At 41.4% G+C, this 115,343-nt stretch carries 109 protein-coding genes and 2 pseudogenes (2 of these 111 cut by a window edge); 54 read left to right on the forward strand and 57 right to left on the reverse strand.

Annotated elements, in window-relative coordinates:
• Positions 1 to 192, reverse strand: the 5' portion of a protein-coding gene (locus FTU22_RS04745; protein WP_180024483.1) for a TetR/AcrR family transcriptional regulator. The gene continues 417 nt to the left of window position 1, outside the view; only the first 192 of its 609 coding nucleotides appear in the window; the start codon lies at positions 190 to 192; the stop codon falls past the left edge of the window.
• Positions 193 to 283: 91 nt separating this feature from the next.
• On the opposite strand from FTU22_RS04745, the gene FTU22_RS04750 reads away from it, so the two are divergent.
• A complete protein-coding gene (locus FTU22_RS04750; protein ID WP_180093257.1) occupies positions 284 to 1,945 on the forward strand; it encodes an acyl-CoA dehydrogenase family protein in 1,662 nt (553 codons plus the stop codon).
• A 183-nt stretch (positions 1,946 to 2,128) separates the two neighbouring features.
• Complete coding sequence (locus tag FTU22_RS04755; protein WP_078192875.1) at positions 2,129 to 2,314, forward strand: hypothetical protein; 186 nt, start codon at positions 2,129 to 2,131, stop codon at positions 2,312 to 2,314.
• A gap of 1 nt (position 2,315) precedes the next feature.
• Here FTU22_RS04755 and ptsP read toward each other — a convergent pair whose 3' ends face one another.
• Together ptsP and FTU22_RS04765 are read right to left on the reverse strand one after the other, a co-directional pair.
• Positions 2,316 to 4,610: a phosphoenolpyruvate--protein phosphotransferase gene (ptsP, locus tag FTU22_RS04760; RefSeq protein WP_180024480.1), complete on the reverse strand. Its 2,295-nt coding sequence runs from the start codon at positions 4,608 to 4,610 to the stop codon at positions 2,316 to 2,318.
• 77 nt (positions 4,611 to 4,687) lie between these two features.
• A complete protein-coding gene (locus FTU22_RS04765) occupies positions 4,688 to 5,167 on the reverse strand; it encodes an RNA pyrophosphohydrolase (RefSeq protein ID WP_078192761.1) in 480 nt (159 codons plus the stop codon).
• A gap of 181 nt (positions 5,168 to 5,348) precedes the next feature.
• Here FTU22_RS04765 and FTU22_RS04770 point away from each other — a divergent pair, with 181 nt between their 5' ends.
• The 3 genes from FTU22_RS04770 (at position 5,349) to FTU22_RS04780 (ending at position 6,910) form a co-directional block, all read left to right on the forward strand.
• Positions 5,349 to 6,005, forward strand: coding sequence for an HAD family phosphatase (locus FTU22_RS04770; protein ID WP_078192760.1), 657 nt, complete (start codon positions 5,349 to 5,351; stop codon positions 6,003 to 6,005).
• Between the two features lie 92 nt (positions 6,006 to 6,097).
• Complete coding sequence (locus FTU22_RS04775; RefSeq protein ID WP_180062911.1) at positions 6,098 to 6,571, forward strand: DUF2628 domain-containing protein; 474 nt, start codon at positions 6,098 to 6,100, stop codon at positions 6,569 to 6,571.
• Positions 6,572 to 6,667: 96 nt separating this feature from the next.
• Complete coding sequence (locus tag FTU22_RS04780; protein WP_078189726.1) at positions 6,668 to 6,910, forward strand: DUF2789 family protein; 243 nt, start codon at positions 6,668 to 6,670, stop codon at positions 6,908 to 6,910.
• Between the two features lie 198 nt (positions 6,911 to 7,108).
• On the opposite strand, the gene FTU22_RS04785 is transcribed toward FTU22_RS04780, so the two are convergent.
• Positions 7,109 to 7,972: a LysR family transcriptional regulator gene (locus tag FTU22_RS04785; protein WP_078189725.1), complete on the reverse strand. Its 864-nt coding sequence runs from the start codon at positions 7,970 to 7,972 to the stop codon at positions 7,109 to 7,111.
• Positions 7,973 to 8,441: 469 nt separating this feature from the next.
• On the opposite strand from FTU22_RS04785, the gene FTU22_RS04790 reads away from it, so the two are divergent.
• A complete protein-coding gene (locus FTU22_RS04790; protein ID WP_180005297.1) occupies positions 8,442 to 8,651 on the forward strand; it encodes a hypothetical protein in 210 nt (69 codons plus the stop codon).
• Between the two features lie 129 nt (positions 8,652 to 8,780).
• On the opposite strand, the pseudogene FTU22_RS04795 reads toward FTU22_RS04790, so the two are convergent.
• Positions 8,781 to 9,016: pseudogene (locus FTU22_RS04795) on the reverse strand (DUF2061 domain-containing protein).
• On the opposite strand from FTU22_RS04795, the gene FTU22_RS04800 reads away from it, so the two are divergent.
• The 5 genes from FTU22_RS04800 to leuB all read left to right on the forward strand — a co-directional run bounded on the left by FTU22_RS04800 (position 9,015) and on the right by leuB (position 13,365).
• Positions 9,015 to 9,215 (forward strand): hypothetical protein, encoded by a 201-nt coding sequence (locus tag FTU22_RS04800; protein WP_180093258.1) that lies wholly within the window; start codon positions 9,015 to 9,017, stop codon positions 9,213 to 9,215. The pseudogene FTU22_RS04795 and the gene FTU22_RS04800 overlap by 2 nt on opposite strands.
• 157 nt (positions 9,216 to 9,372) lie before the next feature.
• Entirely contained in the window at positions 9,373 to 10,821 is a 1,449-nt protein-coding gene (leuC, locus tag FTU22_RS04805) for a 3-isopropylmalate dehydratase large subunit (RefSeq protein ID WP_180093260.1), read from the forward strand.
• Positions 10,822 to 10,920: 99 nt separating this feature from the next.
• Positions 10,921 to 11,571, forward strand: coding sequence for a 3-isopropylmalate dehydratase small subunit (leuD, locus tag FTU22_RS04810; RefSeq protein ID WP_180093262.1), 651 nt, complete (start codon positions 10,921 to 10,923; stop codon positions 11,569 to 11,571).
• 109 nt (positions 11,572 to 11,680) lie between these two features.
• Complete coding sequence (locus FTU22_RS04815; protein WP_111884086.1) at positions 11,681 to 12,244, forward strand: hypothetical protein; 564 nt, start codon at positions 11,681 to 11,683, stop codon at positions 12,242 to 12,244.
• Positions 12,245 to 12,285: 41 nt separating this feature from the next.
• Positions 12,286 to 13,365, forward strand: a complete 1,080-nt coding sequence (gene leuB, locus FTU22_RS04820; protein WP_078189719.1) for a 3-isopropylmalate dehydrogenase — start codon at positions 12,286 to 12,288, stop codon at positions 13,363 to 13,365.
• A gap of 73 nt (positions 13,366 to 13,438) precedes the next feature.
• Here leuB and FTU22_RS04825 read toward each other — a convergent pair whose 3' ends face one another.
• The 3 genes from FTU22_RS04825 to infA all read right to left on the reverse strand — a co-directional run bounded on the left by FTU22_RS04825 (position 13,439) and on the right by infA (position 14,730).
• On the reverse strand, positions 13,439 to 13,867 hold the full coding sequence (locus tag FTU22_RS04825) for a hypothetical protein (protein WP_257225884.1): 429 nt from the start codon (positions 13,865 to 13,867) through the stop codon (positions 13,439 to 13,441).
• A gap of 114 nt (positions 13,868 to 13,981) precedes the next feature.
• Positions 13,982 to 14,356, reverse strand: coding sequence for a hypothetical protein (locus FTU22_RS04830; RefSeq protein WP_180093264.1), 375 nt, complete (start codon positions 14,354 to 14,356; stop codon positions 13,982 to 13,984).
• Positions 14,357 to 14,508: 152 nt separating this feature from the next.
• Positions 14,509 to 14,730 (reverse strand): translation initiation factor IF-1, encoded by a 222-nt coding sequence (infA, locus tag FTU22_RS04835; RefSeq protein ID WP_001284370.1) that lies wholly within the window; start codon positions 14,728 to 14,730, stop codon positions 14,509 to 14,511.
• Between the two features lie 231 nt (positions 14,731 to 14,961).
• Between infA and FTU22_RS04840 the strand changes: the two genes are divergently transcribed.
• Complete coding sequence (locus FTU22_RS04840; protein WP_180093265.1) at positions 14,962 to 15,969, forward strand: AraC family transcriptional regulator; 1,008 nt, start codon at positions 14,962 to 14,964, stop codon at positions 15,967 to 15,969.
• A 129-nt stretch (positions 15,970 to 16,098) separates the two neighbouring features.
• Here the strand turns inward: FTU22_RS04840 and truA are convergent, their stop codons facing one another.
• From truA to asd, 5 genes are all read right to left on the reverse strand, one after another.
• Positions 16,099 to 16,896 (reverse strand): tRNA pseudouridine(38-40) synthase TruA, encoded by a 798-nt coding sequence (gene truA / locus FTU22_RS04845; RefSeq protein WP_078189716.1) that lies wholly within the window; start codon positions 16,894 to 16,896, stop codon positions 16,099 to 16,101.
• 16 nt (positions 16,897 to 16,912) lie between these two features.
• On the reverse strand, positions 16,913 to 17,875 hold the full coding sequence (locus tag FTU22_RS04850) for an asparaginase domain-containing protein (protein WP_180093434.1): 963 nt from the start codon (positions 17,873 to 17,875) through the stop codon (positions 16,913 to 16,915).
• 49 nt (positions 17,876 to 17,924) lie between these two features.
• Entirely contained in the window at positions 17,925 to 19,235 is a 1,311-nt protein-coding gene (locus tag FTU22_RS04855) for a fimbrial protein FimV (protein ID WP_180093267.1), read from the reverse strand.
• 75 nt (positions 19,236 to 19,310) lie between these two features.
• Positions 19,311 to 20,735 carry a hypothetical protein gene (locus FTU22_RS04860; RefSeq protein ID WP_180093269.1) on the reverse strand — a complete coding sequence of 475 codons (1,425 nt, stop codon included), beginning with the start codon at positions 20,733 to 20,735 and terminating at the stop codon, positions 19,311 to 19,313.
• A gap of 143 nt (positions 20,736 to 20,878) precedes the next feature.
• A complete protein-coding gene (asd, locus tag FTU22_RS04865) occupies positions 20,879 to 21,997 on the reverse strand; it encodes an aspartate-semialdehyde dehydrogenase (protein WP_180005293.1) in 1,119 nt (372 codons plus the stop codon).
• Positions 21,998 to 22,182: 185 nt separating this feature from the next.
• Here asd and FTU22_RS04870 point away from each other — a divergent pair, with 185 nt between their 5' ends.
• Together FTU22_RS04870 and FTU22_RS04875 are read left to right on the forward strand one after the other, a co-directional pair.
• Positions 22,183 to 23,310, forward strand: coding sequence for an endonuclease/exonuclease/phosphatase family protein (locus tag FTU22_RS04870; RefSeq protein ID WP_180093271.1), 1,128 nt, complete (start codon positions 22,183 to 22,185; stop codon positions 23,308 to 23,310).
• 370 nt (positions 23,311 to 23,680) lie between these two features.
• Positions 23,681 to 23,986: a hypothetical protein gene (locus tag FTU22_RS04875; protein WP_180024471.1), complete on the forward strand. Its 306-nt coding sequence runs from the start codon at positions 23,681 to 23,683 to the stop codon at positions 23,984 to 23,986.
• A gap of 179 nt (positions 23,987 to 24,165) precedes the next feature.
• Here FTU22_RS04875 and FTU22_RS04880 read toward each other — a convergent pair whose 3' ends face one another.
• The 4 genes from FTU22_RS04880 to FTU22_RS04895 form a co-directional block, all read right to left on the reverse strand.
• Positions 24,166 to 25,278 (reverse strand): glycosyltransferase family 4 protein, encoded by a 1,113-nt coding sequence (locus FTU22_RS04880; RefSeq protein ID WP_180093273.1) that lies wholly within the window; start codon positions 25,276 to 25,278, stop codon positions 24,166 to 24,168.
• Between the two features lie 32 nt (positions 25,279 to 25,310).
• Positions 25,311 to 26,246: a lauroyl acyltransferase gene (locus FTU22_RS04885; RefSeq protein WP_180093275.1), complete on the reverse strand. Its 936-nt coding sequence runs from the start codon at positions 26,244 to 26,246 to the stop codon at positions 25,311 to 25,313.
• An 87-nt stretch (positions 26,247 to 26,333) separates the two neighbouring features.
• On the reverse strand, positions 26,334 to 27,095 hold the full coding sequence (locus FTU22_RS04890; RefSeq protein WP_180093277.1) for a 3-oxoacyl-ACP reductase: 762 nt from the start codon (positions 27,093 to 27,095) through the stop codon (positions 26,334 to 26,336).
• 185 nt (positions 27,096 to 27,280) lie between these two features.
• Positions 27,281 to 29,185: an ATP-binding cassette domain-containing protein gene (locus FTU22_RS04895; protein WP_180093279.1), complete on the reverse strand. Its 1,905-nt coding sequence runs from the start codon at positions 29,183 to 29,185 to the stop codon at positions 27,281 to 27,283.
• Positions 29,186 to 29,219: 34 nt separating this feature from the next.
• Between FTU22_RS04895 and FTU22_RS04900 the strand changes: the two genes are divergently transcribed.
• The 7 genes from FTU22_RS04900 (at position 29,220) to FTU22_RS04930 (ending at position 36,374) form a co-directional block, all read left to right on the forward strand.
• Positions 29,220 to 29,465: a SlyX family protein gene (locus FTU22_RS04900; RefSeq protein WP_078189840.1), complete on the forward strand. Its 246-nt coding sequence runs from the start codon at positions 29,220 to 29,222 to the stop codon at positions 29,463 to 29,465.
• 132 nt (positions 29,466 to 29,597) lie between these two features.
• Positions 29,598 to 30,599 (forward strand): hypothetical protein, encoded by a 1,002-nt coding sequence (locus FTU22_RS04905; protein ID WP_180093281.1) that lies wholly within the window; start codon positions 29,598 to 29,600, stop codon positions 30,597 to 30,599.
• A gap of 70 nt (positions 30,600 to 30,669) precedes the next feature.
• Positions 30,670 to 31,119 (forward strand): hypothetical protein, encoded by a 450-nt coding sequence (locus tag FTU22_RS04910; RefSeq protein WP_078189705.1) that lies wholly within the window; start codon positions 30,670 to 30,672, stop codon positions 31,117 to 31,119.
• Between the two features lie 38 nt (positions 31,120 to 31,157).
• Positions 31,158 to 33,800: a type I DNA topoisomerase gene (gene topA, locus FTU22_RS04915; RefSeq protein ID WP_180093283.1), complete on the forward strand. Its 2,643-nt coding sequence runs from the start codon at positions 31,158 to 31,160 to the stop codon at positions 33,798 to 33,800.
• 90 nt (positions 33,801 to 33,890) lie between these two features.
• Positions 33,891 to 34,892 carry an NYN domain-containing protein gene (locus FTU22_RS04920; protein WP_180093285.1) on the forward strand — a complete coding sequence of 334 codons (1,002 nt, stop codon included), beginning with the start codon at positions 33,891 to 33,893 and terminating at the stop codon, positions 34,890 to 34,892.
• Positions 34,893 to 34,916: 24 nt separating this feature from the next.
• Entirely contained in the window at positions 34,917 to 35,675 is a 759-nt protein-coding gene (locus tag FTU22_RS04925; RefSeq protein ID WP_180093287.1) for a hypothetical protein, read from the forward strand.
• A gap of 126 nt (positions 35,676 to 35,801) precedes the next feature.
• Complete coding sequence (locus tag FTU22_RS04930) at positions 35,802 to 36,374, forward strand: HdeD family acid-resistance protein (protein WP_078189701.1); 573 nt, start codon at positions 35,802 to 35,804, stop codon at positions 36,372 to 36,374.
• 77 nt (positions 36,375 to 36,451) lie between these two features.
• On the opposite strand, the pseudogene FTU22_RS04935 reads toward FTU22_RS04930, so the two are convergent.
• A pseudogene (locus tag FTU22_RS04935) lies at positions 36,452 to 36,899 on the reverse strand (carboxymuconolactone decarboxylase family protein).
• A gap of 83 nt (positions 36,900 to 36,982) precedes the next feature.
• On the opposite strand from FTU22_RS04935, the gene FTU22_RS04940 reads away from it, so the two are divergent.
• A complete protein-coding gene (locus tag FTU22_RS04940) occupies positions 36,983 to 38,113 on the forward strand; it encodes a glycerate kinase (protein WP_180093289.1) in 1,131 nt (376 codons plus the stop codon).
• Positions 38,114 to 38,178: 65 nt separating this feature from the next.
• On the opposite strand, the gene FTU22_RS04945 is transcribed toward FTU22_RS04940, so the two are convergent.
• A complete protein-coding gene (locus tag FTU22_RS04945; protein WP_180093291.1) occupies positions 38,179 to 38,562 on the reverse strand; it encodes a hypothetical protein in 384 nt (127 codons plus the stop codon).
• Positions 38,563 to 38,659: 97 nt separating this feature from the next.
• On the opposite strand from FTU22_RS04945, the gene FTU22_RS04950 reads away from it, so the two are divergent.
• The 5 genes from FTU22_RS04950 (at position 38,660) to FTU22_RS04970 (ending at position 42,354) form a co-directional block, all read left to right on the forward strand.
• Positions 38,660 to 40,648: an ATP-dependent helicase gene (locus tag FTU22_RS04950; protein ID WP_168377891.1), complete on the forward strand. Its 1,989-nt coding sequence runs from the start codon at positions 38,660 to 38,662 to the stop codon at positions 40,646 to 40,648.
• 86 nt (positions 40,649 to 40,734) lie between these two features.
• Entirely contained in the window at positions 40,735 to 40,986 is a 252-nt protein-coding gene (locus FTU22_RS04955; RefSeq protein WP_078189697.1) for an RNA-binding protein, read from the forward strand.
• A 42-nt stretch (positions 40,987 to 41,028) separates the two neighbouring features.
• The gene (locus tag FTU22_RS04960; protein ID WP_180093293.1) at positions 41,029 to 41,391 is read left to right on the forward strand and encodes an ASCH domain-containing protein; all 363 of its coding nucleotides are present in this window, start codon (positions 41,029 to 41,031) and stop codon (positions 41,389 to 41,391) included.
• Between the two features lie 75 nt (positions 41,392 to 41,466).
• Positions 41,467 to 41,970, forward strand: a complete 504-nt coding sequence (locus FTU22_RS04965; RefSeq protein ID WP_180010190.1) for a DUF6586 family protein — start codon at positions 41,467 to 41,469, stop codon at positions 41,968 to 41,970.
• Between the two features lie 105 nt (positions 41,971 to 42,075).
• Positions 42,076 to 42,354 carry a hypothetical protein gene (locus FTU22_RS04970; protein WP_078192732.1) on the forward strand — a complete coding sequence of 93 codons (279 nt, stop codon included), beginning with the start codon at positions 42,076 to 42,078 and terminating at the stop codon, positions 42,352 to 42,354.
• A 505-nt stretch (positions 42,355 to 42,859) separates the two neighbouring features.
• On the opposite strand, the gene FTU22_RS04975 is transcribed toward FTU22_RS04970, so the two are convergent.
• From FTU22_RS04975 to FTU22_RS04990, 4 genes are all read right to left on the reverse strand, one after another.
• A complete protein-coding gene (locus tag FTU22_RS04975; RefSeq protein ID WP_111884066.1) occupies positions 42,860 to 44,578 on the reverse strand; it encodes a cation:proton antiporter in 1,719 nt (572 codons plus the stop codon).
• Positions 44,579 to 44,719: 141 nt separating this feature from the next.
• Positions 44,720 to 44,875 (reverse strand): 50S ribosomal protein L33, encoded by a 156-nt coding sequence (gene rpmG / locus FTU22_RS04980; RefSeq protein ID WP_001205031.1) that lies wholly within the window; start codon positions 44,873 to 44,875, stop codon positions 44,720 to 44,722.
• A 12-nt stretch (positions 44,876 to 44,887) separates the two neighbouring features.
• On the reverse strand, positions 44,888 to 45,124 hold the full coding sequence (gene rpmB / locus FTU22_RS04985) for a 50S ribosomal protein L28 (RefSeq protein WP_000048256.1): 237 nt from the start codon (positions 45,122 to 45,124) through the stop codon (positions 44,888 to 44,890).
• 162 nt (positions 45,125 to 45,286) lie between these two features.
• On the reverse strand, positions 45,287 to 46,735 hold the full coding sequence (locus FTU22_RS04990) for a coniferyl aldehyde dehydrogenase (protein WP_180093295.1): 1,449 nt from the start codon (positions 46,733 to 46,735) through the stop codon (positions 45,287 to 45,289).
• Between the two features lie 116 nt (positions 46,736 to 46,851).
• On the opposite strand from FTU22_RS04990, the gene FTU22_RS04995 reads away from it, so the two are divergent.
• The 5 genes from FTU22_RS04995 to FTU22_RS05015 all read left to right on the forward strand — a co-directional run bounded on the left by FTU22_RS04995 (position 46,852) and on the right by FTU22_RS05015 (position 50,533).
• Positions 46,852 to 47,553: a TetR/AcrR family transcriptional regulator gene (locus tag FTU22_RS04995; RefSeq protein ID WP_078192728.1), complete on the forward strand. Its 702-nt coding sequence runs from the start codon at positions 46,852 to 46,854 to the stop codon at positions 47,551 to 47,553.
• 79 nt (positions 47,554 to 47,632) lie between these two features.
• On the forward strand, positions 47,633 to 48,499 hold the full coding sequence (purU, locus tag FTU22_RS05000; RefSeq protein WP_078192727.1) for a formyltetrahydrofolate deformylase: 867 nt from the start codon (positions 47,633 to 47,635) through the stop codon (positions 48,497 to 48,499).
• 211 nt (positions 48,500 to 48,710) lie between these two features.
• Positions 48,711 to 49,475 carry a TonB family protein gene (locus tag FTU22_RS05005; protein ID WP_111884065.1) on the forward strand — a complete coding sequence of 255 codons (765 nt, stop codon included), beginning with the start codon at positions 48,711 to 48,713 and terminating at the stop codon, positions 49,473 to 49,475.
• A gap of 30 nt (positions 49,476 to 49,505) precedes the next feature.
• Positions 49,506 to 50,129 carry a MotA/TolQ/ExbB proton channel family protein gene (locus FTU22_RS05010; RefSeq protein WP_078192725.1) on the forward strand — a complete coding sequence of 208 codons (624 nt, stop codon included), beginning with the start codon at positions 49,506 to 49,508 and terminating at the stop codon, positions 50,127 to 50,129.
• Complete coding sequence (locus FTU22_RS05015) at positions 50,129 to 50,533, forward strand: biopolymer transporter ExbD (protein ID WP_078192724.1); 405 nt, start codon at positions 50,129 to 50,131, stop codon at positions 50,531 to 50,533. Before FTU22_RS05010 ends, FTU22_RS05015 begins: the two co-directional genes overlap by 1 nt.
• Before the next feature lie 86 nt (positions 50,534 to 50,619).
• On the opposite strand, the gene msrA is transcribed toward FTU22_RS05015, so the two are convergent.
• The 5 genes from msrA to thyA form a co-directional block, all read right to left on the reverse strand.
• The gene (gene msrA / locus FTU22_RS05020) at positions 50,620 to 51,144 is read right to left on the reverse strand and encodes a peptide-methionine (S)-S-oxide reductase MsrA (protein ID WP_180024449.1); all 525 of its coding nucleotides are present in this window, start codon (positions 51,142 to 51,144) and stop codon (positions 50,620 to 50,622) included.
• 159 nt (positions 51,145 to 51,303) lie between these two features.
• Entirely contained in the window at positions 51,304 to 51,762 is a 459-nt protein-coding gene (locus FTU22_RS05025) for an META domain-containing protein (protein WP_180093297.1), read from the reverse strand.
• Between the two features lie 84 nt (positions 51,763 to 51,846).
• On the reverse strand, positions 51,847 to 52,917 hold the full coding sequence (locus FTU22_RS05030; protein ID WP_180093299.1) for a DUF4105 domain-containing protein: 1,071 nt from the start codon (positions 52,915 to 52,917) through the stop codon (positions 51,847 to 51,849).
• Between the two features lie 27 nt (positions 52,918 to 52,944).
• Positions 52,945 to 53,457 carry a dihydrofolate reductase gene (locus FTU22_RS05035; RefSeq protein ID WP_180010197.1) on the reverse strand — a complete coding sequence of 171 codons (513 nt, stop codon included), beginning with the start codon at positions 53,455 to 53,457 and terminating at the stop codon, positions 52,945 to 52,947.
• 100 nt (positions 53,458 to 53,557) lie between these two features.
• On the reverse strand, positions 53,558 to 54,400 hold the full coding sequence (gene thyA, locus FTU22_RS05040; protein WP_078189681.1) for a thymidylate synthase: 843 nt from the start codon (positions 54,398 to 54,400) through the stop codon (positions 53,558 to 53,560).
• A 560-nt stretch (positions 54,401 to 54,960) separates the two neighbouring features.
• On the opposite strand from thyA, the gene FTU22_RS05045 reads away from it, so the two are divergent.
• Positions 54,961 to 55,473: a peptidoglycan amidohydrolase family protein gene (locus FTU22_RS05045; protein ID WP_180093301.1), complete on the forward strand. Its 513-nt coding sequence runs from the start codon at positions 54,961 to 54,963 to the stop codon at positions 55,471 to 55,473.
• 22 nt (positions 55,474 to 55,495) lie between these two features.
• Here FTU22_RS05045 and FTU22_RS05050 read toward each other — a convergent pair whose 3' ends face one another.
• The 3 genes from FTU22_RS05050 to lgt all read right to left on the reverse strand — a co-directional run bounded on the left by FTU22_RS05050 (position 55,496) and on the right by lgt (position 57,226).
• Positions 55,496 to 55,864: a hypothetical protein gene (locus FTU22_RS05050; protein WP_180093303.1), complete on the reverse strand. Its 369-nt coding sequence runs from the start codon at positions 55,862 to 55,864 to the stop codon at positions 55,496 to 55,498.
• Positions 55,865 to 56,257, reverse strand: coding sequence for a hypothetical protein (locus FTU22_RS05055; RefSeq protein ID WP_180093305.1), 393 nt, complete (start codon positions 56,255 to 56,257; stop codon positions 55,865 to 55,867).
• A 156-nt stretch (positions 56,258 to 56,413) separates the two neighbouring features.
• On the reverse strand, positions 56,414 to 57,226 hold the full coding sequence (gene lgt, locus FTU22_RS05060; protein WP_078189677.1) for a prolipoprotein diacylglyceryl transferase: 813 nt from the start codon (positions 57,224 to 57,226) through the stop codon (positions 56,414 to 56,416).
• A gap of 93 nt (positions 57,227 to 57,319) precedes the next feature.
• On the opposite strand from lgt, the gene FTU22_RS05065 reads away from it, so the two are divergent.
• Positions 57,320 to 58,099, forward strand: a complete 780-nt coding sequence (locus tag FTU22_RS05065; RefSeq protein WP_218955004.1) for an NRDE family protein — start codon at positions 57,320 to 57,322, stop codon at positions 58,097 to 58,099.
• Positions 58,100 to 58,139: 40 nt separating this feature from the next.
• On the opposite strand, the gene FTU22_RS05070 is transcribed toward FTU22_RS05065, so the two are convergent.
• The 4 genes from FTU22_RS05070 to tatA form a co-directional block, all read right to left on the reverse strand.
• Entirely contained in the window at positions 58,140 to 60,356 is a 2,217-nt protein-coding gene (locus tag FTU22_RS05070) for a PhoX family phosphatase (protein WP_180093307.1), read from the reverse strand.
• Between the two features lie 221 nt (positions 60,357 to 60,577).
• On the reverse strand, positions 60,578 to 61,348 hold the full coding sequence (tatC, locus tag FTU22_RS05075; protein ID WP_078192716.1) for a twin-arginine translocase subunit TatC: 771 nt from the start codon (positions 61,346 to 61,348) through the stop codon (positions 60,578 to 60,580).
• On the reverse strand, positions 61,345 to 61,821 hold the full coding sequence (gene tatB / locus FTU22_RS05080) for a Sec-independent protein translocase protein TatB (protein ID WP_180093309.1): 477 nt from the start codon (positions 61,819 to 61,821) through the stop codon (positions 61,345 to 61,347). The genes tatC and tatB overlap by 4 nt, the downstream gene beginning before the upstream one ends.
• A 12-nt stretch (positions 61,822 to 61,833) precedes the next feature.
• Positions 61,834 to 62,055, reverse strand: coding sequence for a Sec-independent protein translocase subunit TatA (gene tatA, locus FTU22_RS05085; RefSeq protein WP_078189673.1), 222 nt, complete (start codon positions 62,053 to 62,055; stop codon positions 61,834 to 61,836).
• A gap of 139 nt (positions 62,056 to 62,194) precedes the next feature.
• On the opposite strand from tatA, the gene FTU22_RS05090 reads away from it, so the two are divergent.
• Positions 62,195 to 63,076 carry a permease gene (locus FTU22_RS05090; protein ID WP_180093438.1) on the forward strand — a complete coding sequence of 294 codons (882 nt, stop codon included), beginning with the start codon at positions 62,195 to 62,197 and terminating at the stop codon, positions 63,074 to 63,076.
• A gap of 395 nt (positions 63,077 to 63,471) precedes the next feature.
• On the opposite strand, the gene rdgB is transcribed toward FTU22_RS05090, so the two are convergent.
• The 10 genes from rdgB to FTU22_RS05140 form a co-directional block, all read right to left on the reverse strand.
• Complete coding sequence (gene rdgB, locus FTU22_RS05095; RefSeq protein WP_180065187.1) at positions 63,472 to 64,095, reverse strand: RdgB/HAM1 family non-canonical purine NTP pyrophosphatase; 624 nt, start codon at positions 64,093 to 64,095, stop codon at positions 63,472 to 63,474.
• A gap of 102 nt (positions 64,096 to 64,197) precedes the next feature.
• The gene (locus FTU22_RS05100) at positions 64,198 to 64,611 is read right to left on the reverse strand and encodes a hypothetical protein (protein ID WP_257225888.1); all 414 of its coding nucleotides are present in this window, start codon (positions 64,609 to 64,611) and stop codon (positions 64,198 to 64,200) included.
• A gap of 92 nt (positions 64,612 to 64,703) precedes the next feature.
• The gene (locus FTU22_RS05105) at positions 64,704 to 65,294 is read right to left on the reverse strand and encodes a tetratricopeptide repeat protein (protein WP_078189669.1); all 591 of its coding nucleotides are present in this window, start codon (positions 65,292 to 65,294) and stop codon (positions 64,704 to 64,706) included.
• The gene (metW, locus tag FTU22_RS05110) at positions 65,291 to 65,884 is read right to left on the reverse strand and encodes a methionine biosynthesis protein MetW (RefSeq protein WP_067763682.1); all 594 of its coding nucleotides are present in this window, start codon (positions 65,882 to 65,884) and stop codon (positions 65,291 to 65,293) included. Before metW ends, FTU22_RS05105 begins: the two co-directional genes overlap by 4 nt.
• Positions 65,884 to 67,044, reverse strand: coding sequence for a homoserine O-acetyltransferase (locus FTU22_RS05115; protein ID WP_078192713.1), 1,161 nt, complete (start codon positions 67,042 to 67,044; stop codon positions 65,884 to 65,886). The genes metW and FTU22_RS05115 overlap by 1 nt, the downstream gene beginning before the upstream one ends.
• A gap of 104 nt (positions 67,045 to 67,148) precedes the next feature.
• Positions 67,149 to 68,846 (reverse strand): 2-isopropylmalate synthase, encoded by a 1,698-nt coding sequence (gene leuA / locus FTU22_RS05120; protein WP_078192712.1) that lies wholly within the window; start codon positions 68,844 to 68,846, stop codon positions 67,149 to 67,151.
• A gap of 263 nt (positions 68,847 to 69,109) precedes the next feature.
• Positions 69,110 to 70,216: an alpha-hydroxy acid oxidase gene (locus tag FTU22_RS05125; RefSeq protein ID WP_180024465.1), complete on the reverse strand. Its 1,107-nt coding sequence runs from the start codon at positions 70,214 to 70,216 to the stop codon at positions 69,110 to 69,112.
• 33 nt (positions 70,217 to 70,249) lie between these two features.
• The gene (locus FTU22_RS05130; RefSeq protein ID WP_078192711.1) at positions 70,250 to 70,933 is read right to left on the reverse strand and encodes a Fe2+-dependent dioxygenase; all 684 of its coding nucleotides are present in this window, start codon (positions 70,931 to 70,933) and stop codon (positions 70,250 to 70,252) included.
• Between the two features lie 111 nt (positions 70,934 to 71,044).
• Positions 71,045 to 73,369: a TonB-dependent siderophore receptor gene (locus FTU22_RS05135; RefSeq protein WP_180024440.1), complete on the reverse strand. Its 2,325-nt coding sequence runs from the start codon at positions 73,367 to 73,369 to the stop codon at positions 71,045 to 71,047.
• Positions 73,370 to 73,682: 313 nt separating this feature from the next.
• On the reverse strand, positions 73,683 to 75,857 hold the full coding sequence (locus FTU22_RS05140; RefSeq protein WP_180024439.1) for a TonB-dependent receptor domain-containing protein: 2,175 nt from the start codon (positions 75,855 to 75,857) through the stop codon (positions 73,683 to 73,685).
• 273 nt (positions 75,858 to 76,130) lie between these two features.
• Between FTU22_RS05140 and tig the strand changes: the two genes are divergently transcribed.
• The 4 genes from tig (at position 76,131) to FTU22_RS05160 (ending at position 80,479) form a co-directional block, all read left to right on the forward strand.
• Entirely contained in the window at positions 76,131 to 77,462 is a 1,332-nt protein-coding gene (gene tig, locus FTU22_RS05145) for a trigger factor (protein ID WP_078192708.1), read from the forward strand.
• Between the two features lie 194 nt (positions 77,463 to 77,656).
• Positions 77,657 to 78,262 (forward strand): ATP-dependent Clp endopeptidase proteolytic subunit ClpP, encoded by a 606-nt coding sequence (clpP, locus tag FTU22_RS05150; RefSeq protein ID WP_180093311.1) that lies wholly within the window; start codon positions 77,657 to 77,659, stop codon positions 78,260 to 78,262.
• A 29-nt stretch (positions 78,263 to 78,291) separates the two neighbouring features.
• Positions 78,292 to 79,602, forward strand: a complete 1,311-nt coding sequence (gene clpX, locus FTU22_RS05155; protein WP_111884049.1) for an ATP-dependent protease ATP-binding subunit ClpX — start codon at positions 78,292 to 78,294, stop codon at positions 79,600 to 79,602.
• Between the two features lie 163 nt (positions 79,603 to 79,765).
• The gene (locus tag FTU22_RS05160) at positions 79,766 to 80,479 is read left to right on the forward strand and encodes a DUF2846 domain-containing protein (protein WP_180026011.1); all 714 of its coding nucleotides are present in this window, start codon (positions 79,766 to 79,768) and stop codon (positions 80,477 to 80,479) included.
• A gap of 66 nt (positions 80,480 to 80,545) precedes the next feature.
• Here the strand turns inward: FTU22_RS05160 and FTU22_RS05165 are convergent, their stop codons facing one another.
• Entirely contained in the window at positions 80,546 to 82,072 is a 1,527-nt protein-coding gene (locus FTU22_RS05165) for a fumarate hydratase (protein ID WP_078189659.1), read from the reverse strand.
• An 838-nt stretch (positions 82,073 to 82,910) separates the two neighbouring features.
• Here FTU22_RS05165 and FTU22_RS05170 point away from each other — a divergent pair.
• The 3 genes from FTU22_RS05170 to FTU22_RS05180 all read left to right on the forward strand — a co-directional run bounded on the left by FTU22_RS05170 (position 82,911) and on the right by FTU22_RS05180 (position 86,346).
• The gene (locus FTU22_RS05170) at positions 82,911 to 83,216 is read left to right on the forward strand and encodes a GNAT family N-acetyltransferase (RefSeq protein WP_373886240.1); all 306 of its coding nucleotides are present in this window, start codon (positions 82,911 to 82,913) and stop codon (positions 83,214 to 83,216) included.
• 234 nt (positions 83,217 to 83,450) lie between these two features.
• A complete protein-coding gene (locus FTU22_RS05175; protein ID WP_180034916.1) occupies positions 83,451 to 84,671 on the forward strand; it encodes an OprD family outer membrane porin in 1,221 nt (406 codons plus the stop codon).
• A 49-nt stretch (positions 84,672 to 84,720) separates the two neighbouring features.
• The gene (locus FTU22_RS05180) at positions 84,721 to 86,346 is read left to right on the forward strand and encodes an alkaline phosphatase (protein ID WP_180093315.1); all 1,626 of its coding nucleotides are present in this window, start codon (positions 84,721 to 84,723) and stop codon (positions 86,344 to 86,346) included.
• A gap of 146 nt (positions 86,347 to 86,492) precedes the next feature.
• Here the strand turns inward: FTU22_RS05180 and FTU22_RS05185 are convergent, their stop codons facing one another.
• From FTU22_RS05185 to FTU22_RS05200, 4 genes are all read right to left on the reverse strand, one after another.
• Positions 86,493 to 87,167 (reverse strand): phosphatase PAP2 family protein, encoded by a 675-nt coding sequence (locus tag FTU22_RS05185; RefSeq protein ID WP_180093317.1) that lies wholly within the window; start codon positions 87,165 to 87,167, stop codon positions 86,493 to 86,495.
• 260 nt (positions 87,168 to 87,427) lie between these two features.
• Complete coding sequence (gene pta / locus FTU22_RS05190) at positions 87,428 to 89,569, reverse strand: phosphate acetyltransferase (RefSeq protein ID WP_180093319.1); 2,142 nt, start codon at positions 89,567 to 89,569, stop codon at positions 87,428 to 87,430.
• A 59-nt stretch (positions 89,570 to 89,628) separates the two neighbouring features.
• Positions 89,629 to 90,846: an acetate/propionate family kinase gene (locus tag FTU22_RS05195; RefSeq protein WP_111884043.1), complete on the reverse strand. Its 1,218-nt coding sequence runs from the start codon at positions 90,844 to 90,846 to the stop codon at positions 89,629 to 89,631.
• 493 nt (positions 90,847 to 91,339) lie between these two features.
• On the reverse strand, positions 91,340 to 92,605 hold the full coding sequence (locus FTU22_RS05200) for a glutamate-5-semialdehyde dehydrogenase (protein ID WP_111884042.1): 1,266 nt from the start codon (positions 92,603 to 92,605) through the stop codon (positions 91,340 to 91,342).
• 303 nt (positions 92,606 to 92,908) lie between these two features.
• On the opposite strand from FTU22_RS05200, the gene FTU22_RS05205 reads away from it, so the two are divergent.
• Positions 92,909 to 94,237, forward strand: a complete 1,329-nt coding sequence (locus FTU22_RS05205; RefSeq protein ID WP_180093321.1) for an alpha/beta fold hydrolase — start codon at positions 92,909 to 92,911, stop codon at positions 94,235 to 94,237.
• A gap of 28 nt (positions 94,238 to 94,265) precedes the next feature.
• Here FTU22_RS05205 and FTU22_RS05210 read toward each other — a convergent pair whose 3' ends face one another.
• Positions 94,266 to 95,135 carry a class I SAM-dependent methyltransferase gene (locus tag FTU22_RS05210; protein ID WP_180093324.1) on the reverse strand — a complete coding sequence of 290 codons (870 nt, stop codon included), beginning with the start codon at positions 95,133 to 95,135 and terminating at the stop codon, positions 94,266 to 94,268.
• A gap of 130 nt (positions 95,136 to 95,265) precedes the next feature.
• The gene (gene nagZ, locus FTU22_RS05215; RefSeq protein ID WP_180093326.1) at positions 95,266 to 96,288 is read right to left on the reverse strand and encodes a beta-N-acetylhexosaminidase; all 1,023 of its coding nucleotides are present in this window, start codon (positions 96,286 to 96,288) and stop codon (positions 95,266 to 95,268) included.
• Positions 96,289 to 96,488: 200 nt separating this feature from the next.
• Here nagZ and FTU22_RS05220 point away from each other — a divergent pair, with 200 nt between their 5' ends.
• The 7 genes from FTU22_RS05220 (at position 96,489) to FTU22_RS05250 (ending at position 106,788) form a co-directional block, all read left to right on the forward strand.
• A complete protein-coding gene (locus tag FTU22_RS05220) occupies positions 96,489 to 98,699 on the forward strand; it encodes a carboxy terminal-processing peptidase (RefSeq protein ID WP_180093328.1) in 2,211 nt (736 codons plus the stop codon).
• Between the two features lie 436 nt (positions 98,700 to 99,135).
• Complete coding sequence (locus FTU22_RS05225; protein ID WP_180034907.1) at positions 99,136 to 101,202, forward strand: EAL domain-containing protein; 2,067 nt, start codon at positions 99,136 to 99,138, stop codon at positions 101,200 to 101,202.
• 239 nt (positions 101,203 to 101,441) lie between these two features.
• Positions 101,442 to 103,034 (forward strand): peptide chain release factor 3, encoded by a 1,593-nt coding sequence (locus FTU22_RS05230; RefSeq protein WP_078192693.1) that lies wholly within the window; start codon positions 101,442 to 101,444, stop codon positions 103,032 to 103,034.
• Positions 103,035 to 103,140: 106 nt separating this feature from the next.
• A complete protein-coding gene (locus tag FTU22_RS05235; protein ID WP_180093330.1) occupies positions 103,141 to 103,968 on the forward strand; it encodes a hypothetical protein in 828 nt (275 codons plus the stop codon).
• A 74-nt stretch (positions 103,969 to 104,042) separates the two neighbouring features.
• Positions 104,043 to 104,999 (forward strand): RsiV family protein, encoded by a 957-nt coding sequence (locus tag FTU22_RS05240; protein ID WP_180093332.1) that lies wholly within the window; start codon positions 104,043 to 104,045, stop codon positions 104,997 to 104,999.
• A gap of 8 nt (positions 105,000 to 105,007) precedes the next feature.
• Positions 105,008 to 105,829: a TatD family hydrolase gene (locus FTU22_RS05245; RefSeq protein WP_180093334.1), complete on the forward strand. Its 822-nt coding sequence runs from the start codon at positions 105,008 to 105,010 to the stop codon at positions 105,827 to 105,829.
• A gap of 152 nt (positions 105,830 to 105,981) precedes the next feature.
• Positions 105,982 to 106,788: an enoyl-ACP reductase gene (locus tag FTU22_RS05250; protein WP_180024423.1), complete on the forward strand. Its 807-nt coding sequence runs from the start codon at positions 105,982 to 105,984 to the stop codon at positions 106,786 to 106,788.
• Between the two features lie 151 nt (positions 106,789 to 106,939).
• On the opposite strand, the gene secB is transcribed toward FTU22_RS05250, so the two are convergent.
• The 4 genes from secB to rsgA form a co-directional block, all read right to left on the reverse strand.
• Positions 106,940 to 107,395: a protein-export chaperone SecB gene (gene secB, locus FTU22_RS05255; RefSeq protein WP_078189641.1), complete on the reverse strand. Its 456-nt coding sequence runs from the start codon at positions 107,393 to 107,395 to the stop codon at positions 106,940 to 106,942.
• Positions 107,396 to 107,435: 40 nt separating this feature from the next.
• On the reverse strand, positions 107,436 to 107,690 hold the full coding sequence (gene grxC / locus FTU22_RS05260) for a glutaredoxin 3 (protein ID WP_078189640.1): 255 nt from the start codon (positions 107,688 to 107,690) through the stop codon (positions 107,436 to 107,438).
• Positions 107,691 to 107,710: 20 nt separating this feature from the next.
• Positions 107,711 to 108,118 (reverse strand): rhodanese-like domain-containing protein, encoded by a 408-nt coding sequence (locus FTU22_RS05265; protein WP_078189639.1) that lies wholly within the window; start codon positions 108,116 to 108,118, stop codon positions 107,711 to 107,713.
• A 93-nt stretch (positions 108,119 to 108,211) separates the two neighbouring features.
• Positions 108,212 to 109,270, reverse strand: coding sequence for a ribosome small subunit-dependent GTPase A (gene rsgA, locus FTU22_RS05270; protein ID WP_180093336.1), 1,059 nt, complete (start codon positions 109,268 to 109,270; stop codon positions 108,212 to 108,214).
• A 125-nt stretch (positions 109,271 to 109,395) separates the two neighbouring features.
• On the opposite strand from rsgA, the gene orn reads away from it, so the two are divergent.
• Positions 109,396 to 109,953 (forward strand): oligoribonuclease, encoded by a 558-nt coding sequence (orn, locus tag FTU22_RS05275; RefSeq protein WP_067763591.1) that lies wholly within the window; start codon positions 109,396 to 109,398, stop codon positions 109,951 to 109,953.
• Between the two features lie 56 nt (positions 109,954 to 110,009).
• On the opposite strand, the gene FTU22_RS05280 is transcribed toward orn, so the two are convergent.
• A complete protein-coding gene (locus FTU22_RS05280; protein WP_180093338.1) occupies positions 110,010 to 110,450 on the reverse strand; it encodes a GNAT family N-acetyltransferase in 441 nt (146 codons plus the stop codon).
• Between the two features lie 213 nt (positions 110,451 to 110,663).
• Between FTU22_RS05280 and FTU22_RS05285 the strand changes: the two genes are divergently transcribed.
• The 3 genes from FTU22_RS05285 to FTU22_RS05295 all read left to right on the forward strand — a co-directional run.
• Positions 110,664 to 111,434 (forward strand): ThiF family adenylyltransferase, encoded by a 771-nt coding sequence (locus tag FTU22_RS05285; protein ID WP_180093340.1) that lies wholly within the window; start codon positions 110,664 to 110,666, stop codon positions 111,432 to 111,434.
• A 115-nt stretch (positions 111,435 to 111,549) separates the two neighbouring features.
• A complete protein-coding gene (locus tag FTU22_RS05290; protein WP_180093342.1) occupies positions 111,550 to 113,364 on the forward strand; it encodes a tetratricopeptide repeat protein in 1,815 nt (604 codons plus the stop codon).
• 236 nt (positions 113,365 to 113,600) lie between these two features.
• Positions 113,601 to 115,343 carry the 5' portion of a type VI secretion system Vgr family protein gene (locus FTU22_RS05295; RefSeq protein WP_180093344.1) on the forward strand. It continues 1,380 nt past the right edge of the window, so the window shows 1,743 of its 3,123 coding nt (coding positions 1–1,743); its start codon is at positions 113,601 to 113,603; its stop codon lies off the right edge, out of view.

Below are 115,343 nucleotides of genomic sequence, written 5' to 3' on the forward strand. Positions count from 1 at the left end.
TTCCTTCTTAGAAAAATATTCATAAAATGTCCCTAAGCCAACGCCTGCAAGGTCGGTAATTTCACGAATGGTAATTTTGTCGGCAGGGCGCTCATGCAAAAGCCGAACAAAACTTTCCTGTAAGGCTTCTTGGGTGAGCTTTGCACGTGATTGACGCGGCTTACGCCGTATCTGAATGGCTGAATTCTTCATATTGTTAAGCGCTGAAAACCGAACGTCTATGCTTTAAATTTTCTCTATACTGAAATGAAAAGCCAACAAGAACAAGTGGAAAATATAAACGATGAATACATTAGAACAGCCATGGATGACGCATCAAATCAGCAACCAATTTGATGAACTAGAAAACTACAATCTATTTTCAAGCGATACGGTTTTACATGAAATCTTAAAACGCTGCAGCAGCCATGATCAGCCGACTTTATGCGAAATGGGCAAAGTGGCAGGTTCGAGTGAATACTTTCAGCATGGGGCTTTAGCCAACAAACATACCCCAATTTTACATGCCTTCGATGCGCGAGGTCGCCGTACTGACTTTATCGAGTTTCATCCTTCATGGCATAAATGGATGGGACTCAACCGCCAGTTTGATACCCATGCACATCCATTTAATCAGCCAAATTCCAAGGCAAAATGGGTGGAATGGGCAGCACGTTTTTATTTAGCAGGTCAGGTCGAGTGCGGCAATTTATGTCCAAATTCAATGACGCTCGGCAGTATTCCACTCATTCAGCGCGAACCTGAACTGTGGGCCAAAATTGGCGAGAAACTACTATCGACTGAATATGATGAACGCGATGTACCGATTGCGCAGAAAAAGTCGATTTGGCTCGGTATGGGCATGACCGAAAAGCAGGGCGGTTCAGATGTACGTGCTAATGAAACTATAGCTGTGCCTGTGGCAGAAACAGGACGAGGCAAAGCTTATTTACTCACGGGGCATAAATGGTTTTTCTCTGCACCGATGTGTGATGCGCATTTGGTGGTGGCAAAAACCGAACAAGATGGCTTGGCTTGTTTCTTTGTGCCGCGTTGGTTGGAAGATGGCACCAAGAATAATATTCAGGTGCAACGCCTAAAAGAAAAAGTCGGTAACCGCAGTAATTCAAGCTCGGAAGTCGAATTCAAAAATGCGTGGGGCATTATGATTGGTGAGGCAGGGCGTGGCATTCCAACCATTATTGAAATGGCGAATTATACCCGTCTGACCTGTTCGGTCGGTTCGAGCGCCATGCTGCGTCAAGCTTTGGTGCAATGCATTGTCTATACCCGTCAGCGTCAGGCTTTTGGTAAACATTTGATTGAACAACCCTTAATGCGTGCAGTTTTGGCAGATTTGGCTTTAGAGAGTGAAGCAGCGACGCAGCTCAGTTTCCATTTGGCGCAGTGCTATGAATCAGATGATGCCTTGTCTGTGGCATGGAAACGCATTATGACCCCAGCAGCTAAGTTTTGGATTTGTAAACGTGCAGTCGAACTAACTGGTGAGATGATGGAAGTTTTTGGCGGCAATGGCTATGTTGATAACGGCATCATGGCGCGCATTTTTAAAGAAGCACCTGTGAATACCATTTGGGAAGGTTCAGGCAATGTTATGTGCCTAGATGTGCTGCGCGCGATTGGGCGTGATCCTGAATCTATTGAGGTGCTGTTTAAAGATTTGGCCAGTACAGCAAGTACAGATGAAAGCTTGCAAACCGAGTTACAAGACTTGTTTAAATCATTTCATCAATCACCTGAAGATTTACAATTTATGGGGCGTAGCCTAGTCAGTCGTTTAACGGTACTTGCACAAGCGGTGTTATTGAAACGCTATGCGCCTGACTATGTAGCAAATGGTTTTATTCAAAGCCGTTATAGCGCAAAGCATGGTCAAGTGGTAGGGATGCTGGATGCCAAAATGGTCGATGTGGAGCGTTTATTGGAACGGGCTTTCGCAAGTTAAATGCAACGTATTTTCCTCTCCCTTTGGGAGAGGGGGAAAAATGTGGCAAAGCAAAGTTTTTATGGATTTGGGACTAACTACGCTGTATCAAAAAGCCATAGGAAAGTGCTTGAAAAAATCTAAAAATAGACCAATATATGCACTACAGCACGAGGGTGCTGTATAGGCAAAAGGTGAATGCAAATGGCAAAGAAAAAAGTCCTGCCTGAAGTTGAAGTTCGCAACTTCGTGGCAAAACACATGAATGATTTTAACAAAAGCCAAACTTTTGTAGATCGAAAGAAAAATGCGAAACGTGGCTATGACAAGCACAAAAAAGGGAGATACTCAAATGACTATCTCCCTTTTTATTGGTCTGTATTTTTATAATTTAACTGACTATTCGTGTGGCAGATTTCACCATATCACCTAGACCATGAGTCTTAAAGTAATACTCCATTAAGCTTTTCACCATCAGTGGATTATTCATGCTTAAGGCACGATCCAAGAGCTCTTTTGCATCTGGCATCGGCACATGGCAGATGGCTTTACGAACTTTCAGGATATTGCTCGAACTCATCGATAGGGTATTAAAGCCCATTGCCATCAATAAAATAGCGGTGAGTGGATCACCAGCCATTTCCCCACAAATACTAATCGGCTTGTCGTATTTATGACATTCTTGCACCAAACGAGTCAGCGCACGAAGTACGGCTGGGTGTGAGTGTGAATAGACATTGGCAACACGTGGGTTATTACGGTCAACCGCAAGTAAATATTGGGTTAAATCGTTTGATCCCACTGAGAAGAAGTCAACCAATTCAGCAAATTCATCGATCTGTAACAGCACACTCGGCACTTCGACCATGATGCCGATTTTGGGTTTGGTAATTTTCACCTGTTCTTCTTCTTGCACCGCTTGCCAGTCACGATCGAGCAAATACAACGCTTCTTCGACTTCGCTGACACTGGTCACCATCGGCAGTAAAATATGCAAGTTGTTCAGGCCAATACTGGCTTTGAGCATGGCGCGAATTTGGGCTGAAAAAATCTCAGGATGATCGAGGGTAAAGCGAATCCCACGCCAACCCAGTGCAGAGTTTTCTTCTTCAATCGAGAAATAAGGTAGGTCTTTATCTGCACCAATATCGAGGGTACGCATCACCACTGGTTTATTGGCAAAATGACTGAGCTGTTGACGATAAATCGCGCGCTGTTCTTCTTCACCTGGGAAGCGATCACGCAACATAAATGGAATTTCAGAACGGTATAGACCGACACCTTTGGCGCCACGTTGTACACCGCGAACTACATCGATCATCAAGCCGGTATTTACAAACAATCGAACAGCGACGCCATCTGGCGTGATGGCATCTTTTGTTTCGTATTGTTTTAGGTCTTTGGCAATTTGCTCTTCTTCTTTTTGAATCTCTTTATAACGTGTGCGTAAACGACGAGGTGGATTGATGAATACACGACCTTGATGTGCATCGACAATCATTTCGACATCATCGAGGGTGTTAATTGGCAGTTCAGTCACACCGACTACAGTTGGAATGCCGAGGGCACGCGCCACAATCACCATGTGTGAGTTCATGGCACCTTCAGTGGTCACAATCGCTGCGATTTTATCGACTGGGAGTTCAACCAAAGCAGCTGTAGAAATTTCCTCACCAATTAAAATACTTTCATCGGTGATTTCACGGTGACTAGCATCTGCTTCTTGCAAAAAGGCCAAGATACGACGCCCTAGATCTTTTAAGTCTGAAACACGTTCACGGAGATAGTCATCTTCCATTTGTGCAAAGAGCGCAATGTGTTTATCAATGACAATGCGAACAGCACCTTGTGCCCAGTTACCGTCGCGAATTTCACTTTTGATTTCCGCGGGGAGGGCATTGGCATCGAGCATCCGTAAGAACACGCTAAATAATGCCCGTTCTTCAGCCATGAGGGCATCTTGCATTTTTTCATCAAGCGACTGAATTTCTTGGCGAACTGCGTCTATGGCATTGTCGAGTAATTCGAGTTCCTCACTAATGTCATCGGCTTCACGATCAGGGACTGACGCCAAGTCAGCAGGTGGATATAGGATAACTGCCCGACCTAGGGCAATACCGCCTGAACCTGAAATGCCTTGGAAGGTTTTGTACGCTGGCAGATTATTCGGCTTACGAAAGACTTCGATATTGCCGACGGCATGTGCATGGGCAATCACCCCTGAAAGTTGAGCGCATAGGGTTACGAGGAAGGATTCGGCAGCTTCGCTAAAGTCTTGAGGTTCTTTGTTTTGAACCACCAAGACACCCATAACTTTACGGCGATACATTACCGGAACACCGAGGAAGGAATTGTAAATTTCTTCCCCCGTTTCTGGCAGATACATAAAGCGTTCGTGTTTGGGAGCATTGTCTAAGTTGACGATTTCTTCACGTTGTCCAACTAAGCCGACCAAACCTTCACTGGTATGCAAAGAGACATGTCCAACGGCTTCAGGGTTTAAACCCTTAGAAGCCATCAGTAAATAACGATGGTTTCGTTCATCAAGCAAGTAGATTGAGCAGACATCCACATGCATGGCTTCTGCCACTTGATTGACCATTATGTCTAAAGATTCATGCAAACTGGCTGACGCATTAATCTCTTGGACTATGCGTCTTAATGTATCCAGCTGCATGTTCGACATCGTGTCTGCTCCAAAATTTATTCTGCTTTATTTATAACAACACTCATCCTAAAAATCTGCATCCATTCTGCAAATTTTTACGGCTTTTGTGGAAGCTGACTGCAAAGTTCCACCATGGCTTTACGATATACATCGCGTTTAAAATTCACCACTTGTCCTAGTGGGTACCAATAGCTGACCCATTGCCATTGATCAAACTCAGGTGGATCTGACAAATCAAGCTGAATATGCTGTGCTGAAGCTGTCAGTTTCAATAAAAACCACTTTTGCTTTTGACCAATACAAACGGGGGCTGAATCGGTACGTATATACCGATGTGGCAAACGATAGCGCAACCACCCTTGGGTTTGTGCTATCACCTGGACGTGTTCGGGCAGTAAGCCAACTTCTTCTCTCAGCTCACGGTAAAGTGCCTGTTCGGGGGTTTCTCCATGTTGGATACCTCCTTGTGGAAATTGCCAGGCATTGTGACCAATGCGCTTTGCCCATAAAACTTGTCCAATGTCGTTTGCCAAAATGATCCCGACGTTGGGTCGGAAACCTTCTGAATCGATCATTTGGCTACCTAAATATTGTGTAATTTATGACTTTGCTCACGGGGACGTTTATTTCTGTGTCCATCTCGAAAAAGCAAAGTGTAAAAATGTTAAAATTGTTATGATCTTAACGAATTTCTATCGACTAGCGGAGATAGATTTACAATTTTTTTCTTAAATTTCAGCTTTTACGAGTATTTTCATGAAATTGGCACTGTTTGACCTTGATCACACCTTATTAAATACCGACTCAGACCATTCTTGGGGGGAGTTTTTGGTCAATGAAGGCTTGGTTGATCCAATTCGTCATCGTGCCATGAATGACAAATTTTATGATGATTATAAAAAAGGCCAGCTTGACCCGATTGCCTATAACGAATTTGTATTTGAGTTTTTAACCCAACATGATAATGCCTACTTAACTGAGTTACATCAGTTGTTTATGAAAAAAGTTATTCGTGCGCAAATGCGTCCAGAGGGCTATGCTGCCATTCAGCGCCATCAAGATGCAGGGCATCAATTGGTCGGGATCACCGCAACGTCTGATTTTATTACCGCACCGATTTTTCGTGAATTCGGCATTACTGAAATCATTGCGACCAATGCCGAAATTGTGAATGGTAAATATACAGGTAAAGTAATTAATACTCCGTGCTATCAAAAGGGCAAATTAGTCCGTTTGAATCAATGGTTAGAAGGTCGTGATGTTACAGAGTCGTGGGCCTATTCAGATTCAATCAATGATCGATTCTTATTGGAATATGCGGATCATGCAATTGCAGTCAATCCAGATGATCGTTTAGAGGTCCTAGCAAAAGAACAAGGTTGGGACATTCAAGACTGGTCAATTCAAGCCTAAAGATGAATAGGAAAAAAAGCATCTTGAGATGCTTTTTTATTTGATGTTCTTTTGATTAACCCTCGACTCACTTATTTGAACTATCGCTCCGTATGCAGACAGAAGCTTCTTTTAAACATTTAATTCAAATCTTTATTGGGCCACGTGCTCAATCTTATTTAAATTTCATTGAACAACAAGTTGGACAGAACAATGGTCTGAGTTGGGCAGGGCTAATTTTTGGACCCTATTGGTTACTCTATCGAAAGATGTACCGCTATTTCTTCTTATTCTTTGCGGTTGGTTTTTTGATTAGCATGTTGGCACTCATCATCGGTGTGCCTGAACAAGTCTTGATGGGGCTGTCATTGATTCCTAACCTCATACTCGCAGGGATCGGAAAGCGGCTTTATAGCGATTTTGCTGTGCAAAAGACCAAAGCCTATATGCAGCAGCCGAAATATAGTGAACAGGTGTTTGCTGAAGAAGGAGGAGTGAACTGGGGGCTGCCTTTATTGTTGGTATTTATTCAATCTGTCGTGATGATTATGCTCAGTTTGCCTTTTATTCAATTTTCACCGCTATAGAATTCTGTAATTGAGTGCGTGTTCGTTCCGTGTTATATCCTTAAAACAGAATAATTTTGTATCCATAAACAATAAGTTTTAACAAGGAGAATGACAATGAGTGTACGTCCACGCATGACTCATCTATTTGAACAACTGGGTTTAGATTCGAGTGAAGACGCGATTGCTTTATTTATCGTGACGCATCAACTCAGTGCCCAAACTAAAATTACCGAAGCAGATTATTGGACAGATGCTCAGCGCCAGTTCTTGGCCGAAAAAATTAAGTCAGATGGTGAGTGGGCGATTATTGTCGATCAATTGAATGAATCATTACATGAAGATTCATTGACGAAATAAAACCGACAGGTCTTCCTTGGTTTTTTTAATGGGATCGGCTGAAATAGGCGATCCCATTTTTAATGCAAAAGAAATTTAAGCGACCATTCAACATATAGAAAATTATTCGCTTTTTCTAAATGCTTAAACAGATGAATATAAAAAGCCACCATAGCGGTGGCTTGATTAATAATTGAATTTTGTAGGCAAAAAAATGAATTAGATGTGTTTCATCAATTCAACCAGCTTTTGTGCAGCAAGTGACTGAGTACGGCCTGGGTGCCATACCATCCCCAGTTGACGATTCATGTTTGAAGGTAAATTCAATTGTTTTAAATCTTGGTTCAATAAGGTTTTAGGAAGGACTGACCAACCGAGACCAATTGAAACCAACATGCGAATCGACTCAAGTGAGTTATTGCTCATGGTGACTTTCGGCTTGAGTCCATACTTTTCAAACTCAGCTAAGGTAATTTGACTGGTATAGGTTTGCGCTGCAGGTAACAGACTCGGGTATTGGATCAAATCTTCTAAGGTTAAATGTTCAACTTGCGCCAAAGGATGGAAAGGCGCAACCACGAATACCAGCGGATCATTCCATGTCGTGATGTATTTTAAACGGCTGTCACCTTGTGGTGGTAAAGTCAAAAATGCCAACTCTAAGTCGCCAGCTAAAACTTGCTCATGGGCTTGTTCAGAATCAACAAAGTGTACATCTAAGGTCACTTCAGGAAACTGTTGTACATATTGACGCAAATGAGCCGGTAAATGGTGTAAGCCGATATGATGGCTGGTACCAATTTTCAGTTTACCTTGAACCTGACCTTGCTCATGGCTGAGCGTATGGTGAATATCGCCCAACTCATTCAGCCAGCTTTTCACTTTTGGCAAGAGAGAGTTTGCTGCATGCGTCGCTTGAACACCACGACCCGCTGATTCAAAAAGTTTGACACCGAAGTATTCTTCTAAACTGTGAATACGCTTGGTCACAGCAGGTTGCGTAATGAAGAGCTGATCTGCTGCCAAGGAGATCGAACCAGTTTCCATAACTTTTACAAAGGCTTCAAAGGCTGCGAGATTCATCTTCATTCCTATAAAGAATTTTTATGCGTAGTCTCATTGTTATAATATTTTAAGAATAAATCAAAGGAAAAGTTGTATCTTTTGATTTAAAACTAGGCGTTCAAGCCATACTACGCGTTAAATCTGAGGGGATTTTCCGAGTTCTATAGCGTTATTCGAGTGCTTGATTGTTGCATGATTCGAGACTGAGCTGTGACGTTTTCAGCTCAAATGCGCTGTTACAAAGTTGTTTTTTAAACAGAAACCACGGTTATGCATAATATAAAAAATATAGGGCTGAAAAGTATTTTTAACCGTTTGAATTAAAGAGGAGAGATGGCTTTTCTTTTTAACTCAGCTTTAAACTAGAACAAAAAATGAGTTCAAGTTTTGATGGCTTGGAGAACATAGTTTTCAGTGAATAATTATAGCAACAGGTACAGTCAGGGCGGCATCGATTAGCGATGTTGTAGCTCACAGGGAGAAGGCGATGGATATTAAACACATTAAAAATTTATTGGATATTTTTGAAGGGACAGTCGAAAAGCGCTGTGCGATATATGAAATCGCAGATGATGAAGACGACGAAAACCGTGCAGCTGCCGAGTGTAATGCGGCAAAAAACAAACTGATTCTTGCGATAGAACAATTGATCGAGGCGCATGATCAGCTGGTCTTACAACAAAAACCCAAGCTTTGATGATCTGTCTACAATTGAATCTATAGGATGAAATGAATAGAAAGTTAAAGTGGATAGAGTAAAAGAACGTTTTAAGGTCATTAAAAAAACCACCGTGATGGTGGTTTTTTTACAAGGAGCAGGATTGGATTAAGCGGGGATATTTTCCTCTACGGCTTTATCTTTCTTTTCCCAGACTTTTTCGTGGAAGAAAAAGGCAACCGCTTGAACAGTTGGTTCAAGTAAACTTAAGGTAATAGCCATTGCAATACTGCCTGTCACGTAATAACCAACCAACATCGCAACCGTGATATGCATAATGTAATAGCTCAAGGTTTTTTTAACATGCGCTGATTATTTTCGACGAACTTGTTAATGTGTGCCATGAAAATGCTCCTTGTTAAATTGATAAATCTTGGCAATGAGTTAATGATAATGATTCTTATTTGTAATGTAAAAGAGAAAATTCAATTTATGATCATTGAATTTTTAAATTACTGTTTAAAAATGGCAGAAAGTGAACAAAAAGTCGGAGAAAATTCTAAAGTCTCATCTGCTGAAAGTATTGAAGTGAGCGTGTTTTAAACGCATTAATGGTCTTTAAAATGCAGCGGAAATCAGCAGTTAAATATCATTCCTATAAGTTTTTAAACTAATAAAAATGATAAATTAGATTTATGTGAATACGTGGTTATAATCGATTTAACGAAAGAATTTACCCAGTCCAGTGGAGCAAATCGACATGGCAGGCGAAACCCAAAAAGCGGAAACCCAAACAAAAAAAACCTTGTATGACAAATTGTGGGATGACCATCTAGTAAAACAACGAGATGATGGCTCTTCATTATTGTATATCGACCGTCATTTATTGCATGAAGTGACTTCTCCACAAGCCTTTGAAGGGCTACAACTTGCAGGTCGTAAACCTTGGCGTTTAAGTGCAAACGTGGCAACTCCTGACCATAACGTACCAACGTCTACGAAAGAGCGTTCTGAAGGGATTGCGGGGATCGAAGATGATACTTCACGTATCCAAGTGCAAACTTTAGATGACAACTGTAAAACTTTTGATGTGGCCCAATTTGACATCAACGATGTACGCCAAGGGATTGCGCATGTGGTTGGGCCAGAACAAGGTTTAACCTTGCCAGGTATGACCGTGGTGTGTGGTGACTCACATACTGCAACGCATGGTGCTTTTGGTTGCTTGGCTCATGGTATTGGCACATCTGAAGTTGAACACGTGTTGGCGACTCAATGCTTAGTTCAAAAGAAAATGAAGAACATGTTGGTGCGTGTTGACGGTCACTTGGGTCAAGGCGTTACTCCTAAAGACGTGGTTTTAGCAATTATCGGTAAAATCGGTACGGCAGGTGGTACAGGTCACGCAATTGAGTTTGGTGGTCAAGTATTCCGTGATATGTCGATTGAAGGTCGTATGACGGTGTGTAACATGGCGATCGAAGGTGGCGCGCGCGTGGGTATGGTGGCTGTCGATGACAAAACCATTGCCTATGTAAAAGACCGTCCATATGCACCGAAGGGCGAACAGTGGGATGCTGCAGTAGAATATTGGAAGACTTTAGTGTCTGATGAAGGCGCGCATTTTGATACTGTTGTGGTGTTGCAAGGTGAAGAGATTGAGCCACAAGTGTCTTGGGGGACTTCTCCTGAGATGGTGATTCCTGTATCTCAAGCAGTGCCTACTTTAGAACAAGCTAAAGATGACGTACAGCGTAATGACTGGACACGTGCATACAATTACATGGGCTTAGAAGCAGGTCAGGCATTGGCTGATATTCAATTAGACCGTGTATTTATTGGTTCATGTACCAACTCACGCATCGAAGATATTCGTGCAGCGGCTGAAGTGGCCAAAGGCAAAAAAGTGGCGGCATCGATTAAGCAAGCCATGGTGGTGCCGGGTTCAGGTTTAGTCAAAGCACAAGCAGAAGCAGAAGGCTTAGATAAAATCTTAATTGAAGCAGGCTTTGAATGGCGTGAGCCGGGTTGCTCAATGTGTTTGGCAATGAATGCCGACAAATTGCAACCAGGTGAGCACTGTGCATCGACGTCTAACCGTAATTTTGAAGGTCGTCAAGGCAATGGCGGTCGTACACACTTGGTGAGTCCAGCAATGGCAGCAGCTGCGGCAATTGCAGGTCACTTTGTGGATGTGCGTACATTCTAGTTTAAGCCCTCATCCCAACCTTCTCCCTGAGGGAGAAGGAGTTCCCTCTCCTTTTAGGAGAGGGTTAGGGAGAGGTCACGGATTCAGTGAGAAATAAACATGAAAAAATATACCGTTGAACAAGGTATCGTTGCACCATTAGACCGTGCCAATGTGGATACAGATTTAATTATTCCAAAACAGTTTTTGAAATCTATTAAGCGTACAGGCTTTGGTGCCAACTTATTTGATGAGTTGCGCTATTTGGATGAAGGCTATTTAGGTCAAGACATTTCAAAACGTCCAATTAACCCAGATTTCGAATTGAATAAACCGCGTTATCAAGGTGCGTCGATTTTGATCTCTCGTGCAAACTTTGGTTGTGGTTCGAGCCGTGAGCATGCGCCTTGGGCATTAGAAGAATATGGTTTCCGTACCGTCATTGCACCAAGCTATGCGGACATTTTCTTTAATAACAGTTTTAAAAATGGCATGTTGCCAGTGATCTTGTCTGAAGAGATCGTCGATCAGTTGTTTAAAGAATGTGCTGCATCTGAAGGCTATCAATTAACCATTGATTTGGCTGCGCAAGAAGTGCGTACACCGAGTGGTGAAGCATTTAAATTTGAAGTCGATCCATTCCGTAAACACTGCTTATTGAATGGCTTGGATGATATCGGTTTAACTTTACAAGCAGCCGATGATATCCGTGCTTATGAAGAAAAAACCAAAGCATCTCGCCCTTGGGTATTTGCAGAAATTAAAGCTTAAGTCAGTGTCACTGTAGAACTTCTTAGTAGTCAGTCGGCTTAAGTCTTGTTAATATCAGGCGAAACAAAATTTATACGTTAGCCAGAATTTATCAGGTTGGGTTCGAAAAATGAAAAAGTTCTTCGGTCAGCTGGTTGTAACGGGAGCGCTGTTTGCAACGCTCTCTGCCTGTCAAAGCTTTGACACGGCACGCATTAAAAATGTGAAAGAAACTGAAAGTACAAACAATAATGCTTTGATTTACTGTGCAGGTACAGCGCACTGTGAATTTGAGCGTTTTGATCAAATACAGGTGGTTGATCCAAATAATCAACGTGTACAACGTGCTGCGATTAAAGCAGGCATTGTACGGTTGAATGGTCGTTCATTGTCTGAACCTAATCCTTTGTATTTGTCTGTACCTACAGGTCAGCATGAAATCGTGATTCGCTATTATCCAATTTCTCAGGAAAAAGCAGAGCGCTTGCATGTCATTCATAACTTTAGGTCCAAACACGAGTACACCTTTAAAATGTACCGTGAGCGTTCAAAAAACAGAGGCAGTTTACTGGATAAATCTGCGCCTGATCCGCTCTGTGTAGACTTAAAGCAAGGTGCAAAAACGATTCGACGTTTCTGCCGACCGTACAATGTCCTCACAGGACTTGGTGAGTTTGTAGAAAAGAAACTTTAAATCTGACTGGTAATCAAGCCAGCGTATAAATGGAAAGACTCATGTCAAAACATATTTTGATTTTACCAGGTGATGGTATTGGTCCTGAAATCGTGAAAGCGGCTGAACAAGTGCTGACACGTGTAAACGAGAAATTCAACTTAGGTTTGACTTGGGAACAAGGTCTTTTAGGTGGTGCAGCGATCGATGCGCACGGTTCACCTTATCCAGATGTAACAGCAGCACAAGCGAAGACTGCTGATGCGATTTTATTGGGTGCAGTGGGTGGTCCTAAGTGGGATACCATTGAGCGTTCAATTCGTCCAGAACGTGGCCTATTAAAAATTCGTTCAGAATTAAATTTATTTGCCAATTTACGTCCAGCAATTCTTTATCCGCAGCTTGCAGATGCGTCGAGCTTAAAACCTGAAATCGTAGCAGGTTTGGATATTTTGATCGTACGTGAGTTAACTGGCGGGATCTATTTCGGTCAACCACGTGGTATTCGTGAACTCGAAAACGGCGAAAAACAAGGTTTCAATACTGACGTATATGCTGAATCTGAAATCAAGCGTATTGCCAAAGTTGCTTTTGAAATGGCGAACTTACGTGGTGGTAAGGTATGTTCAGTGGATAAAGCCAACGTACTAGAAGTGACTGAGCTTTGGAAACAAACTGTAACTGCGTTAAAAGAAGAGCAGTATCCTGAAATTAACTTGTCTCATATGTATGTTGACAATGCTGCCATGCAATTGGTCCGTGCGCCAAAACAGTTTGATGTAATCGTGACAGGTAACTTGTTCGGCGATATCTTGTCTGATGAAGCGGCGATGTTAACCGGTTCTATCGGCATGTTGCCATCGGCTTCTTTAGATGAGAATGGTAAAGGTATGTATGAGCCTTGCCACGGTTCAGCGCCAGACATCGCAGGTCAAAACATTGCGAACCCATTAGCTACAATTCTGTCTGTTGCTATGATGCTACGTTATACCTTCCGTGAAGAAGCGGCGGCAAAAGCGATTGAAGATGCAGTAGGTAATGTCTTAGATCAAGGTTTACGTACAGGTGACATCATGTCAGAAGGCAGTACTCAAGTCGGTACTGTTGAAATGGGTCAAGCTGTAGTTTCTGCATTGAACTAATGGCGAATCAAAAAACGCAGCGTTTATGCTGCGTTTTTTGTGCCTAGAAATTATCAATCCTAGAATTGATGCGCTAACAGGTGCGACCAGTTAATCGGACATCAGTTGCAATATTATGCTTTATGCGAAATTGAATAAGGCAGTTTAACTCAACCTCATAGCGTGTATTTCCACTGGGAATCGGCATGCGCATCGCAGGATTTTCCGCCATCGGTAAAGGAATACTGATCGGGCGCGTAACACGATAACGAAGGTAGTCTGAACTGACCTCTACGGGAGAGGTTCTTTGATAGCCGAGTTTGCTGAGATTAAGTTCTGCTTGAATCGTTTGGCTCGATTGACCAATAAATGAGGCTAAATAGCGTTCACGTTCAACGGAGGATATCGTTGATGTCGTGGTACAACCAGCCAACCATACAATGCTTAGAACGCATCCCATGCTCAATATTGGGCGAATAAAACGCTGATCTTTGTAAACCTGATGTTCTAAAATAAATTCCATGGGTCAGTTCCTCACGAAATAAATTCAGTTTAGTCAGTTCGGTCTGTATAACACTGTAGTCATTTGATACACGGTCATCCGAGCAAGATTAGCCTCTAGGATTCTCATGCAGGATCAACAAGCTCTGCCAACATAGTCAATGGATTCAACTATTTGATTGCGTAATTTGAACTCGATTTTACATTCCATATCGACAGTGACACCACCTTTAGACGGCGTTGGGATAGGGGCGCCCATGGCTATACTGGTGCCGATATTTGGTGTACCAATCGGGATTGGCATCGAGCGTAAAATGGTATAGCTAAGTTTTTCATTGCTTTGTACGGGTGCTCCCATCACTTTATAGCCCAATTGATTCAAGTTGAGCTCTTTATGAACTTGATCAGCTGGCTGTCCAATATAGTGTTGTAGGGATTGATTGAGTTGCTTTTGGCCTGTCGTGGCGCAAGCAACACAAAAGATAGCACCGACTAATCCTAGATGTTTCATATGATTTTATGTCCTTATATTTTGAATTTTATAATCGAATTTTTATGTTTTTAGACTGTAAAGGAAAGCAAATTTGCAGTCAATTTTTATCATTGTATTGAAATAAATACAAAAAAGCCACTGATAAAGTGGCTTTTTCGCTTCGCTAAAACTTAGCGCGCACGGTAAGTGATACGACCCTTAGTCAAATCATAAGGTGTCATTTCTACTTTAACACTGTCGCCAGTCAAAATACGGATATAGTGTTTACGCATTTTGCCAGAGATGTGAGCAATCACTTCATGACCGTTTTCTAAACGTACACGGAACATAGTATTAGGAAGCGTCTCGGTGACAACGCCTTCGAACTCGATGAGTTCCTCTTTATTGGCCATAGCCTACCTGAATGAATAAATTAGCAAGGCGCAAATTATAGTCAATTTTTTTTCAGAATACAAGCCGTAAAAGGCTTTGAACTGATCGACTGTCAGTAAAATAAGCGAACAATTCAGTTAAATATTTTCAACAAAAAATGTGCAGTAACAGTTGTCAGTTTGGTCAATCGCAGTTAATCTAAAATCAATCTTTTTAGGTATAAATGAAGTACATACAAGGAAGGTTCTGGAGTGGGTCAGCTAACTGATGCATCTGTTGTGTTGCGTTTAGGGTATCAAGCGATTCGTCGTGCCGGATTGCCAACAGAAGAAATTTTAACAAAAGCGGGTGTGGCATTAAATCAGGTTGAAACCAATGACCGTACCCCATTGAATGCGCAATTTGCGTTCTGGGTGGCTGCAGAAGAAGTCAGTAAGGATCCTGATATTGGTTTGCATCTGGGAGAGCATTTGCCTTTATATCGAGGGCAGGTGATTGAACACTTATTTATTTCATCTGAGAATTTTGGTGAAGGTTTAAAGCGAGCTTTGGCGTATCAACGCCTAATTAGCGATGCCTTTCATGCACAATTGGTGATTGAATATGACCGCTGCTATTTGACCAATGGTCATCAGCCTTGGGCAGAAAATATCGTGAATCGTCATTTTTCTGAATGCGCGATGTCCGGTGTTTTGCGTTTCTTTAAGTTTATTACTGAAGGGCGTTTTCAGCCGATTTATATCGACTTTAACTTTAGTCAGGGCGCGCCAGATGATGAGTATTTCCGTGTTTATGAATGTCCTGTGAGCTTAGGGCAGAAAGAAACCCGATTGTATTTTGATCCGGCTATTTTAGAGTATCAATTGTGGCAGGCAGAACCTGAGTTATTACAATTGCATGAGCAGTTGGCGATTGAAAAGCTTCAGGAGTTGGCGCGTTATGATTTGGTCGGTGAAGTTCGCCGTGCTATTGGTTCAACGCTTGAAAGCGGTGAAACCACACTCGAAACGGTCGCTGCGCAGCTCAACATTACTCCGCGTCGTTTACGGACTCAGTTGTCAGAAGCCAATACCAGTTTTCAGCAAATTTTGTCAGACTATCGCTGTCGTTTGGCTAAAAAATTATTGGCCAATACCAATGAAAGTGTGGAGCGCATTGTCTACTTAACGGGTTTTTCTGAGCCAAGTACGTTCTATCGCGCATTTAAACGCTGGACCAATGAAACGCCCGTGGAATATCGTAAGCGGAAGCAGCGTTAAGGTTGATCTTCGATAAAATCCTTCCCTAAACAGAATCCCCCTTTTTCAAAGAGGGATTTTCATCTTTAGAATCTGGCAATGGCGGAAATGAAACACCCTCTCTGTGAAAGTGAGGTTGGGAGGGATTGTTTATTCAGGCATATTTAGCCAATGTGGTCCTAACGGAACTTGAGGAAGTTCAAACTGAGCTGGATAGTCTGCATGGATAAAATATAGTCCATCGGGTGGTGCGGTGACACCTGCTGCTTTACGATCTTCAGCAGCAAAAATATCGTCAATATGGTCAACGTCATACATACCTTGCCCAATTTCCAACAAACAGCCCATGATGTTACGCACCATGTGATGTAAAAAACCATCGGCCTGAATATCTAGGACCAAGTAACATCCGTGTTGGATCAGACGGCAATGGCTGACATGACGAACAGGCTGATTGGACTGACAGGCTGCGGCACGGAAGCTTTCGAAATTATGAGTGCCTTCAAATTTGGCCGCGGCACGTTGCATTTTTAGCACATCTAATTTTGCATAAACATGGGTCACTTGCTTGTGCAGTAAAGCTGGTCGCTGTGGATTGTTATAGACCACATAGCGATAACGACGTGCTTGCGCTTTAAAGCGGGCATGGAAGTCCTGATCCATTTCCTTAATCCATTGGATGGAAATATCACGGGGTAATTGGCTATTGCTGCCCATTAACCATCCACGAATGGGACGAATCGCCTGAGTATCGAAATGTGCCACCATATTGGTTGCATGGACGCCCGCATCTGTTCGGCCAGCGCCATGCAACATGATTGGCTCATTGGCCACTTTACTGAGGACGGTTTCAATGGTTTCTTGCACGCTTGGTACGCCCGGTTGCTGAGTTTGCCAGCCCTTGTATTGCATGCCACAAAACTCAATCCCAATCGCAAAACGTTGCATAGTTACCTCAAATGACTTAATCGTTCCAATGCGCAGTCCAGTCTGCGGCACTGCCGTATTGTAAATACATTTTCAAGCATTTGGCATAAAGATCTGCATGACCCAAACAATTGCTCAGTAATATTCCACTGTCTTTGACCCAGTCACTCACAGCATAGCGTTGATCTATACCGCCATGAACAACCTGTGTACTTAAGATAATTTTGCAATTTTTTTGTTGTATGGCTTTCAATACATTGAGTAATTCAGCATCAACGGCAATATTCCCTGTGCCAAAACCTTGCAGAATTAAAACATCTGGCGTGTGTGTAAGCAGGGCGGCTAAATTTTGAATGTGTAGATCAGTTGTTATCGGTTGCCACATCCAATTCAGGCAATTGAAATGAGCCGCTTTGTCTAAATCATTGACTTGAACAATATAAGGCGATGTCAGCATTGAAAGTGGCTGTGTGGCTGGCAGCCCATCAAAGGCTTTCAGATCGGTTGTATGTACTTTTAGTGCGGATTGAGCATGCATCAGTTGATGATGAAAGGCCAAATAAACCCCAACACTGGATTGGTGTACCGATTCCAATGCAAAATTTAAATTGTCGATGGCATCGGTAAATTCACGCGTGTTGTCACCAGCCACATTAAACAGCGGATATTGGCTGCCTGTAAGCACGATATGAGCAGAATGTGCCATAAAGTGTGCAAGTACTGCGCTGGCATAGCTAAGCGTGTCTGTGCCATGAATAATTACGAAATGCTGAAATTGTTGTAATTGTAAACTTTGAATTTGTTGGATCAGTGCTAGCCAGTCGGGTGCAGTACAAGCACTACTGTCACGAATGACAGGTGCAACAAAACATTCAATGTTTAGGTGTAGTGGCAGCACATGCTGTAATTTAGGTAAAAACGCATTCGCTGGCATGGGGCTTAATGGTTCACCGATACAACCGAAGGTACCACCCATATAAATAAGAGCAATTTTTTTCATCATAAAAAAAGCAGCCTTGAAAGACTGCTTTAGTTTAAATCGCTTTTGCTTAAGATGCGATTTGATTCAGTAACTGATCTGCTTGTTGACGTTGAGATGAAGAAAACTCAGCCTCTTTTTCAGTTAAAATTTCACGTGCAGCGTCATAAGCACCCAGTTTGATGTATTGCGCTGCCAATTCAAGATTCAATTCAATTTCATTGACTTCAACCAGTTCAGGGAATGATTGAACCAATGGATCATTTTGGTCTGTAGCAGATGGGGTTGACGGTGTGCCTAAACCGCTAATGTCAAAACTCACACCACTTGAAGCAGGTGCGGCAGGTTTATCTTCAGGCGTAGACTCAAGGTTAATCTCTGTTGCAGGAGCGACAACCGCGTCTTCTGTTTTTGCTGTTTCAAAAGCACCTAAGTCAAAGTTTAAGGTTGGAGCTTCAACTTTGTTTTCTTCTACAACCGATGTTTCTGTTGTAAATGAAAAATCTAAAGGCTCGATTTTTTCTTCTACAGTTTCTGTTTTGGTTTCAGCCGCAGCTTCAGTGCTTGGGGCAAAGTCCATTACAAAATCAATCGGTTTGATTTCTTCAACGGCAGGAGATGGCTGAGCAATCTCTTCAGTTTTCGGTGTTGCTTCAAGTGCAGGTTCTGGTGAAATTGAAAGCGTGTCAAATTCAAGCGTCTGTATTTTTTCAGCAGGCGCACTTTCAACTGGGGTTGAAATGTCTGCTTTTGCTGGCGTTTCAGTGGTGAAATTAAAATCTAGAGGTTTAATTTCTGCTGCTTTGGGTTCAACAGGTGCAGCAGTTGAACTTTGCATTAAAGCATCAAAATCAGAGGTATTTTGAGCTTTTGATGGAACCTCTTCAGTGATTGGTGATACAAAGTTAATGGCATCATCTTTCACATTTTGAGAATTTTCAAACTCTACTTTTTTTGCTTCAGCTTGTTCTAAAATTTCATCGAGTTCAAGTGAACGAATATGGCTCAGCAATTGGCTGATGGCAAATTCGTCTTTTTGTAAAATGTGAATATCTAAGAGATATAGATACAACTCATGTTGTGAGTTATCACGTTTTAATGATTGATTGATTTGCGCTTCAGCAGAAAAGAAATTACGTTCCGCAATTAATTTTTCAATTTTGCCACGAGCATCGGTCGTTAATGGCGTCATTGATTTTTTTTCAATGAAACTGCTTTCAACCACTTGAGTTTTCTTCGGAGTCGCTTTGGCCGAAACACCCGTTTTCTTGGTTTTAGTGGATGTCGGTTTGGCTTTATCTGATTCTTGATCTTTTTGGCGTTTGTTTAAAAAAACCAATACGATCACTAAGATCACTAATGGAATCACATAAATCAGCATGTTTTAACCCCTTGGAGATAGAGCGATATAAAGTTGCACTCATCCCTATAAAATCTTGATTGGTAACGTTTTAGTTTATTGGCTTCTTTTATCTGCTTGTTGAGCTTTCAACTGTTGTTGCAGTTGAGCAAGACGAGCATTTAATAATTGAATTCTGTGATCCTTTTGATTTAGCGCCAATTCTAATTGAGTTACGTTTCTCTGTAATTTAACGGTTTTTTCACGAGATGTCATAACTTTTAATGACAACTCTTTCGAAGTTTTATTCTTTTCTGCCGCACTGTTGGCAGAAGATTGTGCCGAATCTTGCGCTTTCTCTGCAACCAGACTCATTTCAGCTTGATTCAAACGGTATTTGGTTTTGCCTGACTGCTTCGAAGGCACTTTGGCAAGTTCTGCCGCAGAGACTTTTACAGGCTGTTTTGCTTGCTGCATACCATGCAGATTTAATGCCGCACCACGGCGCAGACGGTTTACGTCGCCCTGAATGAATGCATGTTCGTTGCTGTTTTTAATCTGTTGCATGACTTCAGAGACAGGGCGGTTTTGTTCTGTCGCAATACGTGAGGCAATCCCCCAAAGGCTTTCATTTGAGCGAACCACATATTTTGCCGCAGGTGTTGCTGTTGATGCAGCTGCAGTACTTGTTGGTTTTGGTGTAGATGCTGTTTGAGTTGTCGTTGTTGGATTTTCACGTTTTTGTGCTGCCTGCTCCGCAGCAAATTTTTGTGCCAATGGGTCTTGAGATCTTGCAGTTGATGCTGTTGCAGTTTGTGTGGCTTGCATTTCTGAACTGACAGAGCCGGTCGAATTGGTTTTTGTAACTTTCGAAATTGATGTTTCAGAACCTGATGAAGTACTTGCGCTATTTTGCTCCGCAGGCGTAACACTATAATTTTGTACATGCGTGACAGGTTCAATCGCAACAGGCGTTGACGTTGCTAACTGTGGAGGTGCTTTGGTACTGAGTAATAAGGGTTGTTCTGCAGCTACGGGTGCTTTTGCGGTATACAGTGTGCTGACAGGTAAATTTAAGGCAATTTCTTTTTCATTTACAATCACGACAGGTGTTAAAGCACGCTCATTGGCACGGGTTTGAGTCGCATTTGACGGCGCTGGATTGCGTTTTAATGGGGTACGAATTTGTTGCAGGCGTGAAGCATTCCCTTCTTTAATATTAACAATAAAATTAAGTTCTGCATCGGTTACTGGACGCGAAGAGGTAATGGTAATTACCCCATTGCCCGCACCATCACGACGCGTAAAGAAGTTTAAATGCCCCGGTGGTTGATGCCCTGTACCCATACTCAACAAATCTTCTGCCGTGGCTAAACTTGCATCGAGCGGCACAGATGTATTTGAGTGGCGAAAATGAATCTCAGCGTACAGCAATTCCCCGGGTGCTGACTGGACTTGTACAGGATCAATGCTGATCGCTTGAATGTTTTGAGATGCAATAACGGCTAAAATGGCGATCTTTAATTTGTTATATACGGTCATCTTAATCTTTAGCTCGAATATATGTCGCATGGCGAAAATTATAGATTAGCGAGTTGTCAAAGAATTGTAAAATATTTACACGACAGTTACATAAAAAAGCCGATCAATTGTGATCGGCTTCCTGTTCAGAGACTTAAAAATGCTTAAGCATTTTTATAATCAATGAGAATTCTTAGCATACGACGTAAAGGTTCAGCAGCACCCCAAAGCAATTGGTCACCTACAGTGAATGCACCTAGGTATTCTTTACCCATGTTGAGCTTACGGAGACGACCAACTGGAACAGACAAGGTGCCTGTTACAGCAACAGGAGTCAAATCAGTCATTGACGCTTCACGGGTATTTGGAACCACTTTAGACCAATCGTTGGCACTTGCGATAATATCTTCGATTTCATCCAGTGGAACATCTTTACGAAGTTTTAAAGTCAATGCTTGTGAGTGACAACGCATTGCACCAATACGGACACAGTGTCCATCGATTGGAACGATTTGCTGGTTGCCTAAGATCTTGTTGGTTTCAACTTGACCTTTCCATTCTTCTTTCGACTGACCGCTTTCAAGCTGTTTGTCGATATAAGGAATGAGAGAACCCGCTAAAGGCACACCGAAGTTTGCAGATGGGAAACCTTCGCCACGTTGTAACTGTGCAATTTTAGAATCGATATCTAAAATTGGTGAACGTGGGTCATCCAGCAAGTCTTTGGTATTGTTGTACAAGTAGCCCATACCTGAAATCAGTTCACGCATGTTTTGCGCGCCTGCACCAGATGCTGCTTGATAAGTCATTGAGGTTGCCCATTCCACTAAATTATTTTGGAATAGACCGCCTAAACCCATTAACATTAATGAAACGGTACAGTTACCGCCCACGAATGTTTTTGTACCTTTTACTAAGCCGTCTTTGATTACGTTCATGTTTACTGGGTCAAGTACGATGATTGCTTCATCGTCCATACGTAAAGTCGATGCAGCATCGATCCAGTAACCATTCCAGTTTTCAGCTTTAAGCTTAGGAAAAACTTCAGTCGTATAATCGCCACCTTGGCAGGTGATAATGACATCCATTTGCTTCAGACTATCAATGTCCGTTGCATCCATAAGTGCTGGGGCAGTCTTACCACCAAACGCAGGGGCTTCACCACCTGCATTACTGGTAGAAAAGTAAAACGGTTCGAAATGAGCGAAATCGTTTTCTTCAACCATACGTTGCATAAGGACGGAACCAACCATCCCGCGCCAACCGACCAGACCTACTTTCATGTCACTTTGCCTCGGTGCGTTAAAAAAATAAAAAGGGGGTTCGAGTGTACCAAAAGGGCGCATAACTGCAAGCGCTACATAATGAAAACACCAATAATATTGTGCAATATATCTTGTTTATGTTACATGCAAAACTGATATAAATTTATGAATCAATAAAAAATAAAGAATATAAGGGAGGCGTAATGATTTGGATTGAAATACTGGCTGGCTTCGTCATTTGGTTGACATTTTGGTCACTCATACCACGAGATGAATGGTGGTTTCGTGGTGCAGATTTTCCGCGTCTGCAAATCTTGGCTTTGGGCATATTTGCCTTCATAGGCTTAATTTTATGGAATGCTGAATGGGACTTGGCGCGTGAAATCATTTTAATTGGGTTGATTGCTGCCTTGGCATATCAATTAAAAATGGTTTTGCCTTATACCTTTATTTGGAAAAAACAAGTCAAAAAAGTTCGATCAGACCAGTTAGATAAACAGAAACAAATTTCAATCATTGTCTCAAATGTACTTACGCCGAATACTCAATATCACTTATTATTGGCACAAATACAAAAGCATCAACCTGACTTAGTACTCACGCTAGAAACCGATCAAACTTGGCAAAATGAATTGGCAGTGATTGAAGCTGATTATCCTTATCGCGTACCCGTACCTTTGGATAATTTGTATGGGATGCATTTGTATAGCAAGTTAGAACTTAGTGAAACTGAAGTCAAATTTATTCTCAGTGATGAAATTCCTTCGATCCATACCCGAGTCACCTTAGCATCAGGAAATCAGGTTCAACTGTATTGTTTACATCCCAAACCGCCAAGTCCAACAGAAGCCAAAGATTCAACTTTACGCGATGCAGAATTGCTGATTGTGGGCGATCAGATTAAAGATTTAGATGAAAGTTGCATCGTTATGGGGGACCTGAATGATGTGGCATGGTCACGTACTACACGACTCTTTCAACGAATCAGTGGGCTTTTAGACCCGCGTGTTGGACGTCATTTCGTAAATACCTTTCATGCCAATTATCCACTGCTGCGTTGGTCGCTCGACCATATTTTTCATAGTACAGATTTTGCCTTGGTACATATGGAACGCTTGCCCAATATCGGTTCAGACCATTTTCCAGTCTATGTGGTGCTGCAAACAGGCAGGGTATTTGAGCAAATCCAAGAAGAATTAGAGCAAACAGATGAAGATGAACAAGAAGCGCAAGAGGCAATTCAGGAGGGTATAGAAAAAGCTGAGAAAGAGGAGAAGATTGTGACCGATGAAATCGCCCGTGATTATAAGGATGGTACGAAGATACCTTGATTTTGTTTGATTTAAGAGAAAAGTGTAAGAAATAGCTTACACAGCTTTCGGCTTCTGACGAATGGTCAGGTCAAGTGTATTGACTTATTCTTTGATCATCGGCACATGGAACTGGGAACGGAACATCCCACTAAGGAAGACGAAGCCGATGGAAGCATCACGGAACAGATGCAGGAAAGGAAAGCCAATAAAAAAATAAAAAGAATACTTGTGAAAGCACAACCTCATAGACCCGAGTTTTGCAGGATGCAGAACTCGGGTTTTGCTTTTGTGATATACATATTTTTGCTTTTCTTATGATCAATTTCTTTATACAGTGTGCCAAGAAAAAAGAGATGAATTTCCAATAAATATAAGTACGAGGCATTCTATGCTGTCCGAATGGCACCAGAAAATATTGCAGATTACACACTTATCGACAGATGCACTTTCCATTTATCTTGGCTTAATCCTGTTCTTTTTTGTGGCCTTTTGCCACCACCGCCAATTGAAATCACATTATGCGATTTGGACCGTTGTGGTCGTCGCAGTGGGATTGGAATTGTTTAATGCACGCCATGATATTTTAGATAGAGGTTATTGGCGTATAGGGCAAAGTTTGAAATATATTCTGAATGTCATGTTGTTGCCGCTAATCCTTTGGTTGATGTCCCGATACCGTGTATGGAAGGGCTAAGTGGAAGCCCGAAATTGAAGGGCGAAATGGAAGGATTAAATCGCCAGTTAAAAAATCCTAATAGAAAAAAAGATATTGTGAAATGCACAATATCTTTTCTAGATGATGATTGAGTTGCCGAATTAAAAATATTTTCCGAGCTTCATCCTGAGCAGCAAAGATCTATGGCGTGTAGTCAATCAAGCTGAATGCTGAGAGACCACTTGCGTATACAACTCCAAAGTCTGATCACACATCTCTTTTAAACTAAACATGCTGATAGGCTGCACGTGTTGTGGTTGGTCTAAATGCAACTTTAAGGTGTCGAGTAATTGTGTTTCATTATCGACAGTGACTAAACCTTGCGGATAGACATTGGATAAAATTTCAGCTACACCACCACGGTTCCAACCAATCACAGGTGTACCTACAGACAGTGCTTCGAGTACAGTCCGTCCAAAGGTTTCCGCTTGGCTCGACAAAGATAAAACCAAATCGCTAAAAGCTAACCATTCACGGATATCTGAACGATGACCGACAAAAGTAATCCGATCACTCAGCCCTTTAGCCGCAATACTGTCTTGCATTTCTTGTAAATAAGCCGCTTTTTTCGGATCTGCACCACCGACCACCACCGCATGTACGTCGGGATACTGTGTTTGTAGCTGTTCCATTAAATGGATCAGGGTTTCATGACCTTTCAAACGGGTGATACGGCCTGGTAAGCAAATCAGACGCTTATTTTCTAGTTCAGGGAAATCTTTTAGGGTTTGATTGAGCCACTGTGCTGAGGGTTGATAACCATGTGGAAAAGCAGCGGGGTCAATGCCACGATAAATACGCACAATGTCCTTGGTAGGACAGTTTTTGTAGTTGTCCGTGATGTATTTGACAACACTATCCGAGACCGCAATGACTTTTTCAGCCTGCGTCATGATTTGACTATAGCGATTAATCGAATAAAAACCATGTACAGTTGAAATCAGGTGAGGTCGCTTGTTTGCAGGAATCCCTTTGAGGGCAAAATGCGTGAGCCACGCAGGGACACGTGAGCGCACATGCACTATGTCTGGTTGATGTTGCTCAATCAGTTTACGTAGAGGACGAATTTGCCATAAGCTTGATAAGGCTTTTTTATGGATTGCGAGCGTGAGGTGAGTTGAACCTTCAGCTTCCAATTGAGTTACCATGCGACCACCATTTGAAACCACTAAGGACTCATGACCGGCGGTCACTAAAGCACGAGCTATTTCTAAGGTTCCTCGCTCGACACCACCACTGTTCAATTCAGGTAAAAGCTGCATTACTTTCATAGCATTTCTCTTTTTTATGTGCTGAGTTGAACTCAATAGATTTTGTCATAGCCTTGTGGGCGGGTTTTAAAGCGGCGATGGAACCACATGTATTGTGTCGGTGCGATTCGTAGCTGATTTTCAATAATTTTATTGGTTCGAACAGCATCCGAAACTTCATCTTCACTCGGAAAATTATCCAAAGCAGGTTCAATCAGCACATGATATTGAGGGTTGCTGATGTCGCCATCGCGATAAAAATACAACGGGATCGCCTCGGCTTTAGCAATTTTTAATAAGCGACGATGTGCAGTAACAGTGGCTGCGAGAGTACCAAAAAACGGTGCCATAACCCCTTGTTTTAAACCAAAGTCTTGATCGGGACTGTACCAAATGGCATGGCCATTTTTCAGATTGCGAATCAAGCCACGCATATCGTCATGGTCGATTTGGTTGGCATAGATGGTGGCACGGCAACGCACAATCAACATATCCAACAGCGGATTATTTTGCGGACGATAAACCACATCCGGCTCAAAGAACTGTGCGCATAAATAGCCACCAGCATCGAGCAGGGTAGAATGTGTGCCGAGGAGTAAAATACCTTTGCCTTCAGCTTGTGCATTTTGAATATGTTCTAAGCCTTCAATTTGCACCCGATTTTTGAACCACTGCGGACTGTACCATGCATTTAAAGTTTCAAAAATGCCAATCATTTGGTCGATAAAAACCTGTCTTGCATTAACTTCAATCTGTTCTGCCGTCCATTCAGGAAAGCAAACTTCCAAGTTGCGAATCGTGGTTTTACGACGTGATTTGAGATTATTAAATGCGACAGAACCGAGGAATTGCCCAAGTCGATACTGAATTGCCCACGGAAGAATCGCCAAAATCATAAGAAATACAATCCCTATCCAAATTCCCCAATACTGAGGAAGTAAGAAAGACCATTGGAATTTTCCGGGTTGATATGTTGGCTTTTGACTCATAGGGCTAAATCAAAGATTAAAAAATAGGGTTCAGTTTAGCATGAAGCTGAATTGAAAGAGAAAGTTCAAACTCATGCTGCGCTAGACTTAACCTTTGACTAAACCGCCATCGACAATCAAATTCTGCCCGGTGACTGCACGTGAGTAAGGGGACAAGAACATCATGATGGCCGCCGCAAATTCTTCAGGTGTGGTCACTGTGCGTAAAGGTGTCGATGCTGCGATTAAATCAAACACGGCATCGGGCGTCGCTTTACTGGCATCGGTGCTTTGTAATAAGCCACCTGAAAGCATATTCACATTAATCCCAAACTCACCCAGCTCATGCGCCGCTGTGCGAGTGAAGGCCAAAAGTGCTGCCTTTGCTGCAGTGTAGTCGTGGTAAGGCACGACAGGGTTTTGTACCAGGTTGGTACCAATATTGACAATGCGACCAAAACCCTGTGCTTTCATCTTTGGAAGTGCAGCTTGCGTGGTGTTGAGTGCAGCGACGACTGCGCCATCAAACTGTTGCTGTAAGTGTTGTGCAGTCAGTTCTTCCATTTTAGGACGGGCATCGCCATTAAATTGAAAATGGATGAGGGCATTATTTACGACAGAGGTGATCGCGGTACCAAAATGTGCTTCTGCTGCGGCAAAGAGCTGTTCTACTTGAGCTTTATTTGTGACATCTGCTTGATAGGCAAACACTTGCTGAGGAAATGCGGTCGCCAACTGTTCTGCCGCAGTTTGACTGGATAGATAGTTCACGACCACGCGTGCGCCTTCAGCTATTAAAGTTTGGCTAATTGCCAAACCGAGGCCACGTGCGCCTCCTGTAACCAAGACAATTTGATCTGAAATTTGCATGCTCGTGACTCAATCTAATGTTGAGTGTCACCATAGCAAGCTTTTCGCATTAGCGGAATCCTCTTTACAGACGCTGTATACTCCAATTTGAAACTGAGTTATCCGATCTAATAATTCAGCCGAGTCATATGACAAAAAAAAGCCGTATCGAAATACGGCTTTTTCTGTGTGGAATATTTGTGGACTTAGCCTTTAGCGAGCGTTTCTAACTCATCTAAACGTTCCATTTTTTCTAGCATTTCGTCATCAATTTCAGCAAGACGCTGTGATGCTTTGGTGGCAGCATTGGCGTCAGTCATAAACCAAGTACCGTCGGCTAATTTTTCAGACAATTCAGCTTGCTCTTGTTCTAATGCTTCAATTTCAGTTGGTAGTTGTTCTAGGGCACGTTGGTCTTTATAGCTGAGCTTGACTTTTTTAGGCACGGCAGCGGCAGCCGCTGCTTCGGCTTTAGCCATGGCTTTTTTCACATCGCTTTTTTGATCCACGACAGTTTGGTCAGGACGCTGTTCCAAATAGTCTTGGTAACCGCCGATGTATTCATCGATTTGACCTTTACCATCAAAGACCCAAGTCGACGTCACCACGTTGTCCATAAATGCACGGTCATGCGAAATCAGTAACAGTGTGCCTTTGTAAGCGCTGAGCATTTCTTCCAACAGTTCAAGAGTCACCATATCCAAGTCGTTGGTCGGTTCGTCCATCACGATAAGGTTCGATGGTTTCAATAGCAGTTTCGCCAACAGAATACGGTTACGCTCACCCCCAGACAGTGCTTTAACTGGTGTACGTGCGCGTTCTGGAGAGAATAAAAAGTCTTGTAAATAACTGTAGATGTGACGACGGCTACCGTTTACATCGACATGGTCTGAGCCTTCAGAAACGTTATCTTTCACTGATTTTTCAAGATCAAGTGCATTTCGAAGCTGATCAAAGTAAGCAACTTCAAGCTGTGTACCTGTTTTCACAGTACCAGTATGTTCTTGCTCACCCAAAATAGCTTTGATAAGAGTGGTTTTACCCACACCGTTGTCACCGACTAAGCCGATACGGTCACCACGTAATACCAGTGCCGAGAAGTCTTTGATGATTGGTGCGCTGTTACCAAATTGCACAGCTAAGTTTTCAATTTCAAAGACCACTTTACCTGAGCGCTGCGCATCTTGCGTTGCCATGCTCACTTTACCTTGTTGTGAACGACGTGCTTTAGACTCTTCACGCAACGCTTTTAAGGCACGAACACGACCTTCGTTACGAGTACGACGCGCTTTAATGCCCTGACGAATCCACACTTCTTCTTCAGCGAGTTTTTTATCGAATAGCGCATTTTGCTTTTCTTCCGCTTCCATTTGCTGAGCTTTGAGTTCGAGGTAACGTGAATAGTTGCCTTCATAGCTACGCAAAATGCCGCGGTCAAGTTCCACAATACGGGTTGCGATGCTGTCGACAAATGAACGGTCATGCGAAATAAACAACAGGGTTAAGTTGTTTTGATCAAGCAGGAATTTTTCGAGCCATTCAATACTTTCAACGTCCAAATGGTTGGTTGGTTCGTCGAGTAGTAAGACATCGGGCTGCGTCAAGAGAGCACGTGCCAATAAAACACGACGCTTACGACCACCAGACAAATCTGCAAGGTCAGCTTCTGGGTCTAGGCCCATTTTACTGAGGATAGCATTCACTTTGGTTTCAAGTGACCAGCCATCCATTTGATCCATCTGATGTTGTAAGTTACCCATGCGCTCACAGGCGTCCATATCGCCGAGTACGCAGGCTTCACTGGCTTCATGATAAGCACGCAGTACAGTAGCAGCTTCACCTGCACCATCGGCAACAATATCAGCAACTTTGCCCGAATCCATGGGTACATCTTGCGCAAGCATTGAAATCGTAATGCCATTTTGCAATGAAACTTCACCGCCATCTGGCAATAAAGTTCCCTCAATCAGTTTAAGTAAAGTAGACTTACCTTCACCATTACGACCGATTAGACATACTCGCTCGCCACGTTCTAAACTGAAGTTCGCGCCGTCGAGTAGGGAAGGTCCGCCAAACGCAAGCTGGACGTCCCTTAAAGTAATATAGGCCATAATGTTTCCTGAAATCTTATATGAGGAGTGTAAATTGACTACACAACAAAATCTTGATGAACAGGCGTCATTTTCCGCACCCATTGAAGATTTGCAAGTCCGAATTGCATTTTTAGATGATTTAGTTGACCAACTGAATGATCAAGTTGCGCGTCAAAACGCCGAAATCGCTGATTTAAAGAAACAAATGCAGATGTTGTATCGTCGTATTGAATCGGCAGATTTATCTGAAGGTATTGCGGCATTTGACCCGATGACCAACCGCCCACCGCATTATTAATGTCGATTTTGAATGACAGGCAGATGACGAATCAGCGCCAAAGCTGTGGATTGGTGTAAATTTATTTGACCTTTTGCAGCGTGACAGGTCTAATGCACCGCATCTGCTGATCGAAACCCATTATTTCATCTCATGAGTCAAAAAGTTGTCCTGCTAGATTTGGAAAATAACCCGCCCACAGCAAATCTATTGCGCAATATCATTGAACATTACAGTACTTTGTATGTGTTTAGCTGCAGCGGAAAATTTGAATATGCACTTGAAGATTTAACTGAAATTGCAGGGTGGATCGCGAGTGGTCAATTGGTGGTTTTGGATATTCCGGAAACGCCGCAAAAAGAATTTGAATATGCGGTGATTGTGGGGCAACTGATGGCCTTGATGGATCCAGATGCGCATATTGAAGTCATTTCAGCGATGCCTGATATTGAATTACTGATGGAACAATTGAACGGCACTGGACTCAGCGCACATCTTATTCAAATTCAATCAGAACAAGAAGTTTCACATAAAGTGGAGTATAAAATTCCTGACCTAGAAACCATTCGGAATAAACCTGATTTATTACTGATTAAACACTATTGTGATGGTCTGGAAAAACTCAGTGGCAAGCCAAACAGTTTGGATAAACTGAAAAACTCGCTGATGAATATTTTGCAAGTCTCTAGCGAAAAAGCTCAGCATTTGGTCGGTATGTTGATCAATCTAAAAATCGTCAAACACTTTGATGAGCAAATTTCGATTCGAAAAAAAGTACTCAAACAATGGGTACAGCTAGATTTAAATGCGACTGCTGAAATAGCATTGCCGATAAAAACAGACCTGAATGCATTTAGTGCTTCACTCGAAGATCAAACCTCAAATACTGATAATATGGCATCGATGATTCAGGCTGCACAACAAGGCTTATTTAAAAATTTCAATAAGATTGATCCTGTGCAAATGGAAGTGATCCGAAAATTGCATGAATTAAAGTCAGATAAACCAAAAGATATCTACGCCTTACGTGATTTATTGGAGCAAATGTTCCCACAATCTGATGTTCGACTATTACTTAAAGAGTTGATCGAAAAAGGATATATCTATTGGAATGGTCACGAAGTGCTGTATAGCCACGAGATGTTCCTGAATTAATTTTATCGAGTGAACTTGCGTTTTATATTGCGCTTATGCAACTCTAATAAAGGAATATAAAGGTTGTGCTATGGAAAATACTGGAATCTGGGTTACTGTTTTTATTGTGGTCTTTGTACTTGGGTCGATTTTTGGACTTCGAGTAAATCCTAGAGAAAAAGCCTTGGGCATTATGCGCGAGAAGGCGCGTAAGATGGGGCTGCACCCACGTTTAGTGGCTGCACCTGCTTGGACCAAGATTCCAATGGCTTCTGAAAAACGTGCCAGTATGGTGGCGTATTACAGTGTGCTGATTCCAGATGCGCGTTTGCCTTTAATGCGTGCTTTAGTGGTCGATGACAAACTTGAACTGGTGCATGGTGATGACAAGTTCAAGGATTTAGCCATTACATTAAAGGGCATTTATGCTATTGATATGCAGGCAAACTGTGTAGGACTCTATTGGAACGAAGAATCTGACTTAAGAGCCACACAGCTTGATGATATGAAAGCATTTTTACATTCATTGGCTGAACTTTAAATTTTAAAAAACCTATTAAACAGGAATGATGGTTAACTATGGCGAACGCTCCTCGGTCCACATCTAAAAGTACCACAGCAAAATCTGCCGATGCTGGGAAAAAGCGTGCGTTAGTGATTGTGGAATCGCCTGCAAAAGCGAAAACAATCAATAAATATTTGGGCTCTGATTACATCGTGAAATCATCGGTGGGTCATGTCCGTGATTTACCTACAGGCGGCTCGAGTAAAACAGCAGAGAAAAAGCCAGTAACTCGTGCAAAATTAACTGAAGCTGAAAAAGCCAAAAAAGCACAAAAAGCTTTGGTTAATCGTATGGGTGTAGACCCTGAAAATGACTGGAAGGCACAGTACGAAGTCCTACCGGGTAAAGAACATGTTGTTGCGGAACTGAAAAAGCTTGCATCGCAAGTTGACGAGGTCTATCTCGCAACGGATATGGATAGGGAAGGAGAAGCAATTGCTTGGCATTTAAAAGAAGTGATTGGCGGTGACGACTCACGTTATCAACGTGTGGTGTTCAACGAAATTACCAAAAATGCCATCCAAGAAGCGTTTAAACATCCTTCTCGCCTCGATACAGATAAAGTCAATGCTCAGCAAGCCCGTCGTTTCCTCGACCGTATTGTGGGCTTTATGATCTCGCCACTCTTATGGGAAAAAATCGCCCGTGGTCTATCGGCAGGTCGTGTGCAATCAGTGGCTGTTAAACTTGTGGTTGAGCGTGAACGTGAAATTCGTGCCTTCATTCCAGAAGAATTTTGGCAAGTTTTTGCAGATACCAAGTCGAAGAAAGACGATATCCGCTTAGAAGCGGTGAAGCAAAATGGCAAGACTTTAAAACTGCACAATAAAGCTGAAACGGATGCTTTACTGAACTTGATTAAAGATGCCGACTACACAGTTTCAGCACGTGAAGACAAACCAACCAAGGTTAATCCAAGCGCGCCTTACATCACGTCTACATTGCAACAAGCAGCAAGTACACGTTTAGGTTTTTCTGTGAAGAAAACCATGATGTTGGCACAGCGGTTATATGAAGCCGGCTTTATTACTTATATGCGTACAGACTCAACATTCTTGAGTGATGACGCAGTCAATATGGTACGTGGTCATATTGAGTCTGAATTTGGTCAAAAATATCTGCCGGCGAAGCCAAATCGCTACGGCAATAAAGCTGGTGCGCAAGAAGCCCATGAAGCGATTCGTCCATCAAATGTAGCGCTAAAAGGCGATAGTTTGGTGGGTGTAGAGCGTGATGCGCAGCGTCTTTATGACCTGATCTGGCGTCAGTTCGTTGCATGTCAAATGACCCCAGCAGAATATTTATCATCAACGATTTTAGTCAATGCCAATGGTGTTGAACTCAAAGCCAAAGGCCGTACATTGGTCTTTGATGGTTTCACTAAAGTGCGTGGCCAAAACAAATCGGATGATGATGTACTGCTACCTGCCGTAAAAGTTGGGGAAGTACTGAAGCTAGAAAAATTAGATCCATCTCAACACTTTACTAAACCACCTGCGCGCTTCACTGAAGCATCTTTGGTCAAAGAGCTTGAGAAAAAAGGGATTGGTCGTCCATCGACGTATGCGGCAATTATCTCAACCATTCAAGACCGTGGTTATGTGAAGCTCGATAACCGTCGTTTGTTCGCCGAGAAAATGGGTGAAATCGTGACAGACCGTCTCGATGAAAACTTTAATAACTTGATGAACTATGCATTCACGGCAGATCTTGAAGGTCAGTTGGATAAAGTCGCGGATGGTGATCGTAATTGGAAAGAGTTACTCAATAGCTTCTACGGTGATTTTAAAACACGCTTAACCACAGCTCAGGGTGAAAATGGCATGCGCCGTAATTTACCTGTAGAAGTGGATGCTGTGCACTGTAAAGAATGTGATCGTCCGATGCAGATTCGTACAGGGACTACAGGCGTGTTCTTGGGTTGTTCAGGTTATAACTTACCGCCAAAAGAGCGTTGTAAGGGGACTTTGAACCTGACACCTGTAGAATCATTGGCTGCACTGTCTGACGATGACTCGGCAGAAACAGCAGATTTAATGTCGAAAAAACGCTGTCCAATCTGTGAAACAGCCATGGATAGCTATGTGATTGATGGTGGGCGTAAGTTGCATATCTGTGGTAATAACCCAGACTGCGCTGGTTTTGAGCTTGAAGAAGGTGAGTTCAAAATCAAAGGTTATGATGGTCCAACCATTCCGTGCGACAAATGTGATGGCGAAATGCAATTGAAGACAGGCCGTTTCGGTCCTTACTTTGCATGTAATAGCTGTGACAATACACGTAAAGTGTTGAAGAGCGGTCAACCTGCACCTCCACGTGTAGATCCAATTAAAATGGAGCACTTACGTTCAACAAAACATGATGACTTCTTTGTCCTTCGTGATGGCGCAGCAGGTTTATTCTTAGCTGCAAGTAAGTTCCCGAAAGTACGTGAAACTCGTGCACCGAAAGTGGCTGAACTACGTTCTGTCGCAGATCAGTTGGATGCAAAATATCAGTTCATCTTGCAAGCGCCGGATGTCGATCCTGAAGGAAACCCAACATTGGTGAAATTCAGCCGTAAGAACCAAGCGCAATATATTGGTTCTGAAAATGCTGAAGGAAAACAAACCAAATGGTCTTTGGTGTACCAAGACGGTAAGTGGGTTGAGGCTTAAGCTTTAAAATCAATAAAATGCTGACTTCGGTCGGCATTTTTTATGTCAGAATTAATCAAAATTTAAATGATAAAAATGATTGGGGGAATAGTGGAAATTCAAACGAAAAAGTTTGCTGTACTCATAGATGCGGATAACTCATCGACCAATGCTATTCCATCTGTGTTGGAAGAGGTTGCAAAATATGGAATCGCAAGTGTTAAACGAGTTTATGGAGATTGGAGCAGCGAAACCTTAAAAAATTGGCGTGAAGTCTTACTTCCTCATGCAATCACACCTGTTCAGCAGTTTGCTTACACAAAGGGCAAAGATGCAACGGATATGATTTTGATCATTGATGCGATGGATTTGCTGTACGCAGGTGCATTGGATGGCTTTTGTATTGTTTCAAGCGACAGTGATTTTACCCCTTTAGCATCTAGAATTCGTGAAAATGGGCTAAGTGTTTACGGTTTTGGAAAAAAGTCGACGCCAGAGGCATTTAAAAAAGCATGTGATAAATTTATTTATGTTGAAAACTTACTGCAAGATAATGAGCTAAAAAATACTGAAGAAGATCTTATTAATTCACCAATTAAAGAAGTCATTGAAAATACAAAAGTAAGTGAACCAAAGCCATCTGTGCAGATTAAAGAGAATACAATCACTGAAATCATTGATAAACCCACTTTAAATTTGATTTATAAAGCTGTGAAAGATAATGCGGATGACAGTGGTTGGGCATATTTAGGTCTAGTTGGAGGGTATATCAATGCGGTAAAGTCGGATTTTGATACTAGAAATTATGGACATGAAAAACTATCAGGTCTGGTGAAGGCTTTAGGTGTATTTGAAACGAAATTAGTTGGGAGCCAAATGTTTCTAAGAAAAAGAAGCTTTAGTACCTTCATACGATTAGTGCAAAAAGCGATTAATCAAAATTCTAATGAAAGTGAATGGGTTGAATTAAGCATAATCATTCAAAATTTAGAAAACTCAGATTTAAATATTAGAAATTACGAAGAAGCAATAGAGTCAATAAATAGTGAATGGTTGGATTTAAAAATAGAAAAATCCAAAAAATTTTTAAAAATTAAAAGACTAATAGCTTGATTAAATAGATTGGATATACCATCAATGTGGAAAAAAATTCGGGTACTGTGCTTATTGCTGATTTTATTGGTTGTTGCAGTCAATGCCTATAAAGACAAAAATCAAGACTGGAGTAAACCGATCTTTGTATTGTTACATCCAATTAATGCAGATGGTCGAGAGAGCACACAAGCTTATATACAGCAGCTCTCTGTCAATGATTTAAACGATGTTCAACAATATTTACAAGCGACAGCACAGAAATACCGAGGGCAACCGACTTATGTGTATTTTAAGTTAGGTCGCGAGCTGAAAGTTTTACCTCCCAAAGTACCCAATGACGCCGGCATGTTGGACGTTATCTTATGGAGTTTGAAATTCCGCTACTATGCTTGGCAGCAGCATGAAAATGTAGATGGTGTTTCGAGTGTGACGCTATTTTTAAATTATTACGATCCGACTCAAACCAAAGAACTTAAACATTCCACAGCCTTGGAAAATGGTCGAATTGGATCGGTGAATTTATTTGCATCGAATAAACAGACAGCGCAGAATAAAATCGTTTTAGCCCATGAGTTATTACACGCTTTTGGTGCAACGGATAAGTATGATTTGGCCACAGGTCAGCCAATCTTCCCTGTCGGTTATGCAAAACCCCAGCGGCAGCCTTTGTTTCCACAAAGCAAAGCTGAATTAATGGCGGGGCATATTCCTACCTCACAGACGCAAAGTAAAATGCCTGAAGATTTAGCTGATACTGTGGTGAATGACGTCACAGCGATTGAAGTAGGATGGAAAAAATAATGTGGATAAAACGTATCTTATCCACAGTTTCAATTGGTAGTGTGGATAAGATTTGGACTTTTCTTTCATTTTTCTTCATCATGAAGTTGCATAATCCATTGAATAACGAATAACTTGAGAAAAAACATGAGAACAGTAGGCAACGATTTAATTCGCAGTCAGCTCCATGAAAACCGTAAGTGGTATCTCGGTTTAGGTGCTTTATTGGTGGTCTTCGGATTGGTCCTTTTGGCAGCTTTGCCATTTGCGACACTTACGGTGATTTATATTTTTGGTGTGCTGATGATGTTAGGTGGTGTAATCCACTTCATCGCGGCATTTAAAATTTTTGAAGGCGGTTACCGCTGGTTCTGGGCACTATTTGGTGTGCTGTATTTGGTCGCAGGCTATTATGCATTTACAACGCCTGTCAAAACGGCCATTGTCCTGACCAATTTATTGGCGATTATTTTGATCATTGCAGGGGTCATTCGTATCTTTAATGCTGTGCTATTTAGAGCATTTCAAGGTTGGGGATGGACACTATTTTCAGGTCTATTGACCTTGATTACTGGTGTGATCATTTTGATGTCGCCTGATGCGCCATTTTGGGTATTAGGATTATTCTTGGCGGTTGATATTTTATTCCAAGGGGTCAACTACCTTACTTTGGCTTCTTATATTCGACGTGAAGTACCGAAAAGCTCGGCAGAGCAGTAAGCTGCTTGCGGATCTGATAAATAAAAAAAGAGTGCTGAGGTACTCTTTTTTTATTCACTTTTAATGTGTACAACCCGTTAAGGTTTCACGCTATAGCGGCTACTAATGGCGATACGATTCCATGTGTTAATGACAATTGCGAGCCATTCAATCGCACTGATTTGATCATCCGTTAAAAATGGTAGGGCATCTTCATAAACTGCATCAGGAACTTGGCCTTCGGCAATTAATGTAATTGCTTCGATCAAGCTTAAAGCAGCACGTTCTTTTTCGTCATAGTACGCAGTTTCACGCCATGCATTGAGTAGGCTAATACGTTCTGCTTTCACCTGTTTTCAGTGCATCGTGTGCATGCATACGAATACAGAACGCACATTCGTTGATTTGGGATGCACGTAATTTGAGTAAATGAGCTAATCCTTCACTTAGGCCAGCTTCATTTATTTTTTGCATTGCCAGTGCATCAAGTTCTGCAACTTTTTTATATAGCTCAGGTGCAGACTGACCTAGGTTGATTCGTGACATTTCGAACCTTTCTGATGTTTTTAGATATACCTGCTATTTTAAAACCGTTATGGTTGAGGATAAATTTTATTTTGAGCATTTAGATGACCACTTTTGTTCTTGCGCCCGATTCATTTAAAGAAAGTATGAGTGCTCAACAAGCCTGTGACGCGATGCGGCGTGCAATTTTAAAGCTCATACCTGACGCAAATGTCATCGCTGTGCCAATGGCAGATGGCGGTGAGGGAACTGTAGATGCGTTACTCAGTGCTTGCGACGGTCAAAAAGTGACGATAGCGCTTACAGGTCCTTTGCCCAATCAACGTGTGACGACGTATTTCGGTTTGATCGACGGTGGAAAAACTGCGGTGATTGAAATGGCAAAAGCCAATGGTATTCATCTTGTCGATATGGCTCAGCGAAATCCTTTACTGACGTCAACTTATGGTACGGGCGAAATGATTCAGGCTGCTCTAGACTTCGGAGTAAGTAAAATTATCATTGGCTTGGGCGGGAGTGTGACCAATGATGGCGGTGCAGGTATGGCACAGGCATTGGGGGCGCAATTTTTAGATGAAAATGGCTTGGAAATAGCAGTTTGTGGTGGTTGTCTCGATCAAATTAACAGTCTTGATTTGACGCAGCTCGACTCACGTTTAGCGCATACAGAAATTATCATTGCCAGCGACGTCATGAATCCATTATGTGGTGAAAATGGTGCATCCCATATTTTTGGCCCGCAAAAAGGCGCAACGCAGGAGATGGTGCGTCAGTTAGATCAGAACCTCAATCATTATGCCAATGTCGTTGAAGCGACACTGGGTTGTACTTTACGTGATGTCGCAGGTGCAGGTGCTGCAGGTGGATTAGGTTTTGGGTTGATGGCTTTTGCAGGTGCATCGATGCAATCAGGTGTGGAATTGGTCATTGAACAAACTCAGTTGAAGGAAAAAATAGCACAGGCAGATTATGTGCTGACAGGTGAAGGGAAAATTGATCATCAAACTAAGTTCGGTAAAACGCCATTTGGTGTGGCGCAAGTTGCAAAAAAGTTTAATAAACCTGTGATCGCCTTTACTGGTCTAGTGGGTGAGGGGATAGCAGAACTCTATGATTTAGGTTTCACACAGATTGTTGGGATTAATCCACCAGATTGTAAGTTGGAAGATGCATTAAAAAATGCGGAACTAAATTTGGAACATTGCTGTAGAAATGTGATGAGATGTTTGAAATAAAAATCAAGGTAAAATTTATACATGCATCTAGTGAGTTTTAAGATAATCATAGTTAGAAAATATGATTAATTTTGTTGAAAATCTTTGCAATATTTTTCCATTGGTTTTTGATTTTTTGGAATTATATTTTCAATGTTTTTTATATTTTCTATTGCATTTTCTTTTGCCCGTTTCGCTTTTAATAATTCAGAATTCTCTGAAGCAATTTCATATTGTGCTTTACTCATTTTATAAGTTGCACATAAATTATCGGATATAAGCTTATGATTGCCAGAAATTAGAGCTACAGCTAGATCATCATGGAGTTGAATTCCTTTCTGATTATTTTTACTTATCAAGTGATCAAATTCAGTTTGAGTCAATTTTTTTGCGTAAGATGGATGATTTGTAAATATTAAAAGTAATAAAACTGGCTGAAGGAAATGGCTAATTAGCTTAAAATTTTTCATAAACTTATCTTTTTCTAGTTGTAATTTTGATCCTACATTAACATGTATTTTTTTTCAATCTGCTAAACTATACCTATCCATAAAATGATGAGTACATATGAGTTTAGCCAACCTGATTGATGAATTAAATCCTCAACAAAAACAAGCCGCAACAACAGAAGCACAGCATAGCTTGGTTTTGGCAGGAGCAGGTTGTGGTAAAACCAAAACCATCGTGGCGCGTGCAGCTTATTTAATTGATCAAGGCGTGCCTGCTAATCAAATTCAAATTTTGACTTTTACTCGCCGTGCAGCGAGTGAAATTGTCGCTCGTGTGGAGTTGGCTCTGGGGGAGCAAGCCAAAGGGTTACGTGCATCAACCTTTCATACCTTTTGTATGTACCTCTTGCGCCGCATTCCAAAAGCTTTTGGTCTAGAACAGTTTTCGATTATTGATCGTGATGATCAGCTCATGATGTTCCGCCTGATTCGTGGCCGTGATGATAAGAAAAACCCCAATCACTTGCCCAAGCCGAAAGAACTCTGTGATCTGTATTCCTTTGCGCGGAATACGCGCCAAAAACTCAGCATTGCCATGGAAAAGCAAATGCCAGAGTACTTTGCGTTGAAAGATCAAATCGCGGATATCATGAAAGAATACGAAGCCCGTAAACGTGCGCGAAGTTTTTTAGATTATGACGATATCTTGGCGATTGTGGCAAAAGCCTTAGCGGAATCAGATGGACTGGTCGATTATGTCGCTTCGATTTGTCGCCACATGTTGGTTGACGAAATGCAGGATACCAATCCGCTGCAATGGGCGTTACTTGAGCCATTAAAAGAACGTGTCAGTTTGTTCTGTGTCGGCGATGATGCACAGTCCATTTACGGCTTCCGTGGTGCAGACTTTGAAAATATTCATCATTTCAAAGAGCGTGTACCCGACGCACAGATTTTCAAACTCGAAAAAAATTATCGTTCAACCCAAGAAATTTTAGATCTGTCGAATTGGTTGTTGGATGAAAGTGAAATTAAATATGACAAACGCCTAGATGCCTATCGTGGTGAAGGGATTAAGCCGAAAATGCATATTTTCCCGAATGAGTTTGATGAAGCCAAATGGATTGCCATCGACATTAAAGAGCGTCATTACCTCGAAGGCAGCAAATGGTCGGATCATATGGTGCTTGTGCGTTCAAGCTTTGCCGCCCGTCATATTGAAGCAGCCTGTATTGCCGCAAACGTACCGTATCGCTTTATTGGTGGAATGAAATTACTTGAAACAGCCCATGTCAAAGACTTACTCAGTGTGCTGCGTGTAGTGGCTAATCCCTTAGATGATATTGCGTGGATGCGCTTTTTAACCTTGTGGAATGGTGTGGGTGATGTAGGTGCGAGTAAGTTATCGCAGCAGATTTTACTCGAGCCAGAAATGCAAGCCATTGCAACCAAGTTGGAAAAGTTTGGCAAAGTACCTGACCAAGCGATTCTGATGATGAAGCAAATGTCGGTGTTGAAAGATCAGGTCAAAGAATGTGTAAGCTTGGCTGTTCAAGCGATTTCTGAGCAGCTAGAAGAAAACTATAAAAAAGATTGGAACCGCCGTGTCGGGGATTTTGATCTGGTGAAACAACTGGCATCAAAGCATACACAGCTCAGTGAATTTCTTGAAGAGTATGTGCTCGATCCTGTGTCCATTTCTGAAATTGAACGGCAATCAGATAGTGATGTCGTGACGTTAATTACCATTCATTCGGCAAAAGGAACGGAGCAAAAAGTCTGTTATGTGGCGAATGTCACGCCAGGGCAATACCCGCATGCACGTGCCCAAGGCAATTTCGATGAAGTGGAAGAAGAGCGTCGCGTGTTATATGTGGCGCTGACACGTGCGCAAAATGAATTAATTTTGACAAAGCAAAACTTGAACCACTGGGCACGTGAAACTGTCGATGAGCAAGGCCGTAAAGTAGAAAGTTACTTTATGAATGATTTAACTCGAAATTTATGTAGTTTGGAAACACACTATAAAACCCGTCAGCAAACCGTAAAAAGTGCCTTAATCGAAAGAAAATCGATTAATTTAGATTTTGGTATCGATCTCGATTAAAATAGATTTTTGACGTGATTTACACGCAAGTTAAAAAGCAAAATAGACAAATGCTTTTTGATGATGCTGTCTATTTGGAAGATTGAATGAAAATTTTAGTACGTAACTTAGAGCGTTCAGTTACTGAAGCAGAATTGGTTGAACTGTTTAAACCATTTGGCGCAGTAGAGTCTGCTGTTGTTGTTATGGATGCAAGCACAGGTAAATCGAAAGGGTTTGGTTTTGTCGAAATGCCAAATGGTCGTGAAGCTGTAAAAGCGATTAAAGGCCTGAATACTTTGAAAGTCAAAGGTGCGGGTATTCGCGTAAAAGCGGCTGAAGATAAGCCTAAAGCATAAATTCAAAAAGGAGCGTAACGCTCCTTTTTTTATCGGTGATCTATGAAAAAATGCTACTCGGCTTTGTCGATTGTTGCGCCATCTGGTTTGAACATTGCGTGCGGGCTTAAAACGCTTGAAGGCCGCTCATGGCAGCCCGAACATTTGCCTTTAAAAGATTTAGTGATCGTGGAAAATCAACGCTACTTACATGAAAGCGGAGATGAAGATATTGGACGTGCAGTGGCGATGGTCGATGTATATGACGTTCATGCATGGACTGAAAATGAGGTAGAGCAAGCACAGGCAACATATTGGGCAGCAGGATACTGGGCTTGGCGTCTGGAAAATATCAGGATGATTGATTGGGATATGCCTGTTCCCGCAAAGCGTGACATTTATTTAATTGAAATCGATCATCCATAATATTTATTGTGAATTTCCTAAAAATCCGTTTAAGCTTATTCATGTAGAAAAACGCCAAAATTTAGGGAATTGTTCATGTCTCGTGTTGCTCGCTTTCATGCTGATCGTACCAATCAAAAGTTATATTTTAGCCGTCTTGCATGTCAGCAAGCCGAGCAGACCGATCATGTTCAACAAGCTCAGGCTTATCGCGAAGCAGCGGTTTTTCATTTGCATGGTGCAGTACTTGCGTTTTTACAAGAGTTGGTGCGTTACTATCGTTTAAATGATCCTGCGCCCACGTTAAAGTCGATTGAAACGCTGATGGCTGAAAAAGGTCAGGTATCACCTGAAGTGACTGTTATGCAGCAATTGGCAAAGCAGGGCTTTATTGCAGAGCTGAAACGCGCACATCGTATGTGTCAGTATGCACCTGAACCGTCTGCACCAGAGCCAGAAGATGAAACGTCTTCAAATTTAATTATTAAAGTTACCCAAACACCGCAAGCATGGTTGCCAGATACCGCTATTTTGCGTGAATGGCATCGTGATCTAACTCAATTAATTGATGGATTTCGTAACGAGATGGTGGAGTTCTAATTGGACTATTGCTACTTGAAATAAATTTATTTAACCCGATATAAGATTATCTAAGTAATACAAAGTGCAGATGCCTTTATCACCATGTTGCGCATGGAGGGATATATGTCTATAGAACAGTTGAAAGAACTCTTTGGGAACCAGGAAGCAATTTTAGAGCTGGTTCAATTGGAAGGTGGTGAGTTGGCATTGCGTAATGCAGGCTCAGAAAAAGAGCCTTTGGTGACTATCCAATTCAATGAAGAATTACGCAATATTTTGGGCGATCAAATGAGTGTGATCGCTCAGCAAATGATTCAGGCTGCATTGTTTGGTTTGTTAGAAAAACAAGTGGATGAATGGCATGCCGAAGTGGTCGATGAAAAGCCTAAATATATGAGCTAATCATATAGGCACTGATTTTTAGATCATGATGAAAACGCACCTTTCGGTGCGTTTTTTTATGCCCAAAATGACACTTAGACTGTGCCCAGTTCAGTAGGTGAGATCAGTATCGAACCTAAAAATACAATAAAGACCCCGATGAGCTGTAAGAAAAAAAGGATTTTTGGCATCTTGCCAATACAGAATCAGAAAGACGAGGGAAATGGGATAAAACAATAGACAGCCCAGTCCCCATAAAATACTGGTTTTAAATGCAGCGATGAGAAAGCCCAGACCGCCAATTAAAATAATGGCAAGGCCTAAATAGAGTATGTACATGTTTTTCTCGTTTCTTGTTTGAAGTTTTTAAAATGATGCTTTGTTTGATGCTCATTTTATCAATATGTTTTTTAAATTCAATTAGTTGTAATTTTAAAATTAATGAATTATATCCATTAAAAAAAGGCGATGCTTAAATGCATCGCCTTTTGGGTTTTGCTCATAAGAACTTAATTAGGCACTTAGTTTAGTGTGTCGGAGTTTGGTGATGGGCAATTTGGATTTGATTTAAAATATGATTGCTCATATTTTTCGCCATTTCCTCTTTGGCATAATAAACCTCACCGATATTGTCACGACGAATGACTTCAGCTTCTTCTTTACTTTCCGCACACACCAATACTTGGATAGAAGGATTCAGCATTTTGGCAATATCGACAATTTTATGAATATCTAAAATATCCATAGGTGAAATGACCAAAAGGCGTGCGTGTTGAATATGGGCTTGAATTAAAACACCCGGTTCTGTTGCTACACCGGATACCGCAGCGATGCCTTTTTCCCGCAAGTTTTCCACGATTTCACGGTTTTCTTCAGCAATAACCACTTTAATGTTTTCATTCATTAATTCGCGAGTAATACGACGACCGACTTCACCATGACCAATCAGCACCACCTGATCACGCAGATAATCCTGTGAGACCTCATCCGGCAACATGGCCAATGGGTCACTACTACGTTCCAGTAAACGGGCCAAATTCGAGCGCTCACGGATGAGTCGCTGCATAGGCTCGATTGCAGAAAATATAAATGAATTCAGCGTAATCGAGATTAAAGCGCCTGCCAGTATCAGATTTTGACCTTCCATTGAAAGGAGATTTAGAGATACACCTAAGGTCGCCAAAATAAATGAGAACTCACCAATCTGCGCCAAACTCGCCCCAACGGTTAATGCGGTATTGATGGGGTAACGGAAGAACAACACCAACGCCATTGCAGCGATGGTCTTACCAATCATGATAATACCGACCACAGCTAAGACATGAAGCGGTTGTTCAATCAAGATCCGTGGATCAAACAGCATGCCGACGGAGACGAAAAACAGAATCGAAAAAATTTCACGAAGCGGCAGAGTTTCTTCTTCTGCACGGTGACTAAAGTCCGATTCTTTGACTACCATCCCAGCAAAAAATGCGCCCAGTGCCATGGATACACCAAATACCTTGTAGGCACCAAAAGCAATAGACACGGCTGCTGCAACCACGGTGAGCGTGAATAATTCACGTGAGCCTAAGCGCGCAACCACTTGCATAATCATTGGCACTAAGCGTTTACCAATGATTAGCATAAAGGCAATAAAACCTGCCACTTTGAGTAAGGTAATACCAAGGGTGAGCCAGATATTTTCATCTGCACTACTTTCTGTGAGTGGCTGTCCACCAAGCAATACTGCTGTGGCAGGGAGTAAGACCAGAACCAAGACCATGACCAGATCTTCAACCAAGAGCCAGCCTACAGCAATTTTACCATTCACGGAGTTAAGTAAGCCTCGGTCACCGAGAGCCTTGAGGAGAACCACCGTACTTGCACACGACAAACTTAAGCCAAACACTAAGGCTGAGCCCATGCTCCAGCCCCAAAGCATGGAAATTCCCATACCCAGTAAGGTCGCCACTGCAATTTGTAATACTGCACCTGGAAGCGCAATACGTCGAACTTGCATTAGGTCGCTGAGTGAGAAGTGCATACCTACACCAAACATCAGAAACATCACACCAAGTTCTGCCAACTGGTTGGCAAGGTGGATATCACCAACTACTCCAGGCGTATTTGGGCTAATAATAATACCGGCAATCAGATAGCCGATGAGGGGAGGAAGTCGCAGGCGCGCAGCTATATAGCCAAAAATTAAGGCAAAACCAAAGCCAACAGCAAGTAATATTATGAGTTCTACATCATGAGGCACTAAAAACTCCTTAAGCCTAAGTTAAGGGTAAAAAAGACAAGCACAAAAAGTGCCAAAAGCATTTTGAAAGTTTAGCAATTCGAATAAAAAAAATGCAAAAAAAAACGACCTAAGCAGGTCGTTTTTTTCAAAAAACTAAAATTATTTGATTTTAGCTTCTTTGAAAATTACGTGTTGACGGATTTTTGGATCAAATTTTTTGATTTCCATTTTTTCCGGCATAGTACGTTTGTTCTTAGTGGTAGTGTAGAAATAACCTGTACCAGCAGAAGAAACTAGGCGAATTTTATCACGCATGTTCGTAGCTCCTTAGATCTTTTGACCTTGAGCACGTAGGTCAGCAACAACCTTTTCGATGCCCAATTTGTCGATAATACGCATACCTTTAGTAGTTAGACGAAGACGTACGAAACGTTTTTCGCTTTCTAACCAAAAACGGTGGTGATGCAGGTTCGGCTCGAACCGGCGTTTAGTTTTGTTGTTGGCGTGTGAGACGTTGTTACCAACGACTGGACGCTTGCCGGTAACTTGGCAAACCTTAGACATGGTGTAACTCCATTGATTTAGCCAACAGCAAATCTGTATGGCCAGTCAAAAAAAACATTGAATTCATTCAAGGGGCGTTTTATATCAAAAATGCGCTTAAAAGACAAGCGATTTTGCATAAAACGAACGATCACCTAGTGTGATCGTTCATGCCTTGATCGTTTATCGAAGAAGTGTCTTCGAAATCAGTTTGTGGATCGGCTTATTGAACGGTGGAAGAATGAATTTCAAACTATAGAGTTTTGGATTCGACATCACCGAGCGTTCATGCGACAAACTGAAGAAACCTTCTGGACCATGATATTTCCCCATACCCGAAGCCCCCACACCGCCAAACGGCAGGTCATCTTGAGCCACATGGGTTAATACCGTGTTTTGTCCGAAATGTCCTGAATGGGTACGTGTTGCGACATAGTCGGCACGTGCCTGATCAAAGTCGAAATAGTATAAAGCAAGTGGACGAGGACGGCTATTAATAAAAGCAATAACCTCGTCAATTTGATCATATTCCATGATCGGAAGGATCGGACCGAAGATTTCATGCTGCATAATTTGCATGTCTGGAGTGACACCCGTTAAAACAGTCGGTGCAATTTTACGTACAGCGTCCACATCTTCATTTTGTGGGTTAAAACTGATGATTTGTGCGCCTTGATCACGCGCATCTTCTAAATAACCTTGTAGGCGGTTGTACTGCTTGTCATTAATAATCGAGGTGTAGTCCTGATTATGAGCAATACTTGGGTACATAGCTTCAACGCACACTTTATAGTGATTTAAAAATTCAGCAGTTTTACCACGAGGTAAGAACACATAATCAGGTGCAACACAAGTTTGACCTGCATTCCAAAGTTTACCAACAGCAAGACGCTGTGCGACATCTGCTAGGTCAATAGACGGATGAACCAATACAGGTGACTTTCCGCCTAATTCTAAAATCACCGGAACTAAGTTTTCAGACGCTGCCGCCATGACGGTTTTACCGACATTGGTCGAGCCAGTAAAAATCATTTTGTCGAAGGCAAGGTGACTAAACGCATCTGAAATTGGGCCACCACCATTGACGACTGCGACCAATTCTTGAGGAAATGCTTCTGCGAGGGCTTTTTCTAATACATCACCGAATGCCGCAGAGGCACTCGAGATTTTGATCATGGCATGGTTGCCCGCAGCCAAAGCACAAATCAGTGGGCCTATAGAAAGAAGCAGTGGGTAGTTCCATGGCGTAATAATGCCGACGACACCAAGCGGTTGATATTGCACCCATGCTTTTGCAGGTTGATGAATAATTCCGACATGGCGTTTGGATGGTTTCATCCAGTCTGTCAAATGCTTGCTATAATATTTGATGTGTTCAAGACATGTGAGCAACTCACCAATCTTGGTTTCACCAATAGAACGGTTACCATAGTCTTGATTAATTGCATCAGCAAATTGATCTTGATACTTAACTAAGATACGCTTAAGCCGAGCCAAACGGTCTATACGTTCCTTCGCTGTAGGCAATGGGTAACGTAAATACGCTTGTTTCTGCTGTTCCAACATATTGTTGAGATGCTGGTGATCAAAAGAATGTGGTGTCATTGAAGTTGTTTTTGTTTGACTATTCATGTCGCACGACCATATCCAAATTAGCGATTAATTAATTTTTAGAGCAAATACTCTAAATAGTCAAGTTACTTTATGTGTTAGTGTTCTAATGCTTTGAAATAAATGGTTGTTTTAGGATGTCTCACACCAAAACCTTAAAAACGAAAGAACGTATTTTGCAGCTGAGTTTGCAGTTGTTTAATGAGCGTGGCGAGCGTTCAGTGACAACCAATCATATTGCTGCTGAACTGGGAATGAGTCCTGGTAACTTGTATTACCATTTCCGAAATAAAAGTGAAATTATTAAGGAATTAATGGAGCAATATCAGCATGAAACGCTAGAAATGTTAGCGCTTCCTGATGATCGTCAGCTTGATGCCAATGATAAAATTCGCTATTTCCAAGTGTTAAGTAGCCAATTATGGGCTTATCGATTTTTACATCGTGATGTTTATCACTTGGTCGAAAATAATGAAGATTTCCGCAAAATGTATCCACGTTTTGCCGGTCAAGTTATGCAACAAGGGCAGAAAATTTATCGTGCTTTTGTCGATGCAGGCTTAATGCAGATGACCGATTCTGAAATTGAGGCCTTAACCATTAACTTGTGGATCGTGCTGACCAACTGGACCAACTTCCTTTATATGTCGGGCCATATTACCGACTCCAATACTTTGGAAGAAAAGTGGGTGTGGCAAGCACTGCGACAAATGGTGTTCTTAGAAGGCGCATATCTACGTGGTGAAAGCCGTGAAACCTATGAGCGATTGCTCGAAACTTTAGGGCCGTCGGACTTGTTTGCAAGTCTTTCAAACGTAAAGCATCAGGTTACTGAATAAGACTATTTAGTCTGGCTTTAAAAAGCGTTAGAATACTCGGCTCTTTTTTCAATTTAACTGATTAGTGATATAAACCAACATGAATATGTCGACCGCTAACACAGCACGCTTACTCATTACCTGTGAAGATAAACCAGGGATTGTGCAAGCTGTATCGAGCTTTTTGTATCATCAGGGAGCAAATATTACCGCACTTGATCAATACGCGACTGAAGCTCAAGGGGGGCGATACTTCATGCGTGTTGAGTTTGAATTGGACAATTTACAAAGCCGTAAAGAAAGTCTAACTCAAACATTTGCGAGCAATGTTGCTGAGCGTTACAACATGCACTGGCGTTTAGCTTTAGTCAGTGATGTGAAGAAAGTCGGTATCTTGGTGTCAAAAGTTGACCATGCTTTGCTTGAGCTGTTGTGGCGTCATGCACGTGGTGGTTTGCCATGTGAAATCACCAAAGTCGTGTCTAACCACGATGCTTTACGTGAATCTGTAGAAAATTTCGGTATTCCGTTTGAAGTTGTTCCTGTGAATAAAGAAAACAAACGTGAAGCTTATGAGCAAATTGATCAGTTGATGCAAGGCAATGATTTATTGGTTCTTGCTCGTTATATGCAAATTTTAGACGAAGAATTTGTTCAAAAGTGGGAAATGAAAGTGATCAACATTCACCATTCATTCCTCCCAGCCTTTGTTGGTGCGAACCCATATAAGCAAGCGCATGAAAAAGGCGTGAAACTGATTGGTGCAACAGCGCACTATGTGACTGCTGATCTTGACCAAGGTCCGATTATTGAGCAAGACGTAGAGCGTGTCAGTCACGACTTTACCGTTGAACAATTGCGTGAGTTAGGTCAGGACGTAGAGCGTAATGTACTCGCACGTGCAGTCAAATGGCATCTTGAAGATCGTATTATTGTCGATGGTAATAAAACTGTTGTATTTCAATAAAACGAGATGAATTGTTGATTAAAAGGGCATACTTTAGGTATGCCTTTTTTTATATTATGATTAAAAAAAGTCATTAAAACTGACGAATTAATAGTTGCAAATGAAAACACTTCTCATTTATTATTGCCGTACTTTAATTGTGCTAACCGATGAGCATGATTGTATTTTTGACAAAATAAATGCAATCGCTTCTTCAAGGTAACTGAGTTTAATGAGTCAATCTCCCGCTCCAATGATGCAATCACCTAACCCGATGAAAAAGAAAATCATTACTGCGCTTCTCGCTGTTGTGGTAGGGCATATGGGGGTATTGTGGGCGGTCAGCAATATGAAAGCACCAGAACTTAAACCGATCGAAAAAGATCCGATTAAAGTTCGCTTTGTGAAGATTGTTGAAGAGAAAAAACCAGAACCTCCGAAGCCAAAACCAGAACCGAAGAAAGAGCCACCAAAGCCAAAAGAAGTTAAAATTGTAGATAAGCCTTTACCACCTCCACCGAAGAAAGTGGAAAAAGTGGAACAGGTGAAAAAGAAAGATGCGCCGAAACCAACTGTTGAAGCGGTCAAAAACGTACCACCAACACCTGTTGTTTCAACTGTGGTTTCTGAAACGAAAGTCGTTCGTGTTGAACCAACACCTCCGGCACCTGTTGCACCACCACCTGCCCCTCCAGCACCACCTGCGCCACCGACACCTAAAACTGTGAGCATTGGTAATGGTGTCAGTTGGATTAAGAAACCTAATGTTCAATTTGAAGATGGTGAATTAAAAGCGTCGTGTACAGTTGAAGTTGCGATTGCAGCAAGTGCTGAAGGTAAAGTCGAATCAGCAACGATTAAAAACTCGACTTGTGGCGCTGCTGTAAACCGTAAAGTGACTGCTGCAGTGAAGCGTGCACGTTTATCCAAATATATTGATAATGGTGTGGCAACTCCGACGCGAGTTGATCAACCATTCAACTTTAAACTTAATTAAGATTCCGGCTAACCCATTAGGAGTTCGAATATGAACTTTTCAGTTTATTGGCAACATGCAGATGCAGTCAGCAAAACACTGTATTTCGTGTTACTTGCAATGTCGATTGCGACTTGGACGATCTTCGTTCTTCGTATTATGGGCACACGTCAGCTCAAGCAAGTGGCATATAACCACCTTGCAGATGCACTAAGCAAACTGAAAGCGAAATTTGCTCCTTTAGCTTTTGAACAACGTAAGGCTGTGGCAGAACAAGCATTACTACGTCAAATTTCGGTAGAAAAAGCTAATGCTGAAAAAGGCGTATCTGTATTGGGTACGATTGCTTCAATTGCACCGTTCGTAGGTTTGTTCGGTACTGTGTGGGGTATTTTTCATGCCCTTGTAGCAGTAGGAAAAAGCGGTCAAGCAGGTCTTGCACAAGTAGCAACACCAGTCGGTGAAGCCTTGATCATGACGGGTCTTGGTTTGGCTGTGGCGATTCCTGCGGTTTTGGCTTATAACATCTGTGTTCGTTTTAATCGTACACTTTCGAATGAATTGCAAGATCAAGCGCATGGTTTATTGATTGATACTATGTTGCAACAAGAATCTGCAGCGAAGAAAGAAGACGTGAAAACTGCGCAGCAAAGTTTAGCTGGAGGTCAAGCTTAATGGCTTTTCAATTGGGTGAAGACAACGATGCTGGCATGAATGAGATGAACCTCATTCCGCTCATCGATATTATGTTGGTATTGATGATCATCTTCTTGGTGACTGCGACTGTTGCCAACCCATCAATTCCATTAACCTTGCCACAAACGACTGCAGAAGTGATTGATCTGCCAACTGAAAGCGTAACCATCAGCATTAACTCAGCGGGTGATATCGCTTGGAATGGTGATATTGTCACGCTCGAAGATTTAGAAAGTCGTCTAAATACAGCTGGTCAGCAAGAACGTAAGCCTGCATTGGTATTAAAAGCCGATAAAGAATCACGTTATGACACAGTTGCACAAGTGATGTCGCGTGCGAGTGGAGCCGGACTCAGCGATATCGCCTTTGCCAGTGATAACTAAGCACTGAGCAAAGATAACTAAAAAAAGCGACTGAAATGTCGCTTTTTTTATGTCTCTATTTTGAAAATAGATGCCGTTTAATTAGATCACTCAGATTTGAGTAGGTCTTGAAATTTGCTACGTAATTTCATGAGTTTAGGTGGTATTGAGAAATTACAATAACCTTGGTTTGGGTTACGTGCAAAGAAGTTTTGATGATATTCTTCGGCAGGGTAGAAGGTCGGCATTGGACTCAGTTCAGTCACGATATTGATGCCTTCAGCTTTTAATTCTTCAATACGTTGTTCAGCCAGCTGCTTTTGTGATTCGTCCTGATAGAAAATCACTGAGCGATACTGTGTACCGACATCATTGCCTTGACGGTTCAGCGTGGTTGGATCGTGAGTTGCGAAAAATACATCTAGCAATTGGCTAAAACTGATTTGGCTGTCATCAAAATTGATCTGAATGACTTCTGCATGTTGGGTGTTTCCCTCACAGATTTGCTCATAGCTCGGATGCTGAGTAACTCCCCCTGCATAACCACTGACGACTGTTTGCACGCCCTTTAGTTGTAGAAAAACTGCTTCTACACACCAAAAGCACCCACCACCAAATACCGCTTGTTGCATAGTGAAATCCTATCTTGTTCCCTGATGTTTAATATGGGGTTATAGCTAAAAACTGCAATGTACGTCTGTATACTAATCACAAGTTTATGTGCATTAAATGTCTCTGGCATGACTGAACAGTGAATAAAAAAGTCTGCCGAAGCAGACTTTTAAAATGATTTAACGCGGTTGAACAGCGCTTTCATATTGAATTAATAAATTGCCGTGACGGTCTAGCAATTTCAAGGTTTTTCCAAAAACTTGATAATGCGTTACCTTTTCGAGTGCTGCATGGTACTGTCGCTCTAGCCCATTGTTATTGAGACAAGCCATTTGTGTCGCAGCAATCGGGCCAAACGTTATGGTGTCTTTGCCAGCATTATAGCCACCCATTATACGATTACAGCCGTCTGCACCTGAGACACGTTTTGAAGCCGCATCGAATTGAATGCTTGGAATATTCTGCGCATTGGGTGCTGTTTTGATTGGAGTGTTGCCAATCTGAGTGGCAATCCAAGTACGATTCTGTAATAGGTTTAAATTTTCAGTTATGGTGTTGTCTTGTGCAGGCATGCTTTCACAGCCTGTCACCACTAAAGTTGAAACCAAAGTTGCAGCAACAAATATTTGTTTTAGCATCGGAATTTCCCCGTGGAAGCATTTCAACTATCTAAGCAAATATCGCACAGATAAGCTAGCCATATTTGTATCATTATTTAAGAATTACAATTGATTGGCGCTTGGATTTGAATGTGAATGCGGCAAACCTTGTCGAATTAATTTGGAATATTGTTCACTGCTCAGTTGCTTGATTTGAGAGACACGAGGGTTAACATGGGCTTTTTGATACCATGTTTTCATATCCCAATTTTGGTCTATGGCATGGAGGTCATACAAATAATTCGGCAAATAACCGGATGCAAATAAGCGGTAATCGGTTGGAAGTTGATGTTTGGAAACCGCTTGAATCATGTCAAACACCAGTGTTGTACAATTACTGGTGAGCGTGTTGTACCATTTAGGTTGAGTCTGCAGTTCATCAGCTTTATGGAGATATTCTACAAACAGCGCCTGCATTTCAGATTTTGGCATGTTTACGGGGAAGAAATAAACCTGTTCTCCGCGTGTATTACTGCGGGTATAGATGATATCTTTTTCATCTGATGCAATGAGGCTCAGTTCATATTTACGGAAAAAACCACCAATCGCAGAGAATTCTTCAGTTTTCTCTTTGCGAATTTCAATCGAAAACGTCAGCGGTGGTCTGTCAGCAAAATCAAAACTGACCAGTGTATGGGCAATTTGCGGCCCCATCCAATACGAGGTAATGATGTTGACGCCATTGATTTGACTTAGGTCATATTGGCGGGTTTCCCAACGCGGGGTATAGCTGCCATCGGCATGCCAGTCGAAATTACGCACATTGTGCAAGGTGATGAGATTGCCTTGCTTTTCATAATGTAGAATTTCTGCTACTTCAGGATTCCATTCACGATCTTGGCGTGCTTCCATGCCAAAATACCAAAATAGACCACAGATAAAGCCCACAATATAAATCAAGACATCTTTACGACGGCTAAAAAAGTGTTGGGTAATATAGATGCCTAAAATGCTCAGGGCGAAAGCAATCCAGATCCCAATGATAATGCGGCTGCCTAACCAGCCTGCCGGTTGCTGTATCCACAGGGCGGCACAGAGCCAAATCGAAGAGCAGAGGACAAATACACTAAATAGGGCATGAAGAATACTTCGCCCTATTTTTTTGAACATTGCTCGTTGGTCACTCTGTTGCATATTTTTCTTTTAGCTTAAGATTTTTCTTTATTTTCGGTAAGTTGCGAACTCAAAAGCAATCCCAGTTTTGTCGTCGATATGTTGTTCTGACGCCACTTTTTGAAAGTCCGCAGGAATTTCAGGATAATGCGCATCACCTTGAACATCCAGTTCAACATGCGTGAGTTCTAAACGGTCTGCAATGCCGATGGTTTGCTTAAAAATTTCACCACCACCAATAATAAACAAACTCGTTGGTTTTTCTGAACTTGCAACATCAGCAACAGCTTGCGTTAATGCCTCGTCGATACTATATGCGACTTTGGTGCCTTCAAATGACCAAGTGTTATCTCGTGTAATTACCCAATTGACACGCTTCGGAAGGGTACGTCCCATAGACTCTAAGGTTTTGCGTCCCATGACCACTACACCGCCTTGAGTGATGGCTTTAAAGTGCTGTAAATCGGCAGATATATGCCACGGCAAATCATTCCCTTTACCAATGCAGCGCTGCTGATCCATAGCGACAACGTGCACGATTTCTAAATTTTGAAATGCCATAGTTTGAACTCAAATAGCCGAAATATTTGCCGTCTATTAGAATGCAAAATCCCGCTTGAGGTAAAGCGGGATTTTGCTTTTCACTTGGAATTTCTAAAAATTAAACCGCAACAGGGGCTTTAATCGCAGGATGTGATTCATAACCTACGATTTCAATATCTTCAAATTTAAAATCGAAAAGATCGGTAATTTCAGGATTGAGTTTTAATTGGCACAGACCCATTGGTTCACGTGTCAGTTGCAACTGCGCTTGTTCGAAATGGTTGGCATATAAATGTGTATCCCCACCGGTCCAAACGAAGTCACCTACACCTAGACCACAAACTTGCGCAATCATGTGTGTTAACAGGGCATAGCTGGCAATGTTAAACGGCACACCTAGGAAAACGTCAGCACTACGTTGATATAATTGGCAGGATAATTTTCCGTTTTGGACAAAAAATTGGAATAAGGTATGGCATGGTGGCAATGCAACATTACCTGCCTCATTTGGGTTCCAACCCGACACGATTAGACGACGAGAGTTAGGATTAGTTTTGATTTCATTGACCAACCATTTAATTTGGTCAAAACCATCTTGTTCATATAGGCCATCGGCTTTTTTGGTTGCACCGAAATTACGCCATTGATGACCGTAAACAGGACCTAATTCGCCGGCAGGACGACCAAAGCGTGCAGTTTGTTCTGCGGTAGACCATTCATCCCAAATCGACACTTTATTGTCTTGCAAATATTGAACATTGGTATCGCCTTTAAGGAACCACAACAGTTCAATCACGATAGAGCGGAAATGAACTTTCTTGGTGGTGAGTAAAGGGAAACCTTGAGAAAGATCGAAGCGCATTTGATGACCAAATACAGAACGTGTTCCCGTACCCGTACGGTCGCCCTTGTCGCCGCCGTTGTCGAGAATGTGTTGTAAAAGGTCTAAATACTGGCGCATGTCTCTCTCATAATTTGCTAAATTTCTTGTGGCACATATTAGCTTGTTTTGCGTGAGGAAGGAACTGCGATGGGTACTTGAATATGGTCAGGTTTAAAAAATCAAAATCATACGGTGTTTATTTGGTGATGACCAAATTTTGCAGGCAACAAGCGCTGAGTTGTCTGGGCTGAAGACGCCTATTAATAACAATTACATCAAGTGTTAACGAGACAATATGTCTGATAAATCAAGCATGAGCTTAGAAGACTTAAGCTCTATTGTTTACATATTAAGCGATGTTACATTCGCAGCGTTGAAAAAAATACAGATAAGTTTGATTAAAAAATACACGTGATTTTTCTCATTATGAAGAGGTGATTTTAGGCTATTATTTCTGAATAAGAGTTTGATATCAAAAATAAATCTATTTGAGTTAAAAATAGACGGTCGTATTTAAATGTGAAGATTTGTTTAAGAAATCTTACATTTTTTACATGAAAAAACATGATTTACGCGGTACTATCACCCTCGTTAAAATTTTTGTATGCCTAAATATAGGCGGGAGTGTGGGTTAAAGAATGGCTTATGATCACAATGTAAACTTGAGTGAAGTGCATGCTCCAGTTCAGGCAAATATCATAATTCGTTCTCAGGCGAGTAAAAATACGGGCAAGTCCAATACCACTCAAAAAGCAGCGACTAAAAATGTGGTATCCCGAAATGGTCAGCGTATCGATATCGATCGTTTGACTGGATTTTTACAAGGCATTACCCGCAAAAGCAGTACTCAGAAATGTGCCCGCAGTGTTCGTTTAGCACTTGAGTCCGCAGGGGCACGTTTTAACGGTCACCCCGTTGCCGCAGCAGATTGGGGCAGCACATTACAAAAAATTGGTTATCAAAAAATTAATTTAGCGTTTGATCGACCTAAGAAAGGCGATATCTATATTATCGACCGCAATCAAAGTAGCCGTTATGGTCATATCGCAGCATATTCAGGTAAGGATTGGGTGTCTGATTATCGTCAAGCGGGTTATGCGGTCTATCGAACTCCAAATGTGAAATATAGCTATTATCGCTTAGCGGATTAACAGCCCGTGGCTGAATAAAAGGTTAGTCTTCAAACCTTTTTGCACGCTGACTGTAGATCGAGACGATAAATAATCCAATTGCAGTAAAGCCCACACATTGCAGCGCTAAAATCCAGCGTTGCTCATTGGGTAGAAAATAAATTAAGCACACTAAACATAAAATTGGCAAACCAGCCAAACCGCATTTTAATGACGGAGACAGTGTTTTTAGTTTGTCTTGTCTGAGCTTATAAAGCAGATCAATCATCATACCAATGGCTAAACTGAAGCCCGCAAAGCGGGGATCTAGTTGTTTTTGTTCAGCGCATAGAAAAATAAGCACACAGGTACTGATACAAATGATGAGCTTGATTTGTCGGTTACAGCGCTCAGAGTACCAAAACGTCAGCATTTAAACCTTACCTTCGGGTGAAGTTTTCTCGTTTTTATTCAGCAGTGAAATCGGGGAGAGCAGGCAGATTGCCAAAGCCATAAAGCCAATGCCTTGAGCACCCGGAATCAAAATTTCACCCTTATTCATGTTGATAAAAACCAAAGCCAACAGCAGTGCAATCGGTATCCACGTCAATAAACGATAGAGTAAACCAGTTGGGTTTTTTGCTGCAAAATGAATCTTACAATAACGACAAATCAGGAAAATCACGCCTGTACCCATGAACATTAGAATGGCTTGAAGTGTTAAGGGTTCCATCCAATACAAAACACCGGTCAGTACGGCCATCGCAATAAAAAACAGGATTTTTTTAATTACAGAAACGCTGGGGTTAAACCAAAATTCAAGCATGGATCGATAGTTTAAAAATAAGCTGAATAAACTTTAGCACAGATCGGTTGTCTAATTCAGTCACTTCATGTGCAGTAAATGCGTATGAAGGAATAAATTTCAGCGCATAAAAAAGCGAGGCTTAAACCTCGCTTGCTTAAAGACATTTAGAAAATATTAATGATTTTTTTGTGGACCCCAGTCATAGATTTTTTTCTGGTAGGCATACCACATCATCCATAGTCCAATCAGAATCATCGGAACTGTCAGGAACTGACCTTTACTCATCCATCCAATGAATAGTTGACCATTGTCCGGCTCACGGAAGAATTCAACGGTGAAGCGTGCGATACCATATCCGATGAGGAACAAGGCTGAAACGGCATAACGTGGACGAGGTTTTGAACTAAACCACCACAGCACGATAAACAGAATTAAACCTTCACAGAGTGCTTGATAGAGCTGCGACGGATGGCGCACCAATTGGAGTGGATCGGTCGGGAAAATCATACCGAAAGCAAAATTAGGGTCAGTCACTGCACGGCCATACAGTTCGCCACCAATAAAGTTCCCAATACGACCAAACATTAAGCCTGTTGGAACGCAGGGTGCAATAAAGTCGAGGGTCTGGAACCAGGTCATTTTATATTTTTTGCACCACAGTAACATGGCAATCATGACCCCAAGGAAACCGCCATGGAAGCTCATGCCACCTGTCCAAACTTGGAACAGCCATAGTGGGTTGGCAAGGAACTGATCGAAACCATAAAAGAAGACATAGCCAAAGCGTCCACCAATCACGACACCCAATGCACCGTAGAAAATCAGGTCAGAGACCATTTCTGCGTTCCAGCCGTCACGTTGTTTTGCACGGTAGGTTGCCAAGCCCCATGCAAATAAAAAGGCCAATAAATACATCAGACCATACCAGTGAACTTGTAGTGGCCCCAGTGATATCGCCACAGGGTCGATATTTGGATATGTCAGCATTGCTGTTCCTTGTCATTATGTTTTGCACAGATTTTAGCTGAATGTGCTGAAAAATGTTGTACATTCAATGTGTAAAGATATTGAGAGTTGAATATGTGCATTGTGGCTTTTGCTTGGCAGGTCTTGGATGACATGCCACTCTGCCTGATTTCGAATCGTGATGAGTTTTATCATCGACCGACGGCAGGCCTAAAGCAATGGGTAGATAGTCCGATTATTGCAGGGCAGGACTTACAGTCTGGTGGAACATGGATGGGGATAACCGCTCAAGGGCGTTGGGCGATTGTGACCAATTTTCGTGATGGTCGTGATCAGACTGCATATCCCACTTCACGTGGCGCTTTGATTCAGCAATTTTTAGAATCTGAGCAAACGCCCATTCGGTTTGCGCAAGCACTGGAACAAATCCAATGTAATTATGCTGGCTTTAATTTATTCGTTGGCGATGCCACTCAAGCCGTTTATATGAGTAATCGCGGTGAAGCGCCACAAGTCTTAGCCAAAGGGGTGTATGTCACATCCAATGGTTTAATGACTGAACATTGGGAAAAGACCCGACATTTACGTAAACGTTTCACGCAAGAATTTTTACCGATGCTACAAAGCCAGCAACCACAGGCGGACATAGACGCCGCTGCGTGGGATATTTTGGAAGATGAACGTAAAATCATTCCAGCGCTGCTACCCAATACTGGGATTCAGGCGGAAATGGAACATTTGCTGTCTTCAACCTTTATTCAAAGTCCGGTGTATGGCACCCGCTGTTCAAATTTATTATGTATGCGGGATTCACAGTGGCATTGGCAGGAAAAACAGCAGCAGGGTGAGCAACAAGGACAGATCACCCAGATAGAAGTGCATTTAAAGGTATAAAAAAAGCCGACGATTCGTCGGCTTTTTTTTTAAAGGTGTTTTATGCGGTTTTTTGCGTTGGCTGAGCTTGTTCTATCGCTTCGCCAGCAATCACACCACCATCTTTACGGGTGATGACTACGGTCGCTGAGCGAGGACGTGAAGTCGCTGCTGCATTGGTTTGTGATGCAGGCCAGTGGCTGGTCGGTTCAGAATAGGATGCTGAATCTTCACCGGGATGTTGCACATTGATAAAAATCGCTTTGTAGTCAGGTGTCATCGTCACACCTGTGATTTCACATTCTTTAGGTCCAGTCAGGAAGCGACGTAAGTTTTCGTCATTCAATTTTGCCCCCACAATGGTTTCTTGACCCGATGAGGTCGTGGCTTTCGTGCCGTCACCGACTTGACCCGGAAGTGCAGCAAGCATCATACAGTTGGTGGTATCGGTATAAGCACCGTCATCGGTTTGAATCCATAACACACCACGTGGGTCGAACCACATCCCATCGGGTGAAGACAAGTCGTTATTGTCATTTAGACCAGATAAGTTAATGTTGCTCGCCATTTTTGCTTCAGCACCAAACAGGTAAATATCCCAAGTAAAGCTGAGCGCTGTGGTTGTATCACCGTCTTCACGGAAACGGATAATATGACCGTTGACGTTGCCTTTACCACCTTCAGGGTCGGTGTAGTTACGTGGGTTGGCAGCATCTAGTGCATGCGTCGTACCACGGTTCGAGTTATTGGTGAGGGTCACATAGACTTCACCATTGTCTGGATGCACAGCGACCCATTCAGGGCGGTCCATTTTGGTAGCACCGACAGCATCTGCGGCAAGACGTGCGAAGGTCAGAACATCTGCTTGTGAGCTAAACGGATAAACGCTGTTGCTTTGGTTTAAACCATTGACGTTATAGCTCAATTCAATCCATTGACCTTTGCCGTCATTGTTAAATTTGGCAACGTATAACTTACCGTTGTTCATGTATTTGTCACCTGCAGCATAGCCACCGTTGACATCTTTTTTATTCCATTTTTGGTCGGATACAAATTTATAGATGTATTCACCGCGTGAGTCATCACCCATGTAAAATGCGAGGTTGTCATCTTCACGTAAGCGACTTGCACGGCAGTCTTCATGTGCAAAGCGACCCAGTGCTGTACGTTTTACGGGGTTTTCACGACGGTCAAATGGATCGATTTCGACAATCCAACCAAAGGTGTTTGGACCATTACGATAATCTTCTGCTGCCTGAGTACCGGTAACATTCGCCGACCAACGGTCATATAAATCTTGAGACTCATTACTTCCAATCGCTGTTTCCCAACCATAGCGCGAGTTTGCACCCGCTTTTAGACCATAACGGTTGAGTGCCACAATTTCAGCCGGACTACGTTTGGCATCATCGTCTTTTGCACGAGCGAAGTAACCAATGAAGTTTTCTTCTGTCGTCAGGTAAGTGCCCCAAGGGGTATAACCATTACCACAGTTGTTGTGTGTACCACGGGTTTGTTGACCATTGGCTGAAAACTTCGTACTGACTAAGCTTGAGCCTGCAACAGGGCCTTTAAAGTCCATTACGGTCGATGCGGTAATACGACGGTTAAATGGAGAGTTTTGTACCAGTTTAACGGCTTGAGTCTTGCTGTCTTTTTCAATTTGAATCACAGAAACTCCGTGTGCATTGACTTCACGGATAACTTCATCTTCAGGGCGACGGCCATCTACTTTGGTTGGGCCTTGTGGGTGTAAGAAGGTTGGATTGATGTATTCATGGTTCATCACCAACAAACCTTGGTCAGACTGTTTGGCATCATAACGTCCAGAGGTGGTATTTAAACCAAAGAAGCTCATACCGTCATGGCAGTCACCAGAGCGGAATTGGAAGCTCGGGCCAGAAGGAACATTGTTATCATCCCATGCTGGGTATGCAGGGTTAATCGAGTCACCCATCGCATATAGCACATGCGCTTGATAGCCTTCAGGAACAGTCACGATATCGTCTAAATTCTTTTTCACTGGTGTGAAATTGAACTTGGTCGGTTTTTGATTTGGATCTGTAACTGGTGGTTTGATATTGCTATTTGAATTTGAGTCATTGTCATCATTACACCCCGTTAATGAAGATGCCAATGCAAGTGCGACTGCACCACTCGCAGTCTTGGTAATCAAGCTACGACGGCTGATGCGTTGTTCTAAAATGTCACGAAAATGAAGGTTATCCGAAGTGTTGTTATCAAGTTCTTGATCTTCGTTATATGGCATGTTTGTCATGAATTTAAATCCTGGCAAAGGTGTGCTGGGTAAAAGTTGATCACATAAAACTATCGATAAAATATGACAATGCTTTGAAGCTAATGTTGCAAACTGATGAAATAGGCGTTTAGATTTCGCTGCATGTAAATTGCAAAACATTAAATGGGTGCATAAAAAAAAGAGGCTATCTCAGCCTCTTAGGTGTAAAACTCACCAAAATTGTCGAAAAATAAGTTTGTTTAAGGTGCAGATGCACGTCGTTTTTCAATCAGCTTGCCAAAGAACAAACCCAGCTCAAACAGCATCCACATAGGAATGGCTAACATGATCATCGAAAGCGCATCGGGTGGCGTGGCAAACATGGCGACAAAAAAACAGCCGACGATAATAAAACGACGCTTCTCTACCAAGGTTTGAGTAGATACCACCCCGATCAAAATCAAAATTAATGTGATGATCGGAATTTCAAAGGTCAGTCCAAACACCAAAAAAAGCTTTAAGCAGAAACTTAAATAACTATTGATATCCGTCATTGGCGCGACTGTTTCAGGGGAAACACTCATAAAAAAATGCAGGATGGATGGTAGGGCAACCCAATAGGCAAATGCAATTCCGGCATAGAAGAGGACGATACTGCCGAATAATAAGGGCATCGCCAAATGCCGCTCTTTTTCATACAGTGCAGGTTTGATGAAGGCCCAAAGTTGATAAATCACGAAGGGCATCGCGAGCATAAGCGCGACAAAGAAATTTAGCTTAAACGGCGCCATAAAGGTGGCGGTCACATCCGTTGCGATCATGGATGAGTTCATCGGCAACTGCGCACGCAGAGGCTCTGACATCAATTGATAGCTTTGATTGGCAAAGGGCAATAAACAAAAGAACAGAATCAAAATGAGCCCTGTAATTTTGATCAAATGCCGACGCAAAATCACCAAATGTTTGGTGATCGGCATTTCTTCCAAATCAGGCACAGTGTTCTGTGAATTGTTCAGTGAAAGATCTGTCATACGGCCACCTGATATTCTGCTAATGCATCGGTAGAACTTAATACAGGAGCTTGATCTGTTTTAATCTCGTGCTTTATTCTCATTTGGGGTGTAACCACGGCAAATATCGTGCTCTGACCACGTTCGATGTACTGATAACGTGGGGATAAATTTTTATTGTCAGGTAGGACGGCTTCTTGTTGTTTTTGCGCAGTCTGTTCTATGGGGTGTTGCGTTTGTTGCAATTCATTCATCTGCGCCTGCATACGCGCTTCGAGCTGTTGAATACGTTGCATTTCTTTTTGCATTTCTTCACGAAGTTCGGACATGCGAAGCTCACGATCAATATCTGTTTGCACGTTACTGATCAGTCGTTTAACTTTCCCGTACCATTTACCTGCAAAGCGGATACCTTCAGGCAGTTTTTCTGGGCCGAGTACGATCAGCGCAATAATGCTGAACACCAGTAATTCGCTAATACCAATATTAAGCATTATGACAACTCCTTAGCTTTGAACTGAGGAATTGGTTTTATTTTGAGCTTCATGCTCTAGCGTGCGAGGCTCATTAAGCTGTGTGTTTGCTGCGTCTTCATCACGCATCGATTTTTTGAAATCTTTGACCGCGCCGCCGACATCTTTGCCCAAGTTTTTTAGCTTAGAGGTACCAAAGAGTAAAATCACCACAATTGCAAAAATCAGTACATGCCAAATCGATAGTCCAGCCATCTTGTTATCCTCTTGTTGGTCTGCACAACATTTCAGCAGTTGTAGATGACAGTGAAGTGACCAAGATGTTGCAGTTTAAAGACAGCCGCCAATTATGTTCAGTGTTACTATGCATGGATTGAGCAGTGAGGGTGGTGTAGTGGCGTTTCTTCTTCCGATATTGGGTTTTTTAAGTGGTCTCGGATTGGCATCATTATTAGGAACCGCATCGCTCAAATCGATTTTCTCTAGCTTACTTGCACGCTGTTTTATTCCAGCCGTAATCATCTACAACATGGTGTTCTATCAAGCAGGCAGTTTAGCGCTCATGCTCTTTAGCTTTAGTGTTGCCGTGCTGATGTTTTATTTATTTCGCTGGCTATTAAAAGATAGTTTACGTGCCTTGTGTGTCAGTTATTTGAACTTGGCTTGGCTGGGTTTTCCTTTTGCCTTAGCACTGTTCGGCCCTGAAATTAGTGCAGCGATGGTGGCTCTGTATGTCGGTGGCTCTATCTTTGGCAATATGTGGGCCGTTACAGCCGTCAGTTCAGCCCAACTCCCATGGTCGAGCGTGATTCAAAAAGTGGCGATGTCACCGCCTGTATTTGCCTTGATGATTGCAGGTGTCTGTCGAATAGTTGGATTACAACATTTAGAAGAACATCAGATCTTAGATTGGCTGTATCAGGCTGCAAAAATTGGAATGAGTTTCACAGGGATGTGCGTCTTAGGCATGTGGCTGCGCCAAACTAAGGTACAGTGGAGTAATCTGATGAACAGTAGTCGTATTTATGCGATGAAACTCACCGTTGGCGCGGTGATCTGTAGTTTGAGTTATGCCTTTCTTCCGATTCCCCAGATCGAGAAATATATTGGGGTGATGTTCATGCTGTTCTGCTTACCCCCTGCAGCCAATATTGTGGCTTTAGAAACGCATTATCAAGGAACAGGCACTTCGGCACGTTATATTGCTTCAGGCACGATTATGAGCTGTATCGTCGTCAGTTTTTATGGGTTAATTTTGCATCTTTTTTCGCTTTAAAATGAAAAGTGAATTATAGATGCCCACAAAGGGTGACTACTTAAGCTGTTTGCGAATCTGCCAATCTCGCACGAGGGCATATATCATCGCGATACCTATCAGGCCTGAAAATCCAACCTGACCTTGCGACAGATTAAGCATGATCGACACTACGATCAACACTGCAAAAATAGCGTAAGTGGTACGAAAGTCCGAGGTGAGCGGGTAGGTCAGTTGCGCATGGCAATGAGAGCAGCTTATTTTTTGAAAACCAAGAAATGAGCGTGTTGGGATTTCAGTTGAAGTGTGATGGCAAGCGTTGCATATGATCTGTATCGGTTGAAGTGCCATAATTATTCTATTTTTATTCAGGGATTGGAGTTAATCTTTGGCATTAAGATTAACTCCAATTCAAATTATTTCAAACTTGCTTTAAATAATTTCATCGCCTGACCACGATGGCTGATTTTATTTTTTTCTTCTTTTGATAATTCAGCGCTAGAAACGTTTAGTTCAGGCAGCCAAAACAGTGGGTCATAGCCAAAGCCATTTTCACCACGTGCTGCTTCCATCACTTCACCGCGCCAAATCCCTTGGAAAATTTGTGGGAGTGGGTCTTCTGCATGTTGGACCAAAGCCAAGACACATACAAACATCCCTTCGATGGCTTCACCCTCTTTACGGAGTGGTTTGAGGTCAGCAAGCAACTTGGCATTGTTAGCGGCATCATTGCCATGTTCACCTGCATAGCGCGCAGAGTAAATCCCTGGTGCGCCACCGAGTACAGGAACGCAAATGCCAGAATCATCTGCAATGGCTGGCTTGCCTGAAATTTTCGATGCGTGACGCGCTTTGATAATGGCATTTTCAACAAAGCTTAGACCGTCTTCGATGGCATCTTCAATGTTTAATTGACCTTGAGGAATCACTTCAACAGGAAGATTAAGCTCGGCAAACATTTTTTCAAATTCTGCAATTTTACCTTTGTTGTTGCTCGCCAGAACCAAAGTGCCTTGAGATAACCAATTAGATGAAGCCATGCAGAATCGCTCTTTATGTTGAATATTGAAATGTATTTTAACGGATTTAACGTATCTGGTTGAAGTTAAATGCGCTTTAGACTCCTATTACTGTAATACCATCTATTTTATTAATTTGAATATTTTTAAAAATCCAATGATTTGGTTAATCATAGTGATTATTTTAGTTTTATATTTAGGGAATTTCTTCCTAAAATTTTTTGTTTCTTTTTTAAAGAGAAGCTGAACATTATCTTTATAAGTTAAAATTTTTTTTTCATTTAGATAGTTTTTATAAGGATTCAGCCTTTCAATAATTGTAGTGATTTTTTCAGGATAAACATAAGTTGGTCCCCAATGTGACCAAGGGCTTTCATGTTCAAAGAAGAATTTTTCGATAAGTGAAAAAGCGAGTTCATCAATAACGATAGAGTTTTGCAAGTTTGGATTTTGATCAAGGTTAAAAGGAATAATCTGTATGTTTAATCCAGAATAATATCCACTTGAATATTGAATGACTTCAAAATTTATTTTCATGTATTGTCCTTATAATTTTAAAAATATGGGTTATTTTAGAAGTATATATTTAATAAAAAAGCACCCGAAGGTGCTTTTTAAGATTCAAAAACTTATTGTGCTTGAATCCATTTGTCTGCACGGTCACGTGCTTGACGAATTTGGTCTTGGCTTAAGTTGGCTGCCAATGCCGTTTTCTTACCTTCAGACAAGCTAATCACTTTGTTGTCGAGCATGCCATCACGGGTAGAAAGCTCATACCATTGGTATGCACCCATGTAGTTTTTCTTTTGCTCTTCCATCATGGCTAAGTTAAAGCTTGCGCGGTTATCACCACGGCTGGCTGCTTTTTCGAAATATTGACGAGCAAGCGCTTCATCTTTTTTAGTCCCAATGCCATCAGCGAGCATACGACCTACATTAAGCTGTGCTGCAGATAAACCTTGATCAGCAGCAGCCTTATACCATGCAAAAGCTTGACGTTCATCTTTGGCAACGTCTTTACCTTGTTGATATTTAGTGCCTAAGTAAAACTGAGCACCGGGCTGACCTGCTTTAGCAGCTTTACTTAAGCTGTGAATATCCATAATTGAATATTGAGCAGCTTGGCTAGAAACTGAAGATGATGGAGCAACATAATCCGCATGGGCTTGTATGCTAAAAAGTCCAATCAGTAGCGTCGTGCTTAATAATAATTTTTTCATAGAGCGCTCACTCGATAAATTGCGACTTCACCAAATAGATTTGGGAGACGTTTACTGAGTAAACTGTCTTGTTGATCCCCATTCACGGCAAGTCGGTTAATAATCCGGATGTTATTTTCAGCACACAGCGCTTCAAAATCACGGAAAGTACATAAATGAATATTGGGCGTGTTATACCACATATAGGGTAACGCGTCTGAAACGGGCATCATTCCTTTTAATGCAAGGAAAGAACGAGTCTTCCAATGTGCAAAGTTTGGAAAGGTAATAATAGCCTGTTTCCCCACACGCACCATGTCTCTTAAGAGAACGTCTGGCGCATCTACAGCTTGCAAGGCTTGTGCCATAACCACATAGTCAAAAGACTGGTCGGCAAAGCGACTTAAACCTAAGTTCAAGTCCTGTTGGATGATATTTAACCCGCGACTGACTGCAATTGCAATCTTTTCTTGATCAATTTCTAAGCCATATGCACGAATATTGTGCTTTTTGCTCATATGTGCAAGCAGTTCACCGTCACCACACCCTAAATCGAGTACGCTTGAATCTGGTTTAATCCAACGTTCAGCCAGTTGATGATCAATACGCATTAGTTGGTCTCCTTCGGTGTTTCTTGCAGGTGTTTTACACCGCCTAGGAATGCACGTAAGCTTTTCACATATAACGGAATCGGGAACAAGAAAGAGTCATGGCCTTGTTCAGCATCAATATCCACATAGCTCACAGGCTTATGATTGCTAATTAATGCATCTACAATTTCTTGCGAACGAGCAGGGGCAAAACGCCAGTCCGTTGTAAACGAAACAACTAAAAATTGACACTTGGTTTTAGACATCGCGGTTTTTAATGATTGCTCATATTCACGTGATGGATCGAAATAATCTAAAGCCTTGGTCATGATCAAATAGGTATTGGCATCAAAGTTACGGCTAAATTGCTCACCTTGATAACGCAAATAACTTTCGACTTGGAATTCGACGTCAAAGCCATACATAAATTTACCTGACTTTAAGTCACGGCCAAATTTTTGTTTCATGGCTTCTTCAGAGAGGTAAGTGATATGACCCACCATACGGGCCAAGATCAAACCTCGCTTAGGATAACTATCATTTTCTAAATAGCGACCATCATGGAAATCAGGGTCAGACAAAATCGACTGACGCGCCACTTCGTTAAAGGCAATGTTTTGCGCAGACAGTTTTGGTGTACTGGCAATAATCACGCACTTTTGTAAACGATCTGGATAGTCCACAGACCATTGTAGAGCTTGCATACCGCCTAAAGAGCCGCCAATCACCGCATACCACTGCTGAATTTCTAAACGATCAGACAACATGGCTTGGGTTTTGACCCAGTCACGGACAGTCACTAATGGGAAATCAGGACCATAAGGGCGATTGTCATTTTCAGGATTTGGAGAGGTCGGTCCAGTAGAACCGCTACAGCCGCCAATATTATTTAGTGCTACGACAAAGAATTTTGACGTATCAATGGCTTTGCCTGGTCCAATACATGCGTCCCACCAACCTGGTTTACGGTCATCTTCATGATGATAACCTGCTGCATGGTGATGGCCTGACAGAGCATGACAAATCAAAATTGCATTAGATTTGTCTGCATTCAGTTCGCCATAAGTTTCAACCATGAGCTCAAAACGTGGGAGTATGCGATCGCATTCGAGCTCTAACGGCTCTTCAAAAATAAACTTTTGTGGGGTAACTAAGCCCACTGAGTCAGCTGGAAAAGACACAGGAATAATTCGCCTTAAATCTTTAGTATGAATAATAAAAGGATACCACTTGAGGGTATCCTTCTAAAGTCATTTTATTGCTATTTGATATTTATAGCATTGAATTAGACTGCAGCAGCAATCACTTGTTCAGTACTTAAAACACCTTGTTCAATTAAACGGTTAGTGCTGGCAATAATCGCTTCGATGGATGCAGTCACGATGTTGTCATGTACACCTGCGCCGAATGCAGACTTACCTGTACCTTTCACTTGAAGTTCAATTAAAGCTAATGCTTTGGCATGCGCACCAGAACTGATACTACGTTCTTCATAGTTCAAGACATCAATCGGCAACTGCAATGCATTTAAGATAGCAGAAATTGGGCCGTTGCCTTCACCACGTAATTGCTGGATCTCACCGTTCACTTCGATATCGAGTTCAATGACTTGCTTGCCATTTTCATCATGTAAGCGGTAGTTTTTCGCCGCATAATGTGTATCTTTGGCCGCCACATACGTGTCTTTAAACAATGACCAGATCGCTTGTGCAGAAATCTCAGTACCGTCTTCATCTGTTTTTTGCTGTACGATTTGCGAGAACTCAATTTGAATACGACGAGGCAACACCACGTTGTAATTTGATTCTAACAAGTACGCAATACCGCCTTTACCAGACTGTGAGTTGACACGAATCACGGCATCATAGTCGCGGCCCAAGTCTTTCGGGTCGATTGGCAAATAAGGCATATCCCACATTTCTTCGTTCTTTTGGAACTCGAAACCTTTTTTAATGGCATCTTGGTGTGAGCCAGAGAACGCGGTGAAGACCAAATCACCAGCATACGGATGACGAGGGTGTACCGGCAAGCCTGTGCATTCTTCAATGATTGAAATGATTTCGTTGATGTTTGAGAAATCTAAGTTTGGCGCAACACCTTGGGTATACATGTTCAATGCAATCGCTGCAACGTCCACGTTACCTGTACGTTCACCGTTACCAAACACACAACCTTCGACGCGGTCAGCACCAGCCATAATCGCCAACTCTGAAGCGGCAATACCACAGCCACGGTCGTTATGACAGTGCACAGAAATAATCACACCGTCACGGCGTTGAATGTTACGGTGCATCCATTCCACTTGGTCGGCATAGACGTTCGGACCTGAAACTTCAACCGTTGCAGGCAAGTTTAAAATCACTTTGTTCTCTGGAGATGCTTCCCAAATTTCAGTGACCGCATCACAGACATCTTTAGCAACTTCTAATTCTGTTGCAGTAAAACACTCTGGACTGTATTGGAATACAAATTCAGTTTCAGGCTGTTTTGCAGCGTATTCTTTGACTTTCGTTGCGGCATTAATCGCTAATTGTTTTGCACCAGCAACATCAACATTCAACACTTTATTGCGGAATGTTGGCGAGTTTGAGTTGTAGATATGCACGATGGCACGTTTTGCACCTTGTAATGATTCAAATGTACGTTGAATCAAATGATCACGTGCTTGAACCAAAACTTCGATGTACACATCATCGGGAATATGGCCGCCTTCGATCAACAAACGGGTGAAATCAAAGTCGATTTGTGATGCAGAAGGGAAGCCGATTTCAATGTGTTTGAAACCAATTTTCACAAGCATTTGGAACATTTTGAACTTTTGTTCAATGTTCATTGGCTCGAAGATCGCTTGGTTACCGTCACGAAGGTCGGTACTCATCCAGATCGGCGCTTTATTGATTTCGTTATTTGGCCATTGACGGTCTGGTAAGTCTACACGTTGGTACATGCGACGGTATTTTTTACTTGGATCTGCCAACATCATGTGAAAACTCCTTATAGCACCGTGGATAAATGTCGTGGATAAACGGCAAGGTACTACTTATATAGATTGTGTCTATTTTAACAATTTACAAGTTTAATTTCGGAGTCTTTAGTCGAAAGTCGAAATAAATCTGTAAAGATTCACATGACTTAGCTTTACCGTAAGCTCGTAAATGTATAACTAAATATTAGTCCATATATTCCGGAAATAATTTCCTATTTTTGCGTCAAGATGCCATTACTGGAAAATATTTTTCTATAAAATTAGCTTTTTTGAAAAATATAATCTTTATTAATCTCATCGACGGTGGCTGTTCCCATCAATGCCATCGTAATCTCAAATTCTTCTTTCAGTATTTTGAGTACATGGGCAACGCCTAAAGCGCCCGCTGTAGCTAAACCATAAATGCAAGGACGTCCAACTAATACGGCAGATGCACCCAAGGCTATCGCTTTAAACACATCTGAACCTCGACGAATACCACCATCATATAAAACTGGAAAATCCGTAGGCACAACTTTTTTAATCAGTTCTAAAGCGGTGAGAGGGGAAATGCAACTATCCAGTACGCGCCCTCCATGATTCGACACAATAATGCCTTGCACACCGTGTTGCAGGGCAAGTTCAGCATCATGTGGATTGACAATGCCTTTTAAAATAATAGGTAATGAGGTGTTTTGACTGAGCCAAAGGATATCCGCCCATGTTGGTGCGATTTTCATCAGACCGTTAAATACGGGATGGTCGCCATCGTTGAGCTCAGGCAATGGGATATGTGCAGGGGTATGCGGATGCTGCATGACTTCAGGCAAATGAAAAAACACTCGACGTTCACGGTCACGAATCCCTGTATGCGGGGAATCAACAGTCACCACAATCGCTTTATAGGCATGTTCTTCTGCCATCTTGACCAGTGATAATGACTTTTCGCGCTCACCTTGCCAATACAATTGGAACCATTTGTACGGATTGTTCTGCTTTAACTTACGCATATCTGTATTGGTAAACGTACTGAGGATCATATTGCTGCCAAGGACTTCGGCAGCGAGGGCTGTTGCAGCTTCAGCATCAGGATGAAATTGTTGTTGATGACCTATCGGGGCTACAAAAATAGGATGTGGGAAACGTTGCCCTAAGATTTCGATTTGGGTATGACCTTGGGTTAGATCTTTCAGCATACGTGGTAGCAGTTGTATCTGTTCAAACTGAGACAAATTGCCACGGACACTGTGTTCATCCATCGAGCCGCCTTGCAAGTACTGCCACACCATGTTGGAAAGGTGTTTTTCAGCCTCGACTTCATAATCTGCAATGGTTTGCAAATGAGCTGGAATCTGAGTGAGTGGCGCTAAAATGTTGTGATCAGTCATTGTCAGTTTGTCCATGTCTATTGACCTTAAGCTTTAAATTTCGGCCCATTTGCGGATAAGGTTGTGATACAGACTAGTCAACTTGACGACTTCACTATGTGCATCACCCAATTGCATACGCAAATTTTGAATGCTTTGATCGAGATTAAATAACATGTGACGCTCAGCATCTTCACGGATCATACTTTGCAACCAAAAAAATGATGCAATACGACAGCCTGCAGTCACAGGAGTAACTTCATGCACACTGGTAGATGGATACAAAATCAAATCTCCGGCAGGCAATTTCACTTCGTGGTAGCCATAGGTGTCTTCTACCACAAGTTCACCACCCTCATATTCTTCGGGTTCACTTAGAAAAATCGTGCAGGACAAATCGGTACGAATTTTTTGATTGCTGTCAGGCATCCAGCGAATGGCATTGTCGACATGGAAACCAAACGTTTCACCATTTTCATAGCGGTTAAAATAGGGCGGCAAAATATTGAGGGGGAGAGCCGCAGATGTAAAAAGCGCGTGTTGTGACAATTCATGCAGAATAATGTCACCTAAATGCTGTGTTAATGGATGGTCTATATCTAGCTGTTGGTTGTTTTTTACATTTTTAGACAGTGAGCCCGTAGTTTTTTGACCATTAATCCATTCTACTTTTTGCATTTCTGTGCGGAAGTAGTTGACCTGTTCTTTACTCAATACATTTGGGATATGGTGAATCACGGCCTAACCCTTTGGAACTGTAATATTAATGTTTTGATCATATACAAAAATAGCCTCGAAGCGAGGCTATTTGAGTCAATACCATAAATTATTTATGGTATTTATTTCTTCTTAGTATTTAAAGTTAACAGATAGAACTGCACTGCGGCCTTCTGCTTCAGTTGCATAGTGTGAGGCATACGCTTTAGTGAAGTAGCGTTTGTCAGAAAGGTTGTTTACATTCAACTGTAAATCCACATTTTTGTTAACGGTATAACGCGCCATAGCATCGTAGCGTACGTAGCTTGGAACCCATTTTGTATTGGTAGCATTACCAAATACTTTATCCATGTAGGTAGCGCCACCACCAATTGTGAACTGTGGAAGGACTTGGTAAGTTGTCCAAAGTGTTGCTGAGTTTTTCGCAACGTTTTGAACTTGGTTACCATTGCTTGGATTTACAACATAGTCGTCACCGACTTTGGTGAAACCACCGTCAACTAATTCGCTGTCTAAGTAGGTATAACCTGCCATTACAGCCCACTTATCAGTTACATTACCAGTAACACCAAGTTCGATACCATCAACACGTGTTTCACCAATGTTGCTTGTAGTACCCTCTGTTGTTGTTGCACGTGTATTGGTTTTTTCTGTACGGAAAATTGCAGCAGTTAAGTTTAAACGGTCGTTTAATACATCCCATTTCGTTCCTAACTCGTAAGTTTTAACCTCTTCGGGTTTAAGGTTTTCGATTGCTGCAGTAATACCTTCTGACCCATCACCACCATCAACACCGACTGGATTTGAGGATGTCGCATAGCTTGCATAGATACTGCTATTTTCAGTTGGTTTAAATGTTAAACCTGCTTGCCAGTTAATAAAGTCTTTTTCATTTTTGATTGATACTTTATCGCCAGCTTGAGCTTTAGCAGGATTTGAGGTCACATTGCTGTTGAGCGCACCATAAGTCATCGTTTGCTCTGTTGAGTAATCATCCCAACGTACACCCAAATCTAAGATCCATTGTGGGTGTAATTCAATGCTATCAAGGAAATATACTGAAGTATTTTTAGTTTCGATATTATAAAGATCTGCGCCAGCAGTACTTAAAGAGCCTGTCCAATTACCACGGTCAGGGTTTTGCACTGATGTACACCAACCATTTGCGATCGAATCTGCCGGACAAGATTGATGTGCAGAGCCTGTCGAGTTTTTGCCGTCAATAATATACTGGGTACGATCTGTTTCTTGAGCTGAATATTCTGCGCCCAAATTAAAACGATGTTTTAAAAAGCCTGTGTCAAATTTACCAGTTAAAGCCAGTTGATCAGTAAAGCCATCTGTATCCGCAACTCGTGAGTTTGCACGTGCCCATACATTGCCTGTTACTTGGCCTGTTGCTTTATCAAAAAAGTTACCTTTTGAGTCGTCTGGGTTTGTCCATAGATAGTCATTTTTTGATTTGCTATAAACAGCAGTATTAGTCAATGTCAAGTTGTCAGTTAAGTCATGTTCTAACTTAATTGTACCAATATGATTTTCTTGTTTTTGGAAATCACGATCTTTCCAACCGTAGTAAATGCCTTGTTTGACATCAATCGGTTTACCGTTACCGTTTAATGGGCGGTAGTCCATTTCACCAGTTTTAGGTGCGCCAAATGGATTGTTATATGGCACACCAGAATCAGGTGTATCATCCGATTTTAGATAGTAATAGCCAACAGTTGCACGAGTAGGTGTGTCTAAGCCGAAAGTAATACTAGGGGCAATACCAGCACGTTTGTATTCAGCACCATCAGCTTGACCAGCTTTCTCATTCATGTGGCCCATAACGGCAACACGTGCAGCAATCCCATTGCCAAAATCTTTGTTGCCATCAAGCGTCACACGTGCATAAGCATCTGTTCCACCAGCAACTGAACCTTCTAAAAAGTCACCTTTTTTCGCAACTTTCGAAATCATGTTGATACTGCCGCCAGAAGTACCTGCACCACCCATAGCAGAAGCTGAACCTTTGGTAACTTCTACTTGCTCTACAGCAAACATCTCACGGTTTTGAGAAGTTGAGTTACGTACACCGTCAACATACATTGAGCTTTCAGAGTTATAACCACGAATAAATGGACGGTCACCATTTGGGTTACCACCTTCACCAGCACCGAGGGTAATTCCAGGTACTGTACGTAAAGCATCACTTAAAGTTGTGACTTGCGTGTCTTCAATCAGTTGCTTAGAAATCACTGATACTGATTTTGGTGTATCAAGAAGTGGAGCAACAAATTTAGCATTCGCAGATTTATCAACTTTTAAGCTTGGTGCTTTTTCAGCAGCAACTTCTTGGTTAATCGTTGGAAGTTGAGTAACTTGCTCTTGTGCGATTGCATTAACGGCAATAACAGAAAGAGAAGAAGCAATTGCTGATGAAACAATTTTCTTACGTGTTTTAATGAAGGCCATTTCGAACCCGATTTGGAATAGTGAATTTGTATGCGAATAATAATGATTCTTATTTGTTCTTACATCTTTATGTAATTGTAAATCACGATAAATAATCATATTGTGATAGTAGTATTTAATGTAATGATATAACAAGTATTAATTAAGGCTATGTTTTTATTTAATATTGATAAAATATATTGTTTTTTTATATTTAATTGAGATTATAAATAAAGCTATGATTGTGAATTGAATAAGCATAAATCGTAATTGTTAATGCAAAAAAACCTGCCGAAGCAGGTTTTTTAGTTTTGTCTTTTATAAGTACTAAAAGTTAGAAATCATAAGAAATGGATAACCAGTAGTTACGACCAGCTAAGTAAGTTCCAGCCATTGAAGAACCTATAGTCATGTAGTCATAGTAAGATGTCTCTACACCTTGGCTATTGATATAAGTTCCATTGCTTGTGAAGTCTTTATCTAATAAGTTATTTACAGAACCATTAATACGAATATTGTCGTTAAGGCTATAACTTGTACCGAGGTTAAATAAATTATACCCCTTCAACTTATTGCCAGTTGCAGCATAAATGATGCCAGCATCACCAGCAGTTTGGACTGTACTATAACGTTTACGATCAGATTTATACTCATGCTGTAACCAAACATCGAGTGAAGGATTAATATGCCAAGTAGATGTCATATTAAAAGCATTTTTGGGTACGTTATTTAGGTACGAGCCTTTATTTTCACCTTTTGTGATCTCACTTTCCATATAGGTATATGCAGCTTTAATATCCCATTCAGGGATAATGCTGTATTTCAAGCTAACTTCAACGCCCTTAGTTTCTGCTTCATTGGCATTAATACTTTGTGAAAAACTATCTTGAGTAATATGGGAACCATAGCTGACACAACCTGCTTGGTTTGGATTTGTTTCAGAGTAACAGTTCCAAAGGTCAGCTCCATCAGTTATCAGATCTTCAATTTTATTAAAGAATGCCGTTGTGGTTAAGTCAAAGCTACCTTTGTTATAATTAAAGCCTAATTCATAGTTGGTGGATTCTTCAGGTTTAAGATTAGGAGAGCCGACACCAAAAGTTGCACCTTGACCACTAACACTAATCACGCCATTGTGTAATGCTTTTGCAGAAGGTGCTTTGTAACCCGTACTTACACCACCTTTCAGTGTTAGATTTTCATTAGTATTCCAAACTAAATATGCTCGTGGGCTGAAGTGACCACCAAAACCTGAATGATCTTCATAACGTCCACCTAAAGTTAAAGCAACTGAATCTAAAAGGCGCCATTCATCTTCAGCGTAGAAAGATAATGAGTCTTTTTTGAATTTTGAACCCACGCCCGCAATATCGTCAGCAATTTCTGCTTCTTTATATTCGGCACCTACTGTGATTTTATGATCTGCAATAGGCATGACGATATGTGTATCAGCAACAAAGTCAGTGTTTTCTAATGTACGATCTGTACCTGCAAATGCATTTAATGGGAATGTGTTTCGTGGAATAGTACGGCCTACGGTTTCAGTAGTTGTATGGCTTACGTAAGATGACCATTTACCAAAATCATAGTTACCCTCATGTCCAGCAGAAATTTGATCACGGTTAAATTCTAGTTCGTCTTTATAACCATTAGCACGGCTCGGTGTGTCTTGAGTGCCCAGTCGATTATCATCATTTTTATAGTTTTGACTTGAATGGAAGCCATCTAACCAGAAACTATTTTTATCATCTAAGTTAAAGGATAATTTACCACCAAAATCAAAATTATCTGCTTCACTTGGGCGTGGGTCACGGCCAGATGTACCTGGAATACGTTCAGATTTTTGACGGTCCAAATAAGAACCGCGTAGCTGCATCCCTAATCGTTCGCTTATAAGAGGGCCATTTAAAACAAAACTGGTTTTTGCTGAGTCGGCTTCCCCATTATGTTCCATGAGATTACCACTCACAGTAACATTACCAGTCCATGTATCAGACACTTTTTTAGTAATAATGTTGATTACACCACCCATTGCTTCTGAGCCATAGCGAGTAGCCATAGGACCACGAATGACCTCAATACGCTCAATTGCAGCAAGGGGTGGTAAGTAACCATTTGATGATTCACCGAAACCATTTGGAGTTACGTCAGAAGATGTTGTTTGGCGACGTCCATCAATTAAAACCAAACTATAGTCATTACCTAGACCACGCATTTTTACGTTTAAGCCGGATGTTTTACCAATACCGTCACGAATATCAATGCCCGGAATGTCAGCTAGTAAATCTGCGATGCTAGAAGCATTTTTCTTTTCTATGTCTGCTTTTGTAACAACACTGATTGAAGCAGGAGCATTCTTGATCTTTTGTTCAAAGCCCGCTGCAGAAACAACAATGGTTTCCATCTGTTGAGCTTGAGATTCAGTCGTTTCAGCATGTGCGAAACTCGTAGTAGTTACAATTGCCCCAAATAAAGCAGCGGAAAGAGGGTTGAGATTAAATTTACTCATAAAAGAATACCAAATATGGACAAGATAAATATATGAAAATAAATTAAAAAAAATATCATTAAGAATAATAGTGAGAAAGTTTCTCATTTTCAATGGTGAATTAAAAAATAATCAATATTTCTTCGAAAAAAGCTGAAAAATTCTAAAAATAAGAAGGGCATCCATGCCTGAATTTATAGTGTTATAATCCATTTTTGTATATCTTTAATTGTTGTCATATAATGTGGCACTTTTTTTTAAAACTGTTTTAACTAACAAATTATCGAGGAAGCCATGCAAGTAACTTCTGAAGCGGTTTCGGGCGTTGCCCGTCGTTTAAATGTATCTGTACCGACGAGCCGTATTAACGAGCAGTTTGAAGCTCGCTTGAAACGCACTGCCAAAACTGTGAAGATCAACGGCTTCCGTCCAGGTAAAGTACCTGTAAACGTTGTTCGTCGTGAATACGGTGCTGGTATCTATCAAGAAGTTGTAAACGACATCATTCGTGACACAGTATTCGAAGCGATCCAACAAGAAAAAATCAATGCTGTTGGTATGCCAAACATTGAAAAAACTGAAATGAAAGATGATGCTTTAGTTTATGAAGCAACTGTAGAAGTTTATCCAGAAGTTGAAGTTAAGTTCGAAGGTCTAGAAGTTGAACGTAAAACAACTTCAGTTGACGACAAAGACGTTGAGAAGATGATTGAAAATCTTCAAAAACAACGCGCTTCATGGGTTGAAACTAAAGGCATGGCTAAAAAAGACATGCAAGTAACTTTCGACTTTGAAGGTACTGTTGATGGCGAGAAGTTTGAAGGCGGCGCTGCTGAAGACTTTAAACTCGTTCTTGGTTCTGGTCGTATGATCCCTGGCTTCGAAGACGGTATCGTTGGTATGAAGAAAGGCGAAGAGAAAGTTATCGATGTAACGTTCCCTGAAGACTACCAAGCTGAAAACCTTGCTGGTAAAGCTGCTCAATTCAAAATCACTGTTAAGCTTGTTGAAAAACAAAAACTTCCAGAAGTTGATGCTGAATTCTTAAAAATCTTCGGTCTAACTGAAGAAGAAGGCGTTGAAAAACTGAAAGCTGACGTGCGTAAAAACATGGAACGTGAAGTGAAAAACGGTCTTCGTAACCAAGTGAAAGGTGCAACTTTTGATGCCCTTGTAGCTGCAAACGAAGTAGAACTTCCAGAAGCAATGGTTGCTCAAGAAATTGACCGTCAACGTCAACAAATGATCCAACAATTCACTCAACAGTTTGGTGCTCAAGGCGCTAAAGCGTTTGATTCAAGCATGCTTCCAGATGACCTATTCAAAGAGCAAGCTGAAAAATCAGTTAAACTTGGCGTATTAGTCAGCAAAGTATTAGCTGATGCTAAAATTGAAGTTGATGCTGCACGTGTTGATGCTTACATCGAAGACATGGCTTCTTCTTACGAAGATCCTAAAGAAGTAATTGAATACTTCAACAACGATAAACAGCAACGTGCTCAAATCGAAGCTGTTATTCTAGAAGACCAAGTTGTAGATCACATCTTAGCTTCTGCTAAAGTAACTGATACAACTGTGAGCTATGAAGACTTATTGAAAGAGCAACAAGCTCGTCAACAAGGCTAATTTCTAGCTTTCAAAAAAAGGCGCATTAAGCGCCTTTTTTTATCGAAATTTGCCCCCAAATAAGTTGTCCTGATTTCACAATGCTTATGAAAAAAATATCTGTTATTTAATTGGGAATCTTTTGCAATTTCGACAAATATCCCTCATATTGTGAATTATGGGTTGAGTCAGAAAAATTTAGGAATAAATAACGTATGTATGTTCCAACAATTGAAAACGCACTAGTGCCAATGGTGGTAGAACAGTCATCTCGTGGCGAGCGTTCTTTTGATATTTATTCACGCCTTTTGCGTGAACGTGTGATTTTTTTAACCGGTGAAGTTGAAGACAACATGGCAAATTTGATTGTTGCCCAAATGTTGTTCTTAGAAGCAGAAAACCCAGATAAAGATATTCATTTATATATCAACTCACCAGGCGGTTCGGTTACTGCAGGTATGGCGATTTACGATACCATGCAATTTATTAAACCTGATATTGTGACTTACTGCATGGGGCAAGCAGCATCGATGGGTGCATTCCTGCTTAACGCCGGTGCTAAAGGCAAACGTTACTGTCTTGAAAATGCCCGTGTCATGATTCACCAACCACTCGGTGGTTTCCGTGGTCAGGCATCTGACATTGAAATTCATGCACGTGAAATTCTATTCATCAAAGAACGTTTAAATCGTTTAATGGCAGAGCATAGTGGTCAAGACTACGAAACTGTTGCTCGAGATACTGACCGTGACAATTTTATGACAGCGCAAGCTGCGAAAGAATACGGTCTTGTGGACGAAGTTTTATCTAAACGCCCATAAGTTTTAAAGAATTAATTATTGGAGTGAATATGTCCGAACATCCTCAAGGACAAAAGCATTGTTCATTTTGCGGTAAAACGCAGTCTGAAGTCGGGAAACTGATTGCAGGTGAGGACGCGTACATCTGTAATGAGTGTGTGGACGTATGTCTTGACCTAGTTCAGACCAGTCAGCAAGTTGAATCAAATGACTGGGCAACTCGTCCTTTACCAAAACCGCATGAAATCCGTGCTGCGCTTGACCAATATGTGATTGGTCAAGATGTTGCGAAAAAGACCCTCTCTGTTGCGGTATACAACCACTATAAACGCCTAAAAGTTGGCACCAGTGGTAAAAAACCAGAAGACGGTGTAGAGATTTCGAAAAGTAACATCATGTTGGTTGGACCAACAGGTTCAGGTAAAACACTGCTTGCTCAGACACTTGCGCGTCTTTTAGATGTGCCATTTGCGATGGCAGATGCAACGACTTTAACTGAAGCCGGTTATGTGGGTGAAGACGTTGAGAACATTGTTCAAAAACTCCTTCAAAAAGCCGATTACGATGTAGAAAAAGCGCAAAAGGGCATTATCTATATCGATGAAATCGACAAAATTACCCGTAAGTCTGAAAACCCATCTATTACTCGTGATGTATCGGGTGAAGGTGTTCAGCAAGCGTTATTGAAAATGATCGAAGGTACGGTTGCGTCGATTCCGCCTCAAGGTGGTCGTAAGCATCCGCAGCAAGAATTTATTCAAATTGATACTTCAAATATCCTGTTTATCTGTGGTGGCGCATTCTCTGGTCTAGAGAAAATCGTACAGCAGCGTCAAGAAAAAGGTGGTATCGGCTTTACAGCTGAAGTGCGTAAGAAAGATGAAACTAAAAAATTATCTGACTTATTCCGCCAAGTTGAAGCGACAGATTTGGTTAAATTTGGTCTGATTCCTGAATTTATTGGTCGTTTACCTGTGATTGCTACCTTGGAAGAACTCGACGAAGAAGCATTGATGCAGATTCTGACAGAACCAAAAAATGCATTGACACGTCAGTACCAATATTTATTTGAAATGGAAAATGTTGACCTTGTATTTGAAGACTCAGCATTACGTGCCGTGGCTAAAAAAGCCCTTGACCGTAATACGGGTGCGCGTGGTCTACGTTCGATTTTAGAAAATTCATTGCTTGAAACGATGTATGACCTACCAAGTCGTTCAGATGTGGGTACGGTTGTCATCAATGAAGCGGTGATTAATGGTGAAGCGGAACCTGAATTTAAATCAGAACGTCAACCAAAGAAAACTGAAGAAGCTGCACCGAAGTCAGATTTAAAAGTTGTGAACTCTAAATCTGCTTAAGCGCTATTCGTCTGAAACGTGTGTAAATCCAAGATTTGCACACGTTTTTTATTTCCAAAAATAAAGGCAGAATGTTAATCTCAGCAGGATGGCGTGGATGCCTGAATGTAAAAAACTGAAAACAAAAGTGTAAAAATAAAAAAAGACGCAGTGAGGGATAATCATGCGTGGAGTTGCAATTCTACTTTTAAGCAGTGTAGCGCTGCTGGGTTGTCATGGAAAATCAGCCATTGAGCAAACGTCATTGGCTTCAACATTAAAGCCCGTGGATCCTGAAAGTAAACCGGGTCATATTGAGCAATATCGATTGGGTATGTTTACCATTGGTGGTTGGGTCAATCAGAAACAAGGTCGACATTTTCAAGAAGTGAAAGCTCAACATGATCAAGCAGCGATTGTGTATTTATATCGTCCAGACAGTAAATGGAATCGTCAAGAAATTGTGGCCAGCAGCTTATTTCTGAACAGTGAGCGTATTCCAAGTTTATTGAATAATCATTATTACTGGGTGGAGTTACCGGCGGGGAATTACCGCTTATCATCGAGTCGCCCTTTGGGGGTGAATCATTTTCAAAAACCTAAATATTTAGACTTTGATGTTGAAGCAGGTCAAACTTACTTCATTAAATATGATGAAGAGAATTTATCCAGTAAAAGAACGGTTTCAGGGCCATTGCTGCTCATGCCTGAAAAAATTGGTCGAAATGAAATCGCATTTACAGAGTTGAAATCCAACAGTTTTAACTTTGTGGCAGAAGATCAAAACACTGGAAAAGTGCGGAAAAGTGCGCAGAAGTTGAAGGCACCTCATTATGATCCTGCGGAAGATGTGCAGTTGACCAAGCCTTTTAAACTGTGGAATCCATTAACTTGGTAGAATCTAAACAGTGACAATAAAAAAGCACCCCATGGGGTGCTTTTTTAGATCTTGAATGTGGCGAAATTAGTTCGCAGCAGCATCAACTACTGGGATTTTACCAATTTTTGCTTGCCAGATTTTTGGTGCTGTTGCGTGAACAGAAGTACCATTTACGTCAACGGCTACCGATACAGGCATGTCTTTTACAACAAATTTGTAGATCGCTTCCATACCTAAGTCAGCAAATGCTACAACTTCAGCTTCACGAATCGCTTTTGATACTAAGTAAGCAGCACCGCCGACAGCCATGAGGTAAGTCGCTTTGTTGTCTTTGATTGCTTCAACAGCAGCAGGACCACGATCAGCTTTACCAATCATACCGAACATGCCAGTTGCTTCAAGCACTTGACGTGTGAACTTATCCATACGTGTTGCAGTTGTTGGGCCAGCAGGACCGACGACTTCGTCACCGACTGGATCAACAGGGCCAACGTAGTAAATAAATTTACCTTTTAGGTCAACTGGAAGTTCTTCACCTTTGTTTAACATGTCAACCATACGTTTGTGCGCAGCGTCACGACCCGTATAGATTGTACCGTTAAGAAGTAGTGTGTCACCTGGTTGCCAAGAGTTCATTTCTTCTTGAGTGATGTTGTCTAAGTCAACACGTTTAGACGTTGATGAATCCCAAGTCACTGCAGGGTAGTCTTCAAGGCTAGGCGCTTGAATATGCGCTACACCTGAACCGTCTAATTGGAAATGCGCATGACGAGTTGCAGCACAGTTAGGAATCATACCTACTGGTTTACCCGCAGCGTGACATGGGTAGTCTTTGATTTTGATATCAAGAACAGTCGTTAAACCGCCAAGACCTTGAGCACCAATACCTAAAGCATTTACTTTTTCGAAGATTTCGATACGAAGTTCTTCGATTTGGTTTTGTGGGCCACGACGAAGTAATTCGTCCATGTTGATTTCTTCCATCAATGCTTCTTTTGCAAGCATCATGGCTTTTTCAGCAGTACCACCAATACCGATACCGAGCATACCAGGAGGACACCAACCTGCACCCATTGTTGGAACAGTTTTAAGTACCCAATCTACGATAGAGTCAGAAGGATTAAGCATTGCAAGCTTAGATTTATTTTCTGAACCACCACCTTTAGCAGCAACAGTAATATCAACTTTATTACCCGGAACGAGTTTGTAGTGAATTACAGCAGGGGTGTTGTCTTTGGTATTTTTACGACCAAAAGCAGGATCAGCTAATACTGATGCACGAAGAATGTTTGAGTTTTCAAGATAACCTTGACGTACACCTTCGTTGATTGCATCGTCTAGGCTCATGGTTAAATCAAATTTAACGTCTAAGCCCACTTCAAGAAATACGTTCACAATACCCGTATCTTGACAGATAGGACGATGGCCTTCTGCACACATACGAGAGTTAATTAAAATTTGTGCAATCGCGTCTTTTGCGGCTTTGTTTTCTTCACGGTCATACGCACGGCTCATCGCTTGGATGAAGTCCTGTGGGTGATAGTAAGAAATGAACTGAAGCGCATCTTTTACCGATGTGATCAAGTCATCTTGCTTGATAATAGTTGTCATACAAATATCTCTTGAGCGGGCTGATAGCTAGCGGGCTAAATTATAAGACAAAAACACAGTTGTGTGGGTATTTCGCTTAATCTTTGGCCGAAAGTTTAATAGGGTTTAACATGCCATGTCTCGCTGTCATCAATATCCTAAAAATGACGTTTTCACTGTCATATTTTATGAAATATTTGTCACATAACTAGAGGAGAAGATTTGTTTTTGTTTCTAAGATTTTGAAATTAAATAATATTTATTATTTTTGAATATTTCATATTTGTCATATAACTGTCATAAAACTTTTACATAATGACGTCATCAAAGTTAGAGTGTGAAATATATGGTTACTCCAGTGTTGTCAGTTATTGGTTTTTCTCTGTTTATCGCAGCAACTTGGTTCTACGGTCAACAAGAAGATCAAGCCTAAAGCTTTATCTTCTTTTTTTTGCTTTAATTTTTATAAAAATAATATTCTTCTTCAAATCTTCAAATCTTCAAATCTTCAAATCTTCAAATCTTCAAATCTAATCATGAGTAATAGCTAATTTTTAGTCTTGGCATTAGTTTGCGTCAGAGTGATAATCATCGTTGATCGCTATAGCTTTCAATTTTTTACAAAACTTTAATTATAAATACTAAGTTTTGAAGTAATTAATTGAGAAATAAAATAAAAATGAGCTCGGTTACTGTACGTTAAACTGTTGAATCAGATTGGGAGATACTGAAAAATTTACAGCTCAAAGCATTACATGACAGTCTTGATGTATTTACAGCAACATATGAAAAAACTAAAACTCATAGTGATTCTGAATAGCATGATAGAGCGGCGCAAAAAACACTATGCCAGTTTCTATTGGCATATGACGGAATGAGAGCTGTAGGCATGGTTGGAGGTACTATTGATAAACAGCATGAATTTACTGTAGTTGCAATGTGGTTGTATGAGAATTATCGGGGGAAGAGTGTTGCTGATCTTTTAATATCTAATCTAAAAAAATATGCAGCAAACCAAGGTTATATAAAAATTGTACTTCGTGTTGAATTAAGTAATTTACGAGCTATTCAATTTTATTCTAAACAAGGTTTTATAAAAGTTCTTGAGCAATCTCCTTTAAAATCAGACTTAGAGCTTAGCAGTCAAAAAATGGAGTGCTTGTAGTCCTTTTAATGGTCAACTTTTTTCGTATTTAAGTGCTTAAAAACAAAAAAAACTTTAATTTTTATATTATCAAATATTTATATTTAACATTTGTTTTATTTTTTCATGTAATTGTCATGGGATTGCAAGTGTATTGTCATACAGAGTCTTTAGGTTATTGCAGTATTTCTCAAGGACCAAAGAGGTTAGACGTTGAATTACAAAGCACTCATCTGCTGTATGGTTTTCACCCCCATGCTGACAATGCAGGCAGCACAAGCAGAATTTATTAAAGATAGTAAAGCAGAAATAGATTTTAAAAATTATTATTTTGATCAAGATCAAGAGCCTAACGATAAAGATTCGACAGTTTGGGGACAAGGTATTGAATTGAGTTATCAATCTGGCTTTACCGAAGGTCAAGTCGGTTTTGGTTTAGATGCGACTGCGGCAGCAGGTATACGTTTAGACGGCAGTAAAGATAAAGCCAAAAATTCGTTGATGTTTCCTTTAGAGGGTGATGGTAGTCCAACAAATTATTGGACACGTGCATATCCCACTTTAAAAGCGCGCTATCAGAAAACTGATGTAAAAGTCGGAGAGTTACGCCCTAATTTGCCCATTTTAAGTCGAAGCTTTGCTCGCTTGCTCGAATCTGCCTATTTAGGTGGTCAAGTCACTTCTAAAGATGTAAAGGGATTGACTTTAACGGGTGGTTACGTCACTAAAGCAATTCCACGTGCATCACGAGATGCGTCAAAGCTTTCTATTAAAGGCGCGACCGAAACCAGTGATGGGTTTATGTTTGGCGGTGCGGACTGGAAGCCCAATAAAAATTTAACGCTACAGTACTATGCAGGTGAGCTAGATGATTTTTATGTACAGCAATTTATCGGCGTGAAACACAAATTTCCATTCAGTGAAAACCAGAGTTTTAATACGGACTTACGTTTATTTGATACTCAAGCGACTGGAGCTAATGAGCGTGGTGAAAAAGGCTATGGTGCCAAAGTAGATAATCAGACAGCCAGTGTAGACTTCAAATACAAATTTAAAAATCATCAGCTGCAATTTGGCGCGCAAAAAATTGGTGATGATGGCGATTTTCTGCATATGAATCAGGGCAGTTTAGATAATGGTGCGGATGGTACGTTCATTTATTTGCCAACAAATCGTTTGTTGCAGAACTTTACTAATGCAGGCGAAAAGTCCACATGGTATGGCTATCGATATGACTTCAATAATCAATACTTAAAAGGCTTAAATGTATCGTTCCTGAAAGTACAAGGACGTGACTTTGGTAAATGTGGTTGTGCAACTGAGTCCGAAATTGACTATACCTTGCGTTATAAAGTGCCGGAAGGCAAATTCAAAAATTTAGGTTTTACCGCTCAATACGGAAAATTCAAAAAAAGTACAGGAACCAAGCAGGAACAAAGCCGTATCTACTTGACCTATACCATGCCAATTTTCTAATCCAAAACTGATCAGATTAATTTATTAATAAGTTTATAGAGAAATAAAAATGAATCATATTAATTCGAATCGTCGTCAATTCTTAAAGGGTTTGATGGGAGTCGGGTCTTTAGCGTTATTTTCTGGACTGAGTCCAGTAAGCACGTGGGCAAATGCCAAATTTCCGATTAGCCCGTTTCAATTAGGCGTTGCTTCAGGTGAACCTTGGCCAGATGGCTTTGTGATTTGGACGCGTGTTGCACCATATCCACTTTCTGTAGATGGTGGGATGCCGAAGGAAGCTGTTGAAGTGGATTGGGATATTGCTACAGATATTGAATTTAAGAAAATTGTGCAAACTGGGAAGGCGCAGGCACATCCTGACTTACATCACACAGTACATGTAGAGATAAGTGGTTTAGCACCGATGACACGCTATTATTATCGATTTAGATTGGCTGGTTATGAAAGTTCTGTAGGTACAGCAAAATCAGCACCTGCCGCGCACCAAATGCCAGAACGAGTTCGAGTCGCTGTAGTGGGCTGTCAGCATTATGAAACGGGTTATTACACGGCCTATGACTACTTGAGCAAAGAAAAAGAGATAGATTTAGTTTTCCACTATGGTGACTATATTTATGAAGGACCAGAGGGTAAAGGTGGGGGGCGTGCAATTGGAGATTTAAGAATTTCAATTCCTGCACGTCAACATATTGGTCCGGAAATTCAAACTTTACTGCAATATCGTATTCGTTATGCACAGTACCGTGCGGATCCCGATTTACAAGCTGCACATGCATCTGCACCTTTTGCGATGACGTTTGATGATCATGAAGTAGATAACAACTGGGCTGCAGATATTGAAGAAAAAGGCGAGAAGAAAGACATATTTTTACTGCGCCGCGCAGCAGCGTTTCAAGCGTGGTACGAATATATGCCTGTACGCTTAAAACAGAAGCCGAACGGTCCAGATATCCTTGCTTACCGTACTTTAGATTATGGCAAAATGCTACGGATGAATATTTTAGATACACGACAATACCGTTCTCCAATTTTATGCACCAAAGCTCAGTTAGAAGATGGGTTTGATAAAATAGATTACTGCCGTACTGAGAATAGCCGAAATGAGCAGGTTCTTGGTAAAGCACAAGAGCAATGGTTGGCGAAGCAAATGCGCCATGATAAGCGTTGGAATGTCTTGGCACAGCAAATTCAGGTTATGCCTTGGGTACGTTATAACAAATCAGGCAAAGCTTATTTTGGGAAAGATACGTGGAATGGCTATCCATACGCACGCGAGCGCTTGATTGAATCTATCAAAAAAAATGCACCTCATGGTAATACAGTAATTTTATCAGGAGATTTGCATCAATATTTTGCAGCGAATATTCCAAGTGATTTGAATGATTTTAAGAGTCCATCGATTGCAACCGAATTTTTAACTACATCGATAACCTCTACTGGCAATGGTCAACCAATCCGTCCAGGGCAGGAAGATGTGCTGAAGTTAAATCCACACATCAAATTTATCAATGATCAACGCGGTTATCAGACTTTAGACTTTTTTAAAGACTATATGCGTACAGACTTGAAGGTTCTAGACTTTGTTGAAAAACCAGGTGGAAAAATGACGACCGTCGCAAGTTTTGAAGTGGCTTACGGCAAGCCAGAACTGAAGCAGATTAAATCAAAATAAAAAGGGATCACTACTCCTGCTAAATTAAATAAAGCGCTTAGATGGTTCTAAGCGCTTTATTTTTATATTGGACTTGCACATCTATTAAAAACCACTGCCCATGCATGTGATCTACTATCCATGCAATGGGACAAGATGCTGATTTTTTAATCAGATTTTTTATGTGTGGCAGAAATGAGATGGTTAATTTCAGTTTTGGCTTTAATCATATCGGCTTGGAATTGTGGATCTGCCTGTAGGCGTGAAAATTGCGCTGCTCCCATAATACGGCCAGCATCGACATCACTTTGCCAATGCATATTGCACACGACTCGGCTTTGACCAAATTCAATACCACGTTTAAGAATTTGACTTTGACGCTCAGGACGTAACTCTGCTAAGACTAATGCATATGTCCAACCGATAGTTGTATGTCCAGAAGGATAGGAAACATATTGATTTTTTTCATTTTCTTCTTCAGGAGTACAAGTGCTGACATTAAAATAGCCATATGGACGTTCACGGCTATATTTCTTTTTTGCAGTTTGAGTAGAGTATCTACTATCAAGTTTAATCTTTCTTAAAATTTCAAATAAAATAGGTGTATTTTTCTCATTAATTTCTATGCCAAATGCATGTGAAAAAGGTCGCCCTAAGTGTGCATTTGAAACATCAGCATCAATTTGTGCTTGCTGCCAGCGAGCCGTATTTTTCAAATATTGAGATTGTTTAAAAATACTTTGATCACGAATAAAATCTGCACTATAGGCTTGTGGAGGAGTAGATAATATTTCAAGACTATTTGGAGCTGAGTCAGGTGTTAGATATGAATCTGCGGCCATGGAGTGTGCGCTTAAGCAAACCCATATTAATGTAGAGATGGCACATGGAGTATAAAATTTTAAGTTTGTCATGATATAGCTAAGTTTTGAATAATTAAAAAAGCGCTCATACCATAAGCAATAATATTGACTCTAATATGACAAGAATTAATAAGATGAAAATTATCGCAATATAAATAAGATTGAAATGCGGGAAAATCGGAATGAATAAAAAAACCACCCAATCTTTCGAAAGGGTGGTTTAGAACTCGAAACAAAAATTAAGCTTCTTGCTGTTCGGATTGGATTGCCGTTAATGCAATGGTAAACACGATGTCATCGACCAAAGCCCCACGTGACAAGTCATTTACAGGCTTGTTTAAACCTTGCAGCATCGGACCAACACTGACTACATTTGCAGAACGTTGAACGGCTTTATAGGTTGTATTACCTGTATTTAAGTCAGGGAAGATAAACACATTGGCACGACCAGCCACTTTGGAGTCAGGTGCTTTAGAGCGTCCCACACTTTCCACCGATGCGGCATCGTATTGAAGCGGGCCATCAATAAGTAAGTCTGGGCGGCGTTCTTTGGCAATACGTGTTGCTTCAGCCACTTTTTCGACATCTGCACCTGCACCAGAAGTACCTGTTGAATACGAAATCATTGCGATACGTGGGTCAATACCAAAAGCTTTCGCTGAATCTGCAGATTGAATCGCAATCTCTGCAAGCTGTTCTGCATTTGGATCTGGATTAATGGCACAGTCACCGTACACATAGACTTCATCTGGTAGCAGCATAAAGAACACAGAAGAAACCAATGAATAATCAGGTGCGGTCTTAATCAATTGGAATGCAGGACGTACAGTATTCGCCGTAGTATGTACTGCGCCTGAGACTAAGCCATCCACCTGATCGAGTGCAAGCATCATGGTACCTAAAACAACAGTATCTTGTAGCTGTTCACGTGCTTGTAGATCATTGAGTTTGCCTTTACGCAGCTCAACCATTTTAGGCACATAGTTTTCACGAATCAGATCTGGATCAATAATTTCCAAATCATGTGGAAGTTCGATATTACGTGCTTTTGCAACTTCAATCACGGCTTCAGGTTTTGCCAATAAAATACAGTGTGCAATGCCACGTGATTGACAAATGGCAGCCGCCTGAATGGTGCGTGGTTCATCACCTTCAGGTAGAACAATCCGTTTTTTCGCAGCAATGGACTTTTGTACCAATTCATGACGGAATGCAGAAGGGGACAAGCGTGGTTGATATGAACCATTTAATACTTCAGTAATCCATTCAGCATTGATGTGGCTTGAAACAAAGCGAGTCACTTGCTCTGCACGTTCGACGTCATCGACAGGAATTTCATTGCCTAAATTTGAAAGTTGTTGTGCCGTTTCAAACGTGCTTAAAGGCGTATGTAAAATCGGTAAGCCTTGCTTAATCGCGGTTTGGCAGAAATCTAAAACTTGTGGGTTCGGTTGATGGTGTTCAGTCAAAACCAAACCGGCAAGTGGAATACCATTGCTACTTGCAAGGCTAGAAGCCAACAACACATCAATACGGTCAGAGGCGCTGATAATCAGTTCGCCTGCCACAAATTTGTGAAGTTCATGTTCAATATTAGAGGCAACTAAGCTGCTATGCAGTACGCGGCGATGAGCAGCATCGCCTTGGTTGATCCATTCTGCTTGGATATGCGTCGCCAAGTCAGACATGCGCGGTACGCTGAGCGTATTACTAAATGGAACGAGGCCAATGACAGGTAGCTGTGTAGAACCAATTTGCGGATTACTTTGTTGTAATTCGAGTACAAATTTATTGGTATCACTGATTAAACGCAGATTTGGATCAAGCGTGACAGGAATTTGCGCAGATTCTTCTGGCAAGCCACGTGTGCGCATAAACAAAACGCCCGCAGTACGTTCAGATACCGCACCACCAAATTGGCGTAGAGAACTGTCAATTTTCTCAGCCGTTTTTGTGGCATTTTGAATATCTGCTGTGCTGACAATAATCACTTTAGCATCGAGTGCTTTTGCTAATGTTGCGTTGAGTTCTGAGGCAAAGTTATCTCGGCTGTTTGGAACCAAGCCTTCAACAATAATCAGATCATGCTTTTTTGCAATTTCACGGTGCAAACGAACCGCTTCTTCGAGCAGTTCATCACTTTCATCATGACTGAGTTGCTTCACGATGGTGGCATGATGAATAGGTTCTACCGTTTCATTATTAAATAAATGACGATAAAGAGCCGTTGTACGGTCTACAGTATCTGCGACATTTTCCTGTGAAAATGGTTTCAGAAAACCTGCTTTGACCCCTTGGCATTCCAAAGCATAAATTAAACCTAAGCATGCAGATGTTAAACCTACACCTTCCCCAGTTGGCACGAGTAAAATTGTTTTCATACGGTGTCTAAATTAAAGCTAAAAATTAATATTGAAGGCGAAGGGGCTGATGCGATTGCTTATGCAATCGCAGCTTCAGCATCAGACTTTTTTGTAGCAGACGCTGTCACCTCGTCTACAACATGCTCAGTTTCTTTGGCAATACGGCCTTCTTCATCGGTTGGAACAACCCAAATTTGTGGGCCAGTACCGTGGTCAATACGACCTTCAGTACCGCGTTTTAAGTTGTCATTTAATTCTTTACTAAGGTTGAAACCAAAGTGCGGTAAGTATGAAACTGTTTTTTCACGAATGTAGGCAGAATTTTCACCAATACCACCGGTAAAGAATAAACCGTCAATACGTGGTAGACCACAGCTGAGACCTGCCAAAGATTTTGCTAAACGGTAGCAGAATACTTCAATGGCAAGTGCTGCATCTTCGTTGCCTTGTTCCGATGCTTCGATCAACGTACGCATGTCATTTGAAAGATCAGACAAACCGAGTAGGCCTGATTGGCTGTTCAGCATCTTGTCGATTTTGTAGATATCCCAACCTAAGTTGCTCGCAAGGAAGCTGTGAATACTTGGGTCAACATCACCACTACGTGTGCCCATGACCACACCTTCAAGTGGAGTCAGACCCATTGACGTATCTACAGATTGACCATTCCAAATCGCACAAGTCGAGCTACCATTGCCTAAGTGAGCAGTTAACCAGCCACCTTGTTTAAAGCTGCCTGCCAACATTGAGCCACGCTCAGATACGTAGGCATGGCTAGTACCATGGAATCCATAACGACGTACGTTATGTTGTGTGTACAAGAATTTTGGTAATGCATAACGGTATGCATGAGACGGCATGGTTTGGTGGAATGCTGTATCAAATACGGCTACTTGCGGAAGTTCAGGGAACAAGCGCATGGTTGCTTCGATCCCTACCAAGTGAGCCGGGTTATGCAATGGAGCAAGCGGTGTAGCTTCACGAATACGTTCAATAATTTCTGGTGTTAATAGCTCAGCTTTGGTTAATGTACCGCCGTGAACAACACGGTGACCAATCGCTTGAGGATTATGGTGAGCCAAACGCTCTAAAATAGTTTCGAGGGCTTTTTCATGGTCAGCATGTGGAATGGACAGCTCAAGCGCATCACCACCTGTAGTGACCCCTTTAATACGTGCATCAGCAGAACCTAGGTTCTCGGCTAGACCAAAAATACGATCTTCACGGCGCTCAGAAACTAACGCATATTTGATAGAAGAAGATCCGCAGTTAATTACTAATACTGATGTAGACACGTTTAAATACCCGAATTCTAATTGAAATACTTATCCATAATATTGATCTGATTGCAGTTGTATTGATTGATACAATTTAGATCTGTGATGATGTTTTATCATGGGTTTTTTTATCGTCCTAGATAGACTTTAGGAGATTAGACTTAAGCACTATCGACCCTGAGCACAATAATAATTAAAATTTATCAGTTCATAGTTTTCATTTATTAATAAAATAGTCCTCAAAATTTATACGATTTAAGGGATATACATAGAACATAACATGCGTTCGCTGCGCTGTAATCCTCAAATTGTTGCAAAAAAGCAGGTAAATTTAACTTTTCTCATTCTTCTTAAGTATTTAATTGTCAAAAAATCTGTTTTCGATTCTATATCCTGTGTGTTTGCAGGCTTATATTTCAATATGTGAACCCTGGGTCTAATTTTTTAAATCACCATAAAAAAAGCTGTGCCTTTAATCAGAAAAGCACAGCTTTCGTTGTCTTATTGGGTGTTATTGGCGAATTTGACCATCACCAAACACAATCCATTTTTGAGAAGTCAGACCTTCAAGACCGACTGGACCACGTGCATGGATTTTATCGGTTGAAATACCGATCTCAGCACCAAGACCATATTCAAAACCATCCGCAAAGCGCGTTGAGGCATTGATCATCACTGAACTCGAATCTACACGCGCCAAAAACTGACGAGCCAAACTAAAGTTTTCGGTAATGATTGAGTCGGTATGGTGTGAGCCATATTTGTTGATGTGTTCAATCGCTTCATCTAGGCCAGTAACGACTTTCACTGCCAAAATCGGGCCTAAGTATTCGGTGTACCAATCTTCCTCAGTTGCAGGAACAATCGACTCACCCAAAATGCGCTGCGTTTCAGCACAGCCACGCAGTTCAACTTTTTTCTCAGCATAAAGTTCAGCAATGCGTGGTAAAAACTCTTCAGCGACATTTTCATCGACAAGTAAGGTTTCCATGGCATTACATACGCCATAACGGTGTGTTTTGGCATTAAGCGCAATAGGTAATGCTTTTTGCAAATCAGCCTGAGCTTCCACAAAAACATGGCAGTTACCATCAAGATGTTTGATAACAGGCACACGTGCTTCATTGGTGATACGTTCAATTAAGCTTTTGCCACCACGAGGTACGATCACATCGACATATTCAGGCATAGTAATTAATTGGCCGACCGCAGCACGGTCTGGGGTATTAATGACTTGAACGGCATGTTCAGGTACACCTGCGGCAGTTAAGCCATGTTGAATCGCTGCTGCAATTGCTTGGTTAGATTCCAAAGCTTCAGAACCACCACGTAAAATAATCGCGTTACCTGATTTAAGCGCTAAAGATGCGGCTTCAAGGGTGACATTTGGGCGAGATTCGTAAATCATGCCGACAACACCTAGCGGTACGCGCATTTTGCCCAGCTGAATACCTGTCGGACGAAAGGCCATATCGGTGATTTCGCCAATCGGGTCAGTGAGTGCGATTACATCTTTTAGACCTTGGAGCATGCCTTTAAAGCGTGTGGGGGTAAGTTCTAAGCGATCAAGCAGAGCACTATCCAAGTTGTTGTTATGCGCTTTGGTCATATCCACTTGGTTAGCTGCCAAAATTGCAGTTTCACTGTTTTGTAAAGCAGTATAAATTGCTGATAAGGCATTATTTTTAGTCTGGGTAGAAGCCCCTGCGAGCACACGTGATGCTGTGCGTGCTTGCTGTCCTACCGTTTGCATGTATTGTTCAATAGACTCTTGCATAGCGGTTTGATCACTTAGAAATTTCAACTCGATATTAACAGCCTGTGACTGAACAATGAAGCACTTAAGTGCATATTAGACTGTACTTGCTGACCAGAATTAACATTTTGAAATTGTTTTTAGAGCAAAAGTAGATAAGCGGCGGGGATATCAGTTGCTTGTAAAATGAACCTCTGTATAGAATGAAACAATAGCGACATTGAAGTCGTACAAATAACGATTAAAGAGCAGGACGCTAAATCGAGCAGAGTCTCTAAACGAATTCCTGACAATAAAAATAAGGCAGGAATGGAGGAAAGGAATATGAATTCCATTATCCAAATGGATCCGACCGTACAGGAAAGTACGCATTACAGTTTTTTCGATCTGTATGACAAGCAAAGCTTTAAACAGCCTGCCAGAACGACATGGATTGATGGCTGGAAGGTCGAATATATGGCCATTGCACAACCTGAAACGATTCATCGCACCCCGATTGTTATTATTGGTGGGGCATTTCAAAACTTTAATTCCTACAAATATTGTGTCGAACAATTATTTGCGGCAGGCCCAATTATTTTAATTGATTTACCCTCCATGGGCTCAAACCAGCAAATTACCAATGTCGATACTTCGGTGTCGGCAGGGACTTTAGAGTTGGGTGATCTGGCGCAGATGTTGGGCGTTTGGCTGGATATCGTCGGGCTAGAAAAAGTATCCGTGATGGGGATGTCACTAGGTTCAGTGGTGGCAGCAGGTCTGGCAGATCAACGTCCTGAATTGATTGACCGCATGATTTTAATGGGCGTGATGCAAAAAACGCGCAAGAGCTGGCGCATGTTGCTTGAAGAATCCTTGCACTTGATGAAAGAACAGCGCATGGATGAATTTGGCCAAGCGGTGATTTTATATTTGGTCAATCATGCCAAACTTGATGTGACGCGGATGTCACCGACAGCGAAGCGTTTGTTCTTTAGACAAATGGCTGAATTCACCAATACCGAACAAGAGCGTTATGACATTAACTGTAATCGTTTGCTGCGTTTGCAAGACGTGCCGATTCCACAGTGTGATGTATTGGTGTCATGCGGGCAGTACGACAGTTTTACTTTGCCACATGAAAATGCGGGCTTTGCCTTGCAATGTCCGAATATGCAATTTGCCATGATTGCCAATGCGGATCATTTACCGCAGTTGCAACGCCGTAAAGAAACCATGAATTTATTTGCAACTTATCTACGCGGTGAGTCTATTCAGCAGTTGGAAGGGATCATTCCAATGAGCCGAGAGCAAATGCAAAATATCGAACGCCGTGGCGAAGCGCGGGTGAGTGTACAACAGCCATTCACACATTTATCTCATCGCCATTCAGACCTTGTGGTTGACACTCAAATTATAGATTTAAATTATTTTGGGGTGTTGTTGAATGTGCAGGCTGAAATGTTGGACTCCATGCACGCATATCCACGGGATTTGGCATTACATCTAGAAGATGAAGAAGGTGAGTTTAAAATTGAATGTCTCATCTTTGACGTTGTAGATACGCAGGTTCGTGCTTTGTTTAAGCATGGTAGTTTTGAGTTGGCGGAGCGTTTATTGCGCTTTGTACAACGCCAAAAAGAAGATGTGTTGATATTAGAAGCTGTAAGTTAAAATATGAACATATAAAAAAAACAGCGCTTTAGCGCTGTTTTTTTGTTTTAGCATGGACCATCCAAACCAAATCTCCACAGTGCTGCTCTGCATCGTGGAAAGGAATCACTTGTTCTTGCTGCTGTTGTGGAAAGTATAAGGCCGGCTGAACGACGTCTACTTCTTCAAATCCTGTATGACTGAAAAACTGCTGTAATTCAGCAGGGGATTGAAAATGAAAAGTAAAAGCGCTGCGTGAAATAACTTTGAGTAATTTACTACTGGCCCAAATAAAGCGTGCTAAACGGTTCTTGACGGGTTCTGGATAGATGTCGGTCAGATAATGCAATTCCTGAAACGAGGCACCATATTCGGTGATCCCTTGTAATAATTTATTCATCAGGGCTTGATCAAAGTAATTAATCAGCCCTTCGCTAATCACCACCAAAGGACGTTCAGGGTCAAAACTCTGAAAAATACGTTCAAAATCTTGAGTGAAAATGTCGCCAGTTAAGACCTCAGGGGCATGCGGGTCAATCTGTTTAAGTGCCTGTGTTTTGATTTTTGCCATATCTGGCAAGTCGAGTTCACGAAAGTCAATTTCAGGATGCTTGGTACGAAAATTCCAACCGCGCGGGGAGAGGCCACAGGCAATTTCAAGGACTTGTAGCTGAGGGTGTTGGGTAATGAGTTGATCTAAATGTTGATCGATCATGGCATGGCGCTGTTTAAGCGTCGAACGCATGCTACCGCCCACATTCTTTTCTGCCCAGCTTTCTAAAGGATGGACTAAACGTGCTAAAAATTTGCCTTTACGTGTGGCAAAAACGGGATGTGAAATCCCCATGCTGTACCAAATATAGCCGGTGTAATGTGCAGTAAAGGAAATGTGTCGATGTTCCGATAAACTTTGTGTCATGTCGTCCTGACCTAATGTTGTTTTTATTGGCAATTTTTGTATAGCGCCGAAGCACTTATTTTGACCTCATCATAAATCAAAAAGGAGCACCTTGTCGTGCTCCTTTTTCTAGAATTTTGAAAGTCTTGGATTAGCAATATTGATTTTTAAAATCCACAATACGGTTACGCACGTTTTGCCAGTCCGCCCCGAGTTCAATGCTTTGTCCAATCTCAATTTGTGGGATTTTACCGCGCATACGTTCTAGGCGTTCTTGATTTGGGAGAGCCAAGTTTTGAATGCCATCCAGCGCAATGCATGCAGATTCACGGTTATTACATACAAGGCCCATATCACAACCTGCATTTAATGCTGCTTGGATACGAGCATCTGCGCCGCCAGCGACACAAGCGGCTTGCATGCTTAAATCATCGGAGAATAAAACGCCATCAAATTGGAGCTCTTGACGTAAGACTTTCTGAATCCAATACGGTGAAAATCCAGCAGGATTAGGATCAATATTTTCATAAATCACATGCGCAGGCATTAATGCATCAAGCTGTGGTTGCAGTTGAATAAAGCTTTGCATGTCTTTTTGATAGATTTCTTCATAACTACGATGATCAACGGCAGCAGCGATATGTGAATCTGCTTTCACCGAGCCATGGCCTGGGAAATGCTTACCTGTAGATGCCATCCCCGCACGTTTCATACCTTTTAAGAAAGCACTTGCCAGTGGAATGATGTCTTGCATATTTTTGGCAAAACCACGGTCACCAATCACATCACTGACATCATTTAGGTCCAGCACTGGTGCAAAACTAAAATCGATGCCGACCGCAAGGACTTCAGCTGCCATCAACCAGCCACATTGTTCAGCCAGTTCAACAGCTTTTTCAGGTTCAGTTAAGTAAAGTTCTCCAAACTTACCCATAGCTGGTAGGAGTGTGAAGCCTTGTTTTAAGCGTTGTACACGACCACCTTCCTGATCGACGGCAATTAAAATATCAGGACGGATTTGACGCATATGGTCGGTCAGGGCACGAACTTGTTCAGGAGATTCAATGTTGCGACCAAATAAAATCATGCCGCCAACTTGTGGTGCCTGTAATAGTTCAATATCTTCTTGGGTAAGTTCTGTGCCAGCAATGTCGAGCATTAATGCGCCAATCATATTCGGTGTCCGTGTTGGAATTTTTAAGGAAAAACAATACCTGAATTCTGCAATGATTTGCTACACTTTGTCAGCAGAGAATATGATAAAACTACACGACATAAACATATTAAGTTGTTTAAGATTTTGAATCTATTCAATTCAGGTCGAAAACCAACACGGTAATATTGGTCTTAATACCAAGGAAGTACAAATTATTTATGAAACTTCAAACATTAGCTTGTGCCGTTGCGATTGCGACAGGTGGATTTTTTTTCACTCATGTGGTGAATGACGCAATTGCTGCCAATAATACAGAAGCAGTGAGCGCGGGTACTATTCAGCCCACACAAGAGCAAGCCTTGGTCTCACGTCAGCTTGCAACATTGGTAGACCGTCAACACTATTTAAATCAGCGTTTAGATGCCAATACATCTAACCGTATTTTAGATTTTTATATTGATAGTTTAGATGCTGAACATACGTTGTTCTTGGCATCAGATATTGAAAATTATAAAAAACGTTATGGCTCAACTTTTGGTGCAAATCTCAAAGCGGGCAATTTAACAGGGCCGTATGCGATTCATGCGCAATATCGTGAGCGCTTAAAACAGTTCTACACCTATATGTTGGAAGAGCTGAAAAAGCCACAGAATTTAAATCAACCGAATAACTACATCGAAACCGATCGTGAAAAAGCGCCATTCTTTAAATCGACAGAAGAGCAGCGTGCGCATTGGAATAAAATGTTGGTCTCTCAGCTGATCAATTTAACCATCAGCAAAGAAGAAGAGAAAGCCAAACAGAAAGCGTTGAAAGATGACCCAACACTGGCAAATGGTCAAGACTTAACAGGTCCTGAAGACTTAACACCTGTACAGACTTTAACCAAGCGTTATACGCGTCAGTTAGAGCGGATTAGTCGTTTAAAAAGCGATGATGTGCTCGACAAAACTCTGAATGCCATGATGCTGACGTATGATCCGCACAGTAACTATTTCCCACCTGTAGATGCGATGGAATTGAACCGTCAAACCACGCTGCAATTGGAAGGGATTGGGGTATCGATCCGTCCTGAACGTGGTAATGAAGACTACACCAAAATCGAGACGATTGTGGAAGGTGGTCCTGCTAGCAAATCAGGACAAGTCAAGTCAGGCGATCGTATCGTTGGTGTTGCCCAAGATGGCGACAAAATGGTGGATGTGATCGGTTGGCCGAGTAATGAAATTGTTGGACTGATTCGTGGTAAACGTGGCACCAAAGTGACTCTACGTTTATTGGGTGCTGGTGCGTCCATGAATCAAGCGCGAAATGTCACAATTGTACGTGATGTGATTCAAGAAGAAGATGCAGGCGTGCGTTCACGTACCGTTGAAATTGAGCGTGATGGCAAAAAGCATAAGTTCGGTGTAATTGAAATTCCATCGTTTTACTTGAACTATCGTGCACGTCGTGCAGGTACAGACTACCGTTCTGTGTCAGAAGATACCAATAAAGCCTTAAAAACTTTAGATGCTCAAAATGTTGAAGGTATCATCATTGACTTGCGTAATAACCCAGGTGGCTCACTTGAAGAAGTGGCACGTATGCTTGGTCAAGTGATTAAATCAGGTCCAGTGGTGCAAATCCGTGATGGCAATGGCAATGTCAGCGTGTTTGAAGATGATGATGGGGGCGCGCAAACTTATGCAGGTCCATTGGCAGTATTGATTAACTTGGCTTCGGCGTCTGCGAGTGAAATTTATTCTGCTGCGATTCAAGACTATGAACGTGGTGTGGTGATTGGTAGCACCACAACGGGTAAAGGAACAGCGCAGGTACAACTTGACTCTTTAGCCTATGGTCAAGCAACCTTAACGCAACGTAAATTTTACCGCGTGACTGGCGGCAGTACCCAGAATAAAGGAGTCGTGCCTGATATTAAGTTGGTTGATATTTACAATGAAGAATTTGGTGAACGTAAAGCGAAAAATGCTTTACAGTGGGATACCATTCCTACAGCACCGTTTAAACGTGAAGGCTCGATCCAAGCCTATGTTCCCGATTTGATTAAGTCATCTCAGCAACGTGTCAGCATTGATCCGCAATTTAAATATTTAGAGCAACGTACTGCGATTGCGAAAAAGACAGAAGAGCAAAAGCGTGTGGTGCTTGACTTAGCGAAGCGTAAAGCCGAGCTGTTGGCACTAGAGCAAAAGTCTTTGGATGCTGAAAATCAGCGTCGTAAAGTGGTGGGTCAAAAACCTTATGCCAACTGGGAAAGCTACCAAGCGTCTATGGATGCATTGGTGGAGGCACGTGCAAAAATGAAGGCAAACCAACGTCCAGCACTGCCTGAAGAAGAAGTCTTTGTGACGGAAGCTGCAAACGTGCTAATGGACTATGCCAAATTACAAGGCAAAACGCATACAACAACAGCCAAAAAGTAAGTAATTCATCCATAAATAACATTGAGATGATTGCTTGAGTTTTTGACAGAAAAGATGAATTTATCCATTGAGAAATAGCGAGCTACGGCTCGCTATTTTTTTGTGAGTAGGGCGGTGTTCGATTTAAATCTAGAAAGTAATCTTTAAATGATTCTAACTTATTCATTTTATTATGATTAGAAACTGTTCTAAAATAATAAACACCTGATGTAATTTTTATCAAAAGTTTAAGTTTTAGTGAACTTCATCAAGCTTTATTTTTTTAAATTAATCAGTTGCTTAAAATCTTGAAAGAAAGACTTGACCATTACCGTAGACTAATAGATTCTAAGAGAAAATAAGTAAGTAATTGAAAATGTAACAAGTTAAAGGGAAGAGATAGATTGGGTAATTCGGTTAAAGAAAGTGCCACGATAACCTAAGCGGAACGCTTGATATGACCCATATTCATTATGATTACAATCTAGTCGTTGGTTCAATCGTAGTTGCATTATTAAGTTGTTACTTAGCGGTTTCACTCGAACAAATGTTGTTTCGTGGAACACGACCAAGATATGAAAATGTCATATTATTATTCAGCGGTGCAATTTTAGGTGCTGCGATTTGGTGCATGCATTTTGTAGGCATGATGGCCAGCCATTTACCTTCAAATCATAGTTTTGATACTAGTCTGACCCTAACATCTTATTTTATCGCCTTTGTCGCGTCCACTTTTGCCGTGTGGTTAACCACACGACTGACGCTACCATTTCCTCGTTTAATTTTAGGCTCAGTTTTAATGGGGCTAGGCATTTCCGGAATGCATTACACGGGGATGCTGAGTTTAGACGTTCAGGGTTATGAGCAACGATACGAACCTTTAATTGTTATCTGTTCAATTTTAGTTGCGATCTGTGGCTCATGTTTGGCATTTTGGCTAACGTTTAAAAATAAATACTCGCCAAAACGTAACATCATGAATGCCTTTGTTGCGGTCATGCTGACTTTTAGCATTGTTGCTATGCATTATATTGGTATGGCGGCTGTTGATTTTGTACCGCTAAACTCGATGGATATATTGGTTGCGGCTCAAATTAACCATAATTTATTGCTATTTATTGTCTTATTTGTCACCAGTTTATTGTTGATGGCGGCCTTTAGCGTTGCAGTACTTGAGCAACGTTTAGAACATCGCAGTTTGCAGTTGATGCGCGCAAATCGAGAACTAGCCAATCAAGCTGTACAGGACAATTTGACCCGTTTGCCTAATCGACTATTTTTGGCTGAATATGCACATTTTCTATTTACAGAGCATCGCTTAAGACAAGATAAAATTGCTTTTATTTATATTGATATCGACCGTTTTAAAGCGGTCAATGATGTGTTTGGACACCATGTGGGTGATCAACTACTAATTCAAATTGCCACACGCATTCACCGTTTAATTAATGATAAAGCCAAATTGCTACGAATCGGTGGGGACGAGTTTCTGATTGTGCTTGAGTCGGCAAGCAATGACTCTGCCACAGCAATGTCTGAAAAAATATTGGAATTGATGCAAGAAAGCTTTTTGATTGCAGGTAAGGAAATTAACATTTCAGGCAGTATTGGTATTGCGATGTACCCTGAACATGGTGCGAACTTACAAGACCTACTGATCAATGCAGACACCGCAATGCTGAGTTCGAAGTATCAGGGGCGTAATACCTATTCATTTTTTAATTATACTGCCGACCAATTTGAAGAAAAAAGTCAGACGAAACTGATCAATGATTTATATAAAGCGGTAGAAGAACAGCAATTTATTTTATTTTATCAGCCAAAATTTAATGCCGTTGATCGTGAAATTTGTGGGGTTGAGGCCTTAATTCGTTGGAATCATCCAACTCTAGGTATGCTGACGCCAAATAAGTTTATCAATGGTGCAGAAAAAACTGGACTGATTATTGCCATGGGCTATTGGGCGCTTGAAGAAGCCTGTAAGCAAATTCAGCACTGGGAAAAGCTGAATATGCCGCTGTATCCGATTGCGGTCAATTTATCAGCGATTCAGTTTGAGCATAAACATTTATTTAGTACCTTAGAGTCGCTTTTTGCAAGGTATGAAATTAACCCATCAAATTTAATTATTGAAATTACCGAGTCAACAGCTATGCATCATATCGATGCCAGTATCTTGACTTTTGAACATTTGAGAAAGATGGGAATTAAAGTTGCGATTGATGACTTTGGTACGGGACATTCAAGTTTCTTGTATTTAAAAGAACTGCCTGTAGATGAACTGAAAATTGACCGTGAGTTTATCCGCAATTTGAGCGTCGGCTCTAAAGAAGAAATTATTTTAGAAAGTATTATTCACTTGGCAATTCGACTGGGTTTAACGGTCACTGCAGAAGGTGTAGAGACAGAACAACAAGCAGAAATTTTAAAACGTTTAGGTTGCCAACAGTTGCAGGGATATTTGTTAGGAATGCCGATGCCAGTGGCACAGCTTGAAGAACGCATGAAAATGAAAGTTGAATAAAGTCCTCGTAGTCTGATCGCATTGCCAATGAGTGAGAAAAAAGACAGAGAAATGCTTTATATCGTCGATAAAAACAGGTCGTCATCCAATGTAAAACATCAAGACACACCACGCTAAGATTTTGACTCAACCCGATGTGGTTGATTATTTTTAATGGTCAATCTGATACAATATCGCCAATTTTCCATATTGATCAGATCTGATCTTTTGCACTGCGAGTTTTGCAGTAGGTGTCTTTCATGAGTTTTAAAGAAGAATTAGCGACACAGGTCGCTCAGCGACGTACTTTCGCTATTATTTCCCACCCCGATGCCGGTAAAACCACAATGACAGAAAAACTGTTGTTATGGGGACAGGCGATTCAGGTTGCAGGTATGGTAAAAAGCCGTAAATCTGATCGTGCGGCAACGTCTGACTGGATGGAAATGGAAAAAGAACGTGGTATTTCGATCACCACTTCTGTTATGCAGTTCCCGTTTAAAGACAAGATGATTAACTTGCTCGACACCCCAGGGCATGAAGACTTTTCTGAAGATACCTACCGTACATTAACCGCTGTTGACTCTGCGCTTATGGTGATTGATGGTGCAAAAGGTGTCGAAGACCGTACGATCAAATTGATGGAAGTGTGTCGTATGCGCGACACGCCGATTATTTCATTCGTCAACAAAATGGACCGTGAAATTCGTGAGCCATTAGAACTACTTGATGAAATCGAAAACGTTTTAAAAATTAAATGTGTTCCGATTACTTGGCCATTAGGCACAGGTCGTGACTTTGCCGGTGTATTTAACCTACTCGAAGAAAAATTCTACGTTTATAAGGCAGGTTTCGGTTCAACCATTACGGATATTGAAGTCCGTGATGGCTATGACTATGCAGATTTGCGTGAAAAAGTCGGTGATCTCGCTTGGGCTGCATTTGAAGAATCATTGGAATTGGTTCAAATGGCCAATGAACCTTTAGACCGTGATGAATTTTTGGCAGGCCGTCAAACGCCAGTCTTGTTTGGTACGGCACTCGGTAACTTTGGTGTAGACCACGTGTTGGATGCATTTAGTCAATATGCACCTGAACCTAAAGCACATCCGACGCAAGACCGCAAAGTTGAAGCGACTGAAGAAGGCTTCACTGGTTTCGTCTTTAAAATTCAAGCCAATATGGATCCAAAACACCGTGACCGTATTGCATTCATGCGTATCTGTTCAGGTAAGTATGAAAAAGGCTTAAAAATGAAACATGTGCGTCTAGGTAAAGATGTGCGTATTAGTGATGCCTTAACGTTCCTTGCCGGTGACCGTCAACACCTTGAAGAAGCATGGCCGGGTGACATTATCGGTTTGCATAACCATGGTACGATTCAAATCGGCGATACCTTCACTTCGGGTGAAGATTTACATTTTACCGGGATTCCTCACTTCGCCCCTGAAATGTTTCGTCGCGTGCGTTTAAAAGATCCGTTGAAGTCAAAACAGCTACAAAAAGGCTTAAAAGAACTTTCAGAAGAAGGTGCAACTCAGGTCTTTATGCCGCAAAACAGTAACGATTTAATCGTGGGTGCTGTGGGTGTACTTCAGTTTGAAGTTGTGGCTTATCGTCTGAAAGAAGAATACAAAGTTGATTGTATTTATGAGCCTGTAAGTATCAATACCGTACGTTGGGTATCGTGTGATGACGAGAAAAAATTCAACGAATTTAAGAAAAAAGCACACGACCAATTGTCTGTCGATGGCGGTGGTCATTTAACTTATCTTGCACCAAGTCGTGTGAATTTACAGTTAATGCAAGAACGTTATCCGGATATCGTGTTCAGCAATACACGTGAACACTAAGTTGTTCTTTTACAGAAATAAAACAGCTTCTTCGTGAAGCTGTTTTATTTTGTGGTAGAGTTTTTAAATCCATACATTACGCAATCATTTGGTCGTTTAGGACATCATGAAAATATTCAAGGATGCTACAGTTTTTGCACTTTTGGGGAGTGTTTTGCTGCTCAGTGCATGTGATTCAGGAAAAGAAAACAAAGCGACAAAGCCGGCCGATGATGGCGCTTCTGAAGCGGTCGTGATCAATCCAGATGTTTTGCCCTATTTAAATATTCGAGAGCAAGCCGCAAAAATTGCCAAACCGTTTTGTGAAAATAAAAGTTGTATTGATTTAGAGATACAAACCATTCAGACCGTAGATACATGGTTGAATGGCTGGATTGAAAAAAATCAGGCCAGCGTCGTACAAGATCAGATTGCATTAAAGCAAAATATGAATCTCCAACAAGCCGTCGATGCGTATGTGAAAAAATCAGATGCTTGGCAGGCAGAGTTTAAAACCAATAAAGCCTATGAATTGGCCATGTACACACGAGTTCCATATCAACGGAATCAATATGTGTTGCTGCAAATCGGTGTTGATACCAAACAGGAAAATATCACGGTCAAAGAGCGTTATTATTTTTTTGTGGCAGACCGCCGTGCAAAAAAGAATCTTAAACCTTTAGATATTATTGAAGCAAAGCAACAGCAAAATATGGATGCTATTGTGCAGCAAGCCTATAGCAAATGGTTAGATGAACAAGAGATAGATGTCAAAAAATCGGCACCGAAAAAACTCTATTGGGGCCAAGCAGATTGGTTCTTTGATCAAGAAGGTATCGGTTTGCATTACCGTACAGATGAAATTGTCAAAGATGGTAAACAATTGGATATTTATCTCAGCAAAGCGCAAACACAACAAGTATTGAAAGCTGGCGTTTATCAGCATATGTTCTAATCAACGAAAGTATTTAATCTGATAAGATATTTACCAAAATAAATATCAATTATTCGAAATGAAAGGTTGAAGCAATGGTGCAAAAAAATAAAATTTGGGCAAGCTCAATATTGGCAGTTTCTGTTGCATTCACGGCGTGTCAGCCACAACAAGCTGAACCTGAAAAAAAGCCGGATCAAGCCAAAACTGAACAGCCAGATTTGAGTGCAAAACTGATTGGTGATGCGGAAAAATTACAACTGAATTTACCTGAATGTGATGGCGGGGTCTGTCCTGAAATTTCAGTTGAACGCTTAAACAGTAATCAAGCCTTTATTGATGAATTTATTGATGCGGAAATTCTAAAACAGTTAGGCGAAATTTTGTCTGTTTCGCCTTTAGAAGATAAGACGCTGAGCACTGATGCTCCCGCTGCAAGTGAAGTTCCTGCAGCGTCTGAAGCAAAATCTGCTTTGGCAAAGGTTGAAACGCCCAAATTAAAATTGGAAAAAGCCACGCAGCCTTATATGCAAGCGTTCTTAAAGTTAGATAAAGAATTGAAATCTTTAAGTGCCAATCAGCAAATCAGTTTGATGATTAAACCTAAAATATTAAATGCTGAAAAACCCTTGGCAACAGTGGTTTTAAATACCAGTTCATATTTAGGTGGAGCGCATGGTTCTTCTGCACAGCAATATTACAACTTTGATTTAAGCACTCAAAAATTGGTGCAGCTCAACGACATATTATTGCCAAATCAACGTGCTGAGCTTGAAAAGCGGGGCTATGAAGTATTTAAAACTTGGGTGAAAGATGCCAAGTTGGCAGACAATATTCAAGAATACGAACAGATTTGGAAATTTAAACTGTCTGATAATTTTTATCTGAGTCAGCAAGGTTTAATTTTGCAATATGCTGAATATGAAATTGGGCCGTATGTGGTGGGTTTACCTCGCTTGACCATTCCGTATGATCAATTGCAAAGTGTATTGAAAAAGCAATATCTACCTCCAGTTGAAGCTGTTGAAGCCTCAGCCGCAAAAGCAAATTAATTAGTTCAATGACTTACTCACTGTTTGATACGCATACGCATTTTGATGTTCCCGATTTTGACGCTGATCGGGAACAGTTGGCGTATGCTGCCAAACAGGCGGGTGTCGATGCTTTGGTATTAATTGGTTTTGTACAGTCACGTTTTCAAGATTTGCTGCATACCCAAGAGTTTTTAGCTCGTTTATCCAATGTTCCAACAAGCTATTTAGCTCCCGGCTTACATCCGTTTTATATTGAGCAACATCGTACAGAACATTTGTTCGATGTGGAACAGATGCTAAAGCAGCATGATTGTGTTGCTGTGGGTGAAATAGGTTTAGATACCTTTTTGAAACAGCATAAGCAGCCTGAACTTTTTCAAAAGCAGCAGCAGTATTTTTCCGCACAACTTGAGTTAGCACAGCAGTTTGATAAACCAATATTGCTGCATATTCGTAAATCCCATGCGGAGGTGCTTTCGATGTTGAAAAAGCATCAATTTAAGCTCGGTGGTATTGCACATGCATTTAGTGGTGGTGTTGAAGAAGCGAAGGCATTTACCAAGCTAGGTTTTAAAATTGGTGTAACAGGGCAAATCACCAATCCCAATGCAAAAAAATTACAGCAAGTGGTTCAGACTTTAGGGGCGGCACATTTGGTCTTAGAAACCGACTGTCCAGATATGACACCTTTATGTTGTCAGCATTCGACAGAAGGGCGTACTCGCAATACGCCTGTTAATTTGCCCTATGTATTGCAGGGTTTGGCTCAGAGCTTAAACCGTACTGAATCTGAGATTGCAGATATATTATGGAAAAATTCATTACAAGCATTGCATCTGGACGCTTAAGCGGCAACAAATATTGATGCTGCTTGATTGAATCTGGTTTTTATTCGCATTGTGCATGCAATGATGGTTTTCTAAAAAAAGGCGCATTATGCAATTTCTAAAATGCTTTAGACTTGGCATTATGCTGTTAAATTATTTTGAGTGAGTTTCACATGGCACAAGGACTATTGGCTGGCAAACGCTTTTTAATTGCGGGTATTGCAAGTAAGTTATCAATCGCATTTGGTATTGCGCAAGCTTTACATCGCGAAGGTGCAGAACTGGCTTTTACTTATCCAAACGAAAAATTAAAAAAACGTGTAGATGATTTTGCTGAACAATTTGGTTCAACTTTAGTTTTCCCATGTGATGTAGCAGTGGACGCTGAAATTGATACCGCTTTTGCTGAACTTGCTAAACATTGGGATGGTCTAGATGGTGTTGTGCATTCAATTGGTTTTGCACCGGCACATACTTTAGATGGCGATTTCACTGATATTACCGACCGTGAAGGTTTTAAAATTGCTCACGACATCAGCGCATATAGTTTTATTGCGATGGCTCGTGCGGCAAAACCTTTATTGGCTGCACGTCAAGGTTGCTTATTGACGCTGACTTACCAAGGTTCTGAACGCGTAATGCCAAACTATAACGTTATGGGTATGGCAAAAGCGTCACTAGAAGCAGGCGTACGTTATTTGGCAACAAGTCTTGGCACTGAAGGTATTCGTGTAAATGCGATTTCAGCAGGTCCGATTCGTACCTTAGCGGCTTCAGGGATTAAATCTTTCCGTAAAATGTTAGATCTAAATGAAAAAGTCGCACCACTTAAACGCAATGTAACTATTGAAGATGTCGGTAATGCAGCATTGTTCCTTTGCTCACCTTGGGCAAATGGTATTACAGGTGAAATTCTGTATGTTGATGCAGGCTTTAATACTGTAGGTATGAGCGCTGACTTAATGATGGATGCTGAGTAATTTGCTCCTCCCTTTTTAAAAGGGAGGGTGGGAGGGATTTTGTTAAGTAGAAGTAAATCCCCCTCATATCCCCTTTTAGTAAAGGGGGGGAAGCTAAAAAGCAATAAAAAAGACCGCAAAAGCGGTCTTTTTTAGATTTGAAGATAAGCGATTAAGCTTGGCCTTCAGCAGCAGTTTGTGCACGTTGCAAATTCGCTTCGAATTCAGCATCGAAGTTAATTGGTGTAAGCAATAATTGTGGGAAGCTGCCTTTAGTAACCATATCGTTCACAGCTTCACGTAGGAATGGGAACAAGATATTTGGGCAGTAAGCACCAAGAATGTAAGGAAGACGTTCTTCTTCAACGCTATCGATCAGGAAGATACCTGCTTGAGTAACGTCAACGATAAATGCAGTGTCACCCGCATTGTTCGCTTGAACGACAACTTTCAGTGAAACTTCGAAGTGTGTTGGATCAACTTTTTCTGCAGAAGAAGAAAGGTTAATATTTAGTTCAGGCTGCCATTCTTTAGTAAATACTTGAGCCCCAGGTACTTCGAAAGAAATATCTTTAGTATAAATACGCTCTAATGCCAATTGTGGTTGAGCTTGTTGTTCTTCACTCATTGTTTATTCCTTAATATGAGGTGACGATTTATGTTTAAAATTAAGATAGCATGCCGTCGAGTTTGCCTTCACGCTCTAAAGCATAAAGTTGGTCAAAACCGCCAATAAACTGATCATTAATAAAAATTTGAGGAACGGTACGGTGGTTGGTGCGTTGCATCAATTCAACACGTACTTCAGGCGCTTCATTTGATAAATTAATTTCTTTATAAGCCACGCCTTTACGCTCTAGGAGCTGTTTTGCACGAATGCAGTAAGGACATACAGTTGTTGAATAAATCGTAACTTCAGCCATGTTAATCTCCTAAGAAGCGCTTATTTGCTTTTAACTAGAGGTAAGCCTTGAGCTTTCCAGTTGCTAATGCCGCCGTCTAAACGGTATGCATCTGCATGACCGACTTGTTGCAATGCAGAACCTGCCACTTGACCAAGGTTACATACAAAAACCAACGGGCGATCAGAAGTTTTTAACTCTTCAATGTGTTTTGTAATTTGGCTATATGGAATATTACGGCTACCGCTAATATGACCTTCGCGGAAGTCTTTCGCATCACGTAAGTCAATCAATTGAGCATTTTTAGCTTTAACTAAAATCCCTAAAGATTGAGGTGAAATTTTGCGACCATTACGCTGGCCTTCAAGAATAAAGAACAGCACGACCAATACAGCCAGCGTTCCAAATAAGAAGGGGTGATTCCCCATAAATTCGAACCAACGTTCCACAATTCACCTAACTACAATTTTAAATTGCCAAGAGTATAGCCCATAAATATGGTGATCAAAATCACCCCTTCAAGGGCATGAACAGAATAAAAATTAATTTTTTTGCTGCGCTTCCGTGATTTCGTCGATCAGACGTAAATAACTGTCTAATCGGCGCGGTAAAATTTCGCCATTTTGAGCCGCCATTCTAAGCGCACATTGCTTTTCATGTTTATGCGTACAGTTACGGAACTGGCAATAGCCCAAATGTGACTCGATCTCAGGGAAACCTTGCTGAACTTTTTCCAATTCTAAGTGCCATAAACCAAATTCACGGATTCCTGGTGAATCAATCAATGCAGAACCTTCACCAAACGCAATTAAGCGCGTAGAGGTGGTGGTGTGCTGACCGAGCGCGGAGTTTTCAGAAATGATATTGGTTTTCTGCGCCGCTTCAGGAACGATGGCATTAATCAGGGTACTTTTACCGACACCCGACTGACCAACAAAGGCTACTGTTTCACCAGAAAGACGGTTTGATAATTCAGTTAAATCGCCATCAGATTGTGTTTGTAAAACTTCATAACCCAAATTTCGGTATTCATCTAACAAACTAAGAATAGGATCATTGTCTTTTAATAAGTCTGATTTGTTCATGACCAAGAGAGCAGGAATATCTGCATCTGCACAGGCCACCAAATAGCGATCAATCAGGCCTGGTGCTGGCTCAGGAAGTGGTGCAAATACAATCACAATCAGGCTGACATTGGCTGCGACAGGTTTCACTTTGTGATAACGGTCAGGGCGTGTCAGTAAAGATTGACGTGGATGAATCGCGGTAATAATCCCTAAACCTGTGATCGGGTCAGCTTGCCATTTGACACGGTCACCCGTCACCAATAATTCGAGATTGGTACGGGTATGGCAGCGCCAAACACTGCCTAATTCGATGGGTTTCCAATGGGGTTCAGGTTCACCTGCTTGCACAATGGGTTTTTCAGGATGTTGGTCGGGTGTAGACAGCGCTTGAACTTCAAGTTGACGACCATAATGTTGGACGACCAAGCCTTCCAAATCTGCAGAAGTATCGATTTCTTCCTGACGAGATTTATGTTGCTTCTGAATGCGACGTTGCTGCTGTTCAGTCAGTCGGCGCTTACGAATTAAAGCCATTCATATCCTAAAAAACCATGAAAACTAGATGGCAAAAATAGCATGAAAGCAGGGTCTATTTACAGCGCAAGCCCAATAAATTTGCTACTATGTTCATTTTTACAGCCTAATAAGATTGCACATTTATGAGCAGCACACCTGATACACGCCTGATTTGGATTGACCTTGAAATGACAGGTCTAGATACAGATAACGACCAGATTATTGAAGTTGCAACAATTGTGACGGATGATAATTTAAATATTCTGGCGGAAGGGCCTGTGCTTGCGGTACATCAGTCTGACCGTGTGCTCAATGCAATGGATGAATGGAATACTCGCCAACATGGTCAATCAGGCCTAATCGAACGTGTACGTCGTAGTAAATTGACAGCACAAGATGCTGAACAGCAAACTTTAGAATTTTTGAAAAAATGGGTGAATCCAAAATCATCACCGATGTGTGGTAACTCAATTTGCCAAGATCGTCGTTTCTTGCATCGTTTAATGCCTGAAATGGAACAATACTTCCACTACCGTAATCTCGATGTATCATCAGTGAAAGAATTGGCGAAACGCTGGCGCCCAGAGATCATGGGGGGCTTGAAGAAAAATGCCTCGCATTTAGCAATGGATGATATCCGTGACTCGATTGCAGAGCTTAAATACTACCGTGAATATTTCTTTATTATGAATAAAGACTAAGGTTGTAAGATCGAAAAAGAGGCGAAAGCCTCTTTTTTTTATCCGAGATATTTTCTCTATCGTTGATAGATGTTGGCTTGATGAATCTCGAGAAAACTTGCAGGTTGAGCCAAATCGGTAAAGCCAAATTGACGATATAAACCATGTGCATCCGCCGTCGCAAGCAACATGCGTCTTAGATCTGCGGCGCCACATTTTTCAAATAAAGTACTCACAATTAATTTTGAATAGCCTTTGCCTCGATGCTCATCGGCGACATAAATATCGGCTAAATAAGCAAAAGTTGCATAATCCGTAATAGCACGACCAAAACCGATGAGTTCATCATCGAGAAGTAAGGCCACGGCCAAAGAGTTTTCAATCGCTTTTTTCACCACATGTTTTGGAATATCTTTTGACCAATAGGTATGGCTTAAAAAGCGATGCACGGTATCTAAATCTATTTCATTTTTGTCATCGGTAATTTTTAAATTATTTGGCAGAGGATGGATATCCATGGCAATACACACTTGAGTTTTAGATCTATGGTTATACTTTTTAAAGCAGACCTCCATTCGCTGTAAATGTTTATTTTGATGGATTTAGACCTGATGCGAATGCCGCTCTGTTGCGCTGACTGCTGAATGCTGAATGCTGAATTGCGTTTTATCAAAGAAAAAAAGCAGTGAATTTGCTAAAATGGCGGCTGATTTAACACTGCCTCCAAACCTATGACTGAACTGCTCCAAGATGATGAATATGACCGCCGTTTTGCTGGCGTAGCCAAAATATATAGTGATGAAAGTTTTCATCATTATGAAAAAAGTCATGTCATGGTGATAGGGATTGGTGGTGTAGGCTCATGGGCGGTCGAAGCTTTAGCGCGTACTGGTATTGGTGAGCTGACCTTGGTCGATATGGATGTCGTTGCTGCATCGAATATTAATCGACAATTGCCTGCCATGAGCACGACATTGGGACATGAAAAAATTGAAGTGATGGCAGAGCGATGCCGTGGGATTAATCCCCGAATCAAAATAAATTTGATTGATGATTATCTCACACCCGAAAACGTCAAAGAAATTTTGGCAGGTGCTCCTGACCTAATTTTAGATTGTATTGATGATGTGAAGGCCAAATTTGCCTTAATGCTACATTGCCGTTTTAATAAAATTCCGTTGATCGTTTCCGGTGGAGCAGGGGGTAAACTTGATCCGCTGAAAATCCGAGTCGCAGATTTATCAAGAACAGAGCAAGACCCGATGTTAGCCAAATTGCGCACACAATTACGCGGCAAAGGCATTTGTAAAAAGCCGAAAGAAAAGTTTGGGATTACCTGTGTTTATTCGATTGATAATCCATTTTCCAGTGCTGATGTTTGTCCAAGTGCGGGCCTACGTTGTGGTGGATATGGTTCAGCAGTAGTGGTGACGTCCAGCTTTGCGATGGTGGCTGTGTCAGAGGTGCTCAAAAAACTTGATGCAAAACGAGCAAAAGCATGACAGTTATCTCATTTTGAAAAAAATAAAGCACCAAATTCGGTGCTTTTTTTGTATATAGAATTAAAATCAGACACAATGTTGGAATAATTAAAATATTGATTTTTTTGGGGCGAGTATGTGGTTTTTACTGATACTAATTTTGGGGATGGGAGCACTTGCGTTTTGGATGTGGAAAAGACCCGATCCAGTGAAACGCGATCAGGCTAAAGCGGTTGGGCATGACTTGTGGATAGACCAATTAGATGCACAGCTGAAATTTGCAGAACGTTTAATGCTTGATGCACCAACCGACTATGCGCGTGCCTATGAGTTGTATCAAAATTTGGCCAAACAGCATGAAATTCCACAGGCCTATGTCGCTATGGGACAGATGCATTTACAAGGCTTAGGCAGAGAAGTCAGTGTGGAAAATGCGCTGGCTCTATTGGAAAAAGCCAATAGTTTAGGCAGCGATGATGCTGCATATGTATTGGGGCAAGTTGAAGAAGGTATCTATGGCGGTGTACCCAATCTTGAAAAAGCGCAGTATTGGTATCGACATGCGATTTCACGCGGTCATTTGGATGCACAATATCGACTCGCCGAATTAAACCCAGAAGATCAGACACATGCCGAGCAACAACATTTAGATTTGTTGCAAAAAAATGCGGACAATGGACATGCCAATTCACAGTATCAATTGGCACAGTTCTATTTAAACCAAGCCACGCCAAATATTGCTCTAGGATTGGAATATTTACTGAAAGCTGCTCAACAAGACCATATGGCGGCTATTCAGCAATTGCAGCAGTTCTATGCTCAAGGAAAGTATCTTGCGCAAAATGATGAAAAGTCATTGCAATATTTAAAGCGAGGATTGCTACTCGGGCACCAGCAGCAGTTGTATGAATATTATCAAGCAGTATTGATGGGTAAAATCGACGTCGATCAGCGTCAGCGGGTTTATCATGACCTTTTGCAGCAGGCCAAAGAGCACAAAGTTGCTGCAGCCAGCCGATTATTAGGCATTGCACATTTTCATGGTTGGTACTTGGAGAAGCAGGAAACTTTAGGTTTTCGCTTTCTGACCGAAGCTGCTCAACTTAAAGATGCTGAAGCGATTAGTCTTATTGCCGCACTGTATTTTGAAAAGTATTTGGTTCGTGATGATCCGCAAAAAGCATTTGAGTTATATCAAACAGCGTATCAATTCAAACCATTATTCATTAACCAAGTCGGTTTGGCCCTATGCTATCTACACGGCGTCGGTGTTGAGCGAAATATCAAGCAAGCACAGCAACTTTTAATTGAAGCTGCTAGGCATTTAAATGATATGTCCATTACGTGTGTCGCCGATCAGAATTATGTGATTGGACGTTTTTATGCATTGCCAGAATATCCTTTACCACATTGTGATCAGTGTCTGAGTTATCTGGAAAAAGCCGCAGAACAAGGTTCGCAGGATGCTGCTTGGTATCTCTACCGTTTAGCCGTGGACAATATCTTGCCTGATCTACAGTTTGATGAAGCTCAAACCCAGCGAGCATTGTTGATGGCGGCGAAATTAGGCCATCCTGATGCACTTACGCAACTGGGTCTGGTTAACTTAAAAGGACAATGGGGAACACAAGATTTCCAACAAGCGTTGCAGTATTTCTCGCAAGCGGCGGGATTAGGAAATGTGACTGCCTTGTACCAGCTTGGTGAAATGTCAGAACATGGTTTGGGTGTGCAGCAAGATTTAACTCAGGCACATAGTTATTATGCACAAGCGGCTCAGGGGATGAATGCTGCGGCGTTAACGCGATTGGGCTATTTATATATTCATGGCATGGGCGTAGAGCGTGATCTTAAAATTGCACAGCAATATTTGGAAAAAGCGGCCTTGCAAGGCTATGTCGAAGCACAAGAGCAATTGGAGAATATTCACGCATTTTTATATACCAATTAATCGCGATGCAAAGCAGTAAGGTGGTATGAAGAGACCTGAAGTTTAGTTTGATGGTCTCTATATTTTTTTAATGCAGAAATAAATAGAGTAAAAATAACATAAAGAATTGATGTGGAAATTTGAATTTTTACTTACATAAAACCCAACAAAGCAGGCAGTTTATGCCTAGAAAAATATGAGTTTTTTTGATTAAATACCCCGCATATTTTATAAAAATCTGATTTTAGATAATAACGATGCTGAACAATATTTATTCTGCACTTGAGAAATTGGGCATTAGTCCACAAAAACGTGCCTTGCATATTCAATTTTCCAATACCACGCTGAATGAACAAGTATTCTTGCAACGTATTGATGGGGAACATGCCTTAAGTGAAGGTTTGAATGTTCAGCTCATCTGTCTCTCAACTTCTGCCACGCTCGAACTGAAACAATTTATTGGTACGCAAGTCGCAATCGATCAGGTGACCGATGCGGGGCAACTTTTTCGTATTACCGGGATCATTACAGAAGCATTTCAAGGCCAAAGTGATGGTGCATTAACGCTATATAAGTTGACCTTAGAAGATGCAACAGCACTATGGCATAAGCGTCGTAATAGCCGTGTGTTTATGAATAAATCGGTCAAAGATGTAGTCGAGATTATTTTTAAGGAATGGCAAAAAAAGAGCCCACTTTTTGCAGCGAGCTTAAGTTTGGACTTAAGTGGCTTAAAAAAAGAGTATGACGTTCGACCATTCATGATGCAAAGTAATGAAACCGACTATGATTTTATTACCCGCTTATTACGCAGTGAAGGCATTCATTGGTTGGTTGATGAAGCTCAATCTTTTGTAACATCGTCTGCGACACCCATAGCAGCTCAAAAGCTACGTTTGATTGATGATAATAGCCAATATCAAGCTTTGGAGCGACGTAATATCCGTTTTCATCGCAGTAGTGCGACTGAAAAAAATGACAGTATGACCAGTTTTATAGGTCACCGCAGTTTGCAACCGACGTCGGTACATGTGCAACGATGGCAGGCGGATGTGCTTGAACAGGACGAGGGGGGTGGTGCAGTACAAAGCAAGCACCTACATAGCCAAAATCAAGATAATGCGAGCTTAAGCTTAGAGCAGGCATGGCATGTGAGCCCTGCATGGACGCAAGATCTGAATGGTGAAGATGCTGCAACAGCTTCTAATAGTGCTCAAGTAGAACGTCTCAATCAAAATTTTAGTGATTATTATGCGGCTCAAGCCAAACAATTTATTGCTAAAAGTACCGTGCGTGATACACAAGTTGGTTATTGGTTCAAATTGGATGAGCATCCAGAGATTGACCAGCATAGTGGTGCAGATCAAGAGTTTTTGATTTTATCTAAGTCTTTTTATAACCAAAATAATTTACCCAAAGACTTAACCGATCAAGTTACACAACTGATCCATCAAAGTCAGTGGCAAGTCAAACAAAGCGATGCGGATGAACGCCAAGCCAATACCTTGGCTTTGCAACGTCGAAATATTACGACCGTTCCTGAATTTAATCCACTTACACATCGACCAGTAACACATCCACAGCGTGCCAAAGTTGTGGGTCCTGCCGGTGAAGAAATCCATGTTGATGAATGGGGACGGATAAAAGTCCGTTTCCTATTTACCCGTTCCGATGATCATGGTCATGATGGCGGTGCAGGTGCGAATAATAATGACACAGACTCGGCTTGGGTTGATGTACTGACGCCTTGGGCCGGCGAAGGTTATGGCGCACGCTTCTTACCTCGAATTGGTGAAATAGTTGTCGTCGATTTCTTTGATGGCAACATTGACCGACCTTTTGTCGTGGGTCGTATTCATGAAGCGCAGCGTAGTCCTACTAAATTTGACAATAAAGGACAATTACCCGATACCAAAAAACTTGCGGGAATTCGTTCCAAAGAAGTGGCGGGAGAGGGTTTTGGTCAATTACGCTTTGATGACACCACGGGGCAAATTAGT

The organism is Acinetobacter sp. YH12076 (assembly GCF_013419525.1).
GTDB classification, from domain to species: Bacteria; Pseudomonadota; Gammaproteobacteria; order Pseudomonadales; family Moraxellaceae; genus Acinetobacter; species Acinetobacter amyesii.

What these genes read in the sequence shown, in the direction of transcription:
- FTU22_RS05030 (WP_180093299.1), bottom strand. Translation starts at nt 52,917, where the DNA reads ATGCAACAGAGTGACCAACGAGCAATGTTCAAAAAAATAGGGCGAAGT.
- FTU22_RS04750 (WP_180093257.1), top strand. Translation starts at nt 284, where the DNA reads ATGAATACATTAGAACAGCCATGGATGACGCATCAAATCAGCAACCAA.
- FTU22_RS05200 (WP_111884042.1), bottom strand. Translation starts at nt 92,605, where the DNA reads ATGCAAGAGTCTATTGAACAATACATGCAAACGGTAGGACAGCAAGCA.
- grxC (WP_078189640.1), bottom strand. Translation starts at nt 107,690, where the DNA reads ATGGCTGAAGTTACGATTTATTCAACAACTGTATGTCCTTACTGCATT.
- orn (WP_067763591.1), top strand. Translation starts at nt 109,396, where the DNA reads ATGAGCAGCACACCTGATACACGCCTGATTTGGATTGACCTTGAAATG.
- FTU22_RS05250 (WP_180024423.1), top strand. Translation starts at nt 105,982, where the DNA reads ATGGCACAAGGACTATTGGCTGGCAAACGCTTTTTAATTGCGGGTATT.
- leuD (WP_180093262.1), top strand. Translation starts at nt 10,921, where the DNA reads ATGAAAAAATATACCGTTGAACAAGGTATCGTTGCACCATTAGACCGT.
- FTU22_RS05055 (WP_180093305.1), bottom strand. Translation starts at nt 56,257, where the DNA reads ATGCTTGAATTTTGGTTTAACCCCAGCGTTTCTGTAATTAAAAAAATC.
- FTU22_RS05160 (WP_180026011.1), top strand. Translation starts at nt 79,766, where the DNA reads ATGCGTGGAGTTGCAATTCTACTTTTAAGCAGTGTAGCGCTGCTGGGT.
- FTU22_RS04800 (WP_180093258.1), top strand. Translation starts at nt 9,015, where the DNA reads ATGAAAATGCTCCTTGTTAAATTGATAAATCTTGGCAATGAGTTAATG.
- FTU22_RS04830 (WP_180093264.1), bottom strand. Translation starts at nt 14,356, where the DNA reads ATGAAACATCTAGGATTAGTCGGTGCTATCTTTTGTGTTGCTTGCGCC.
- FTU22_RS04880 (WP_180093273.1), bottom strand. Translation starts at nt 25,278, where the DNA reads ATGAAAGTAATGCAGCTTTTACCTGAATTGAACAGTGGTGGTGTCGAG.
- FTU22_RS05285 (WP_180093340.1), top strand. Translation starts at nt 110,664, where the DNA reads ATGACTGAACTGCTCCAAGATGATGAATATGACCGCCGTTTTGCTGGC.
- FTU22_RS04780 (WP_078189726.1), top strand. Translation starts at nt 6,668, where the DNA reads ATGAGTGTACGTCCACGCATGACTCATCTATTTGAACAACTGGGTTTA.
- FTU22_RS04785 (WP_078189725.1), bottom strand. Translation starts at nt 7,972, where the DNA reads ATGAATCTCGCAGCCTTTGAAGCCTTTGTAAAAGTTATGGAAACTGGT.
- FTU22_RS05015 (WP_078192724.1), top strand. Translation starts at nt 50,129, where the DNA reads ATGGCTTTTCAATTGGGTGAAGACAACGATGCTGGCATGAATGAGATG.
- FTU22_RS04990 (WP_180093295.1), bottom strand. Translation starts at nt 46,735, where the DNA reads ATGAATAGTCAAACAAAAACAACTTCAATGACACCACATTCTTTTGAT.
- FTU22_RS05165 (WP_078189659.1), bottom strand. Translation starts at nt 82,072, where the DNA reads ATGACAACTATTATCAAGCAAGATGACTTGATCACATCGGTAAAAGAT.
- rpmB (WP_000048256.1), bottom strand. Translation starts at nt 45,124, where the DNA reads ATGTCTAAGGTTTGCCAAGTTACCGGCAAGCGTCCAGTCGTTGGTAAC.
- FTU22_RS04755 (WP_078192875.1), top strand. Translation starts at nt 2,129, where the DNA reads ATGGCAAAGAAAAAAGTCCTGCCTGAAGTTGAAGTTCGCAACTTCGTG.
- FTU22_RS04765 (WP_078192761.1), bottom strand. Translation starts at nt 5,167, where the DNA reads ATGATCGATTCAGAAGGTTTCCGACCCAACGTCGGGATCATTTTGGCA.
- pta (WP_180093319.1), bottom strand. Translation starts at nt 89,569, where the DNA reads ATGAAAACAATTTTACTCGTGCCAACTGGGGAAGGTGTAGGTTTAACA.
- clpP (WP_180093311.1), top strand. Translation starts at nt 77,657, where the DNA reads ATGTATGTTCCAACAATTGAAAACGCACTAGTGCCAATGGTGGTAGAA.
- FTU22_RS05140 (WP_180024439.1), bottom strand. Translation starts at nt 75,857, where the DNA reads ATGAGTAAATTTAATCTCAACCCTCTTTCCGCTGCTTTATTTGGGGCA.
- FTU22_RS04925 (WP_180093287.1), top strand. Translation starts at nt 34,917, where the DNA reads ATGTGGAAAAAAATTCGGGTACTGTGCTTATTGCTGATTTTATTGGTT.
- FTU22_RS04905 (WP_180093281.1), top strand. Translation starts at nt 29,598, where the DNA reads ATGAGTCAAAAAGTTGTCCTGCTAGATTTGGAAAATAACCCGCCCACA.
- FTU22_RS04965 (WP_180010190.1), top strand. Translation starts at nt 41,467, where the DNA reads ATGTCTCGTGTTGCTCGCTTTCATGCTGATCGTACCAATCAAAAGTTA.
- FTU22_RS05035 (WP_180010197.1), bottom strand. Translation starts at nt 53,457, where the DNA reads ATGGCATTTCAAAATTTAGAAATCGTGCACGTTGTCGCTATGGATCAG.
- thyA (WP_078189681.1), bottom strand. Translation starts at nt 54,400, where the DNA reads ATGCGCCAGTATTTAGACCTTTTACAACACATTCTCGACAACGGCGGC.
- FTU22_RS05225 (WP_180034907.1), top strand. Translation starts at nt 99,136, where the DNA reads ATGACCCATATTCATTATGATTACAATCTAGTCGTTGGTTCAATCGTA.
- purU (WP_078192727.1), top strand. Translation starts at nt 47,633, where the DNA reads ATGAATATGTCGACCGCTAACACAGCACGCTTACTCATTACCTGTGAA.
- FTU22_RS05235 (WP_180093330.1), top strand. Translation starts at nt 103,141, where the DNA reads ATGAAAATATTCAAGGATGCTACAGTTTTTGCACTTTTGGGGAGTGTT.
- tig (WP_078192708.1), top strand. Translation starts at nt 76,131, where the DNA reads ATGCAAGTAACTTCTGAAGCGGTTTCGGGCGTTGCCCGTCGTTTAAAT.
- FTU22_RS04825 (WP_257225884.1), bottom strand. Translation starts at nt 13,867, where the DNA reads ATGGAATTTATTTTAGAACATCAGGTTTACAAAGATCAGCGTTTTATT.
- clpX (WP_111884049.1), top strand. Translation starts at nt 78,292, where the DNA reads ATGTCCGAACATCCTCAAGGACAAAAGCATTGTTCATTTTGCGGTAAA.
- FTU22_RS04955 (WP_078189697.1), top strand. Translation starts at nt 40,735, where the DNA reads ATGAAAATTTTAGTACGTAACTTAGAGCGTTCAGTTACTGAAGCAGAA.
- metW (WP_067763682.1), bottom strand. Translation starts at nt 65,884, where the DNA reads ATGCGTATTGATCATCAACTGGCTGAACGTTGGATTAAACCAGATTCA.
- FTU22_RS04790 (WP_180005297.1), top strand. Translation starts at nt 8,442, where the DNA reads ATGGATATTAAACACATTAAAAATTTATTGGATATTTTTGAAGGGACA.
- FTU22_RS05230 (WP_078192693.1), top strand. Translation starts at nt 101,442, where the DNA reads ATGAGTTTTAAAGAAGAATTAGCGACACAGGTCGCTCAGCGACGTACT.
- FTU22_RS04940 (WP_180093289.1), top strand. Translation starts at nt 36,983, where the DNA reads ATGACCACTTTTGTTCTTGCGCCCGATTCATTTAAAGAAAGTATGAGT.
- FTU22_RS04895 (WP_180093279.1), bottom strand. Translation starts at nt 29,185, where the DNA reads ATGGCCTATATTACTTTAAGGGACGTCCAGCTTGCGTTTGGCGGACCT.
- FTU22_RS05185 (WP_180093317.1), bottom strand. Translation starts at nt 87,167, where the DNA reads ATGGCCGCAGATTCATATCTAACACCTGACTCAGCTCCAAATAGTCTT.
- FTU22_RS05125 (WP_180024465.1), bottom strand. Translation starts at nt 70,216, where the DNA reads ATGACTGATCACAACATTTTAGCGCCACTCACTCAGATTCCAGCTCAT.
- FTU22_RS04950 (WP_168377891.1), top strand. Translation starts at nt 38,660, where the DNA reads ATGAGTTTAGCCAACCTGATTGATGAATTAAATCCTCAACAAAAACAA.
- FTU22_RS05025 (WP_180093297.1), bottom strand. Translation starts at nt 51,762, where the DNA reads ATGCTAAAACAAATATTTGTTGCTGCAACTTTGGTTTCAACTTTAGTG.
- rsgA (WP_180093336.1), bottom strand. Translation starts at nt 109,270, where the DNA reads ATGGCTTTAATTCGTAAGCGCCGACTGACTGAACAGCAGCAACGTCGC.
- truA (WP_078189716.1), bottom strand. Translation starts at nt 16,896, where the DNA reads ATGCAACGTTTTGCGATTGGGATTGAGTTTTGTGGCATGCAATACAAG.
- msrA (WP_180024449.1), bottom strand. Translation starts at nt 51,144, where the DNA reads ATGCAACAAGCGGTATTTGGTGGTGGGTGCTTTTGGTGTGTAGAAGCA.
- FTU22_RS05050 (WP_180093303.1), bottom strand. Translation starts at nt 55,864, where the DNA reads ATGCTGACGTTTTGGTACTCTGAGCGCTGTAACCGACAAATCAAGCTC.
- FTU22_RS04855 (WP_180093267.1), bottom strand. Translation starts at nt 19,235, where the DNA reads ATGCTGATTTATGTGATTCCATTAGTGATCTTAGTGATCGTATTGGTT.
- FTU22_RS04870 (WP_180093271.1), top strand. Translation starts at nt 22,183, where the DNA reads ATGATTTGGATTGAAATACTGGCTGGCTTCGTCATTTGGTTGACATTT.
- tatA (WP_078189673.1), bottom strand. Translation starts at nt 62,055, where the DNA reads ATGGCTGGACTATCGATTTGGCATGTACTGATTTTTGCAATTGTGGTG.
- FTU22_RS05245 (WP_180093334.1), top strand. Translation starts at nt 105,008, where the DNA reads ATGACTTACTCACTGTTTGATACGCATACGCATTTTGATGTTCCCGAT.
- FTU22_RS05240 (WP_180093332.1), top strand. Translation starts at nt 104,043, where the DNA reads ATGGTGCAAAAAAATAAAATTTGGGCAAGCTCAATATTGGCAGTTTCT.
- nagZ (WP_180093326.1), bottom strand. Translation starts at nt 96,288, where the DNA reads ATGATTGGCGCATTAATGCTCGACATTGCTGGCACAGAACTTACCCAA.
- FTU22_RS05210 (WP_180093324.1), bottom strand. Translation starts at nt 95,135, where the DNA reads ATGACACAAAGTTTATCGGAACATCGACACATTTCCTTTACTGCACAT.
- FTU22_RS04775 (WP_180062911.1), top strand. Translation starts at nt 6,098, where the DNA reads ATGCAGACAGAAGCTTCTTTTAAACATTTAATTCAAATCTTTATTGGG.
- FTU22_RS05175 (WP_180034916.1), top strand. Translation starts at nt 83,451, where the DNA reads ATGCTGACAATGCAGGCAGCACAAGCAGAATTTATTAAAGATAGTAAA.
- FTU22_RS05100 (WP_257225888.1), bottom strand. Translation starts at nt 64,611, where the DNA reads ATGAAAATAAATTTTGAAGTCATTCAATATTCAAGTGGATATTATTCT.
- ptsP (WP_180024480.1), bottom strand. Translation starts at nt 4,610, where the DNA reads ATGTCGAACATGCAGCTGGATACATTAAGACGCATAGTCCAAGAGATT.
- FTU22_RS05205 (WP_180093321.1), top strand. Translation starts at nt 92,909, where the DNA reads ATGAATTCCATTATCCAAATGGATCCGACCGTACAGGAAAGTACGCAT.
- FTU22_RS05280 (WP_180093338.1), bottom strand. Translation starts at nt 110,450, where the DNA reads ATGGATATCCATCCTCTGCCAAATAATTTAAAAATTACCGATGACAAA.
- FTU22_RS04770 (WP_078192760.1), top strand. Translation starts at nt 5,349, where the DNA reads ATGAAATTGGCACTGTTTGACCTTGATCACACCTTATTAAATACCGAC.
- FTU22_RS04860 (WP_180093269.1), bottom strand. Translation starts at nt 20,735, where the DNA reads ATGACCGTATATAACAAATTAAAGATCGCCATTTTAGCCGTTATTGCA.
- FTU22_RS04890 (WP_180093277.1), bottom strand. Translation starts at nt 27,095, where the DNA reads ATGCAAATTTCAGATCAAATTGTCTTGGTTACAGGAGGCGCACGTGGC.
- FTU22_RS04970 (WP_078192732.1), top strand. Translation starts at nt 42,076, where the DNA reads ATGTCTATAGAACAGTTGAAAGAACTCTTTGGGAACCAGGAAGCAATT.
- FTU22_RS05290 (WP_180093342.1), top strand. Translation starts at nt 111,550, where the DNA reads ATGTGGTTTTTACTGATACTAATTTTGGGGATGGGAGCACTTGCGTTT.
- rpmG (WP_001205031.1), bottom strand. Translation starts at nt 44,875, where the DNA reads ATGCGTGATAAAATTCGCCTAGTTTCTTCTGCTGGTACAGGTTATTTC.
- FTU22_RS04910 (WP_078189705.1), top strand. Translation starts at nt 30,670, where the DNA reads ATGGAAAATACTGGAATCTGGGTTACTGTTTTTATTGTGGTCTTTGTA.
- FTU22_RS05070 (WP_180093307.1), bottom strand. Translation starts at nt 60,356, where the DNA reads ATGACAAACATGCCATATAACGAAGATCAAGAACTTGATAACAACACT.
- FTU22_RS05010 (WP_078192725.1), top strand. Translation starts at nt 49,506, where the DNA reads ATGAACTTTTCAGTTTATTGGCAACATGCAGATGCAGTCAGCAAAACA.
- leuA (WP_078192712.1), bottom strand. Translation starts at nt 68,846, where the DNA reads ATGATGTTGGCAGATCCAAGTAAAAAATACCGTCGCATGTACCAACGT.
- FTU22_RS05045 (WP_180093301.1), top strand. Translation starts at nt 54,961, where the DNA reads ATGGCTTATGATCACAATGTAAACTTGAGTGAAGTGCATGCTCCAGTT.
- FTU22_RS04875 (WP_180024471.1), top strand. Translation starts at nt 23,681, where the DNA reads ATGCTGTCCGAATGGCACCAGAAAATATTGCAGATTACACACTTATCG.
- FTU22_RS05135 (WP_180024440.1), bottom strand. Translation starts at nt 73,369, where the DNA reads ATGGCCTTCATTAAAACACGTAAGAAAATTGTTTCATCAGCAATTGCT.
- leuC (WP_180093260.1), top strand. Translation starts at nt 9,373, where the DNA reads ATGGCAGGCGAAACCCAAAAAGCGGAAACCCAAACAAAAAAAACCTTG.
- FTU22_RS04815 (WP_111884086.1), top strand. Translation starts at nt 11,681, where the DNA reads ATGAAAAAGTTCTTCGGTCAGCTGGTTGTAACGGGAGCGCTGTTTGCA.
- FTU22_RS05105 (WP_078189669.1), bottom strand. Translation starts at nt 65,294, where the DNA reads ATGAAAAAATTATTATTAAGCACGACGCTACTGATTGGACTTTTTAGC.
- FTU22_RS04850 (WP_180093434.1), bottom strand. Translation starts at nt 17,875, where the DNA reads ATGAAAAAAATTGCTCTTATTTATATGGGTGGTACCTTCGGTTGTATC.
- asd (WP_180005293.1), bottom strand. Translation starts at nt 21,997, where the DNA reads ATGAAAGTAGGTCTGGTCGGTTGGCGCGGGATGGTTGGTTCCGTCCTT.
- FTU22_RS04930 (WP_078189701.1), top strand. Translation starts at nt 35,802, where the DNA reads ATGAGAACAGTAGGCAACGATTTAATTCGCAGTCAGCTCCATGAAAAC.
- tatC (WP_078192716.1), bottom strand. Translation starts at nt 61,348, where the DNA reads ATGACAGATCTTTCACTGAACAATTCACAGAACACTGTGCCTGATTTG.
- FTU22_RS04960 (WP_180093293.1), top strand. Translation starts at nt 41,029, where the DNA reads ATGAAAAAATGCTACTCGGCTTTGTCGATTGTTGCGCCATCTGGTTTG.
- FTU22_RS04945 (WP_180093291.1), bottom strand. Translation starts at nt 38,562, where the DNA reads ATGAAAAATTTTAAGCTAATTAGCCATTTCCTTCAGCCAGTTTTATTA.
- tatB (WP_180093309.1), bottom strand. Translation starts at nt 61,821, where the DNA reads ATGCTTAATATTGGTATTAGCGAATTACTGGTGTTCAGCATTATTGCG.
- lgt (WP_078189677.1), bottom strand. Translation starts at nt 57,226, where the DNA reads ATGCTGACATATCCAAATATCGACCCTGTGGCGATATCACTGGGGCCA.
- rdgB (WP_180065187.1), bottom strand. Translation starts at nt 64,095, where the DNA reads ATGGCTTCATCTAATTGGTTATCTCAAGGCACTTTGGTTCTGGCGAGC.
- leuB (WP_078189719.1), top strand. Translation starts at nt 12,286, where the DNA reads ATGTCAAAACATATTTTGATTTTACCAGGTGATGGTATTGGTCCTGAA.
- topA (WP_180093283.1), top strand. Translation starts at nt 31,158, where the DNA reads ATGGCGAACGCTCCTCGGTCCACATCTAAAAGTACCACAGCAAAATCT.
- FTU22_RS04995 (WP_078192728.1), top strand. Translation starts at nt 46,852, where the DNA reads ATGTCTCACACCAAAACCTTAAAAACGAAAGAACGTATTTTGCAGCTG.
- FTU22_RS04885 (WP_180093275.1), bottom strand. Translation starts at nt 26,246, where the DNA reads ATGAGTCAAAAGCCAACATATCAACCCGGAAAATTCCAATGGTCTTTC.
- FTU22_RS05180 (WP_180093315.1), top strand. Translation starts at nt 84,721, where the DNA reads ATGAATCATATTAATTCGAATCGTCGTCAATTCTTAAAGGGTTTGATG.
- FTU22_RS05065 (WP_218955004.1), top strand. Translation starts at nt 57,320, where the DNA reads ATGTGCATTGTGGCTTTTGCTTGGCAGGTCTTGGATGACATGCCACTC.
- secB (WP_078189641.1), bottom strand. Translation starts at nt 107,395, where the DNA reads ATGAGTGAAGAACAACAAGCTCAACCACAATTGGCATTAGAGCGTATT.
- FTU22_RS05005 (WP_111884065.1), top strand. Translation starts at nt 48,711, where the DNA reads ATGAGTCAATCTCCCGCTCCAATGATGCAATCACCTAACCCGATGAAA.
- FTU22_RS05220 (WP_180093328.1), top strand. Translation starts at nt 96,489, where the DNA reads ATGAAACTTCAAACATTAGCTTGTGCCGTTGCGATTGCGACAGGTGGA.
- infA (WP_001284370.1), bottom strand. Translation starts at nt 14,730, where the DNA reads ATGGCCAATAAAGAGGAACTCATCGAGTTCGAAGGCGTTGTCACCGAG.